The organism is Nocardioides maradonensis, from assembly GCF_054777115.1.
The window spans coordinates 113,675-222,703 of the sequence record NZ_BAAHAZ010000006.1; the positions used below are offsets into that span (position 1 = coordinate 113,675).

A 109,029-nucleotide genomic window follows, 5' to 3' on the forward strand; every position below is an offset into this window, starting at 1 on the left:
CCAGGTGACCCGGCAGCATCGAACTCCTCGGGAGTGCAATTCGTCATTGGTGGGGCGACAAAGATCAACATCAACGACTCCTCCGGCAACGGCACCCACTTCACCATCTGTGCGTCGAACAGCCCCGACGGCCCGCCGATCGCGCTGTACGGACTCAAGACATCGATCGGCTCCGGTCCGATGGCCGTCTCCGCCTCGAGCCTGTGCACGCCGAACGGAAGCGGTTCGACAGGGTGTGCCTTGATCCAGACTGCCAACTCGCCAAAGACGACGGCGAACATCGTCGGGATGACGTACGCAACGCGCAGCACCATCCACATCGGCATCAACAACTCGTCGTCGAAGTTGTTCTACTGGGGTGTCGTGAGTTACGCGGTCGAGTTCGTCGCGACCGGAAGCCCCTCTCTCGTGGCACCGCTGGTCGATGTACAGAACACCGGCCCGTCCCCGTTCACGCCGCTCAACAGGTTCTTCCTGAACGTCTACGTGTGCCCGGTTGCCGCCGCATCGTGCCCGGCCTCAGGTGCGGCGCCGAATGTCAAGGCTGTCGTTCAGGGCGGGATCGACCTGTCCGGCAACTATCTGCCGCCCGGAAACCTCCTCGTGCTCAGTTGGGGCGTGAAACGCTGAGCGACATGCCTCTCGGGTTGATCGCCAGCTTCGCCGGGCTGCTGGGCCTGATTATCGGCTCTTTCCTCAATGTGGTGATCCACCGCGTGCCGAGGGGGGAGTCGATCGTCAGGCCGCCGTCGGCGTGCCCGCGGTGCGGGCACGAGATCCGCAACCGGCACAACATCCCGGTGCTGGGGTGGCTGGTCCTGCGGGGGAGGTGCGCGGACTGCGGGGAGCCGATCAGCGTGCGGTACCCGCTGGTCGAGCTCGGGACCGGGGTGCTGTTCGCACTGGTGGCGTGGCGGATCGCGTACCTCGGGGGGCTCGGTGGTTTCGATACGCCCTCGCTCGTTCCTCGCTCGGGCTACTCAACCACCGACACGTGGACCAGTACCGCGTCCGATGGGCACGTGGGGTGGGGGGCGCTGGCGGCGTACCTGGTCTTTGCGGGGGTCGGGGTGGCGCTGGCGGGCATCGACCTGGACGTACGCCGGCTCCCGGACGTGATCGTGCTGCCGGCGTACCCAGTCCTCGGGCTGCTCCTGCTCGTCGACCACGAGTGGCTCGCGCTGCTGCGGGCGGCCGAGGGAGGGGCGGCGCTGTTCGCGTTCTTCTTCGTGGTGTGGCTGATCGCACCCGGCGGCATGGGGTACGGCGACGTGAAGCTCTCCGGCATCGTCGGCGCGATGACGGCCTACCTGTCCTGGGGGACCTTGCTGGTCGGCGCGTTCGGCGGATTCCTGCTCGGTGCACTGGTCGGGGTGCTGCTGATCGCGACGCAGAAGGCCGGCCGCAAGAGCGCGGTCCCGTTCGGGCCGTTCATGATCCTCGGCGCGCTGATGGCGATCCTGGGTGCGGGGTACCTCGGCGACTACTACCTCAGCCTGCTCGGCTGACCCGCCGGGCACGCACCATCAGCGTCGCCGAGGGCACCACCTTGCCGGAGAGGTAGGTGTTGAGGCGTGAACGCGAGGTGCCCAGGTACAGCGCGAAACCTCCCTGTGACAGGCCCGATGCCTCCACGAGGGCGGCGAGCTCACGACGTACGTCGTCCCGCTCCTCCTGCTCGGCGCGTGTCCGCTGCAGGGCGAGGTTGGCGCGGAGAGCTCCGACCACTCCCGCATCCTCGGCGGCGCCGAACACCTCGTCCTCGAGCAGGCGCGCGACCGGGCCCCACGGGTCACGGCGGAGCGCCTCGGCGATCCGCCGCCAGTCCGCGGAGCCGCCCCGGTCGACAGCGGCGAGCAGACCCTCGAAGCCCCACTCCTCGACGGGCGCCGACGGGTCGACGTCGATGTTGCGGAAGACGAGTGCCATGTCAGCTCCTCTCGATCATCGCCGCCGCGAGCGCCTGCAGCTGGTGGGTGACGTCCGCCCAGTCCTGCCACCTCGGGACCAGTCCCTTGTAGCGCGGGAGCTCGTCGATGGTGCGGGTGTCCTTGGGCCGCGGAAGGCCGAGCTGGCGGGTGAGCTGGTCACGCACCGGCTCACCCGACTTCGCCGGGTCGGTGTAGTAGTCGTCGATATCGGCCAGCGTGTCCGCGGCGGCATCGATGCCCATCGTGTCCGCCAGTGCGGCCACGTCGAGGTGGTCGCGGACCTGGTTGCGCTTCACGATCAGGTACGCCTTGATCCGGAGCGTCTCCTCGAGGGTCGGCACGCGGACCGTGGCCCCGTCGGTCACCGAGACCTCCTCGAACTCGACGGGGCGCTCCCGGATCAGCTGCCGTACGCCGACCTCGATCTCGCCGAGGCTCCCGAGGATGATCTTGCCGGGCGTCGCCCGGTTGAACACGAACTCCGGATCCGATTCCAACGCCTCCAGCACCACGTCGAACCGATCGCGCAGGTCCGCAAGCACGTGGTCGTGGTCGAAGGACAGGCGGTGGTGGGCGTGGTACGCCGCCGCCGAGCCCCCCACCAGCACCGCGTCCGGAACCAGCGTCTGCAGGCGCGCGGCAGACGCGAGGACGTCGTCGAGGGGGGAACGGGCCATGGCGCAAGTGTATCGGATCCGATACATCTATGACGCCGGGGAACCTGGCGGGTTGCACGCGAGTCACGTACACTTTCCTGTACGTCGAGGAGGAGACATGAAGACGCTGAGCTATTCGGAGTCCCGGGCGCGCTACGCCGAGGTCCTGGACTCTGTTGTAAACGACCGTGAGGAGGTCGTCATCACGCGTGCGGGCCGTGAGCCCGCAGTGATCGTCTCCCTCGACGACTATGAGTCGCTCAAGGAGACGGCGTACCTGCTGCGCAGCCCCGCCAACGCCCGGCGGCTGCTCGCCTCCATCGACGAGCTCGAGGCCGGCAAGGGGACGGCGCGGGAGCTCTTGGAGTGAAGGTCGTCTTCAGTACTCGGGGCTGGGACGACTACCTCTGGTGGCAGCGCGAGGATCGCAAGCTGCTCAAGCGGATCAACCTGCTGATCCAGGACGTCATGCGCAACGGCAATGACGGCATCGGCAAGCCCGAGGCGTTGAAGCATGGCTTCCAGGGCTACTGGTCGCGGCGGATCAACGACGAGCATCGCCTCGTCTACAAGGCCGTCGACGACGAGGTGCGGATCGCGGCCTGTCGTTATCACTACGAGCAGGAGTCGCCGACCGCGGCGTCGAGACTCGGCTGAGCGCGCGTCGCGCGGGGCATCCGCCCGCCCGGCGTACCGGACCGACGGCCGTGTCCATCCCCGACCCGACGCGCGCGAGCGACCTGCTCGAGCCTCGCGGGGTGTCGATGTGGGGGGCACCCCGCGAGGTCGCGGCGATCGAGCTCAGCTTCATGGATGAGGGCCGAATCGCGCCCGGAAAGCCCGATCTCCTCGGCTCCGGTTGCTCGTTCCTCGCGCCCTCCGCCTCCTCGCTCGGGTTTTCCGAGCGCGATTCGCCCTCAGCTGATACCGAAGCAGACCAGGCAGGACTGCGGGTCGTGCTGGATGTTGCTGCGGTGCAGACGGTTGGCGTAGCCGATCAGGTCGTCGAGTGCGCGCTCCGAGGCGGCGACTTCCAGGATCGTCTCCCTCAGCTCCGGGGACACAGTGCGGTGAGTGGCCGTCCGTGGCTCGAGCTCCGGCATCTTCGATGCAGTAGCGGACATCATGTTCTCCCTTGTGTACGCCGATACGTGCTGCCCCTCCGCAGCTTCGGCTCCTTCAGGGTGGGGGTCGTCACGGCGGCGCGACAAGATCGGTGAGCGTTCCTTTACCTGCCGGCGACGGGTTCGGGCCGACCGGATTCGACCCCCTGGTCCGACCGGACTAGTCCGAACGGGACGGTCGGGGACAGCAGCCCGGTACCCGGGACGCGCGCGCCTTAACGAAGCCTTCATGCCGGATTCCTAGCCTGCGAAACATGGAGGACGTCCCCACCATGAAGCCGTCGTCGCGCAGGCGCGCGCGGCTGCGGTTCGTGGCCTCCTGGATGCTCGCTGGGGTGCTGGTCGCGATCGGTCTGCCGCAGGTCGTGTCCGTCTCGTGGCACGGCGTGCTCCCCGTCCTCGCCGGCCTGCACCTCAGCGAGCTGCTCGGCCTCGTCGGCCTGTGGGCGCTCGGCCTCTACGTGCACTCCTTCGTGCTCACGGCTGCCGCGCCCAGCCTCAGCCACCGGCGCGCGCTCACCCTCAACGTGACCGGCAGCGCGGTCGCCAACGTCGTCCCCCTCGGCGGGGCGGCCGGCGTCGAGCTCAACCGCCGGATGATGCGCGCGTGGGGCATCGACACCCGCGGGTTCGCGGGCTACACCTTCGTCACCAACCTCTGGGACGTCGGCATCAAGCTGATCCTCCCCATCGTCGCAGTGGGCGCCCTCGCGCACGCGGGCGAGCACGTCTCGGGTCCGCTGAAGCTCGCCGCCCTCGCCGCGGCGGTCGGCTTCGTCGCCCTGGTCGCCGTCGTGACGACGCTGCTGCTCAGCTCGCGCGGCCCGCTGGAGGAGATCCGCCGGCAGAGCCGGCAGCTCGTCGTGAACGGCTGGCTCCGGATGTCCGTCGGCATGGTCGGGTACGTCGCCCTCCAGGCCCTGCTGCTGGGCTGGTGCCTGCACCTCACCGGCGCCGGCAACAGCGGCACCGAGATCCTCGCCGGCTTCGCGCTCGAGCGACTCATCACGATCCTGCCGATCACGCCGGGCGGTGTCGGTGTCGCCGACCTCGGCCTGGTCAGCGTGCTGCTCGCGCTCGGCGGTGACCCGGTCGGCGTGACCGCGGGCGCGGTGCTCTACCGGGTCTTCGTGTTCCTCGTGGAGATCCCCGTCGGCGGTGGCGCGCTCGGGCTGTGGCTGGTGGGGCACCGACGTACCCGGACCGCCGTGGTGGCCGCGCCGCGCACCGGCGAGATCCGCCGGATCGCCCACGTGACCGACGTGTTCCTGCCGCGCCTCGGCGGCATCGAGACCCACGTCGACGACCTCGTCCGGCACCAGCGTGCCCGCGGACTCGAGGCCGACGTGCTCAGCCCGACCCCAGGCGGTGGACCCGACCCCGCCTGGGTTCGGCGGATTCCCGCCGCCCGCGCCCGCGCCGAGATCGGTGGGTACGACGTGGTGCACGTGCACCTGTCCGTGCTCTCGCCGTACTCGATCAGCGTGGCGCGGGCGGCGATGGCCGCCGGCGTACCGACCCTGATCACGGTGCACTCGATGTGGGCCGGCGCGAGCGCGATCGTGCGGCTCGCGGCGCTCGCCTCGCTGCGGCGCTGGCCGGTCGCCTGGTCGGCCGTGAGCGCCGCCGCCGCCGAGGCCTTCCGCCGGTCGCTCGGCGGCGCGCCCGTCGAGGTGCTGCCGAACGCGATCGACGTGGCGTCGTGGCGTCAGCCGGCCGCCGCCGCGCGTTCGGCCTCGGACCCGCTGACCATCGTGAGCGTGATGCGGCTGATGCCCCGTAAGCGCCCGTTGCCGCTGTTGCGCATGTTCACCGACGTACGCCGCCTGGTGCCCGACCGCGACGTCCGGCTGCTCATCGTGGGCGACGGTCCGCTCCGCGGCCGGCTCGAGCGCTACGTACGCCGGCACGGGCTCGCCGACGTCGTCACCATCACCGGCCGGGTCGACCGGGACGACGTCCGGCCGCTGCTGCGCTCCGGCGCCGTCTACCTCGCGCCCGCGCCCAAGGAGTCCTTCGGGCTCGCGGCGCTGGAGGCGCGGTGTGCCGGCCTGCCGGTCGTGGCGAGCCGCCGCAGCGGGATCCGCGAGTTCGTCCGCGACCGCCGCGACGGTCTGCTCGTCGACGGCGACCGCGAGATGACCGTCGCCGTCGCCACGCTGCTCACCGACGACCTGCTTCGCGAGCGGATCCGCGCGCACAACGACCGGGTCGCGCCGGCGTACGACTGGAGCGACGTGCTCGACACGACGATGGCGCTCTACCGCACGGCGGGGGAGCGGGTCGCCGTACCGCTCCTGCAGCCGGAGGCCGTTCCGCTGTGACGACCGTCGTCTCGCTGCACGCCCACCCCGACGACGAGGTCCTCCTCACCGGCGGCTGGCTCGCGTCGCGGGCCGCGGCGGGCGACCGGGTGGTCGTGGTGTTCGCGACCGACGGGGGAGCCGGGCTGGCCGGGGTCTCGACAGGTTCGACCACGTTGAGCACCCGACGCCGGTCCGAGGGCGAGGCCGCCGCGCAGGCGCTGGGGGCCGCACGCGTCGTCTGGCTGGGGTACGACGACAGCGGCATGGCCACCACCCCCTCCGACGCGGGCCGTCGGCTCGTCGACGCCTCCGTCGTCTCGGTCGCGGGCGAGGTCGCCCGGATCCTCGACGAGGAGGACGCCGACGTCCTCACCGGGTACGACGCCAACGGCGGCTACGGCCACCCCGACCACGTCCACGTCCATCGCATCGCCCGGGCCGCCCAGGACCTGGCCCGCCGGCGCCCGCGGCTGCTCGAGGCCACCCGCGACCGCGAGCCGCTGCTGCGGCTGATCCGCGCCGCCCGCCCCTTCGCGCGGCTGCTGCCCGGGCTCACCCTCCCCGGCGACGAGATCTACACCGGCCGCGCGGAGCTCGCGTCGCTCCCGACCGAGCGCGCCGACGTACGTGCCCACCTCGAGGTCAAGCGCGCGGCTCTCCGCGCCCACCGCTCCCAGGCCGGTGGCGGCCTGCGCACCGTGGCCCTCCTCCTCGCCCTCCCGCGGCCCCTCGCGGCCCGGGTGATGGGGACGGAGTGGTTCCTGGTGGTGCCGTAGGGAAGCCGCCGTTGGCCTCGATACGACCTCGCTCGGTCTACTCAACAAACGACGGTGTCCTGACCGCTACCGCGGCTGCCGCCTCGCGTACAGCCCGAGCGGCCGGCCCAGCGCCACGAACCCGAGGACCACGCAGGTGGCCTCGACGACGGCGGCCGCCAGCGCACCGCCGGCTGTCCCGTGGTCGTCGAGGTAGCTCCACCAGAACGCGCCCACCGCACCCAGGACCGCGGTCGGCGGCAGGAGCAGGGCCGGCCGAGGCGTCCACTGCGGGACGGCTGCGGCCGTACGCCGAGCCACGGCCGCCAGGTCGGCGACCGGCGACCGCACCGATGCGTCCGCGTCGTCGCGGTGGCGGCGGGCGAGGTGGCTAGCGCGGGCCAGCGCGAGCGCGGCCAGCAGGCCGAGCGCCGGGCCGGCCAGGAGCCGCCAGGCGTCGGTCTGGCCGGGGACGCCCGCTCCGGAGGCCAGCATGGTGAGCGCGGCGAACGCGAGCGCGACCCGGCCGCGGCGGCAGAGGAGGGCGACGTCGGCCGGCGTGCCGACCTCGTCCCTCATGGCCGCGGCGCGCAGCAGTGCGAGGGCCGTCGCCACCGCGGACGTCTGGGCCGAGACGAAGAAGACGACCGCCCAGGCGACGGGCGCGGCCAGCCCGCCATCGGCCGCGTGGATCAGCGCGAGCGTCGACAACGCGATGCCGAGCACGCCGCCGGTCGTGAGCACGGTCGCCGCCCGTGCCCGCTGCACGGCGACCTCCACCTCGAAGGCACGGGCCACGTCGAGCGCCGGCCCGAACCGGCGCACCGCCTCGTCGGCGCCGGCCACCGCGGCCGCGTCCGCGAGGTGGTCGCGGCACTCGGCGAGGAAGCGCCGGCGCCGCTCACCGCGCACCCGCAGCGCGGCCTCGAGCTCGCCGAGGTAGCTGTCGACGGCGCTCATGCGATCCCTCCGACCACGCGGTCCACCGCCGAGGAGAACTCCCGCCACTCCTGCGCGGCCGCGGTGGCGTGCCGTCGGCCGGCGTCGGTCAGCTCGTAGACCCGGCGCCGGCGTCCTTCGGCCATCGCCCACGAGCTGTCGACGAGGCCCGCGCGCTCCATCCGCTGCAGCGCCGGGTAGAGCGAGCCGTCCGGCACGGTCAGCGCGCCCCGGCTGCGTGCGGCCAGCCGCTCGCTGAGCGCATAGCCGTGGCCGGGGGTGGCCAGCACCGCCAGGAGGAGTCCTTCGAGGTGCCCGCGGATCAGGTTGGTGCCCATGCGACCACGATACCCAGACAATCTAGGTATCGCCAGGAATTCAGCGGTCGCGGAACTCCCGCATCCGCCGCAGGTACGCCGGGAGCCGGCGGGTCGGGAACCGACGAGGCCAGTCGTCCGCGCGGAACCAGGCGTCGGAGCCGCCGTCGACGAACACGACGCTGCCGCACAGGAAGTCGGCGGCGTCGGACAGCATGAAGACGACCCAGTCGCCGAGCTGGCCGGCGTCGCCGTAGCCACCGATCGGTACCGGGAAGCTCCTGATCTGGCGGGCCTCGGCCGGGGTGGCGAGCTGCTTCTCGAGCAGCGGGGTCAGCACGGCGCCGGGCGCGATCGCGTTGAGCCGGATGCCGGCGCCGGCCCAGTCGCGGGTGACCGCCTGGCGGCGTACCCACCGGGCGAGGGCGATCTTGCTGCCGGCGTACGCCAGGGGAGGGGCGGCCTTCCCGAACACCCTCAGCGTCCGCAGCGCGCGTTCGGCGTCGCGCTCCAGCAGCGCGGCCACGAGCCGGTGCGGCACCATCGGCACGGTCGTCGTGGAGTTGCTGGCGAACGCCACGACCTTGGCCCGGTCGGCCGCGGCCAGCGCGGGCCGCCAGGCGTCGAGGAGCTCGACCACGCCGAGGTAGTTGACCTGCAGGATCAGCCGCGCGCGGTCCCGGCCGGTGCCCGGCCCGAGACCGGCGGCCAGCACCGCGCCGTCCAGCACGCCCTCGCACCGCTCGAGTACCGCGGTCGACGCCTGGCGCCGGCCGAGCGGGGTGGAGAGGTCGGCGACGACGTCCGCGTCGTGCAGGTCGACGGTGATGACGGCGTGGCCGGCGGCGCGCAGCCGCTCGACGACGGCCGCGCCCATGCCGGACGCGGACCCGGTGACTGCGTAGGTGCCCACGGCCCAAAACCTAGCGGGGCCTTAGAACACGTTCTAGGGTCGGGTCCATGCGTCGCTCCCTGCTGCTGACCGGCCTGTCCGGACTGCTCGTCGCCGCCCTCGCCACCGGGCCGGCCGCCTCGCCGTCGCACGCGGGCACCACGCCGTCGTACGGCGGCGATCCCTATGGCGCGGTCTGGAACATCCTGCCGCCGGGATCACGCGGCAACATCGACGCGACGCAGCTCGCGCAGGTCCTGCTCGGCGGTGGCACCACGGCGGTCGACGGCAAGAACGCGCCGGCGAACTACGCCGACCAGCTCGAGATGTACGACGCGCTCACGAAGCAGGCGCCCAGCAGCATCACCCGCGCCGACCTCTCCAGCCTGTACAAGCGGGAGAACTTCGATCCGCAGGTCGTCACCAGCGACGAGCAGCCCAAGGCCGGGGTCGACATCAAGCGCGACCAGTACGGCGTCCCGTACATCACCGGCACGACCTACGACGACACCATGTGGGGCGCCGGCTTCGCCGCCATCGAGGACCGGATGTTCCTCATGGACGTGCTGCGCCACACCGGCGCCGGGCGGATGGCCGAGTTCGTCGGCGACACCCCCGCGAACGTCGCCATGGACCAGGCCCAGCTGCGCACCGCGTTCTACACGCCCCAGGAGGCGGCCGCCCAGGTCACCAAGGTGGCGCAGCGGTACGGCGCCGCGGGCGAGCGCCTGCTGCACGGGCTCGACGCCTACATCGCCGGCATCAACGCGGCCCAGCAGAAGCTCTGCCCGCTCGGGGTGACCGGTCTGGAGTGCCCCGCCGAGTACGCCGCCCTGCAGAAGACCGTCCAGCCCTGGACCCGCGCCGACGTCGTGTACGTCGCCTCGCTGGTCGGCGGGATCTTCGGCAAGGGCGGGGGAGCGGAGGCGGCGAACGCGACCTACCTCCAGCTGCTGCGGCACCGCTTCGGCGCGAAGATCGGCGACGGCGTCTACCGCGACCTGCGCGAGAAGCTCGACGCCGGCGCGCCCACGACCGGCTCGGTGAAGATCGGGTACGGCGGAGGCCGCGGGCTCGAGCTGGGCGAGCCCGGTGTCGCGCTGCCGGACCTCGGTGGCGCGACCGCGCCGGGGACCGGCCACATCGCGAGCCGGGTGACGACACGCGGGGCTCCGCGGACCGTGGCGCCGGGGCTGCCGGCCGGTGAGGCGACCCGGCTGCAGAAGGTCCGGATCGGGTTCCAGCACGGCGGGATGTCCAACGCCGTCCTCGTGACCGCGAAGGAGTCGACGACCGGGCACCCGCTGGCCGTCTTCGGCCCGCAGACCGGCTACTACAACCCGCAGCTGCTCGTCGAGCAGGTGCTCAAGGGCCCGGGCGTCTACGCCCGCGGCGTCTCGTTCGCCGGAACCAACCTGGTCGTCGAGCTCGGGCGTGGCAAGGACTACGCGTGGTCGGCGACAAGCGCGTCCAACGACCTCGTCGACACCGTCGCGGAGCGGCTGTGCAACACCGACGGCTCGCGGCCGACGGTCGCGTCCACGGCGTACCGCGTCGGCAGCAGGTGCGTCCCGATGCGGCACGACCAGCAGGTCGAGCACACCACGCCGAACCTCACCGCGCCCGGGCTGCCGAAGACCTACACCTTCGACGTCTGGCGCACCCGGCACGGCATCGTCCAGTCCCGCACGACGGTCAAGGGCGCGCCGGTGGCGCTGGTGCTGCAGCGCTCGACGTACGGGCACGAGGTGGACTCGGTGCTGGGCTTCTCCCAGTTCAACGACCCGGGCTACGTCCACGGCGTGCAGTCCTTCTTCAAGGCCGCCAGCCACGTCGACTTCACCTTCAACTGGTTCTACGTGGACAGCAGGCACATCGGCTTCTACACGTCCTCCCTGCTGCCCCAGCGCGCGCCGGGCGTGGCATTCGACTTCCCGCGCTGGGGCGACCCGAAGTACGACTGGCGGGGGTACGTCGGCATGGCCGGCCACGCCCACCAGGTCGACCCGGCCTCGGGCTACCTCGTCAGCTGGAACAACCGGCAGACGAAGACCTGGTCCGCGCCCGACGACATCTGGTCATGGGGCGACGTCCATCGCTCGCTCGCGCTCAGCCAGCGGGTGCAGGCGGCCATCCGGGGACCGCGGAGGATCGCGATCCAGCAGCTCGTCGGCGTGATGGCCGGCGCCGCCACGCAGGACTCCCGGGCGCGCTACCTGCTGCCCGACCTGCTCGCCGTCATCGGCAACGACCGCGCGCTCGCGCCGGCCACGTCGCTGCTGCGGCAGTGGCTGACGGCCGGGGCGCCGCGGGTCGATCGCGGGCGGACCGGCGCCTACGCCTACCAGGCCGCGATCGCGCTGTTCGACTACTGGTACGAGCACGGCTCCAGCTCGCTCGCGTACGACGTGATGCGGGGCAGGCTCGGGTCGCTCGTCACCCGGGTCCCGCAGATCCTCGACGACCACCCGCGCCTGGGCCGAGGCTCGTCCTGGCTCGACGCACCCTGGTACAGCTGGGTCAAGAAGGAGCTCGACGCGCGCCTCGGCCACCCCGAGGCCACGCCGTTCACCTACCGCTACTGCGGCTCGGGGACGCTGGCGTCGTGCCGGAAGGTGTTGCGCGCCTCCCTGGCGAGCGCCGTCGCGTACGCGCTGAAGACGCAGGGCGTCTCGTCGGTGTCGCAGCTGACCTACGACAAGAGGCAGGACGACATCGTGTCCCAGACGGCCGGCGTCGTCGGCGTACGTCCCATCGACTGGCAGAACCGGCCCACCTTCCAGCAGGTCGTCGAATTCCACCGTCATCGGTGAGTCGGGCCACCCCGCTGGTAGACTGAGCGCAAGCATCGACCAGCCGAGCCGTCGGCGTACGTCGGAAACCGACGTCCCCACCGGCCGCGAACCCCCACGGGTGGCCATGCGATCGGACGAGTGGGTCGAGGATCCACGACACACGGCGGCGTCCGGGTGCACCCGCACCGGGGCCTCGTCCTGGAAGGACATCTGTGGCTCAGAGAAGCCAGCGAGGTGGCGGCCAGCGCCGCAACCGCAGCAACGCGCCCAAGCACCGCAACGAAGAGGGCATCATCCCGGTGCTCGCGAGGGTGGTGCGCGAGGTCGAGCAGGCCGTGCAGCGCCAGTCGACGGTGCTGTCGGTGCGCACGAAGTTCCAGGTCATCGCGCTCCTGGTGCGTGAGGAGCGGATGCGGATCAAGGCCGACGACACGCTGTCGGACAGCCGCCGCGCCGAGGAGCTGAAGCGGCTCGACGGCATCGCCACGATCCTGGCCCAGACGGCCGCGCGGGACTCGACGCTGTTCACGCTGCTCGACCCGGACGCGGAGATCTCCGATGACGCCCGCGCGCTGCGCCGTGAGCTGCTCGGCAAGGCCGGCGTGACCGAGCCCGAGCCGGAGGAGGCCCCGGCCGCCGCGGACAACGTCATCGCGGTCATCGACCGCCGGGTCACCCCGGTCTCGGTCGCCGCAGCCCAGCTGGCCAACCCGTTCCAGCGGCCCGAGTTCGACGGCGTACGCCCGCCCGTGCGGCCCCGCCGGCTCGCCGGCTGGGAGCTGCTCGAGCCGCTGTTCCGCTCCTTCGAGCGGGCGCCCGAGGGCGCCACGGCGATCATGGAGCTGCCTGAGCCGACGACGCTGAAGACGCCGTACGGCCGAGAGCTCATGCACCACCAGGCCCAGCTCGTCGCGTCCGCGGCGGCCGGCCACCGCACGTACCTGCTCGCCGACGAGCCCGGCCTCGGCAAGACCGCCCAGGCGCTGCTCGCGGCGGAGGCGGCCGGCGCGTTCCCGCTCCTCGTCGCCGTCCCGAACGTCGTCAAGACGAACTGGGCGCGCGAGGTCGAGCTGTGGGTCCCCAACCGGACCGCGACCGTCCTGCACGGCGACGGCGAGGATGTCGACGGCTTCGCCGACGTCTTCGTCGTCAACTACGAGATCCTCGACCGGCACATCGGCTGGCTCGGCAAGCACGGCTTCCGCGGCATGATCGTCGACGAGGCGCACTACATCAAGAACAAGACCTCGCAGCGCTCCCAGCACGTCCTGGAGATCGCGGACCGGATCCGGGCGCGGGTCCCGCGGCCGCTGATGATGGCGCTCACCGGCACCCCGCTGATCAACGACATCGAGGACTTCCGGGCGATCTGGCAGTTCCTCGGCTGGATCGACGAGAAGGTCCCGCTCGGGTCCCTGATGGAGGCGCTCGAGGAGACCGGCCTGACGCCGGCCGACCCGGGCTTCTACCCGGCCGCGCGGCGCTGCGTGGTCGACCAGGGCATCGTGCGCCGCCGCAAGATCGACGTCGCTGCCGACATCCCCGCCCGCCGGGTCGCCGACCTCCCGGTCGAGCTCGAGGGCGAGGCCGGTCGCTCGATCCGCAAGGCCGAGCAGGAGCTCGCCCGCCGGATGGTCGAGCGCTACGACACCGCGCTGGCCAACCGCCGTGCCGGCGCCGTCGTCTCCGGCATCGACCACGACCTGGTTCGCCAGGTCGCCGGATGGGAGCGCGAGGACTCCTCGACCAAGACCGGCGAGAACGTCTTCGGCATGCTGCGCCGGATCGGCCAGGCCAAGGCCGGGCTGGCCGCGGACTACACCGCCCAGCTCGCCCGCAACGTCGGCAAGGTCGTCTTCTTCGCCAAGCACATCGACGTCATGGACCTCGCCGAGGAGACCTTCGCGGCCCGGGGCATCAAGTACGCCTCGGTGCGCGGCGACCAGTCCTCGACGACCCGCCAGGCGCAGATCGACGCCTTCGTCAACGACCCCGAGGTCCACGTCGCGGTCTGCTCGCTGACCGCCGCCGGTGTCGGCCTGAACCTGCAGGTCGCGTCCAACCTGGTGCTCGCCGAGCTCTCCTGGACCGACGCCGAGCAGACCCAGGCCATCGACCGGGTCCACCGGATCGGCCAGACCGAGCCGGTCACGGCCTGGCGCGTCATCGCGACGCAGACCCTGGACACCCGGATCGCCGAGCTCATCGACCAGAAGGCGGGCCTCGCGGCCCGCGCCCTGGACGGTGCCGGGGAGACGGTGGAGACCTCGATCGACCTGCAGACCGAGGCGCTCGTCGGCCTGCTCACCGCGGCCCTGGAGGCGCGACACTAAGGTCGGTCCCATGGTTCAGGGGATCCTCGCGGTGGCCGGCGGCACCGGTCTGGTCGGCAGCATGGTGGTCGCGGAGGCGCGACGGAGGGGGTACGACGTCCGCGTCCTCTCCCGCGGCACCGGCGTCGACCTGACCAGCGGTGACGGTCTCGCCGCGGCGCTCGAGAGCGTCGAGACGGTGATCGACACCAGCAACGTGGTCACGATGGCGAGGGGCCCGGCCCTGCGCTTCTTCGAGCAGGCCACCGGCAACCTGCTCGCCGCCGAGCAGGCCGCCGGAGTGGGCCACCACGTGGCGCTTTCGATCGTCGGCTGCGACCAGGTCGACCTCGGCTACTACTTCGGCAAGCGCCGCCAGGAGGAGCTCGTCCGCGAGGGCGCGGTCCCGTGGACGATCCTGCGTGCGACGCAGTTCCACGAGTTCGCCGGCCAGATGGTCGACCGCAGCCCGGCGCCGTTCGCCCTCGGCCTGCGGATGCGCACCCAGCCGATCGCAGCCGCAGAGGTCGCGACCCACCTCGTCGACACCGTCGAGCGCGGCCCGGGTGGGCTGCTGCCCGACCTGGGCGGGTCCGAGGAGCTGCGCATGGACCGGATGATGCGCCAGTGGCTGCGCGCGACCGGCCGTCGCCGCCTGCTCGTGCCGGTCCCGATGGCCGGCAAGGCAGGGCGTCAGGTCAACGACGGCGGGCTGCTGCCCGGCCGCGAAGGCACCCTCGCCGGACCGACCTTCGCCGAGTGGTTGGCGGCCACGAGCGTCTGACCGGCGCCGAACGCCCGTCAGGCGGTTTCAGACCCTCCCCGTGCCGCGCCGAACGGACGTCCGTTCGGCCGAGCGGTGACACGGCTCTGAATCGGCTGACGGGCGTTCGGCAGTCACGCGTCGAGGGACCGCGGCGGCAGCCGGAGGACGTGCGCCTCGTGCCCCGAGGTGCGCGACATGTTCAGCCGGCGGGCCACGCACGTTGGTCTCGATACGCCGCTCGCTGGCGCTCGCGTCTACTCAACCAACGATGGGCGTTGGCCCATCTGCCTCGGTCGACCAACATCCGTCGTTGGTTGAGTAGGCCGAGCCGCGAGGCGAGGCCGTATCGAAACCAACTACTCCTTCGTCGCCAGCGTCACCAGGAAGTCGCCCGCCGGGTCGGTCCACTGCTCGGCCACCGTCAGCCCGGACGCCGCCAGCTCGGCCGCGATCCGGTCGCGGGTGAACTTCGTGGAGATCTCCATCCGGATCTCCTCGCCGGCCGCCAGGTCCAGCTCGACGTCGGCACCCGGGATCCGCACCCGTTGCGGCACCTCGGAGCGCAGCCGCAGGTCCATCCGCTGCAGCCGGGAGTCCCAGAACGGGGCGTAGCCGAACGCGTCCGGCTCGAAGTCGGCTCCCAGCTCGCGGTTGAGCACGAGGAGTCCGTTCTTGATGAACGCCTCGGTCACGCCCTCGGCGTCGTCGTAGGCACGGATCAGCCGGTCCGCGTCCTTGACCAGGTCCGTGCCGAGCAGCAGCCCGTCACCCGGCGCGAGCGAGTCGCTCAGCGCGCCGAGGAAGGCCGCGCGCTCCTCGACGTACAGGTTGCCGATCGTGCCGCCGAGGAAGACGACGAGCTTGTGGTCGTAGCGCGCCAAGTGGCCCAGGTGCAGCGTGAAGTCGCCGACCACCGCCTCGATCGCTGTCTCCGGGTAGCGCGCCTCGAGCATCGCGGCCGCGTCACGCAGCGTCGACTCCGACACGTCGACGGGCACGAACCGCTCGAGGTGCCCGGCGTCGGCGAAGGCGTCCAGCAGCAGCCGGGTCTTGTCGCTGGTGCCGCTGCCGAGCTCGACCACGGTCGTCGCGCCGCTGGCCTGCGCGATCTCCGCCGACCGCGCGGCGAGGATCGCCCGCTCCGCCTCGGTCGGGTAGTAGGCCTCGAGCCGCGTGATCCGGTCGAAGAGGTCCGACCCGGCCGCGTCGTACAGCCACTTCGGCGGCAGGGAACGCGGCTGCGAGCCGAGCCCGCGACGCACGTCCGCCACCAGGGCGGCCGCCGCCCAGTCCGACTCCAGCAGCACCTCGACCTTGTTCATGCTCCACCTCCGTCGGCAAGACGTACCCCGGACATCGCCCAACGTGCGCCGTGCGGGAAGAAATTCCGGTACGACGCCCGCGCGTGACCCGCCGGCGTCAGCGCGCACCCACCCCGCAGCACCATCTGGTTCGACATGAACTTGCCGTTGTACTCGCCGATCGCGCCCTCGGCCGGGTGGAACCCCGGATAGGGGTGGTACGCCGAGGAGGTCCACTCCCAGCAGTCACCGAACAGCTGCCGCAGCCTGCCCGTCGAGGGCCCGGCCGCCTCCGGGTGGAAGGAGGTCGTGTTCGCCAGGTTGCCGCGGACCTCCGCCTCCCGCGCCGCGTTCTCCCACTCCGCCTCGCTGGGCAGCCGCTTGCCGGCCCAGGCGGCGTACGCGTCGGCCTCGTAGTAGCTCACGTGCGTCACCGGCGCACCCGGGTCGACCGGGAACGTGCCGTGCAGGGTGTGCTCGAACCAGACGCCGTCGACCTCGGTCCAGTAGAACGGCGCCGCCCAGCCCTCGGCGTTGATCCGCGCCCAGCCGTCCGAGAGCCACAGCTCGTGCCGCCGGTAGCCGCCGTCGGCCATGAAGTCCAGCCACTCGCCGTTGGTGACGAGCCGGTCGGCCAGCCGGTACGGCGTCAGCCACTGCTGGTGGCGCGGCAGCTCGTTGTCGAAGCAGAACCCGGTGCCCTCGTGCCCGATCTCGACCAGCCCGCCCTCCACGTCGACCCAGCCCAGGGCGTCGGGCGTCGACGGGGTCGCGGGGCGTCCGGCGTACACGGGCTGGAGGGGGTTGCGCGAGAGAACGTGCTTGATGTCCATGAGCAGCAGCTCCTGGTGCTGCTGCTCGTGGTGGAAGCCGAGCTCGATCGTGGCGGCGATCCTCGCCAGCTCACCGTCGTCGAGCCGGGTGAGCAGGTCGCGCATCCGGTCGTCGACGTTGGCGCGGTAGACGCCGACGTCGTGCGCGCCCGGGCGCGAGATCAGCCCGCGCTCGGGCCGGTTGTACCGCGGCCCGACGCCCTCGTAGTAGCTGTTGAAGAGGAACCAGTACGTGTCCTGGAAGGGTGCGAAGTCGCGCTCGTGGTCGGCCAGGACGAACGTCTCGAGGAACCAGGTGACGTGCGCGCGGTGCCACTTCGTCGGTGAGACGTCGGGCATCGACTGGACGGTCTGGTCCTCGGGGGACAGGGGGAGTGCCAGCTGCTCGGTGTGCGCGCGGACCTCGTCGAAGCGGGCCCGGAGGGCCTGCGGATCGGCGGTCGCGCTCGGGGAGGGGAGCGTCGCGGTCATGCAGAACAACGTAGTGCGCGGCGCCGACAACGCCAGGGGAAAAAACCTTACGAACCGGTGATCAGTGCGGGTCAGGGGTGAGGAGCTGCTGCAACGCTGCGCCGTACTCCTCGATGACGTCCTGGTGCGCGGCCCGCGCCAGGACCGGGTCCTCCTGGAGCACCAGCATGGTGAGCAGGCCGCCGATCTGGGCGAGGAGAAGCGCCGCCCGCAGCTCGCGACGGCGGCCGGTGAGCCGGGCGGCGAGCGGCTCGACGAACATCTCGGCGGTACGCCGCTGCAGCGCCGCGCGCACCTGCTCGTGGTGGGACGCCTGGGCGAGCGCCAGGTACTGCTGGCGGAACTCGCTGCCGCTGCGGCCCAGGAAGTAGCGGACCAGCGATCGGCCGAGGTCCTCCAGCGGTCCGTCGAGCAGCTCGTCGACGCCGGGCCCGGACGCCATCACCCCGAGGAACAGCAGCTCCTTGGAGCCGAAGTGCCGGATGACGAGGGCGGGGTCGACGCCGGCCTCCGCGGCGATCGCCCGCACCGAGACCGCGTCGTACGCCTTCTCGGCGAACAGCCGGCCCGCGGCCTCCGCGATGGCGTCACGCGTCGCGACGCCGGCGGGGCGCAGGGTGCGGGCGGGGGACTCCTTGGTCACAGGTCCAACGGTAGCGAGCGTCAACGGCGTTGACACCGCCGGTGCCACCGGCCGTGATCGTGCCCGGGAATAAGATGGGTTGTCCGGAACTGTCCGCGACAACATTTAACGATAACCGCCGAAACCCACCCTGCGGTCCGTCGTTGGACGGGTCGTAGGGCGGGTTACGGCGATGTCTGGGGGGTGTCGCCGTGACCCGCCCGGTGCCTGTTCGCGGGCGTCTTCGTGCGCTTCTTCGCGTGCTGCATCGGGGCGACCACGGTCGCGTCCACGGTGAACCGCAGGTGGTCGTCGCGCGGCTTGCCGCCGCACGAGAGCAGGGTGCCGCGATCGCACACGTAGCGCCCCGACCCGTTGACCAGCGTCAGCACCACCGAACCGACCCGCGCCGGCGCGAAGTCGGCGACGACGACGCCCGTGCCGCGGCGCAGGACCACCGGCCAGCTGCGCCCGTGCCCGTCGCGGGTCCGGATCGTGACCACGGCCCGTGCTCGGTGGCGCGGTCCGTGCACGGTGAGCTGCAGCCGGCGGGCGGCGCCGGTGGCCGGCGGCCGGAAGATCAGGTCCTGCGCGGCGAGGTGGTCGACCCGGGCGGTGAGCGTGCGCGTGCCGCGGGCGTGCCGCATGCGGGCGCGATCGGCGTACGTCGCGCTCGGCCATGTCCTCCCCTCGGGATAGGTGCCGACCGGGTCGAGGTTCGCGACGGCGTACGCCGCGAGCGCGTCGGCCAGTCCCGACGTCGTGCCCGTCCGCCGGTTCAGCACGTGGCTGAGCGCCGGGATCGAGGACTGGGCCGGTGCGCCCTTCCGCGCGTCGACGCGGTTCCAGACCTGACGGATCAGCCCGTCGCCGTACCGCTGCGTCAGGAACTCCCAGAACGCCCAGTTGCCGTACTGCGCCAGACCGGTGGTGCTGTAGCTGTCGAGCGGTACGCCGGGCCGGTGCAGGTCGCCGTAGGGGAGGTAGCGCCGGTTGTCGTTGGCCGCGTCGGCGTAGCTCTCCTCCATCCAGACCGCCGTGCTCTCCATCAGCCACGGGTCGGCGCGGAAGTCGTAGCCGAATTGGATCGCGTGGAAGAACTCGTGCGCGGCGGTGACCTCGAGGGACACCTGCCGGGGAGCGCCGTACTGCTTCGTCGAGAAGTCGTTGTCGAGCACGCAGTAGCCGGACGCGGTCATCGGCTGGCCCTTCACCCGCGTCTCGGGGGCGCAGTAGCCGTAGAGCCCGCGGGCGCCGAGGTCGGTGAGGTAGACGTCGAACCGGCCGTCGCCACCACGCCTGCCGTCGCTGGGCGGGCGGCGGAAGCCGAGGTCGTCCACCTCGTGGGTCCACACGCTGCCCATGGTGCGCAGGACGTGCCGCACCCAGCCCTTGTTCGGCGGCGCGTCGGCGCCCGAGCGCACGTAGTGCACGCAGATCCGGCGTCCGCACAGCTCGGTCGCGCTCTTCGTGTAGCCGTCGCCCTGCGGGTCCTGCGATCCGTCGGTGGGGCGGGCCAGGATCGCGCTGGCGACCATCCGGTCGAAGATCCCGAACTCCGAGCGGGCCACGAACAGGTCGCGCAGCTGGAGGGTGAGCTCGGGGGTGTCGGCGCGCTTCGCGGGCCGGTGGTGGCCCTGTGCCGCGCGGGCGGGAGCCGGGGCCACTGCGACGACGGTGAGGAGCGTGAGGATGAGCGCGGGCAGCACCAGCACACGGATGGCGTTCGGGCGCACGACAAGCTCCTCGGTCCGGGGAAGGTGACCAGGTTCGAGTAGACCAGCGCTCGGGCCCGCAGCGTGGGAGGTGGCCGTCCTGCCCGGGAACGTGTCGCCGGTAGGGAAGGATGCCGGGTGTGAGTGGACCTGCGATGCCGACCGACGCCGCCGCGGACGCCGTACGTCGCCGCCGGCTGCGTGAGATGCGCACGGTGGCCGTCTCCCTGCTCGGCCTCGCTGCGGTCGTGTACGTCGCCACGCTCGGCCGGCACGGCGCCTGGGGCTTCGTCAACGCCGGGGCCGAGGCGTCCATGGTCGGCGCGATGGCCGACTGGTTCGCGGTGACCGCGCTGTTCAAGCACCCGCTGGGGCTGCCGATCCCGCACACCGCGCTCGTGCCGAAGCGGAAGAACGAGTTCGGCAAGGGGCTCGAGGAGTTCGTCGGCGAGAACTTCCTGCAGGAGTCGATCATCCGCGAGCGCGTCCTCGGCGTGCACATCGCCGAGCGCGTGGGGGACTGGCTCGCCGTCGACGCCAACAAGCAGCGCGTCGTCACCGAGGTCGCCGAGGTCGCCCGGGTCGCGCTGGGGAAGGTCCGCGAGGAGCACATCGAGGCCCTGGTCAACGAGGCGCTGACGCCGCGCTTCCGCGAGGAGCCGATCGCACCCCTGCTGGGCGGTCTGCTCGACGAGGCGCTGCGCGACGACCTGCACCACGGCGTCGTCGACCTGATGATCGAGGAGATGCACGACTGGCTCGTCGCCAACCCCGACACGGTGCACGAGGTCATCGGGGAGCGTGCGCCGTGGTGGGCGCCGGAGTCGGTCAACACCTACGTGATCGGCAAGCTGCACGTCGAGATGGTGCGGTGGCTCACCGACATCCGCGACACCCCCGACCACCGCGCCCGCAAGGCGCTCGACTCGATGCTCCAGCGGCTCGCCGGCGACCTGCAGACCAACCCCGCCACCCAGGAGCGCGCCGAGCGGCTCAAGCTGCGGGTCCTGGACCACCCGGCCGTCATCGCCACCGCCATCACGGTCTGGAAGTCGCTGCGCAACGCCCTGCTCACCTCGCTCGGCGAGCAGGACGGCGCCGTACGCCGCCGCCTCATGATCGAGGTCGACGCCCTCTCCCTGCGGCTGCGCTCCGACCCCGAGCTGCGCGAGCGCGTCGACCGGCTCTCGGCCGACGCCGCGGTCTTCGCCGTCGACCGCTACGGCGACGAGCTGACCAAGGTCATCACCCACACCATCGAGCGGTGGGACGGCAAGGAGGCCGCGCGCCGCATCGAGCTGCACGTCGGCCGCGACCTGCAGTTCATCCGGATCAACGGCACCATCGTCGGTGGACTGGTCGGCGTGGTGATCCACGCGATCTCGGTCATGCTCGGTGGTTGAGCAGCCGCGAGCGCCAGCGAGCGGCGTATCGAAACCACCGGTCACTACGCTGGTCCCGTGTTCAGTCGGAGGAAGAAGGCCCAGCAGCCCGAGGTCGTCGACGTCCCGATCAAGGACGAGATGATCCGGCTCGGTCAGTTCCTCAAGCTGGCCAACCTCATCGACAACGGCGCCGACGCCAAGATCGTGTGCCCTGCCGGGGACGTCAGCGTCAACGGCGAGGTCGAGACCCGGCGCGGCCGGCAGCTGTTCACGGGCGACGTCGTCGAGCTGGGCGGGCAGGCGGCCCGGGTCGCGTCCGGCGACGTACCGGACGACCTGCCGTGGTGAGCTGACGGCTCTCTCGCGGCCGCCCGGCCCGGAAGCGGACCGATCGGTGACAGCGGGGCTGGTGCGGCTCCGTGGAGTGCGCACCAGCCCCACTGGTCACGATGGGTCCGTCAGGAGACACCCAGCAGGTCGACGACGAAGATCAGCGTCTCGCCGCCCTTGATGACGCCGCCGGCGCCACGGTCGCCGTAGCCCAGGTGCGGCGGGATGACCAGCTTGCGCCGACCGCCGACCTTCATGCCCTGCACGCCCTGGTCCCACCCGGAGATGACCTGGCCGATGCCGAGCTGGAACTTCAGCGGGGTCCCGCGGTTGTACGACGCGTCGAACTCCTCGCCGGTGCTGTGCGCGACGCCCACGTAGTGCACGTCGACGGTCGCGCCGGCCGTGGCCTCGGCACCGTCACCGACGGTGATGTCCTCGACGACCAGGTCGGCGGGCGGGTCGAAGTCGGGGAAGTCGATCTCAGGCTTCTCTGCAGTCATGGGGGCGAGCCTAGTCCCGGTGGAGGATCGCCCGGTGGTCGAGGCGAGGGCACCGCTCGACAAGGGGCGGCCGAACGCCCGTTCGCGCCGCCCTACGGCCGCGGCACCGGCAGCGGCCCGAAGACCTGGTTGCAGGTGGCGCCGGAGCAGGTGGAGAGGATGTCGAGGCGGGCCTGGAGGGCCGTGCGGACGTCGGCGTAGCGGGCGTCGTCGAAGACGTTGGTGAGCCCGTAGGGGTCCACGCGGCGGTCGAAGAGCAGGCCGGAGGTGAGGTCGCTGGGGTTGACGCCGTACAGGTAGCGCGCGGTGGTGACGCCGCGGAAGGCGAAGCCGGGGCTGCTGTCGTCGATCGCGTCGCCGGTCTGCACCAGCAGCGTGTCGCGCAGCGGCTTCCGCGACCCCAGCACGTCGAGCAGGCTGAGGCCGTCCTGGGTCCGGCCCGGGACCGCTCCCGCGATCTGGAGGTACGTCGCCGGCAGGTCGACCAGGCTCACCGGCGCCTGCGACACGACCCCCGCGGGGAAGTCCGGGCCGGCGGCCACGACCGGGACGTCGAGGGACTCGTCGGTGATCCAGTTCTTGCCGTGCAGCTGGTGCTCGCCCAGGTTGAAGCCGTTGTCGGAGATGAACACGATGTCGGTGTGGGCGAGCTCGTGGGTCCGCCGCAGGGTCCGCACGATCTTGGCGACGCCGTCGTCGACGGAGCGCAGCGCGCAGATCCGCGCCCGCGACTCGGTGACGTAGCGGTCGGCCGGCAGGATCGGGCTGCTCATGCCGGCCGGCAGCCCGTTGACCGTGGCGGTGAGGAACGCGGGGTTCGTCAGGTAGCCCGGCTGCAGCGTGTCGCAGGCGTGCGCGTACGCCGGCGCCGGCACCGGCAACGAGTAGCCCGAGCTGTCGACGGTGTCGTGCGGCGCCAGGTAGTTCGCGACGACGTAGAACGGGCGGTCCGAGCGGTGCCCGGCGCGGATGGCGCGGTCGGTGAAGCGGGTCGTCGTACCGGCGACGTAGCCGTGGATCAGCGGGCCGCCGTAGTAGCGGACCGCGTCGTAGTTGTAGACCTGCCGGATCGCGGCCTTCCACATGTCCCAGCCGCTGATCCGCTCCTGGCCGTCGTAGGCGTTGAGGTACTTCCCGACGAACGCCGTGTAGTAGCCGGCCCCCTGCAGCCACAGACCGAGGTTGTTGTCGGGGTCGATGAGGGACGGGAATCCGCCGTACGGACCGGTGTTGTGGTGCACGCCGTTGTTCTGCGCGTACTCACCGGTCGTCAGCTCGGCCCGCGCCGGGCAGCACATCGGGTGCGGCGAGATCGCGCGGCTGAACCAGACGCCGCGGTCGACCAGCAGCTTCTGGACGTGCGGCAGGTAGGCCAGCTCGTCGGTGCGCATGTCGTCGGTGACGACCATGACGATGTTGTGCTTCTTGGCCTCCACCGCGGGCGACGGGGAGATCGAGGGGACCGGCTCCGGCACGACGGGTCGGGCCGCCGGGACCTGGCGTGGCGGCGAGGCCAGCACCACCACGGCACCGGCGACGGCCGTCACGAGGATCGCGAGGGCAGCGATGAGGAGGGTGCGCGCCGAGATGCCGGCGCGCCCGTCGGGCCGGGTGCTCAACCCTGGTGCACGTAGCTGTCGAGCTGGTCGCGCTCGAACTGCAGCTGGTCGATCTTGTGCTTCACCAGGTCGCCGATGCTGACGATGCCGACCAGGGCACCGTCGTCGACCACGGGGATGTGCCGGAACCGAGCGGTCGTCATCACGCCCATGACGTCGTCGAGCGCGTCGTCGGGCGCACAGGTGCGCACGACCTCGGTCATGATCGCGCCGACAGTGTTGTTCACGACCGTCCCGTCGGCGTGCAGGTGCCGTACGACGTCGCGCTCGCTGACGATGCCGTCGAGGGACGTGCCGTCGCGACTGACGATCACGGCGCCGATGTTGTGCTCGGAGAGCACGGCCAGCAGCTCGCGAACGCCTGCCTCGGGCTGGATCGTCACGACCTCGGGCGAGGCCTTCGCGTGGAGTACGTCGCCGATGCGCATGGGGCTGACGTTACTCCGCCGGTGCCCCGCTGTCGTCGGATTCGGGGCGACGCCGCGACCGCAGGTCGGAGACCGAGCCGGGTCCGTGCTGCGGCCAGTCGGGGTCGTCGTCCTCGCCGCCGACGCTGCCGACGAACGCGAGAGCAGCGTCGTGCAGGTGCCCGTTGGACGCCAGCGCGTTGCCGCCCCAGGGGCCGTCGGCGCCCGCCAACGACGTGAACCGCCCACCCGCCTCGCGCACGATGATGTCGAGCGCGGCCATGTCGTACACCTCGAGCTCGGGCTCGACGGCCAGGTCCACGGCACCCTCCGCGAGGAGCATGTAGGACCAGAAGTCGCCGTACGCCCGGGTGCGCCAGCAGCGCCGCATCAGCGCCAGGAAGTCGTCGCCGAGGCCGGCGTCCTCCCAGCCGCCCAACGAGGCGTAGGAGAGGGACGCGTCCTCCAGGCGACGTACGTCGGACACCTCGCAGCGGGTCGGCTTGATCAGCTTGCCCGTCCACGCGCCGCCGTCCTTGACCGCCCACCAGCGCCGCTGCAGGGCCGGGGCGGACACGACGCCGAGGACCACCTCGTCGTCGACGGCGAGCGCGATCAGGGTCGCCCAGACGGGGACGCCGCGGACGAAGTTCTTGGTGCCGTCGATCGGGTCGACGATCCAGCGCCGCTGGGAGTGGCCGGACGTGCCCTGCTCCTCGCCCGTGACGGCGTCGCGGCTGCGGGCCTTCGCGAGGGTACGCCGGATCGACTCCTCGACCGCGCGGTCGGCATCGGTGACCGGGGTCAGGTCGGGCTTGCTCATCACGTGCAGGTCCTGCGCCTTGAACCGGGTCATGGTGAGGGAGTCCGCGTCGTCGGCGAGCAGGTGCGCGAGCCGCAGGTCGTCGGTGTAGTCGGTGCCAGCCACCCGCTCAATCTAGTGGCCGCGACTCGAGGTCATCCCTCGCCGTCTCCGCAACCGTGCCCTAGCGTGATTCCCGTGCTGCCCCATGCCGACCTCGTGACCGTCAACGGCCTGCCGCTCCACCCCCTGGTCGTGCACGCGACCGTGGTCCTGCTGCCGGTGACGGCGCTGCTCGCGCTCCTCTACGTCTACCGCGCGAACACCGGCTCCCGGCTCAAGCCGCGCGAGGACGGCAAGCTGCGGGTGGCGCTGCTCGTGCTGGCCGTCGGGTGCGCGGCGTTGGTGTGGCTCACCCGGTTCAGCGGCTTCCAGCTGCGCGACGCGCTGGGCATGCCGGTGGCCGTGGTCCGCCGGCACGAGGTGTGGGCGGACCGGCTCGCCTGGGCGACGTACGCCTTCGCGCTGGTGGCCGTCGTCGTCTCCTTCCGCGACCAGCGTGCCGACTGGATGCGCGGGTTGCTGCACGCGCTGCTCGTGGTCGCTGCGGTCACCGTCGTGGTGCTGTGCGCCTTCGCCGGCGACGCCGGGGCCCGGCTGGTCTACGGAAGCGTCAGTAGTCGGTGACGGAACGGGCCGCGAGGAGCCGCCGGAAGGAGGCGACCCGGTCGGGGTCGGCCTCGCCGCGCCCGATGGCCTCGTCCAGCCCGCACTCCGGCTCGTCCTCGCCGTGCGTGCAGCCGCGCGGGCAGTCCTCGGTCATCTCGTCGAGGTCGGGGAACGCCTCGATCAGCTGCTCGGGCTGCACGTGCGCGAGCCCGAAGGACCGGATGCCCGGGGTGTCGATGATCTGACCGGCACCGTCCGGCAGCTCCAGCAGGTACGCCGAGGTCGACGTGTGCCGGCCGCGCCCGGTGACCGCGTTGACGTGGCCGGTCTCGCGGTGCGCGTCGGGTACGAGCGCGTTGACCAGGGTCGACTTCCCGACACCGCTGTGCCCGATCAGCACGCTGGTGTGCCCCTCGAGCACCTCGCGGACGGCCGCGAGGTCGCCGCCACGCTGCGTGACGACGTACGGGACCCCCAGCGAGCGGTACGTCGACAGCAGCGACTCGGGGTCCTTCAGGTCGGCCTTCGTCAGGCAGAGCACCGGCTTCATCCCCGAGGCGTACGCCGCCACCAGGGCCCGGTCGATCAGCCGCGGCCGGGGCTCCGGGTCGGCGAGCGCGGTCACGACCACGAGCTGGTCGGCGTTGGCGACGATGATCCGCTCGACCGGGTCGTCGTCGTCGGCCGTGCGCCGCAGCGTGGTGCTGCGCGGCCTGACCTCGACGATCCGCGCCATCGTGCCGTCGTTGCCCGAGACGTCCCCGACGACGCGCACGTGGTCACCGACCACGACGCCCTTGCGGCCCAGCGGTCGCGCCTTCATCGCGTAGACGGACCGCCCGTCGATCAGCAGCGTGAAGCGGCCGCGGTCGACGGTGATGACGAGGCCGTCGACGGCGTCGTCGTGGGTGGGACGGTCCTTGGTCCGGGGGCGGGTACGCCGGCGCGGTCGGTCGTAGTGCTCGACGTCGTGCTCGTCGTACCTCGCCATCAGAACAGCCCGGCCCAGAAGGTCGCGAAGTCCGGGAAGGTCTTGCCGGTGGTGGCGATGTCCTCCACCTCCACGCCCGGCACCGCGGCGCCGATGATGACGCCGGCGTGGGCCATCCGGTGGTCGGCGTAGGTGTGGAAGACGCCGCCGTGCAGGGGAGCGGGGCGGATCTCCAGGCCGTCCTCGAGCTCGGTCACGTCGGCGCCCAGCGCACCCAGCTCCCGGGCCAGCGCGGCCAGCCGGTCGGTCTCGTGGCCACGGATGTGCGCGATGCCGGTGAGCCGCGACGGCGAGGAGGCGAGCGCGCACAGCGCCGCGATCGCCGGCGCGAGCTCGCCCACGTCGTGCAGGTCGAGGTCGACGCCCTCCAGCTCGGCCGGGCCGGCGACGGTGAGGCCGTCGTCGGACAGCTCCACCGTGCAGCCCATGTCGGCGAGGATCTGGCGCAGCGCGTCGCCGGCCTGGGTCGTGCGCCACGGCCAGTTGCGCACGGTCACGGTGCCCCCCGAGACGGCGGCGAGCGCCAGGAACGGCGCGGCGTTGGAGAGGTCGGGCTCGATGGCTTCGTCGTGGGCCCGGACGGCCCCGGGCGCGACGACCCAGCGGTTGGCGTCGGAGTCGTCGACCACTACCCCGCGGTCGCGCAGCATCGCGACGGTCATGTCGATGTGGGGCTGGGACGGGATCGGCGCCCCGTCGTGGCGGACGTCGACGCCCTGCTCGAACCGCGCCCCCGCGAGCAGCAGCGCGGACACGAACTGCGAGGAGGCGCTGGCGTCGATGACGACGGTGCCGCCGGCGACCGTGCCGGTGCCGCGCACCGTGAAGGGCAGCCGGTCGCCCTCGGAGATGTCGATGCCGAGGCCGCGCAGCGCGCTGAGGATCTCGCCGACCGGCCGGTTGCGCATGTGCTCGTCGCCGTCGAAGGCGACCTCACCGTCCACCAGGCCCGCGACCGGCGGTACGAACCGCATCACGGTGCCGGCCAGCCCGCAGTCGACGCTGGCGCCGGTCGGAGCCCCCGACAGCGGGGTCACGGCCCAGTCCACGCCCGAGGTGTCGACGGTCGCGCCGAGCGCGGTCAGCGCCTGCGCCATCAGCAGCGTGTCGCGCGAACGCAGCGCCCGGCGTACGACCGACGGCCCGTCGGCCAGCGCCGCCAGCACCAGCGCGCGGTTGGTGAGCGACTTGCTGCCGGGCAGCCGCACGACGGCCTCGAGTCCGGGGGTGGCGACGGGAGCGGGCCAGAGGTCGGTAGTCATGACGCGCGAGAGTTTACGGCCCACGGCACGAGCCCTCACCGCGCGAGCCCACGCCGGGCACGCACCTCGCTGCGTTACGGACGCTCGACGTACGCCCGGTATGCCATCGCGCCCGCGCCTTGCGATGCACGCACCCGGCGCACGCTCGAGCGACGATGGCTCGTGCCGAGGGCCTACGGTTGCCTGCATGTGCGGTCGCTACGCATCCAGCCGGTCTCCGGAGGACCTCGTCGAGGAGTTCGACGTCCTGGACCCGCGGTTCGAGGCGCCGCTGGCGCCGTCGTACAACGTCGCGCCGACCGACAAGGTCTACGCGGTGATGGAGCGCGCCCGCACCGAGGAGGACGGCAGCAAGGGCGATCCGGTGCGCCAGCTCCGCGAGCTGCGCTGGGGCCTGGTGCCGTCGTGGGCCAAGGACGCGAGCATCGGCAGCCGGATGATCAACGCCCGGCTGGAGACCGCGCCGGAGAAGCCCGCGTTCCGCAAGGCCTGGGCGAGCAGGCGCTGCCTGCTGCCGGCCGACGGCTACTTCGAGTGGTACGACACCCAGCAGACGACGGCCAAGGGCAAGCCCGTCAAGCAGCCGTTCTTCATCACGCCGGCCGACGGGTCGATCCTCGCGATGGCCGGTCTCTACGAGATCTGGCGCGACCGCAGCCTGCCCGAGGACGACCCCGAGGCGTTCCGGTGGAGCTGCACGATCCTCACCACCGAGGCGGAGGACGAGATCGGGCAGATCCACGACCGGATGCCCCTGATCGTGCCGCGCGACCGCCGCGACGCGTGGCTGTCGCCGGCCACCACGGCCGACCACCTCACCGAGCTCGTCGTGCCGGCGCAGCAGAGCGGGCTGCGCGCGTACCCGGTCTCGCCGGCCGTCGGCAACGTCCGCAACAACAGCCCCGAGCTGGTCGAGCCAATGCCCGCGGACGGCGAGGAAGACGAGGAAGGCGGTCTGTGGTGACCGAGAGGATCATCCCCACCGAGTACGGCGAGGGCCGGCTGGTCACCCGCCGAGCGACCCGCCCGATCGCGACCCTGCTGCTCAGCCACGGCGCCGGCCGCGGCATCGACTCGCCCGACCTCGAGGCGCTCGCCGTCGAGCTGCCCAGGCTCGGGATCAGCGTGCTGCTCTGGGAGCAGCCGTGGGTCCGCGCCGGACGGAAGGTCGCGAGTCCGCCGGCCACCCTCGACGTCGGCCTGCGCGCGGCGGCGTCCACCCTGCGTCCCACGAACCCGCTCGTGGTGGGCGGTCGCAGCGCCGGCGCCCGCTCGGCGCTGCGCTGCGCCACCGACCTCGGGGCCGCCGGGTGCCTGGCGATCTCGTTTCCGCTGCACCCGCCCGGCAAGCCGGAGCGGAGTCGTCTCGACGAGCTGGTCGGCGCCGGCGTACCCACCCTGGTGGTGCAGGGGGAGCGTGACCCGATGGGCAGGCCCGAGGAGTTCCCCGACCCGCTGCCCGCGGAGGTCGCGATGGCCGTCGTACCGGCTGCCGACCACGGGCTGAAGGTGCCGAAGGCCGCCCCGCTGAGCCAGGACGACGCGCTCGACCTCGTGGCGGAGTCCGCGGCGGAGTGGATCACCCGCGACATCGCCGGGAACGCTCGCCGGGAATGAAGGCCGCGGATGAGGCGTTGCGGTTCACATGATGGCGACGTTGGAGAGGCCCGCGACGAGCGGAGCCGTAGGCTGGGGCCCGATGCCCGACACTCCTGACCTGACCTCGCTGGACGACCTCGACCTCGACGACCTCACCGCGCTCGGTGACGCCGAGGAGATCGATGTCGCCACGGAGACGCCCGAGGCGCGCGCCGCGCGGTTCGAGCGCGACGCCCTGCCCTACCTCGACCAGCTCTACTCGGCGGCCATGCGGATGACCCGCAACCCTGCCGACGCCGAGGACCTGGTCCAGGAGACCTTCGCCAAGGCGTTCTCCGCGTTCCACCAGTTCCGGCCGGGCACCAACCTCAAGGCGTGGCTCTACCGGATCCTGACCAACACCTTCATCAACTCCTACCGGAAGAAGCAGCGGCAGCCGCAGCAGTCGCTCACCGGTGACAGCGGGGACGTGGAGGACTGGCAGCTCGCCCGGGCCGAGGCGCACACCTCCGGTGGACTGAAGTCCGCCGAGATGGAAGCGCTGGAGCACCTCCCGGACAGCCAGGTCAAGGAGGCGCTCCAGCGCCTGCCCGAGGAGTTCCGGCTCGCGGTCTACCTGGCGGACGTGGAGGGATTCGCGTACAAGGAGATCGCCGAGATCATGGACACCCCGATCGGGACGGTCATGTCCCGCCTGCACCGCGGTCGCCGCCAGCTGCGCGACATGCTCTCGGACTACGTCAGCTCCGGCGGAGACGCCCCGCTCGATGGGGGAAAGCGATGAGCGCCCACGGTCACACCCACGACAGCGCGGCCGAGGAGGCCGACTGCGTCGAGTTCCTCGACCGCATCGTCCGGCTGATCGACAACGAGCTGCAGGAGGGCGACTGCGCGATCGTGCGCGCCCACATCGACAGCTGCAACCCCTGCCTGGAGCGCTACAACCTGCAGCGCACCGTCAAGGCGCTCGTCGCGCGCTCCTGCGCCGAGCAGGCGCCGGCCGAGCTGCGTGAGCGCGTCCGGATCCGGATCTCGCAGATCAAGGTCGAGATCACCGAGTCGTAGAGGCAGTCGGCTCGCTCCTGGTTTTCGGGGCCCACGGGGCGGAGCCCCGTGTGTGAGGATGAGCGCCATGAAGACCGTGCTCATCACCGGATGCTCCTCCGGCATCGGCGCCGCGACCGCCGCCCGCCTCCTCGACGCCGGGTGGGAGGTCTGGGCCAGCGCCCGCCGTCCCGAGACGCTCGGTGACCTGCAGGCCGCCGGCTGCCGAACGGTCGCCCTCGACGTCACCGACGAGGGCTCGATGGCCACCGCCGTGCAGACCGTCCTCGACGGTTCGGGTCGCATCGACGCCCTCGTCAACAACGCCGGCTACTCCCAGTCCGGTGCGCTGGAGTCGGTCGACGTCGACGACGTACGCCGCCAGTTCGAGACCAACGTCTTCGGCCTGCTGCGCCTCACCCAGCTGGTCCTGCCGACGATGCGCGAGCAACGCTCCGGCCGGATCGTCAACATCGGCTCGATGGGCGGCAAGCTCACGTTCCCCGGCGGTGGTGCCTACCACGCCAGCAAGTACGCGATCGAGGCCATCTCCGACGCGCTGCGCTTCGAGGTCGCCGGCTTCGGGGTCCAGGTCGTGCTCGTCGAGCCGGGCCTGATCACCACGGAGTTCGACGCGAAGGTCGCCGCCGGCATGCCGGACGGCGAGGGTCCGTACGCCGCCTTCAACGCCGCCGTCCTCAAGGCCACCACCGAGGCGTACGCCGGCCCGATGGCCCGCTTCGGAGGGCCGCCCGAGGCCGTGGCGAAGGTGATCACCAAGGCACTCACCACGAAGCACCCGAAGCCGCGGTACACGGTGACCCCGTCGGCGCCCGCGGCGATGATCACCCGCCGGGTGCTCGGCGATCGCGGCTGGGACCTCGCCATGAAGGCGCAGTTCCCCCAGCCGCGGGCCTGAGCCCGTCCCATCCGCGGGGGGCGATTTCGGTCCCGCCGCGGATCCTGGGACACTGACCTGAACCGTACGTAGGAGGAACCATGGGCAAGACCGGCCGCAAGCGCCGCGCTCGGAAGAAGAAGGGCGCGAACCACGGCAAGCGCCCCAACGCCTGAGCGACGTTGACGTCGACGAACCCCGGACCACCGGTCCGGGGTTCTCGCATTCTTGAGCCGCCAGTCGCGGACCGAGGAACGAGGTCCGCGGCGGTGCCTCAGCCCAGGAGGTCCGGGTGGAGCTCGCGCAGGAAGTCGACGAGCGTGAGCACCAGGTCCGCCCGGATCGGCGGCGGCTCGTGCCCGAGCGCGAGCACCAGGTAGAGCGAGCGCAGGAACGCGTCGGCGTTGAGGCCGGCCGCCGCAGGCCGGTCCCGCAGCGCCCGGGCACCGATGCGGGCCGCCCACTCCTCGACCTCGTCCAGGAGCAGCAGGTCGCGCCGCAGCAGCCGTACGGCGGCCCGCGCGAGCCGGTCCGCGTCGCCGGCGGGCCAGGGGCTGGGCGTGTCGGCCACGACCCGCTCGCCGACCACGTCGAGAATCGCTCGTAGCTCACCACGCCCGCAGTACGGCGAGGCGGCAAGCTCGCCGACCGCGTCCGCGCCGACCGCGATCGCGCCGGCGCCCAGCTCGGTCTCGGCCAGCAGCCAGGTCGCCAGCCGGTCGCCCCACTCCAGCACCTTCTCGCGCGGCACCAGCGCCCGGCTGTTGTCGCGGGCGAGCACGGCACCGAGCACGGCCGCCGAGGACGTACGCCGCAGCACGGCGTGGTCCGCCGGGCTCGTCGCGGTCAGCCCGGTCGCGATGCCGTCGCCGAGGCCGACCATCAGGTCGTCGTACACACCGCGCTCGATCCAGGTGGTCAGCACGGCGACCGCGACCTCGGTCCGCAGCGCCGGGTCGGGGTCACCGAGCAGGCCGGTGAGCTCCGCGGTCAGGTCGGCCAGAGCAGGCCCCTCGGGCACGCGGAAGCCCGCTTCCGGCACGCGTCGCCAGTCCACCACCATCAGGCCCTCCACGGCCACGTACCCCCACAAGCACAGTCCCCGGGACTCCATTGTGCCTGATGGCCTAACCTCACCCACGTGCCGACCCTGCCCGCCATCGCACGGCGCCACAGCGACCTCGCGGATGCCGACGTCGCGTGGCTGCAGCTGCTGATGGCCGACTGGCAGATCCTCGCCGACCTGTCCTTCGCCGACCTCGTCCTGTGGCTCCCGGACCGGCGCGGCGAGGGCTTCTGGGTCGGCGCCCAGGTGCGTCCCACGACCGGTCCGACGGCGTACGTCGACGACATCGTCGGCACGTCCCTCCCGGCCGGTCGGCGGCCGCTGGTGGACGCCGCGTACGAGCTGGGCCGGATCATGCGCGAGGGCGACCCGGAGTGGCGCGACGACGTTCCGGTGCGCGTGGAGGCCGTCCCGGTACGACGCGAGGGGCGCGTCATCGCCGTCGTCAGTCGCACCACCAACCTGCTGGGCATCCGCACGCCCAGCCGCCTCGAGCTCAGCTACCTGCAGACCGCGGGCGACCTCAGCAAGATGCTCGCGGCCGGGACGTTCCCGGCGGCCGGCCAGCGCAGCGACCATGCCGACTCGCCGCGGGTCGGTGACGGATTCCTGCGCGTCGACGGGGCCGGGCGCGTCGTCTACGCCAGCCCCAACGCCCTCTCGGTCTACCGCAAGCTCGGCCTGACCGACGACCTCGCCGGCCACGTGCTCGCCGATCTCACCCGCGACCTGGTGCCCGCCCGTTGGCGCCCGGACGAGGAGACGCTCAGCGCCGTCCTGGGCGCCCGCGCCTCACGCGACCTGGAGCTCGGCGCGCCCGGCTCGGGCGCCGGCGAGGGTGCCGTGCTCATCGTGCGCTCCATCCCGCTGCGCTCCGGCGCCGAGCTGGTCGGCGGGCTGATCCTCGTCCGCGACGTCACCGACCTGCGCCGCCGCGATCGCGAGCTGGTCACCAAGGACGCCACGATCCGCGAGATCCACCACCGGGTGAAGAACAACCTGCAGACCGTCGCCGCGCTACTGCGGCTCCAGGCGCGCCGGATCGGGCCGGGGGAGGCCGCCAACGCCCTGGAGGAGGCGGTACGCCGGGTCGGCTCCATCGCCATCGTGCACGAGACGCTCAGCCACGCCGTGGAGGAGACCGTCGACCTCGACGAGATCGCCGACCGGCTCGCCCGGCTGGTCACCGACGTCGGTGCGGCGGTGGCGCGGGTCGGGGTGCGGCGCGAGGGGCGCTTCGGCACGCTCGACTCCGAGCGGGCGACCGCGGTCGCCATGGTCGTCATGGAGCTGATGCAGAACGCGGCCGAGCACGGCTACGAGGCCGGTGACGACGGGGTGGTGGTGCTCGCCGCGGAACGCACCGCGGACCAGCTCCGGATCCGCGTCTCCGACGACGGCACGGGACTGCCCGAGGACTTCGACCTGGACACGACGAGCAGCCTGGGGCTCTCGATCGTGCGCACCCTGGTGGAGTCCGAGCTGCGCGGCACGCTCACCATCGCGAACGCCCCGGCCGGAGGCACGGTCGCAGAGGTCTCGCTGCCCTTGGATTGATGCCCTCGTTGCCTAGTCGTCTTGCCGCCAGCCTAGGTGGGACCTACGCAACCCAACCGCGTGCGCGGCAGCGCGGCGCCGCCGGCGCCGGTTGCCGATCCTGGGTGACGACGCGACGGGAGGGAGCGAGGAACGAGCGACCGGAGGAGCGAGTCGCCCAGGTGAGGCAAGGCGCCGATCAGCGGCGACGCGCTCGCGCCATCAATCAGACGCTGGTACGGACGCGGGCCCGGGCGTTGCGGCGCTTCAGCGCGCGACGCTCGTCCTCGCTGAGGCCACCCCAGACACCGTGGTCCTGTCCCGCCTCGAGGGCCCACGCCAGACACTGCTCGCGCACGTCACAGCGACGGCACACCTGCTTGGCCTCCTCGATCTGGAGGATGGCCGGGCCGGTGTTGCCGATCGGGAAGAACAGCTCCGGATCCTCGTCGAGGCATGCGGAACGGTGTCGCCAATCCATGGGTGGAGATTTCCTCTTTCTAGCTGATCGCCCGTCGATGTCCGGGCACACGTGAAACCGCAAAAGTGAACGGTTTCACGATCGCCCCACAAGGTTTCCAAGGAAACGGTCGGGAATCAAGGGTTACGCCCGGTCGGTTATGTCACAAGCGAGATTCCGCTTCTCTAGAGTGTCCCGGTGCCCGAGACCCGCCCGACCGCCCCGCCGCCGCTCGTCGTCGCCTCCGCGCTCACGACCCTGGAGGGGCTCGGCCTGATCATCGGCGCGATCGTCGAGATCGCCACCATGTCCTCGGGCCACGCCTCCCTGGCCGTCGCGATGGCCGCCTGCTTCGGTGCGTACGGCGTCGCGCTCGTCATCGGGGGACTCGCCCTGCGCCGCCTCGTCACCTGGCCACGCGGCCTCGCGCTCATCACCCAGCTCATCATGCTCGGCCTGGCCTGGGGTCTGCGGCACCACGTGCTGGACGCGATCGCGGTCGGGGTCGTCGGGGCCATCGCGCTCGCCGGGATCGTGCACCCGGCCAGCATTGAGGCGCTCGAGGGCTCCCGGAACCGTCAGGACTCCTCGGACTCCAGCGACTGACGCAGCTGCGCGAGCGTCCGGGTGAGCAGCCGGGACACGTGCATCTGGGAGACGCCGATCTCGGCGGCGATCTGGGACTGCGTCATGTTCTTGAAGAAGCGCAGCATCAGGATCTTCTTCTCCCGCGGCGGCAGCCCCTCCAGCAGCGGCCGCACCGACGCGCGCACCTCGACCTGGTCCAGGGCCTCATCCTCGATGCCGATCGCATCGAGCATGCTCGGACCGCCCTCGTCGGAGTCGTCGCCGCCGGCGTCCAGGCTCAGCGTCGAGTAGGCGTTGCTCGACTCCAGGCCCTCGATGATCTCCTCGACCGAGCAGCCGATCGCGGTGGCGAGCTCGGCGGCCGTGGGGGAGCGGCCCAGCTTCTGGGTCAGCTCGGCGGTGGTCCCGCCGATCTGCATGCGCAGCTCCTGCAGCCGGCGCGGGACGCGGATCGCCCACCCCTTGTCGCGGAAGTAGCGCTTGATCTCGCCCAGGATCGTTGGGGTCGCGTACGTCGAGAACTCCACGCCGCGCTCGAGGTCGAACCGGTCGACGGCCTTGATCAGCCCGATCGTGCCGACCTGGACCAGGTCCTCCATCGGCTCGCCCCGGTTGCGGAAGCGGCGCGCGCAGTGCTCGACCAGCGGCATGTGCAGGTGGACCAGCGCGGTGCGGTGCTCCCCGCGCTCGGCCTCGGGGCAGGCGGGATCGCGCAGCTGCGCGAACAGCGCGGCGCTGCGTCGTTTGGTCTCGTCGATCGTGCCCGTGGGCAGATCGCCTTCCCGAGAGGTGATGGCCATGTCGTCGGTCAGGCCACCGCGGGCTCGAGGGTCGAGGTCGCGACCAGGCGCACGGCGTATGTGCCCGGTGCGGAGGTGATGTCGGCCTCGGCGGTCAGCGTGGCCAGGACCTGCCAGCCGAAGCTCTCGTAGTCGGGTGCCTCCGGCGCCTGGGCCGCGGCGATGATGGTGAGCGCCAGCTGGGCCGGGTGCAGGTCGAAGCGGCAGACGAGCTCGCTGCCGCTGTCGGCCTGGTCGAGCACCATCGCGACGGCCTCGCTGACGGCGATGCGCAGGTCCTCGATGTCGTCGAGGGTGAAGTCGAGGCGGGCGGCGAGACCCGCGGTCAGGGTGCGGAGGACGGAGACGTAGGCGCCGTTGGCCGGCACGCGCAGCTCGACGTGGGCGTCGTCGGCCGCGTGCGTCTCGCCGATCGTCGCGCTGCTGGTCTCGGGCATCGGATCCTCCACGGTCTGGGTTGGGTGACGCGCTGCTCCGAGCCTACGACAACGGCCGCACCCTCGTGGAGGGTGCGGCCGTCAGTCGTGGCTGGTTCGTCAGGGCGTCGGGATCGACGTCGGCAGGGTGCCGATCAGGTTGCCCAGACCCAGGGTGGTCAGCAGGTTGGTGAGCAGCGAGGTGAGCGTCGACGGGTCGGCGCCGCCCTTCAGGGCGCTGCACAGGTCAGCGGCCTGCGGGACCGACGTGCAGAACTGGTCGAGCGGCAGCGAGCTCGGGGACAGGCTGCCGGCGTACTGCGCGAGGCCGTCGCACACCGCCTGCGGAACTCCGGCGTCGCAGAGCGACTGGAGCGACGGGGCGCTCGAGCCGAGGCCGAGGGTGTTCAGCAGGGTGGTGACCAGGTTGGTCAGGGTCGAGGCGTCCGCGCCGCCCTTGAGGGCGTTGCAGAGGTCGGCGGCCTGCGGGACCGAGGTGCAGAACTGGTCGAGCGGCAGGGAGCTCGGGGAGAGGCTGCCGGTGAGCTGGGCGAGGGTGTCGCACACGGTCTGCGGGACGCCCGCGTCGCACAGCGCCTGGAGCGAGGGAGCGCCGGGCGTCGTACCGCCGCCGGTGCCACCGCCCGTGCCGCCCGTGCCGCCACCGGAGGTGCTGCTCTGGCACCGCTTCAGCGCCTTCTGCGCGTTGCGCAGGGACTTCTTCGCCTTGGCCAGGCGCTTCTTGGCCTTCTTGATCTTCGCGGCCTTGTGGGTGTGCTTGGCCTTCTTGAGCGCCTTCTTGGCCTTCTTCACGGCCTTCTTCGCGTGGTTCACGCGGTTGTGCTGGGTCGTGCAGGGGTTCGCGGCGGTCGAGGACGCCGTCGTCGTGGTGGCGGCCTGGCTCGCGGCCGTGCCGGCGACGAGCGAGAGACCGAGGGCGAGCGCGAGGCTCACCAGGATCTTGGTCAGGGTGCGGTACATCGGTTTTTCTCCCTCCAGAGTGACGTGCGACACCCACAAGTGCAGGAGGGGGCCTGTCGTTACGGCCGACCACCAGAGTCAGGACGAAGTCCCGCATTTTCAGGACGGTCCCGGACGCGCGGACGCGCGGACGGCGGCCGCGCCGAGGGGCACGACCGCCGTCCGGGGTGGGATCGGTCAGATCAGCTGGTCGAGCAGGTTCAGCAGGTCGCCGAGACCGACCTGGGCGAGCAGGTCGCTCAGGCCGAGTGCACCGAGCACCTGGGTCAGCACGCCCTGCAGCGCGCTGGTGTCCAGGCCGCCGCTGGTGGCGCCGGCGATCGCGTCGCAGAGTGCCTGCGCGTTCGGGACCTGGGCGCACAGGTCGGCGATCGAGAGGCCGGACGGGATGCTGGAGGTGAGACCCGCGAGCGCGTCGCAGATCGGCTGCGGCACGCCGGCGTCGCACAGCGATTGCACCGGGCTGGCCGTGGTCACGGTCGGGGACGTCTGGTGGTCGCGCACGCACGTGTCGCGGCGCGCCCGGGCGTTCGCCAGCTTCGCTCGGGCCTTGGCGACGCGCGCCTTGGCGGCCCGGACCTTCTGGGCGTGGTGGGCCTGGTGCTGTGCGTGCTGGGTCGTGCGCAGGGCCCGCTGGGCCTTCGCCAGGGCGTGCCGGGCGCTGTTGACCCAGGCCTGCTGGTTGGCACAGGCGGCGGGGGTGGTGGCGCGGGCGACCGACGGGGCCGCGGCGGCGTGGGCGTTCCCGGGGCTCACGGTGAGCGTGAGGCCGAGGGCGAGCGTCAGGCTCACCAGGATCTTGATCAGGGCGCGAGGCATCGCGGGGTGTCTCCCTCCGAGGGGTTCGTGAGCCCTCCCGATCGGCCCGCAGGTCGTCGTGCTGAGTCGAACGTGCAAAAAAACGCGACCGCGCGCACCCCGGAGGGTGCGCGCGGTCGACGGCGAGGAGGTCAGGCCTTCTTGGTCGGCCGTCGCTTCGCTCCGGCACCTGCGGCGCTCGCCGCGACGGCACGAGCAAGCTCGGCCGTCGGGCTCACTTCTTGGTTTCCCAGAAGATCTTGGCGACCTCGTCGATCTTGGCGAGGAGCTGGTCGGCGACCTCGAGGTCGAGGGTGCCCTTGGTGCCGGCGGCACCGGCCAGCTTGGTGGCCTCGTTGATCAGCGTGTGCAGCTGCGGGTACGCCTCGAAGTGCGGCGGCTTGAAGTAGTCGGTCCACAGCACCCACAGGTGCTCCTTCACCAGGTTGGAGCGCTGCTCCTTGATGATGATGGCGCGGGTGCGGAAGTCGGCGTCGTCGCTGTCGAGCGCCTTGGCGATGACGGCGCGGACCGACTCGGCCTCGATGCGGGCCTGAGCGGGGTCGTAGACACCGCAGGGCAGGTCGCAGTGCGCGGAGACCTCGATGGTCGGGGCGAAGAGTCGCTGGAACATGCGGATCCTCTCGGGAGTCGGGGGAGACACGAACGTGTCGTTCACTGCGACACTACTCGGCGTGGCAGGCAGGGCAACGGCGGGTCGGAGCGTGGGCTTCGCGCTCGTGCGCGGCGACTCGATGCTGCCGACCCTGCGCCCGGGCGACCGCCTGCTGCTGCGGTACGGCGCCCGCCCGACCCCGGGCCGCGTCGTGGTCGTGAGGTACGCCGATGGCGTGGTCGCGGTGAAGCGCGCCGTCGAGCGCCGGCAGCACGGGTGGTGGGTGCGCGGGGATGCCTCCGACGAGGTCGCGCCAGGTGCGGTCGACTCGCGGTACTGGGGAGAGATCCCCGAGACCGACGTACTCGCCGTCGCCGTGGCCCGGGTCTGGCCGCGGCCGAGGGTCCTGTGACCGGGCTCATCCTGAGACCCGCCGGAGGCCGACGGGCGTTGTGGGAGAATCACCCCTCGTGGCTGACGCTGTCCCTACCTCACACCCGCGTGCCGGTGACCCGGTCTTCGACCTCCACGTCGGCGGGAAGCTCGCGACCGTAGCCACGGCCGAGGTCGGGACGCGCGAGCAGCTCTCCCTCGCCTACACCCCCGGGGTGGCCGACGTCTGCACCGCCATCGCGGAGGACCCCTCGCTCACCCGGCACTACACCTGGGTGCCGAACACGGTCGCCATCGTGACCGACGGCACCGCGGTCCTGGGCCTGGGCGACATCGGCCCCGCCGCCGCGATGCCGGTGATGGAGGGCAAGGCGGTCCTGTTCAAGCAGTTCGGCGGCGTCGACGGCATCCCGATCTGCCTGGACACCACCGACACCGAGGAGATCATCGAGACGGTGGCGCGGATGGCGCCGAGCTTCGGTGGCATCAACCTCGAGGACATCTCCGCCCCACGCTGCTTCGAGATCGAGGACCGGCTCAAGGAGCGCCTCGACATCCCGGTCTTCCACGACGACCAGCACGGCACCGCGGTCGTGACCCTTGCCGCGCTCACCAACGCGCTGCGCCTGACCGGTCGGTCCGCCGAGTCGACCCGCGTCGTCATCTCCGGCGCCGGCGCGGCCGGTGTCGCGATCGCGAAGATCCTGCTCGCGGCCGGCATCAAGGACATGGTGGTCACCGATCGCAAGGGCGTCGTCAGCTCGGAGCGGACCGACCTCACGCCGGTCAAGCGGGAGCTGGCCGAGATCACCGCCGACGTGCACGGTCGTTCCGGCACGCTGGCCGAGGCCTTCGACGGCGCCGACGTCTACATCGGCGTCTCGGGCGGCACCATCCCCGAGGAGATCGTGGCCACCATGGCCGAGGACGCGATCATCTTCGCGATGGCGAACCCGACGCCGGAGGTCCACCCCGACGTCGCGCACAAGTACGCGCGGATCGTGGCCACTGGCCGCTCGGACTTCCCGAACCAGATCAACAACGTGCTCGCCTTTCCGGGCATCTTCCGGGGCGCCTTCGACGTGAACGCCACGGCGATCACCGAGAACATGAAGGTCGCCGCCGCGACCGCCCTCGCCGAGCTCGTCGGCGACGCGCTTGCCGAGGACATGGTCATCCCGACGCCCTTCGACCCGCGGGTCGGCCCGGCCGTGGCCTCCGCCGTGGCTGCTGCTGCGCGGGCCGACGGGGTCGCGCGGGCCTGAGGTGCTGATTTCACAAGGGATGTAGCGAACTCGGCACTTCCTCGGCTCAGCAACGCCTGGGAAGCGCAGGTTTCCCTGCATACCTAGTGAAATCTGCAGCCCGATAGCGTGGGCCGCATGTTCGCCGTCTACGCCGAGTCGTTCGGCACCGAGAACCCCCTCGACGGACTGGTGGTCGGGGAGCGGCCCGACCCGGTCGCCCCGGACGGGTGGACCACGGTCACGGTCAAGGCGGCCTCGCTGAACCACCACGACCTGTGGTCCCTGCGCGGCGTCGGTCTCAAGGCCGAGGCGCTGCCGATGATCCTGGGCTGCGACGCGGCGGGGTACGACGAGGACGGCAACGAGGTGGTCGTCCACGCGGTCGTCTCCGACCCGGACTGGACCGGCGACGAGACCCTCGACCCGAAGCGCTCGCTGCTCTCCGAGCGGTACCAGGGGACGTTCGCCGACAAGGTGGTCGTGCCGCGGCGCAACGTCGTCCCGAAGCCGTCGTCGATGTCCTTCGAGGAGGCCGCCTGCCTGCCGACGGCCTGGCTGACGGCGTACCGGATGCTCTTCACCCAGGGTGGCCTCAAGGCCGGAGACACCGTGCTGGTGCAGGGTGCGGGCGGCGGCGTCGCCACGGCCCTGATCACGCTGGCGCGGGCCGGCGGTCTGAAGGTCCTCGCGACCAGCCGTGACGAGGCCAAGCGCGCGCGGGCGCTCGAGATCGGCGCGCACGAGGTCTACGCGTCCGGGGAGCGGCTCCCGGCCAAGGTCGACGCCGTGATGGAGACGGTCGGCCGCGCGACGTGGGCGCACTCGATCCGCTCGCTGCGTCCGGGCGGCAAGCTCGTCATCAGCGGTACGACGTCCGGGCCGAACCTCGACGACACCCTGCTCACCAACATCTTCTTCCTGCAGCTCAGCGTCATCGGGTCGACCATGGGGACCCGCGACGAGCTCGCCTCCCTGGTGACGATGCTCGACGCGACCGGCACCCGCCCGCTGATCGACCACGCGCTGCCGATGGAGCAGGCGCGGGACGGGTTCGCGGCGATGGCGGCGGGCGACGTCTTCGGAAAGATCGTCCTCACGCGCTGACGTGCGCAATAAGAACTTTTCCGATGTCGGTGGTGTCGGGAAGCATGTGCATGTCGAAATGCGTTGGGCTCGTTCGTAGACCTGGTGAACGCATTCCGCTCGCCCACGACCCTGAGGACCTGACATGACTGCGCCCACCGAGGAAGACGACCTCGCCCCGAAGGCCTTCGAGGTCTATGACGCCGAGCTCCAGGCGGAGCTCTCCACCGGGCGTACGCCGCTCGTGATCAAGCTGCTCGTCGCCGCGACCTTCGTGGTGATCCTGAACGAGACCATCACCGTGACCGCGCTCCCGCGGCTGCAGGCCCACTTCGGGCTGAGCCTGGAGACCGTGCAGTGGGTGACCACCGCCTTCATGCTGACCATGGCCTCGGTGATCCCGCTGACGGGCTGGTTCCTGCAACGGGTGAGCACGCGGACGGCGTACGCGACCGCGATGACGCTGTTCTCCATCGGCACCCTGGTCGCCGCGTTGGCGCCCAGCTTCACCATCATCATCGTCGGCCGGGTCATCCAGGCCAGCGGTACCGCGGTGATGATGCCGCTGCTGATGACGACCCTGATGACGGTCGTCCCGATGAGCGACCGCGGCCGGGTGATGGGCAGCGTCACACTGGCCATGTCGGTCGCGCCCGCGATGGGTCCGGCGGTGTCCGGCGTGCTGCTCCAGCTCGGCTCCTGGCGGCTGATCTTCATCGCGGTCCTGCCGATCGCGATCGCGGTGGGCGCGCTGGGCCTGAAGTACCTGGAGAACATCGGCGAGCCGCAGAAGCTCCCGGTGAGCTGGCTCAGCGTGGTGCTCGCGGCGACGGGCTTCGGCACGTTCGTCTACGGCATCACCAAGGTGCAGCCGCACCAGTGGCACCGCCCGGCGCTGATCATCGCTCTCGGTGCCGTCGTCATCGCGACGTTCGTCGGCTACCAGCTGTGGCTGCAGCGCGGCCGCACCCCGCTGCTCGACCTGCGCACGCTGAAGCACGGCACCTACACCAAGTCGCTGGTCCTGATGGCGGCTGCGTTCATGGGCTTCTTCGGCTCGATGATCCTGCTGCCGATGTACTTCCAGAACGTCCGAGGCCTCTCGCCGCTGCAGAGCGGCCTGATGGTGATGCCCGGTGGTCTGGCCATGGGTCTGCTCGGCCCGCGTGTCGGCAAGCTCTTCGACAAGGTCGGCACGCGACCGCTGGTGATCCCGGGCTCGATCGCGATGGTGGCGCTGATCTTCGCCCTCAGCCAGGTCACCGTCACGACGCCGTACTGGCTGCTGATCGTCATCCACGTGGCCCTGATGGCGAGCCTCGCCGCGATCTTCACGCCCGTCTTCTCGGTCGGACTGGGTGGTCTGCCGCCGCAGCTGTACTCGCACGGCAGCTCGCTGCTCGGCGCCCTGCAGCAGGTTGCCGGCGCGATCGGCGCGGCCATGCTCGCTGTCATCTCGGTGATCCGTGCCGAGACGTTGAGCAAGCACGGTGCCGAGCCGGGTGTCGCCTTCGTGGGCGGCATGGAGCGGGCGCTCGAGGTGTCCGCCATGATCGGCTTGGTCGTCGTGCTGATGGCCGTCTTGCTCCCGGCCCGCCCCGAGGAGGGCGCTCAGGGCCCCGGTCACTGACCCAGGAGATGAGAGGAGGCCGGACCCGTCGGGTCCGGCCTCCTTCTCGTTGTCGGGCTCGCCGTCAGGTCAGCGGGCGAGGAACTCGTCCAGCAGCGGCCAGCTGAGCTCGGCGGCGTTCACCCCGGCCACCAGGCCGAGGTGGGAGAGGCCGTCGGCGGCGGCGTACGTCGCTCCGGGGACGACGTCGACGCCGGCCCGGACCGAGGCGCCGGGGCCGATGTTGTCGGTGCTGGAGCCGATGAGCAGCACCCGGGTGTCGATCCGGGACAGGTCGACGACGCGCTCGCGGCTCAGCTCGACGCGGCCGGTGGTCAGCTCGTTGCGGGTCATCAGCCGGCTGTGGATCTGGTGGTAGGCGCGGCCCGGGTAGCCGGGCATCGAGCCGATGAAGTCGTCGACGGCCTCGGTCCGGCCGAGCGCCTCCTCGTCGAGGATGTTCTTGGCGAGGAACCAGGCCTTGGTGAGCTCGCGCTTGGGCGCCATCGCCCGGTAGGACGTCCGGACCAGGTGCTTCGGCACCCCGCCCAGCGCGGCGGTCGGCAGCGTGGTGAGCCAGGTGCCGAGGGTCTTGTCCAGAGCGGCGAACGGTTTGATCGCCGGGTTCTTCGAGTAGTCGATGGGCGTGCCGAAAGCGGTGATCGAGGAGATCGGGAGCTCCGGGTGCGACGCCGCGGTGAGCAGGCTCATCGTGCCGCCCAGCGACCAGCCGACGACGTCGACCGGACCGTTGCCGTGCTGCAGGGAGACGGCCTCGATGGCGGTCGGGAGGATGTCGTCGATCCAGTCCTCGAAGCCCATCGCCCGGTCGGCGAAGCCGATCTCCCCGTAGTCGATGACGTACGTCGCCCGACCCGACTCGACCAGGTGGGCGGCCAGGCTCTGGCCCGGGCGCAGGTCGTAGCAGCGGATCGACACCGCGAGCGGCGGCACCAGGAGGACGGGTCGGGTGCCGGCGGCGGCCGCGGGCCCGTCGTACCGCATCAGGTGGCGGTGGGGGAGCTGGTAGATCGTGGTGGTGCCGAGGCCGTCGTACTTCTCGATGCCGTCGCCCAGCGGCGAGATCGCCCAGGCGTTGCGGGCGGCCTGGGTGGTCAGGGTCGTGAGGTTCTGCAGGGTCGGCACGGACACATGGTCCTGGCGTCGGGTACGACGGGTCCAGTCATCGGCGCCGTGACGAGTCCCACTGCCGGGCGCCGATGATGAGCATCCGCACCTGGGTGCGCGCCGCCTCGGCGACCTCGCGCTCGGCGGTGGAGCCGGGTGCGGTGCCGATCAGCCGCTCGGCGGTGGTGACGAACGTGGTCACGATCAGGTCCGCCAGCGTGCGCAGGTCCTCGGTCGACCACGACCGCACGGCCGGGACCCGGGCGATGTCGGTGGCGAGCTCGTCGACGAAGCGGGTCAGGTTGGCGTTGATGGCGTCGCGGACCGTGGGCGGGCCGGCGAAGCGCTCGCGCGTGATGAAGGCGAAGTGGTCGTGCTGGCGTCGGACGTGGTCGGCCATCGTCGCCAGCGAGCTGTCGATGAGGCTGCCGAACTGCGGATCGGTGTTGGTGCGCAGGTCGTTGAGCATCGCGCGCAGGCTGGCGAAGGAGTCGTCGACCAGCGCCAGCCCCAACTGCTCGATGGAGTCGAAGTGGCGGTAGAACGCGGTCGGGACGATGCCGACCTGCTTGGCCACCTGGCGCAGCGACAGCGCCGCGAGGGGTACGTCGGCGCACAGCTCGAGCGTCGCGTCGAGGATCGCCTGCCGGGTGCGCTCCTTGCGCTCGGCCCTGGATCCGGTGGTCTCGGTCACCCGCTCACTCTAGTCGGTGTACATGTGTGCACCATCACCGTGTGTCGCTGTTGACCGGCGGTGGGCCGGCAGGGGAGTCTTTGGGTGTACGGATGTACACCGAAACCTTGACCGAGAGGAGACCGCGATGACGGTCCTCGCAGAGCCGCTGGCCCGGGTCGGCGATCGCCTGGTGCGCTCGCGCCTGGCGGCCGCGCTCGCGACGCCGCACGGCGTCGACGCCTACCTCGCCCAGTTCAACCCGATGTGGGCCGCGCACGAGGTGCGCGCCCGGATCGAGTCGATCCACCGCGAGACCGACACGCCCGGCGCGCCCGTCGCGACGCTGACCCTGCGGCCGACCCGCACCTGGCGGGGCCACCGGGCCGGCCAGCACGTGCTCGTCGGCGCCGAGCTGCCGGGCAGCTCCAAGCGGACCACCCGCGCCTTCACGATCTCGTCCGCGGCCTCGGTGCCCGGCGAGACGATCACGCTGACGATCCGCTCCAACGCGGAGGGGCAGCTGTCGTCGTACCTCGTCGACGGGGCGCAGGTCGGCGAGATCCTGCACCTGAGCCAGGCGCAGGGCGACTTCTGCCTCGACGAGTCGCCGGCCACCCCGACGACCAACCACCTGCTCTTCATCACCGGCGGCTCCGGCATCACGCCGGCGATGTCGATGGTGCGCACCCTCCTGCGCGACGGGTACGACGGACACGCCGGCCGCAAGGTCACCTTCGTCCACTACGCCCGCAGCGCCGAGGACCAGATCTTCGCCGAGGAGCTGGCCGAGATCGCGGCGGCCGACAACGGCGTCGACGTGCACCTGCACCACGGCGACCTGTTCAGCGAGTTCGGGCTGCGCCGGATCGTGGAGGACTTCCGCTCCACCGACACCTACCTGTGCGGGCCGGCCGGCCTCGTCGAGCTCGTCACCGAGGCCTACACGGTCGACGGCGTGGTCTCACCGAGGCTGCGCACCGAGTTCTTCAAGCCCGCCGTGCTGCGGGCGGCCAAGCCGGGGGAGGCCGCCACCGGCGAGATCACCTTCACCCGCAGCGGGAGGAGCGTCGAGAACGACGGCGGCAGCCTGCTGGAGCAGGCCGAGGCGCTCGGCCTGAACCCCGAGTCCGGCTGCCGGATGGGGATCTGCTTCTCCTGCACCCGCACCAAGACCAGCGGCACCGTCCGCAACGTCCTCACCGGCGAGGAGTCCTCGCTGCCCGACGAGAGCGTCCGGCTCTGCGTCACCACCGCTGCCGGCGACTGCCACATCGACCTCTAGGTCTCGATACACCGCTCGCTCGGGTCTCGATACACCACACGCTCGTTCCTCGCGTGCGGCACTCGACCACCGAATGCCCGGGCACTCGACCAACGAAAGGCTTACCGATGACCACGACCACCGACGAGACCCTCTACCACGGCCTCACCATGGCCCAGCTGGACGCGTTCGGCGCCGAGCTGGACGCGATCCGGCAGCGCATCATCGCCGACCTGGGCGAGGAGGACGCGGCGTACATCCGCAAGATCGTGAAGGCGCAGCGCCGCTTCGAGCTCGCCGGCCGCGCGCTGTTCTACCTGCCCGTCGTGGGCTGGCTGCCGGCCGTCGCCTGCCTGTCGATCTCCAAGATCATCGACAACATGGAGATCGGCCACAACGTCATGCACGGCCAGTACGACTGGATGGGCGACCCGCACCTCAACAGCCGGATGTTCGACTGGGACACGATGGCGCCGGCCGAGAACTGGAAGTACGGCCACAACTACATGCACCACACCTACACCAACATCGTGGGCAAGGACCGCGACGTGGGCTACGGGATCCTGCGCATGGACACCGACCAGAAGTGGCGGCCGTACTACCTGGGCAACCCGGTCTACGCGTTCCTGCTGATGACCTTCTTCGAGTGGGGCGTGGCCATGCACGACCTCGAGGTGGACGAGCTGGTCGCGGGTCGTCGTACCTGGGCGGAGAACAAGGAGATCGGCGCGCGGATCCTGAAGAAGGTCCGCAAGCAGGTGGTCAAGGACTACCTGCTCTACCCGGCGCTGACCGGCCCGCTCTTCCCGCTCACCTTCGCCGGCAACTTCGTGGCGAACATCGTGCGCAACCTGTGGACCTTCAACATCATCTTCTGCGGCCACTTCCCGTCCGGCGTCGAGACGTTCACGGTCGAGGAGACCGAGAACGAGACCCGCGGCCAGTGGTACCTGCGGCAGATGCTGGGCTCGGCGAACATCGACGGCGGCAAGCTCTTCCACATCATGAGCGGCAACCTGTCGTTCCAGATCGAGCACCACCTGTTCCCCGACATCCCGGCCCGCCGCTACCCGGAGGTCAACGCCGAGGTCCGCGAGATCTGCGAGCGCTACGGCCTGCAGTACAACTCCGGCCGGCTGAGCAAGCAGCTGTGGAGCGTCGCCAAGAAGATCTGCCGGCTGGCGCTGCCGGGCGGCGACACCGCGCCGGCGCCGACCGCGGCCGTGACCGAGACGACCTTGGCGGCGTGATCCCCACAGGGGAAGATGAGGCCATGGACGACAAGGGTCGCGACCACCTCAGCGGTGCCGAGATCAGCAAGGACGCGCTGCAGGACGGCGTCGAGGCCGCGGTGCAGGCGGTCGGGCAGGTCACGCACATCGTGATCGGCGCGGTCGGCGAGGTGGCCAAGACCGTCGGCGGCCTGGCCACCGAGCTGTTCGAGATCGGCGACGCCGCTCGCAAGGCGCGCGCCGACCAGTCCGGCGTCGAGGGCGACGACTGAGCACCGGCTCGACCTTGTCGGGGGTTCGGCTCGCCGAGCTCCTGGCCTCCCTCTCGCTGGCAACGGACCTGGGACTGGGTCTGCCGCAGGAGCACGTCCTGCGGCAGACCCTTCTCGCTGACCGGATCGCGGAGCTGTCGGGCTGGGACGACCTCCGGCGCTGCTCGGTCGTGCACGTCTCGTTGATGGCCTGGGTCGGCTGCGTGGCCGACTCGCACGAGCTCGCGCAGTGGTTCGACGACGACCTGGCCCTGCGCGCGGCCAGCTACGACATCGACAAGGTCGGGCTGCCGATGATGCGGTTCATGGTCGGCCAGCTGGCCGAGCGGGACGGTGCCTTCGGCCGGGTCGGCGCGGTCGCCGGCTTCCTCACCCGCGGTGCCCGCCAGGTCTCCGGCGGCTTCCTCACGCACTGCCAGACCACGGGTGACATCGCTGAGCGGCTCGGCGTGGATCCGGCGGTACGCCGGGCGCTGGGCCAGGCCTTCGAGCGCTGGGACGGTCATGGCTACCCGAGCCGCCTGGCGGGCGACGCGATCGAGCCGCTCATGCGCGTCGTGCACGTCGCCGACGACCTCGAGGTGTTCCACCGTCGTCGTGGTGCCGGGGCCGCGCTCGAGGTGCTGCGAGCGCGCCGGGGGACGGAGTTCGACCCCACGGTGGTCGACCTGGTGCTCGCGCGGTCCGACGAGGTCTTCGCCGCCGTCGAGGTCGTCGACCCCTGGGCCGAGGTGCTGAGCCGCTGCACCCGGCTGGACCGGATCGTCCCGGATGTCGAGCTCGACCAGCTGCTCGGGATCGTCGCTGACTACGCCGACCTCAAGTCGCCGTGGTGGACGGGGCACTCGCGTGCCGTCGCCGACCGTGCTGCTCTCGCGGCCGGGACGCTCGGCCTCGACGCGGCTGCGGTGACGACCGTCCGCAGAGCCGGCCTCGTGCACCGGCTCGGTGCGGTCGGCGTGTCCAGCGGCACCTGGGCCCGCGCCGGAGCGCTCAGTGCCGCAGAGGCCGAGCGCGTCCGCAGCGTTCCCTACCTGACCGGCAGGGTGCTGGCCCGGCAGCCGGTGCTGGCGGCGATCGGTCGCCTCGCCGGACAGGTGCGCGAGCGTCTCGACGGATCGGGCTACCCCAACGGCCTGGTGGCGCGCGACCTGTCGACCGAGGCCCGCGTCCTGGCAGCCGCCCAGCGCTACCAGGCCCTGGGCGAGGAGCGGCCGCACCGGCCCGCGGTCGAGGACCGCGCCGCGGTGCTGCGCGCCGACGTACGCGCCGGGCGGTTGGACGGGGACGCCGTCGCTGCGGTGCTGGCCGGTCCCGGGCGGGCTCCCCGCCGGCGTACCTCCGTCGCGGGGCTGACGGCCCGCGAGCTCGAGGTGCTCACCCTGCTCGCGCGCGGGCGGTCCAACAAGGAGATCGCGGCCGAGCTCGGCATCAGCGCGCGCACGGTCGGCACCCACGTCGAGCACGTCTACGCCAAGGCCGGGGTCTCGACGCGGGGCGCGGTGACGATGTTCGCCATGCGCCACGGCCTCGTGGGATAGATACGTCGTTCGCCCGATGTGGCCGGCCGGCGTACGCCGGACGATCGGTCCATGGACACCGCCACCCTCACCACCGCCGACCGCTTCCTCGAGGCCTTCTCCGCCCAGCGGTACGCCGACCTCGCCGACCTGATGACCCCCGACGCCCGCTTCCGGGCGTTGCTCCCGCCGCGCACCCTCGACGGCGGTCCGGAGCTGCTGATCGGCTGCTACGGCCAGTGGTTCGGCGAGGGCGCGCACGTCGTCTCGTCCGGCGTCGAGCCGGCGGGGGAGAAGGTCTCGGTGACCTACAGCGTGGTCGTCGACGACGGCCACCCGCGCCAGGCCGAGCAGCACCTCTACCTGACCCTCGCCGATGACCGGATCAGCGCCGTCGACCTGATCTGCTCCGGGTTCCACGCGGTGAGCCCCGCATGAGCGTCGACGTCGAGCCGAGCGCGGCGAGGGCCGCGATCAGCCTGACCACCGGCCTGGAGGACCCCGAGAAGGTCACCGTCGCGCTCCTGGTCGCCGTCGGGGCTGCCGAGTCGGGACGTCCGACGCTGGTGTTCCTGACCAAGGAGGCGGTGCGCGTCGCGTTGGGCGGCTTCGCCGTGGGGACCGCGTGCGAGGGCTGCCCGTCGCTCCCGTCGCTGCTGGAGCGGTACGCCGCGGCGGGCGGGCGCTTCCTGGTCTGCCCGATCTGCTTCGACGCCAAGGGCCTCGACGCCGGGGACCTGATGGCGAACGCCGAGCTCGGCGGCACGGTCCAGCTGTGGGGATGGATCGGAGCCGGGGCGACGACGTTCAGCTACTGATCCGGGTCAGGGCTGAGTCAGGGCTGAGGGGCGTCGAGCGCCTGCCGCGCTGCCGCCCGGGCCTCCAGCGGGCTCGCGGCGGCCAGCGCGGCCTCGGCCATGGCCACGCAGGTGGCGTCGCGGACGTCGCCGAGCCGCGCTCCGACCCCGCGCACGGCCGTGACCGCCATCGACAGCGAGGTCACGCCGAGCCCGACCAGCACACAGGCCAGCAGCGGGTCGGCGGCGGCCTCGCCGCAGACGCCGACCGGCTTGCCGGCGGCACGGCCGGCACGGGCGGTCGTGGCGACGAGGTGGAGCACGGCCGGCTGCCACGGGTCGGTGAGCTCGGCGAGCTCGCTCGACATCCGGTCCGCCGCCATCGCGTACTGGGTCAGGTCGTTGGTGCCGATGGACAGGAAGTCGACCTCGGCGAGGATCCGGTCGGCCAGCAGGGCGGCGCTCGGCACCTCGACCATCACCCCGGCCCGCAGGCCACGCCCGCGGACCGCCTGCGCGAACGACCGTGCCTCGGCGATCGTGGCCACCATCGGCGCCATCACCCAGGTGTCGGCGCCGGTCCGCGACGCCGCGGCGGCGATGCCGTCGAGCTGGTTCTCCAGCAGCTTCGGGTTGCTCGCGGCCAGCCGCACGCCGCGTACGCCGAGGGCGGGGTTGGCCTCGTCCGGATGGGTGGCGTAGGTGATGGGCTTGTCCGAGCCCGCGTCCAGCGTGCGCACCACGACGTGCTGGTCGGCGTGTGCGAAGGGGGCGAGCACCTCGGCGTACAGGTCGGCCTGCTCCTCGACGCTCGGCTCGGTCTCGCGGTCCAGGAAGCACAGCTCGGTGCGGAACAGCCCGATGCCGTCCACGGGCGCGGTCGCGGCCTCGACGGAGGTGGCGGGGTTGCCGACGTTCGCCATCAGGGCGACACGGGTGCCGTCGGCGGTCCGGCCGGGGCCGGTCCAGCTCGCCAACGCCTCCCGGGTACGCCGGTCGGCCGCGGCGCGGTCCTGCGCGGTCGCCGGGTCGGGGTCGACCTCCACGTCGCCGTGCTCCCCGTCGACGTAGAGCTGGGCTCCTGCGGCGATCGCCGTGACGCCCGCGGCACCGACGACGCAGGGGATGCCCAGCTGGCGGGCGATGATCGCGGTGTGGCTGGTCGGGCCGCCCTGCTCGGTCACCAGCGCGAGCACCATCGAGGCGTCCAGCGCCGCGGTGTCCGCAGGCGCGAGGTCGACGGCGACGATCACCGAGGGTCGGTCGGGTGACGCTGGGCCCGGCTCGGGCTCGCCGACCAGGTGGGCGACCACGCGGTCGTGGATGTCGCGCAGGTCGGTGACCCGCTCGGCCATCAGGCCGCCCATCTTGGCGAAGGTCTCGACGAAGGACGCCAGGGCGGCATCCATCGCGGTGATCAGGTCGTCGCCGTTGCGCAGGCCCTTGCGCACCGCCGCCCGCATGCCGCGGTCGGTCGCGAGGCCGGCGCTCGCCACGAGCACCTCGGAGGCGGCGCCGCTCGCCCGGGCCGCCCGCGCGCGGAGGGAGTCGGCGACGGCAGCGGCCGCCGCGTCGTACTGCTCCAGCGCGGTGTCCGGATCGACGGAGACGGCACGGAACCGTGCGATCGCGTCGGGGGAGAGCTCGGTGACGGCGAGGAGCGCGGGCCCGTAGCCCACGCCGGGGACGACCGGGGTGCCGTGGAGGTGGGTGACCATGCTCACAACGTAACCCCCGAATCCCTTGACAAGCAACAGGTTCGGGCATAAAACAACACAAACAAAGATTCGTGACGGAGGCCACAGGGATGTACGCCGAGGAGCGCCAGCAGGCGATGGTCCGCGCGGTGAGCGCGGTCGGACGGTTGTCCGTCGCCGAGCTCGCGCAGCAGTACGACGTCACCACCGAGACCGTCCGCCGGGACCTGTCGGTCCTCGAGCGCGCCGGGCTGCTGCGCCGGGTGCACGGCGGCGCCGTGCCGGCCGGGGCCCTCCACTCGGTCGAGTCCGCGCTCAGCGAGCGGGACGCGGCGCAGTCCGCCGAGAAGGACCGGATCGGCCGGGCGGCGTTGGCGCTGCTGCCCGCCGAGGGAGCCTCGGTCCTGATCGACGCCGGCAGCACCACCGAGCGGCTGGCAGCGATCCTGCCGTCGACGCACCGCCTGACGGTGTTCACCCACTCGGTGCCGATCGCGGCGCGGCTGGTCACGCACCCGGCCGTGGAGCTGCACGTGCTGCCGGGGCGGGTCCGGCCCGCCACCCACGCCGCCGTCGGACCCGCCACGGTGGCCGCGATCAGCGACCTGCGGGTCGACGTGGCCTTCGTGGGCGCCAACGGTGTGACCGCGACGCACGGGCTCTCGACGCCCGACCCCGAGGAGGCCGCCACCAAGCAGGCCCTCGTGGCCGCGGGCCAGCGGGTGGTCGTGCTCGCCGACGCCACCAAGATCGGAGCCGACAGCACGGTCCGGTTCGCGCGGCTCGAGGACGTCGACGTCATCGTCACCGACGCGCTCGAGCGCAGCCAGCGCACCCAGTTGACGAAGGCCGGCGTCGAGGTCGTGGTCGCATGATCCTCACCGTCACCCCGAACCCGAGCATCGACCGCACGGCGGTCCTGCCGGGTCGGCTCGAGCGCGGTGCCGTGCACCGCGCGGAGGCCGTGCTGTTCCAGCCGGGCGGCAAGGGCGTCAACATCTCGCGCGCCTGTGTCGCCGCCGGCGTACCGACCCTGGCGGTGTTCCCGGCGAGCGAGGACGACCCGTTCGTCGTCGAGCTCACGGGGCTCGGGGTCGACTGCCGCCCGGTCCGGCCGGCCGGACCGCTGCGGGTCAACCTCACCCTCACCGAGCCCGACGGCACGACCACGAAGGTGAACACCTCCGGGGCGACCGTCACCGACGCGGACCTGCAGCGGCTCACCGACGCCACGCTCGCCGCCGTCGGCGAGCGCCGACCGGCCTGGGTCGTCCTCGCCGGCTCGCTCCCGCCGGGGACGCCCGCTGACTGGTACGCCGGTCTCACCGCCCGCATCCGCGCCCTCGGCCCGCGGGTCGCGGTCGACACCAGCGACGCACCGCTCGAGGCGACGGTCGCCCGCACCATCGACGTCCGCACCGGCCCGACGCTGCTCAAGCCGAACGCCGAGGAGCTCGCCGCCGTGACCGGCGCCGACGCCGCGACGCTCGAGGACGACCCGGTCGCGACCGCGAAGGCCGCACGCACGCTGCTCGAGCGCGGTGTCGAGGTCGTGCTCGCGACCCTCGGTGCCTCCGGCGCGGTCCTCGTCGACCGCACCGGCGCGTGGCACGCCACCCCGCCGCCGATCACCGTCGTCAGCACCGTCGGCGCCGGCGACGCCAGCCTGTTCGGCTACCTGACGGCCGACCTCGACGGAGGTACGCCGGAGCAGCGGCTCGTCTCCGCCGTCGCGTATGGCGCCGCCGCTGCCGGTCTCGCCGGCACCACCCCACCCACCCACCACGACGTCCGGACCGCCGAGGTCCGGGTCACCCGGCTCGACGTACCGCCGGCCGGCAGCTCCGATGGAGGAAGCGCGACATGGAAGCACTGATGACCCCGGACCTGGTCCGGCTCGACGTCGACCTCGGTGGCTCGAAGGAGGCGGTGATCACCTCCTTGGCGGCGATCGCCGTCGCCGCCGGGCGAGCGAGCGACGAGGCGCAGGTCGAGCGTGACCTGCTCGACCGCGAGGCGAAGTCGCCCACAGGGATGAAGGGTGGGATCGCGATCCCGCACTGCCGCTCGGCAGCGGTCCGGGTGCCGACGCTGGCGTTCGCGCGACTCGCTCCCGGCGTCGACTTCGGTGCCAAGGACGGCGCCGCCCAGCTGGTCTTCTGCATCCTCGCGCCCGAGGGCGGCGGCGACGCGCACCTGAAGATCCTGACCAAGCTCGCCCGGGCGCTCGTGCGCAGCGAGTTCACCGACGCGCTCCGCGCGGCCTCGACCCCGGCCGAGGTGGTCGCGATCGTCGACGGGGTGGTCGGCGAGGAGCCGGCCGCGGCGCCGGCCACCGCTCCCGCTCCTGCCGCCGCGGCCGCGCCGAAGCCCTCCCTGGTCGCCGTCACGGCCTGCCCGACCGGCATCGCGCACACCTACATGGCGGCCGAGGCCCTCGAGGCGGCTGCCGCCCGTGCCGGGGTCGAGCTGGCGGTCGAGACCCAGGGCTCGGCGGGCTCGACCCCGCTCTCGCCCGACGCGATCGCCAAGGCGGGTGCGGTGATCTTCTCCGTCGACGTGGGCGTCCGTGACCGGGCGCGGTTCGCCGGCAAGCCCGTCCTGCAGAGCGGCGTGAAGCGGCCGATCGACGAGGGCGACGCGATGATCGCCGAGGCGCTCCGGCTCGCCGCCGATCCGAACGCGCCCCGTGTCGAGGGCAGCGCGGACGTTGCCGCCGCACCGGAGGCAGCAGGGTCGTGGGGGAGCCAGGTACGCCGGGTCCTGATGACCGGCGTCTCCTACATGATCCCGTTCGTCGCCGCCGGCGGCCTGCTGATCGCCCTCGGCTTCCTCTTCGGCGGCTACGACAGCGCGTTCGCGTCGGGGGACATCCTGGTCAAGCACTCGCTGTCGAACCTGCCGTCCCCGGCGGCGTACGACCTGCACCACGTCATGTTCAACTCGCCCTTCCTGCTCTACCTGGGCGTGCTGCTGTTCTTCATCGGCAAGACCGCCTTCGCGCTGTTCGTGCCGGTGCTCGCGGGCTACATCGCCTACGCGATCGCCGACCGGCCCGGGCTCGCGCCGGGCTTCGTGATGGGCGCGCTCGCGACGAACCTCGCCGGCTTCACCGCGAAGGACGGCACGGGTGCCGCCGCGACCGGCTTCCTGGGCGCCATCGTCGGCGGGGCGCTCGCCGGCGCCATCGCGCTGTGGATCTCCCGCTGGAAGGTGCCCACGTGGGCCCGCGGCCTGATGCCGGTGCTGGTGATCCCGCTGCTCACCAGCGTCATCGCCGGCCTGCTCATGCTGCTCGTCCTCGGCCGGCCCGTCGCCGCGCTGATGAACGGCCTCAACCACGGGCTGAACAGCATGAACGGTGGCTCCTCGATCATCCTCGGCATCGTCCTCGGCCTGATGATGGCCTTCGACATGGGCGGCCCGCTCAACAAGGTCGCCTACGCCTTCGCCACCGCCGGCATCGGTACGGCGGCAGCCGCCTCCGGCGACGCCCCGCAGCTGAAGGTGATGGCGGCGGTGATGCTGGCGGGCATGGTGCCGCCGATCGCGCTGGCGCTGGCCACCGTCGTACGGCCGCGGCTGTTCACCGCGGCCGAGCACGAGAACGGCAAGGCCGCGTGGCTGCTGGGCGCCTCGTTCATCACCGAGGGCGCCATCCCGTTCGCCGCGGCCGACCCGCTGCGGGTCATCCCGTCGATCATGCTCGGCAGCGCGGTGACCGGCGGTCTCGCGGAGGCCATGAACGTGACCCTGCGGGCACCCCACGGCGGCATCTTCGTGCTGTTCGCGGTGGGCAACGTCGGCGGCTTCCTGCTGGCCCTGGTGGCGGGTGTCCTCGTCGCCGCGGCGTCCGTCGTCCTGCTCAAGAGCACCGTCCGTGCCGGCGCGCCGTCCGACGTCGTCACGGCCTGACCCCCACCACCCCGAAGAGGAGACCAGCATGTTCACCAGGACCGTCACCGTCGGATCCGCCGTCGGCCTGCACGCCCGCCCCGCCGCGATCATCTCCGACGCGGCCGCCGAGCTCGACTCGGAGGTGCTGATCGGCGTCCCCGGCGACGAGGCCGTCGATGCCAGCTCCGCGCTGCTCATCATGACCCTGGGCGCCGGCAACGGCGCCCAGGTCGAGGTGTCCGGGGAGGTCGAGGCGGACGTCGACGCGATCGCCGCCCTCGTCGAGCAGGACCTCGACGCCGACTGAATCAGTCGAAGTGCAGCCGGAAGCCCGACATCCGGAACGAGCCCAGCTGACGGGCCCCTCGCAGGAAGCCGAGGGGCCCGTCGGCGTTGAAGTGCCAGTGGGCGCGGCAGGGCAGCGCCTTCGCGGTGCCCTTCATGGTCACGTCGGCGACCTCGGGGTGGTCCGGGATGCCCGGCTGCTCGACCAGCCCGGTGAACGGCACGCGCGGCGCCGCCCGCGAGACGTCGGTGAACGACGCCTCGACGATGGGGCGGCGCTCGATCGACGCGGTCCACTCCGTCGAGGTCAGCGGGCCGCGGTGCGAGGAGACGAAGTCGAAGTCGCACAGCTCCTTGGGGATCGCCCACAGCTCACGACCGCCCGCCATGGAGGCGGGGGAGTCGACCCAGATGTCGGTGATGGTGACGGCACTCTTGCCGGCTCGGTTCTTCATCGACCTCGCGAGCAGCAGCTCGCCGTACGTCAGCGGACTGGGCTCCTGGTAGTCGACCAGCGCGAGGCCGTAGATCCCGGCGGGGTGCCGTTCGTCGATCGCACGACCGAGCCGGAAGACGCTGAGCCACATCGAGCCGTGCATCTGCCACGGCGCGGGAGGGTACGTCGTCACTCGTCGCCCTCCTCGAGGGTGAAGTGCTCGGCGGCCTGCTCGATCTCGTTCCCGAGAGCGGCCGGGAAGTCCTGGGTGACGTCGGCGGCGATCGTGCTGTCCTCGCGAGGTACGACGCCGCTCGCGGCCCGGTCCAACGCGGTGCGTACGTCGATGACGCGGGCCGCCGCCACGTGCGGCTTCTCGATCTCGCGGGCGACGTACTTCGCGATGAACCGCTTGAGCTCGACGTCCACGCCGGCGGCGCGGCGGATCAGCGAGGCGCGCAGGCCCTGGGGCACCAGGTCGACCACGATCTCGCGCGACGACGGGGGAGTGACGACGATGTCGATGGCGAGGTCGTCGCGGCCGTGGGCCGTGATGACCAGCGGCACCTGGATCTTGGCGTCGAAGCGGTGCTTGTCCATGCCGAGCTCGATCGTGAACTCGATGTCGACGGGCAGCACCACGTCGTAGCGCACCGGCAGACCGCCGACCCGCTGGCCGGTGGCGGTGCCGATCGCACCGGTCGCGGTCACCTTCGCGATCTTGCCGGGGCCGACCCCGAGCGGACCGACGTCGATGGGACGACCGGCCAGCACGTTGACGCCGCCGAGGACCCGGTCGAGGGTGACGGCGTACTCGAAGAAGCGCTCGCCCCACTCGCCGTACGAGATCTGCTCGCTCACGCGCCCGACCCTAGTGGTCCCGAGGGGTTGCGGTCAGTCCTCCGGGTCATCGAGCCGGGCGAGCCACGTCGCGAACCGCTCGATCGTGTTCTCCGCCTCCGGGTGGGTGTCGACGAACTCGACCAGCCGCTCGGCGAGCCAGGCCAGGGTGACCTCCTCGTCACCCCGGCGCTGCTCGAGCTCCTCGATGCCGCGATCCGTGAAGTACATTCAGGCTTCGCCTCCAACGGCGAGGAGCTCGCTGCGCTCGCCGCTCTCGTCGTTCCGTCCGGGCAGGCTCGCTGCGCTCGCGCCCGGACGGCGAATGCTCGCTGACGCTCGCATTCAGATCAGCTGAAGGCCCGAGCGATCAGGTCCTGCTGCTCGGCCATGTGCCGCTTGACCGTGCCGACCGCGGTGGTCGACGAGGCGGCACGGGTGACCGGCTGCACCGCGCGACCCAGGTCGGGCACGATGTTCAGGTAGAACGTCGGCCACGGGCCCTGGTTGTACGGCTCGTCCTGGACCCACTTGACCTTGGCGTTGGGGTACTTCGCCAGCTCGGCCTTGATGGCCTCGGTCGGCCACGGGTAGAGCTGCTCGACCCGCAGGATCGCGACGTCGTCGCGCTCGCTCTTGGTCCGCTCGACCATGAGGTCCCAGGTCAGCCGGCCGGAGACCAGCAGCACCGTGGAGACCTTGGCCGGGTCGACCTTGTCGTCGGCGATCACGCGGTGGAAGGTGCCCGAGGTGAAGTCGGACGGCTGCGAGGCCGCCTCCTTGCGCTTGAGCATCGACTTGGGCGTGAACACCACGAGCGGCTTGTGGTCGCCACCGAGGGCGTGCCGCCGCAGCAGGTGGAAGTACGACGCCGGGCTGCTCGGCTGGGCGACGACCATCGCCTCGTCGGCGCACAGCGTGAGGAACCGCTCGATGCGGGCCGAGGAGTGGTCGGCCCCCTGGCCCTCGTAGCCGTGCGGCAGCAGCAGCACGACACCGGAGTCCTGGCCCCACTTGGTCTTGCCCGCGGAGATGTACTCGTCGATCACCGACTGGGCGCCGTTGACGAAGTCACCGAACTGGGCCTCCCAGAGGACCAGCGCCTCGGGCCGCGCCACGGAGTAGCCGTACTCGAAGCCGAGGGCGGCGTACTCGCTGAGCAGCGAGTCGTAGACGAAGAACTTCGCCTGGTCCTCGGTGAGGTTGGCCAGCGGCGTCCACTCGTCGGCGTTGACCCGGTCGATGATCGTGGCGAACCGCTGCACGAACGTGCCGCGGCGGCTGTCCTGACCGGCCAGGCGGACCGGGCGGCCCTCCATGAGCAGCGAGCCGAAGGCGAGGATCTCGCCGGTGCCCCAGTCGATCGGACCGTCGGCGATCGCGGCCGAGCGGCGCTGCAGCTGCGGCATCACCTTCGGGTGGACCGTGAAGCCCTCCGGCGGCGTGACGTAGGCGTCCGCGATCCGCTTGAGGACCTCGGGGGAGACCGCCGTGGTCGCCTCGTAGACCTGCTTCTCCGGGTAGTCCGGCACGGTCGTCCACGCGTCCGGCTTGGCGTCCGCCTCGCGGACGTCGGTGAAGACCTTCTCCAGCTGCTGCTGGTAGTCGCGCAGGACCTGCTCGGCCTCCTCGATCGTGATGTCGCCACGACCGATGAGGGACTCGGTGTACAGCTTGCGCACCGAGCGCTTCTGCTCGATCAGGTCGTACATCAGCGGCTGGGTGTAGCTCGGGTCGTCGCCCTCGTTGTGACCGCGGCGGCGGTAGCAGACCAAGTCGATGACGACGTCCTTGTTGAACGCCTGGCGGTACTCGAACGCCAGCCGCGCCACGCGGATGCACGCCTCGGGGTCGTCGCCGTTGACGTGGAAGATCGGCGCCTGGACCATGCGGGCCACGTCGGTCGCGTAGAGCGATGAGCGCGACGCGGCCGGCGAGGTGGTGAAGCCGACCTGGTTGTTGATGACCAGGTGGATCGTGCCGCCGGTGCGGTAGCCGCGCAGCTGCGACAGGTTCAGCGTCTCGGCCACGACGCCTTGGCCGGCGAACGCCGCGTCGCCGTGCAGCAGCATCGGCAGCACGGGGAAGTCCTCGGCCTGGTTGAGCATGTCCTGCTTGGCGCGGGCGATGCCCTCGAGGACCGGGTCGACGGTCTCGAGGTGCGAGGGGTTCGCGGCCACGGACACGGCGATGGTCTCGCCGGTGCCCGCGACGAACTCGCCGTCGGCACCGAGGTGGTACTTCACGTCGCCCGAGCCCTGGACCGTGCGCGGGTCGATGTTGCCCTCGAACTCGCGGAAGATCTGGTTGTAGGACTTGCCGACGATGTTCGCCAGCACGTTGAGGCGACCGCGGTGGGCCATGCCGATCGCGACCTCGGCGAGCCCGGCCTGGGCGGCCGCCTCGCAGATCTCGTCGACGACCGGGACGGTGGTCTCGCCACCCTCGAGCGAGAACCGCTTCTGCCCGACGAACTTGGTCTGCAGGAAGGTCTCGAACGCCTCGGCCTGGTTGAGCTTGAGCAGGATCCGCAGCTGCTCCTCGCGGGGCATCTTGGTGTGCGGCTGCTCGACGCGCTCCTGGATCCAGCGACGCTGGTCGGGATCCATGATGTGCATGTACTCGATGCCGGTGGTGCGGCAGTAGGAGTCGCGCAGGATGCCGAGGATGTCGCGCAGCTTCATGAACCGGCGGCCGGAGCCACCGAAGGAGCCGGTGGGGAACTCGCGGTCGAGGTCCCACAGGGTCAGGCCGTGCGACTCGATGCGCAGGTCCGGGTGGCTGCGCTGCTTGTACTCCAGCGGGTCGGTGTCGGCCATCAGGTGACCGCGGACCCGGTAGGCGTGGATCAGCTCGAGGATCCGGGCCTGCTTGTCGATCTCGTCGTCGTGCGAGGTCGCGATGTCGTTGTTCCAGCGGATCGGCTCGTAGGGGATCCGCAGCGACCGGAAGATGTCGTCGTAGAAGTTGTCGGCGCCCAGCAGGTACTGGTGCACCTGGCGCAGGAACTCACCGGACTGCGCACCCTGGATGACGCGGTGGTCGTACGTCGACGTCATCGTCATGATCCGCGAGATCGCGTTGCGCGCGATGGTGTCCTCGGACGCGCCCTGGAACTCGGGCGGGTACTCCATCGAGCCGACGCCGATGATCGCGGCCTGGCCCTGCATCAGCCGCGGCACCGAGTTGTTGGTGCCGATGCCGCCGACGTTGGTGAGGCTGACGGTCGTGCCGGAGTAGTCCTCCATGGTCAGCTTGTTGTTCTTGGCCTTGCGCACGATCTCCTCGTACGCCGTCCAGAACTGAGCGAAGTCCATCGACTCGCACGCCTTGATCGACGGGGCGACCAGCTGACGCGTGCCGTCCGGCTTCTGCTGGTCGATCGCCAGGCCGAGGTTGACATGGGGCGGCGTCACCATCGTCGGCTTGCCGTCGATCTCGGCGTAGGTGTTGTTCATCTCCGGCATCGAGCCGATCGCCCGCACGATCGCGTAGCCGATCAGGTGGGTGAAGGAGACCTTGCCGCCGCGGGCCCGCTTGAGGTGGCTGTTGATGACGATCCGGTTGTCCCACAGCAGCTTGACCGGGATGTTGCGCACCGAGGTCGCGGTCGGCACGGACAGCGAGATGTCCATGTTCTTCGCCGTGGCGGCGGGGATGCCGCGCAGCACGGTCACGGTCGCCTCGTCGCTCACCGGGACGGGGGCCGGCTTCGGCGCGTCCTTCGGGGTCGGCTTCGACTCCGCGGTCGGCTTGCTCGGCATGGTCTTGGCGGCCGGGCTGACCTCGGCGCGCGAGCTGGCCTTGGGGATCGGGATGCTGCCCGTCGGCGGGGCCGCCTGGCTGGTCTGCGCCGCCTGCGCCGCCGGTGCGGCGGCAGGCGCGGCCGCGGGGGCGCCGTTGCCGCTCTTGAAGTACGCCGCCCAGGCGGGATCGACGCTGGAGGGGTCGGCGTCGAAGCGCGACTTCATCTCCTCCACGAGCCACTCGTTGGCGCCGAAATCGATCCCCGAGGGCGCGCCCGCGCCGTTCGAGGTGGTGGACTGCTGGTCTGACGACTGCGTCACGACGTGCTTCGCCTCTTCCGCTTTCACAAGCCACCGGAGTGCAGGGATCCGGCGTACCCCCGGAGCCGACCCCGGACCGGTCGGCGCCCACGGGCAAGGCTAGACCCATCGACAACCAAATGCGCCGAGTGGTCACGACTGTCGGGCAGGCTGTATCCGATGCGTCACGCCGATGTCGTCGCCCATCCGATCAGGAGGCCGCAGAATGCCTGAGATCCGCGCCCTGAGGGCCCTCGCAGGAGCGTCGTGCGCGCTCCTCGTCGGCCTCGGCGTGTCCGGCTGCTCGAAGCACGACAGCTCCGCGCCGAGCCCCAGCGCCACAGCGTCCGCGCAGGCGGTGCCGCTGGTCGTCCGGTTGAGCACGATCACCGGCAGGCTGCCGGTCAGCGGCCGCAACCGGCTGCGCGGCGAGGTGGGGCGGACGATCGACGGGTGGTGGCAGGCGGCGTACCTCTCGACGGGGAGCAGCAACGCGTTCCCCGCCGCGTCCTTCACGCCGGGCGCCGCGAAGCTCGCGAAGCGTGACGCCGACCTGCTCAGCAACGCCGGGATGACCGGCATCACCGCGATCGAGGCGAAGCGGCGGGAGGCCGATCTCGACATCCTCGCCGTCAAGGGCGCTGCTCGCGGCATCACCGCCGTGCTCCACCTGACCTACGACACCAGTGGCGGCCCCTCCCGGCGGTGCGCGGTCGGCGGCACCGTGAGCCTCACACCGTCGGGCGCCGGCTGGCGCATCTTCGGGTACGACGTCACCCACACCTGCCGTCCCAGGAAGGCCGGATCATGAGCACCCCCACCGCTGTCGTCGTACGTCGCTCGCTCCGCACCGCCGTGCTGGTGCTCGTCCTCGGTGTCGCAGCCCTCGTCGTCCCGGACAGCGGCGTGAACCCGACGTACTCCGCGCTGGTGAAGATGCAGACCGCCGAGGGCACCGACCTCGGCAAGCTCGCCCACGGCAAGGACATCATCACGATCCTTGCCGTCGGATCCGACGCGCGCCCGGGCGAGAACATGCTGCACACCCGCGGCGACGCGCTGCACCTGATCTTCATCGACACCAAGACGCACGCAGCTGCGGACATCGGCGTCGCCCGCGACTCCTGGGTCGACATCCCCGGGGTCGGGCGGAACCGCATCAACGCCGCCCTCTACTACGGCGGGCCGCAGCTGCTCGGCCGGACCGTCGGCAACCTGATCGGCGTCCAGCCCGACTACGTGTTCGTGACGCGCTTCCACTACTTCCAACACATGATCCACGCCATCGGCGGGATCACGGTGGACAACCCGATCGCGTTCAACGACCCGGTGATGTGGCCCCAGGGCTTCAAGAAGGGCCGGATCCACCTCAACTCGCTGACCGCGCTGAAGTTCTCCCGCATCCGGCACACGCTCGCGCGCGGCGACTTCGACCGCGACCTCAACCAGGACCGCGTCATCCGCGGCATCCAGGCCAAGGTGCACCGGATGCGCGCCCACCCGGGCTTCATGGCCCGCGGCATCCTCAGCGTGATGAAGAACCTCGCCACCGACCTCGGCCCGACCGAGCTGTTCACGCTCGCGCACGCGGTGGCCGACGTCGACCCGGGGAAGGTCACGAACTGCGTCATCTTCGGCCACGGCATGGTGATCAACGGTGCCGACGTCGTCGCTCCTGACGTGTCGATGGCGCGCCGGTTCGGCAACGACGCCCGCAACGATGCGACCTTGCCGAGGTCCTGCTAGCGCTCCACTACCACGGCCCGGTGGTCCGACGGGGTGTCGAACACCTCGACGGACGTCGCCGGGCCGGGGCCGTGGACGTCGTCGATGGTGTTGGGCCCGCAGGTCGGCTCGGGCTCGCGGCCCTCCCAGGCCGACGTCAGGCCGGCGAACCGCTGCAGGTGGTGGTTGGAGTCGCCGGCGGCGTACACCCGGTGGCCGGCCGCGGTCAGGTCGGCCACGACCTCCTCCAGCCGGCGTACCTCGTGCTGGTGGCGCTTGACCAGGTGCGGCCGGTCGGTGCGGTACGCCGCCCCGGCCACCGCTCCCGACACGAGGTGGTAGCTCAGGATCGCCACCGTGTCGCCGAGCGTGTGATCGCGGAAGGTCCCGATCGTCACCTCCCGCGGCGGCTCCAGGCCGAGCAGCCGGTCGTCCCGGTCGGTCGGCCCGGGCAGGCTCAGCCAGTGCTGGCGCGCGTGCAGCAGCTCGTAGCGGTCCGCGCGGGCGCCGACCGCGTTGCCGCCGCCCAGGCCGGTGACCCAGTGGTACCGGTGCCCGCCGGGTACGGCGATCGGCAGACCGGGTGCGACCCGGACCGAGCCGCTGGGGCGCAGGAGCGGCAGCCGCACGACGTACCACTCCTGCAGGGCGACGAGGTCGGGCTCCCGGGCGAGGACGTCGTCGAGCACCTCGACGGCCTTGTCGCGGGGGAGCCGGAAGAGGGTGTTGGCGGTGACGATCCGAGTGCTGGTCACCCGCCCATGTCTAGCGGATCGGCGCGGGTCAGTCCGCGAGGTCCGCGGACCAGCGCTCCTCGACGTCGCCGAAGTGCCACACCGACACAGCGACGAGCCAGGCGAGCACGAACAGCGCGACGACGGCATAGCCGGCGTAGTCCAGCGGGAGGTGCGCGATGGCGGCCACCGGGCCGGTGGTGATCGACAGCCGGTCGGCAAGCACGCCGACGAGCTCGATCGTGCCGATGAGGAGCGCCACGACCACCGAGATCGTCGTGATGATCAGGTTGTAGAACACCTTGCGGACCGGCTGGGTGCTCGCCCATCCGTACGCCGCGTTCATCAGCACGCCGTCGGCCGTGTCGGCCAGGCACATGCCCGCCGCGAACAGGATCGGCAGCACCACGATCGACCAGAACGGCAGCTGGATCGCCGCGGCACCGCCCGCGAGCACGAGCAGCCCGACCTCGGTCGCGGTGTCGAAGCCGAGCCCGAACAGCACACCGACGGGGTAGATGTGCCACGGCTTGGTGACGGTGCGCGTCAGCGGCGCGAGCAGCCGGTTCATCAGGCCGCGGTGGTGCAGGTGGTGCTCGAGCTGCGCCTCGTCGTACTCACCGCTGCGCAGGCGGCGGGCGACCTTGACGATGCCCACGAGGGCGGCGAGGTTGAGCAGCCCGAGCAGCCACAGGAACGAGCCCGACACGCTCGGGCCGATGATGCCGGTGATCGTGTGCAGCGCGGAGGCGTCGTCCTCCAGCGGTCCGACCAGCGACTTCACGCCGGCGGCCAGCGCGACCGCGAGCAGGAACACGATCGTGGAGTGGCCGAGGGCGAACCAGAAGCCAACCGACAGCGGCTGCCGGTCGGTCCCGGACCGGTCCGTCACGAGCTTGCGGGTGGTGTTGTCGACCGCGGCGATGTGGTCGGCGTCGAGCGCGTGCCGCAGGCCGAAGGTGTAGGCCAGCACGCCCACGCCGGTGCTGAGCAGGTGGTTCGGGGCGACGTACGCCAGCAGCAGGCCGAACCCGACGAGGTGCAGGACGACGATCACCGTCCCCATCGCCCACAGGCTGCGCCGGTCCGCGGCGGTGAGCGTGGCGCGGAACGCGTCGAGTCGGGGCACGTGCCCACTCTAGGTTGTTGCAACTTGTTTGCAACAAGGGGTCCGGCCGGAACGCTGAAGGCCCGGACTCGATCGAGTCCGGGCCTTCGGTTCTTCTGCGCCTTCGGCAGGATTCGAACCTGCGACACCTGGTACCGGAAACCAGTGCTCTATCCCCTGAGCTACGAAGGCATCGCACGGGATGCCGCGTGGTCACGAACAGTACCGGGGGATATCGACGCGAGGGAAACCGAGGTCCCTCGATAGGATTCCGAGGTGACTCCAGACCAGCTCTCCGCCACGATCGTCGCCGTCCTCAACGGGCTGGTCGACCGAGGAGAGATCGCCCTGCCCGACGGCGTGCCGACCGAGGTCACCATCGAGCTGCCCCGGCAGAAGGGGCACGGCGACTACGCCACGAACGTGGCGCTGCAGCTGGCCAAGAAGGCCGGCACGAACCCGCGCGCCCTCGGTGAGCTGATCGCGTCCGCACTGCGTGAGACCGACGGGGTCGCCGACGTCGAGGTCGCCGGCCCCGGCTTCCTCAATGTCACCGTCGAGGCCGGCGCCCAGGGCCAGGTCGCCGCGGAGGTGGTGGCCGCCGGACCGGCGTACGGGACCAGCGAGGTGCTCGCCGGCCGGAAGATCAACGTCGAGTTCATCTCCGCCAACCCGACCGGTCCGCTGCACCTGGGCCACACCCGGTGGGCGGTGCTCGGCGACGCGATCGCGCGGGTCCTGGCCGCGGCCGGCGCCGATGTCACCCGCGAGTTCTACATCAACGACCGCGGCGTGCAGATGAACAATTTCGCCCGCTCGATCATCGCCAGTGCGCTCGGCGAGGAGAAGCCCGAGGACGGGTACGCCGGCGGCTACATCGACGACCTCGCCAAGGCCGTCGAGGCGGCCCAGCCGGGCATCTTCGGCCTCCCCGAGCCCGAGCGCACCGCCGAGGTGCGCAAGGTCGGCTACGCGATCCAGCTCAAGGAGCAGCAGGACCAGCTCGACTCCTTCAACACCCACTTCGACGTCTGGTTCTCCGAGCTGTCCCTGCACGAGGAGGGCCAGGAGGACGGTGGCGTCCCCAACACGCTGAAGCGGCTCACGGGCCTGGGGCACGTCTACGAGGACGGCGGCGCGCTCTGGATGCGGACCACCGACTTCGGTGACGACAAGGACCGCGTCCTCATCAAGAGCGACGGCGAGCTCACCTACTTCGCCAGCGACACCGCCTACTACCTGAACAAGCGGGCCCGCGGCTTCGACAACTGCATCTACCTGCTCGGCGCCGACCACCACGGCTACGTGGGCCGGCTCAAGGCGATGGCCGCGTGTGTGGGTGACGACCCCGCGCAGACGTTGGACGTGCTCATCGGGCAGCTCGTCAAGATCCTGCGCGACGGTGAGGAGCTCAAGCTCTCCAAGCGCGCCGGCACCATCGTCACCCTCAACGAGCTGGCCGAGGAGATCGGGGTCGACGCGCTCCGCTACTCGCTGGCCCGCTACCCGGCCGACAGCCCGCTGACCCTCGACATCGCCGAGATCACCAAGGCGTCCAACGACAACCCGGTCTACTACGTGCAGTACGCCCACGCGCGCACCTGCCGGATGCTCGCGAACGCCGCCGACCTGGGCATGACGCTGCCCGAGGGCGACGCGTTCGACCCGAGCCTGCTCGACCACGAGCGTGACGGCGAGCTGCTGCGCGCGCTGGCCGAGTACCCGCGGGTCGTGGCCAGCGCCGCCGACCTGCGCGAGCCGCACCGGATCGCCCGCTACCTCGAGGACATGGCCTCGGTGTTCAACAAGTGGTACGACACCAAGGAGTGCCGGATGCTCCCGCAGGGCGACGAGCCCGCCGGCCCGGCCAACGAGGCGCGGATGCTGCTGGCGAAGGCCACCCAGACGGTCCTGGCCAACGGGCTCGATCTGCTCGGCGTGAGCGCCCCGGAGCGGATGTAGCGATGGGGCGCGTTCCTCCCGGCGACTACGCCGGCACGTCCCCGCACTGGCTGCGTGAGCCCACCGACGTCAACGCGCTCGTGCCGGTGCTGTGGTCGCGCACGGCCGAGAAGGTCGACGGAGTGCTGCGCATCGGTGGCCTGTCGGTGGCCGACGTCGTCGCCGACGTCAACACGCCGGCGTACCTGCTGGACGAGGAGGACTTCCGCTCCCGCGCACGTGCCTTCCGCGACGGCTTCGCCGGGTACGACGTGTACTACGCGGGCAAGGCGTTCCTCAGCACCGCGGTCGCCCGCTGGGTGGCGGAGGAGGGCCTCTGCCTCGACGTCTGCTCCGACGGCGAGCTGACGGTCGCGCTGCGGGCGGGCGTCGACCCGGCCCGGATCGGCTACCACGGCAACAACAAGACGGCCATGGAGCTGCGCCGAGCGGTGCACGAGCGGGTCGGTCGGATCATCGTCGACTCCTTCCACGAGGTGGAGCGGGTCGCCGACGTCGCGGCCCAGCTCGGCGTCGTCCAGCCGGTGATGATCCGGGTGACTGCGGGCGTCGAGGCGCACACCCACGAGTTCATCGCGACCGCGCACGAGGACCAGAAGTTCGGCTTCTCGATCAGCGCGGGGGACGCCTTCGAGGCGGCCCGCGCCGTCGTGGCGCAGCCGAGCCTGGACCTTCGCGGCCTGCACAGCCACATCGGCAGCCAGATCTTCGACACCTCCGGCTGGGAGGTCGCGGCCCGCCGGGTGCTCGCGCTGCACGCGCGGATCGCCGCAGAGCTCGACCACACGATGCCCGAGCTCGACCTCGGTGGCGGCTTCGGCATCGCCTACACGACTCAGGACGACCCGGCCACCCCGGCGGACCTGGCCGAGCGGATCACCAAGATCGTCGACGACGAGTGCGCCGGGCTCGGTCTCGCCCGTCCGCACCTCTCGATCGAGCCGGGCCGCGCCATCGTCGGCAGCGCCATGTGCACGGTCTACACCGTCGGCACGGTCAAGGAGGTCACCCTCGACGGCGGCGCCACCCGCACCTACGTGAGCGTCGACGGCGGGATGAGCGACAACATCCGCCCCGCTCTGTACGACGCCGACTACTCCTGCACGCTCGCCTCGCGATCGTCCGACGCCGAGCCGGTGCTGGCTCGCGTGGTCGGCAAGCACTGCGAGTCGGGCGACATCGTGGTGAAGGATGAGTTCCTGCCGGGCGACGTACGTCCGGGCGACCTGCTCGCCGTCCCCGGCACGGGCGCCTACGGGCGCTCGATGGCGTCCAACTACAACCACGCGCTCCGACCGCCGGTCGTCGCGATCAAGGACGGCGAGGCGCGGGTGATCGTGCGGCGCGAGACGGTCGACGACCTGCTCGCCACCGACCTCGGCTGACGATCCTCGGGACGGGTGGTCCGCAGGATCGGCCCGCGGCCGCGCTGCCATTTGACCTCAACCTAACTTGAGGTTGTGCCATGGTTCCCGTGCACGCGATCAGACACCACAGTTTCGGTCCCGCTGACGTCCTCCACCTGGAGGAGCTGCCCGACCTCGAGCCCGGCCCCGGCGAGCTGCGCATCGCGGTCCGGGCGGCCGGCGTCCACCTCGTCGACACGGCGATCCGTTCCGGAGCCGGCTTCGCCGGCGGTCCGCCGCCGAGGCTGCCGGTCGTGCCGGGGCGCGAGGTCGCGGGCGTCGTCGACCGCGTCGGCGAGGGTGTCGACGACCGTCTGCTCGGCACGAGCGTCGTCGCGCACCTCGGCTCCGCCGGTGGTGGGTACGCCGAGCAGGCGGTCGTCGCCGCCCGGCGCGCCTATCCCGTGCCGGTCGGGCTCGACGCGCCCACCGCGGTGGCGACGATCGGCACCGGGCGCACCGCCGCGGCGATCCTCGAGCTCGCCGCCGTCGTACCGGACGACGTCGCGGCGGTGACCTCCGGCGCGGGCGGGCTCGGCCTGCTCCTGCTGCAGGGCGTGCGCAACGCGGGGGCGACCGCGGTCGGCTTCGCCGGTGGGCCCGACAAGATCGCGCTCGTCGCGGGTACCGGCGCGGCCGGCATCGACTACCGGGCCGACGACTGGCGGCAGCGGTTGCGGGTGCACGAGCCGCTCACCGTGGTCTTCGACGGCGTCGGTGGCGAGATCGGCCGCCGGCTGTACGACGCCCTCGCGCCCGGCGGCCGGCTGGTCCGCTACGGGTGGGCGTCCGGCGAGCAGAACGCGTACGACGACCCCGACCGCCCGGTCCTCGACGTCCTCGGGCCCGGCCTGATGGCGCGGATCGAGCACTTCGAGCGCGCGGCCCTCGCCGCGGCCGCCGACGGCAGCCGGGTGCCCCACGTCGGGACCGTGCTCCCGCTCGCCCGCGCCGCCGACGCCCATCGCGCACTCGAGACGCGGTCCTCGGTGGGCAAGGTCGTGCTGGTGGTCGGCCCGTGACCGCCGTCGCCGAGGCGGCCGTGGTCTCCCCGTGGCGCGGCCGCCACGGTCGTACGACGGTTGGGGTGTTCTCGCTGTCGTTCCTGTTCGCCTTCGAGGCGCTCGCCGTCTCGACCGTGATGCCGCGGATCGCGGCCGACCTGCACGGCCTGCGCTGGTACCCGGTCGCCTTCGCCGCGCCCCTCGCCGCCGCGATCGTCGCCCTGGCCACCGCCGGCCCCGACGCGGACCGGCTCGGCCCCGGTCCGGTGCTGCGCCGCGGCCTCCTCGCGTTCTGCCTCGGCGCCGCCCTCGCCGGCCTCGCTCCCGACATGCCGCTGTTCCTCGTCGGCCGACTCGTCCAGGGGTACGGCGGGGGCGCGATCTCCGTCGCCCTCTACGTCGTCATCGCCCAGGCCTATCCCGAGGACCTCCGACCGCGGGTGTTCGCCATCCTCACGACCGCCTGGGTGCTGCCGTCGCTGGTGGGGCCGGTCGTCGCGGCGGCCGTCGCGGACGCGTTCGGGTGGCGGTGGGTCTTCCTCGGCGTACCCCTCATCGCGGTCGCCGCGTGGGTCCTCGTCGCGGACGCTCCGTCCCACGCCGTGACCGCCGCCGGCGCTCGGGGCAGGGTCGGTCCCGCCCTCACGGCGGCCGGGGGAGCCCTCCTCGTCAGCCTGGCCGGACAGCGCGTCCCCGGCTGGCCGGCCCTCGTCGTGCTCGGCCTGGTGCTGGTCGTCCTCGGTGGTCGACGCCTCCTGCCGGCCGGCGCCTGGAGCCTGCGCGCCGGGCTCCCCGCCGTGCTCGGCTCCCGCGGCGCCATCGGGACGGCGTTCGCGTCGGCCGAGGTCTACGTGCCGCTGCTCCTGGTGCTGCACCGCCACCTCAGCATCACCGAGGCGGGCTGGGCGCTCACGACCGGTGCGGTGACGTGGACCCTCGGCGCCCACCTGGCCGCGCGGTGGCGGGTGCTGGCCGACCCCGCGGTCAGGGTCCGCACCGGCGCCGTGCTGGTCTCCGCCGGTGCCGCCGGGTTCGCGACCGTCGCAGCACCGGGCATGCCGCTCGTCGTACCGATCCTCGGGTGGGGCTTCTGCGGTCTCGGCATCGGGATGGCCTTCGCCACGCTGTCGGTGCTCGCGCTCGCGGTCGCGGAGCCCGGCGAGGAGGGCCGGGTGTCCTCGGCGCTGCAGGTCAACGACTACCTGCTCAACGGTGCGGGCCTCGCGATCGGAGCCGTCGTGTTCGCCGGCTTCGCGGGCACCGCCCCGGTGGCCGCCGCGACCGCGCTGGTGCTGGCCGCGGCTGCGCTCGCCGCCCTCGCGCTGGTCCCGGCCGCCCGCCTCCGGAGCGACTGACCTGACGCTGCCCCGAGGGGTGGACGCGAATCGGCCGCCGACCCCGACCGCCGATAACCTTGGGCGCGTGAGCAATCCCCTCAAGGTGGCCGTCCTGGGCTGCGGGTCCGTCGGGTCGCAGGTCGTGCGACTCCTCGGCGAGCAGTCCGCAGATCTGGCCGCACGGGTGGGTGCGCCGATCGAGCTGGCAGGCGTCGCCGTACGCCGCCTCGACGCGGCTCGTGAGGTCGACGTACCCGCCGACCTGCTGACCACGGACGCCGCCGCCCTCGTGGCGCGCGACGACATCGACCTCGTCATCGAGGTGATCGGCGGCATCGAGCCGGCCCGCACGCTCATCCTGAGCGCGCTGGAGAACGGCGCGAGCGTCGTCACCGCCAACAAGGCGCTGCTCGCCGAGGACGGTCCGACGCTCTTCGAGGCCGCTGAGAAGGCCGGCCGCGACCTCTACTACGAGGCCGCCGTCGCCGGCGCCATCCCGATCCTGCGTCCGCTGCGCGAGAGCCTCGCCGGCGACCGGGTCACCAAGGTGATGGGCATCGTCAACGGCACCACCAACTTCATCCTCGACAAGATGGACTCCGTCGGCGCGGGCTACGAGGAGACCCTCGAGGAGGCTCAGGCGCTGGGGTACGCCGAGGCCGACCCGACCGCGGACGTCGAGGGCTTCGACGCCGCGGCCAAGGCCGCGATCCTCGCCAGCCTGGCGTTCCACAGCCGCGTGACCGCCGCCGACGTCCACCGCGAGGGCATCTCCGAGGTGTCCGCGGGCGACGTTCGCTCGGCGCGCGAGATGGGCAGCGTCGTCAAGCTGCTCGCCATCGCCGAGCTGGTCGAGGACAAGGGCGTGAGCGTCCGCGTCCACCCCGCGATGATCCCCAGGAGCCACCCGCTGGCCAGCGTCCGCGAGGCCTACAACGCCGTGTTCGTGGAGTCCGAGGCCGCCGGCCAGCTGATGTTCTACGGCCCCGGCGCCGGTGGCTCGCCCACGGCCAGCGCCGTCCTGGGCGACCTGGTGACGGTCGCCCGCAACCGGATCGCGGGCACCCGCGGCACCGGCGAGTCGGCGTACGCCGACCGGGTGGTGCTGCCGATGGGGGAGACCCGCACCCGCTACCACGTGGCGATCGACGTGGACGACAAGGCGGGCGTGCTCGCCGCCGTCGCGAACGCGTTCGCCGCTCACGGCGTCTCGATCCAGACCGTGCGGCAGGAGGGGCGCGGCGACGACGCCCAGCTCGTCGTGGTCTCGCACGAGGCGACCGACGCCCAGCTCTCGGCGACCGTCGACGAGCTGCGCGACATGGACATCGTCCGCGAGGTCACCTCGGTGATGCGCGTTGAAGGAGGCCTCGAATGAGCAGCGTGAGCGCGCTGACCCAGCAGTGGAAGGGCGTGATCGAGGAGTACCGCGACCTCCTCGACATCCCCGCCGACACCCCCGCGGTGACGCTGCGTGAGGGCGGCACGCCCCTGGTCCACTCCGGCTGGCTCTCCGGCCTGACCGGCGCCCAGGTGTGGCTCAAGGTCGAGGGCAACAACCCGACCGGCTCCTTCAAGGACCGCGGCATGACGACCGCGCTCTCCGTCGCCGTGCACCAGGGCGCCCAGGCCGTCGTCTGCGCCTCCACCGGCAACACCTCCGCATCGATGGCCGCGTACGCCGCCAAGGCCGGTGTCACCCCGATCGTGCTCGTGCCCGAGGGCAAGATCGCCGCGGGCAAGATGGCGCAGGCCGTCGTGCACGGCTCGAAGGTGATCCAGGTCCGCGGCAACTTCGACGACTGCCTGCGGATGGCGCGCGGCATGTCGGAGAAGTACCCCGTCGCTCTCGTCAACTCGGTCAACCCGCACCGGCTCGAGGGCCAGAAGACGGCCGCCTTCGAGATCGTCGACTTCCTCGGCGACGCTCCCGACTACCACCTGCTGCCCGTCGGCAACGCGGGCAACATCTCGGCGTACTGGCTCGGCTACGTGCAGTACGCCGACCTCGGCCGCGCCACCAGGCGGCCCATCATGCGCGGCTTCCAGGCCGCGGGTGCGGCGCCGCTCGTCGACGGCGCGCCGGTCGACGACCCGGAGACCAAGGCGACCGCGATCCGGATCGGCAACCCCGCGTCGTGGCAGCTCGCCGAGAACGCCGCCAAGGAGTCCGGAGGCCGCTTCGCCAAGGTCACCGACGAGCAGATCCTCGCCGCGCAGGCCGAGCTGGCCCGCAACGACGGCGTCTTCGTCGAGCCGGCCTCCGCCGCCGGTGTCGCCGGGCTGCTGCAGGAGCTCGCCGCGGGTGACTCCTACGCCGGCACGACCGTCGCGATCACGGTGACCGGTCACGGGCTCAAGGACATCGCGACCGCCCTCGAGGGCGTCGTGCTGCCCGACCTCGTGGTGGACGCCGACGTCGACGCTGCCGCTCGCGCCGCCGGTCTCTGATGACCTTCGTCGACGGCCCGGTGCGGGTCTCGGTGCCCGCGACCTCCGCCAACCTCGGTCCCGGCTTCGACGCGCTCGGGCTCGCGCTCGACCTGCGCGACGAGCTCGAGGCCGAGATCCTGCCCGAGGGTCTCGTCGTCGAGGTGTCCGGCGTCGGCGAGGGTGAGGTGCCGCTGGACGAGCGCCACCTGGTCGTGCGCTCGATGCGGGCCGTCTTCGACAAGATCGGCGTCCAGCCGTCCGGCCTGCGCCTCTCGTGCACCAACGTCATCCCGCACGCCCGCGGCCTCGGCTCGTCCTCGGCTGCGATCGTGGCCGGCGTCTGGCTCGGCCGGGAGCTCGTCGCCGGCGGCCGGCTGTGGCTCGACGACGCCGCGCTGCTCGACCTCGCCGCCCGGATCGAAGGCCACCCCGACAACGTCGCGCCGGCCCTGTACGGCGGCTTCACCATCGCCGGCCACGACGCCGACGGCTCCTTCTGGGCCGCTCCCAGCGGCGTCGACCCGCGGATCAGCGCCGTGGTCTTCGTGCCGCCGACCCCGGTCTCGACCGAGGAGGCGCGCGGCCTGCTGCCCGCGACCGTGCCCCATGCCGACGCCGCGGCGAACGCCGGCCGGGCTGCGCTGCTCGTCGCCGCCCTCGGCAGCGCCCCCGAGCTGCTGCTCCGGGCCACCGAGGACCGACTGCACCAGGGCTACCGCCGTCCGGCCATGCCCGAGAGCCTCGCGCTCGTCGACGCGCTGCGGGCCGACGGCGTCGCCGCCATCGTCTCGGGCGCCGGCCCGACCGTGCTGGCGTTCGCCGACGGCACCGATGCGGACACCCTGCTCAAGCGCTGCCCGGAGGGCTGGGCGGGACATGCGCTCGCCATCGACGACACGGGCGCCCGCCCCGCCTGACCCGCGAGGCGTCACCTCACGGATGCGGGGGATGCTAGGTTGGCCGTACGCCGCCGCGCCCGACCGATCCGGAACGGGCAGCCCGTGCGGCGATCCGTTCAAGTGCCGCACGTTCCTGTGCGGCCGTCATCCGTGAAGGAACTCACGTGACCGAATCTCTCGACGCTTCCGCGGCCCCGGCTGACCGGGCCCCGGCGAAGAAGCGCGCCGGCGGGCTCAACTCGATGCTGCTCGCCGACCTCAAGGCCATGGCCGGCGGCATGGGCATCGCCGGCGCCGGCAGCATGAAGAAGGCCCAGTTGATCGACGCGATCAAGTCCGCCCAGTCCGGGCAGGGCGGCCGGTCCTCCGGCGACGTACCGGCCGAGAAGGCGCAGCCGGAGAAGAAGGCCCAGCCCCAGAAGCAGCCGGAGGCCAAGCCCGAGCCCACCGGCGAGTCGAAGCCCGAGCAGACGGCCGAGGACACCGTCCCCCAGGCCAAGGAGGAGCGCCCCGCCCAGCAGCGGCAGCGCCAGAACCAGCCCGCCAAGAAGGCCGCCCAGCAGCCCCCGCAGGACAAGCAGGCGCAGCAGGACAAGCCGGAGTCCCCGGACACCGACGGCGACGACGACCACGACGACGACGGCGAGGGCGGCACCCGCCGCAACCGCCGCCGCCGCGGCCGCGACCGCAACCGCACCCTGCGCGAGCAGGAGAACGAGGTCCGTGAGGACGACGTGCTGGTCCCGGCCGCCGGCATCCTCGACGTCCTGGACAACTACGCCTTCGTGCGTACGTCGGGGTACCTGGCCGGTGCCGACGACGTCTACCTGTCGCTCTCGCTGGTGCGCAAGTACGGCCTGCGTCGTGGTGACGCCGTCACGGGCCAGGTGCGTCAGCCGCGCGAGGGCGAGCGCCGCGAGAAGTTCAACCCGATGGTCCGCATCGACGCGGTCAACGGGGCCGACCCTGAGCTGGCCAAGAGCCGGCCGGACTTCGCCACGTTCGTGCCGACCCACCCGACCGACCGGCTCCGCATGGAGACCACCTCGGACAACCTGACCGGTCGGATCCTCGACCTGGCCGCCCCGATCGGGAAGGGCCAGCGCGGACTCGTGACCGGTCCCACCAAGTCGGGCCGGACCACCCTGCTGCGCTCGATCGGTGCCTCGCTCACCGCCAACAACCCCGAGGCGCACCTGATGGTGGTGCTGCTCGACGAGCGCCCGGAGGAGGTCACCGACTTCCAGCGGGCGATCAAGGGCGAGGTCGTCGCCAGCACCTTCGACCGACCCGCGCTCGACCACGTCACCGCGGCCGAGCTGGCCGTCGAGCGGGCCAAGCGCCTGGTCGAGCTGGGCCACGACGTCATCGTGCTCTTCGACGGGCTGACCCGGCTGGGCCGTGCCTACAACCTCGCGGGAGCGGCCAACGGTCGCGTCGCCACCGGGGGAGTCGAGGCCACCGCGCTGTATGGCCTCAAGCGCCTCTTCGGCGCCGCGCGCAACGTCGACAACGGCGGCTCGCTCACCATCATCGCCACGGTCGTCAACGACTCCACCTCGGCCATCGACCAGCTCCTGTTCGAGGAGATCGACGGCACCGAGAACCTCGAGATCCGGCTGCGCCGCGACCTCGCCGAGGAGCGTGCCTACCCGGCGATCGACGTGGTCGCGTCCAGCACCCGGCACGCCGACCTGCTGACCAGCGCGGAGGAGCAGTCGATCCTCTCCAAGCTGGACGCCGAGCTGGCCGAGCTCACCCCGTCCGACGCCCACCGGTCGCTCGTGGAGCGGCTGGGAAGAACTCGGACCAACATCGAGTTCTTGATGGGTGTGCAGCGCGGCTGAGGATTCGCACCACCCTCAACCGCCGCCGTACACTTCACCAGTTCCGCTCCGGTTCACGTCCGCACGCCCGTGCGACGACCCGGCGCACGAGAGGAAACCATGAAGAAGGACATCCACCCCGAGTACGTCGTGACCCAGGTGACCTGCACCTGTGGCGCCACGTTCACCACCGGGAGCACCGTTGCCTCCGGCACCATCCACAGCGACGTCTGCTCGCAGTGCCACCCGTTCTACACGGGCAAGCAGAAGATCCTCGACACCGGCGGTCGCGTCGCGAAGTTCGAGGCCAAGTACGGCAAGGTCGGCGCTGCCAAGTAGCTGATCCGAAGCGCCGGTCCCCGTCGAGGGGGCCGGCGCTTTGTCGTCCTCGCCGGCGGAGGTTTCCTGGCGCTTGTCGGGCGTTGCAATGCCCGACAAGCGCAGGAATCCCCGGTTGACCGGTGATTCCTGCACCTCCCACCCGAAGGATCCCCGTGTTCGAAGCAGTCGAGGGCATGCTCGCCGAGCATGCCGAGCTCGAGAAGCGGCTCGCGCTGCCCGAGACCCACGCCGACGCCCGCCTCGCGCGCACCCTCAACCGCCGGTACGCCGAGCTGAACGCCATCATCGGCACCTGGCGCGAGTGGCAGCAGCACGGCGACGACGCCGACGCCGCCCGTGAGCTGGCCGCCGACGACCCGGCGTTCGCCGAGGAGGTCGACGACCTGCTGGCCAGGCGCGAGGTCGCGGCCGAGCGGCTGCGCCGGCTCCTGGTGCCGCGCGACGAGACCGACGACAGCGACGCGATCCTCGAGGTGATGGCCGGTGCCGGCGGCGAGGAGTCGGCCCTGTTCGCCGGCGACCTGCTCCGCATGTACATGCGGTACGCCGAGCGCCGGGGCTGGAAGACCGAGATCCTCGACTCCACCGAGTCGGACCTGGGTGGCTACAAGTCGGTGACCGTCGCGGTCAAGGGCGGCAGCAGCGAGCCCGGCCAGGCGCCGTACGGTCTGCTCAAGTTCGAGGGTGGTGTCCACCGCGTGCAGCGCGTGCCCGTGACCGAGTCGCAGGGCCGGATCCACACCAGCGCCGCCGGGGTGATGGTGATGCCCGAGGCCGAGCAGGTCGACGTCGAGATCAACGACAACGACCTGCGCATCGACGTCTTCCGCTCCAGCGGGCCGGGCGGTCAGAGCGTCAACACCACCGACTCCGCGGTCCGGATCACCCACCTCCCGACCGGCATCGTGGTGAGCTGCCAGAACGAGAAGTCCCAGCTGCAGAACAAGGAGCAGGCGATGCGCATCCTCCGCGCCCGCCTCCTCCAGGCCGCCCAGGACGCCGCCGACGCCGAGGCCTCCGACGCGCGGCGCAGCCAGGTCCGCACCGTCGACCGTTCCGAGCGGATCCGCACCTACAACTTCCCGGAGAACCGCATCTCCGACCACCGCACCGGCTACAAGGCCTACAACCTCGACCAGGTGCTCGACGGCGACCTCCAGCCGGTCCTCGACTCCTGCGTCGAGACCGACATGGCGGCACGGTTGGCGGCGTTGGAGGAGTGAGCGACATCCGCAGCCTCCTCGCGGAGGCCACGACCGTGCTCACGGCCGCGGGTGTCCCCAGCCCCGAGTACGACGCGGGCGAGCTGCTCGCCCACGTCCTCGGCACCACCCGCAGCGCGCTGCCCTTCGTCGCGGGCATCTCCGGCGACGACACCGTCCGCTTCCTCGAGCTCGTCGAGCGCCGCGCTGCCCGCGAGCCCCTCCAGCACCTCATCGGCACCGCCTGGTTCCGCCACATCTCGGTCCAGGTCGGTCCCGGCGTGTTCACGCCGCGCCCGGAGACCGAGCTCCTCGCCGGCTGGGCGATCGAGCACGCCGGCGCCGGATCGGTCGTCGTCGACCTCTGCACCGGCTCCGGGGCCATCGCCAAGTCCCTCGCCCACGAGGTCCCCGAGGCCGAGGTCCATGCCTGCGAGCTCGACCCGACGGCGTACCCCTGGGCGGAGCGGAACCTCGCCGGCACCGGCGTCGACCTGCGGCACGGCGACCTGGCCACGGAGTTCGACGACCTGCTCGGCACCGTGGACGTGGTGGTCAGCAACCCGCCGTACGTCCCGCTCGAGGCCTGGGAGTCGGTCGCGCCCGAGGCGCGTGACCACGACCCGCACCTCGCGCTGTTCTCCGGAGACGACGGCCTCGACGCGATCCGCGTCCTCGCGCACCGTGCGGCTGCCCTGCTGAAGCCCGGGGGAGTGGTCGGCATCGAGCACGCCGACGTCCAGGGCGAGAGCGTGCCCGCGGTCCTCGCCGCGACCGGGCTGTGGACCGAGATCCGCGACCACCGCGACCTGTCGGGACGGCCTCGCTTCACCACGGCGACGAGGGTGCAAGGATGACGTCGTGACTGCGACGCGGATGCCGACGACGACCGAGGAGGAGATCGAGGCGGCGCTCGACGCAGCCAGCCTCGCCGTACGCCGGGGCGAGCCGATCGTGCTCCCCACGGACACCGTCTACGGCATCGGTGCCGACGCCTTCGACCCCGCCGCCGTCGCCCGCCTGCTCGAGGCCAAGGGCCGCGGCCGCGACATGCCGCCGCCGGTCCTGGTGACCTCGGCCGCGACCCTGGACGCCCTGGCGTCGCGCGTCCCCGACTATGTCCGGACCCTCGTCGAACGGTTCTGGCCGGGCCCGCTCACCGTCGTCTGCCACCAGCAGCCCTCGCTGCAGTGGGACCTCGGCGAGACCCGCGGCACCGTGGCCGTCCGCGTGCCCGACCACGACGTCGCCCGACGGCTGCTCGAGCGCACGGGGCCGCTGGCCGTCTCCTCGGCCAACCTCACCGGCGAGCCCGCCGCGACCGACGCCGACCGGGCTGTCGAGATGCTCGGCGAAGCGGTCGAGGTGGTCATCGACGCCGGCACCAGCCCCGGCGGCGAGCCGTCGACGATCGTCGACGCCACCGGGGAGCGCCCGCGCCTGCTCCGGGCAGGTGCCATCCCGGTGGCCGATCTCGACGCCGCGCTGCTCGACCTGGCCATCACCGTGGAGCGTCCCGAGGAGTCCGAGGAGTCGCCGACGGATGCGTGAGTACGTCGTCGTCTTCCTGGTCGCCGCCGTCGTCACCTACCTGCTGACGGTGGTCGCCCGGGAGTTCGCGATCCGCACCGGCGCGGTCGCCGCGGTCCGCGACCGGGACGTGCACGCGGAGCCGATCCCGTACCTCGGGGGAGTGGCCATGCTCGGTGGCCTCTTCGCCGCGATCCTGGTCGCCCAGCACCTGCCGTTCCTCTCGACGAGCCAGCCGTGGGTCTGGGACGACGCGATGTCGGTGCTCGGCTCGGGCGCCCTGATCTGCGGCGTCGGCGTGCTCGACGACATCTTCGACCTGGACGCGCTCACCAAATTCGGCGGCCAGGTGCTCGCGGTGGGCCTGCTGATCTACTCGGGCATCCAGTTCAGCTACCTCTACCAGCCCGACGGGAGCCAGTTCTCCCTCGACCCGGGCCAGGGCGCGCTGTTCACGGCGCTCATCGTGCTCACCACCGTGAACGCCGTGAACTTCATCGACGGCCTCGACGGCCTCGCCGCCGGCGTCATCGGCATCTCCGCGGTCGCCCTCTTCGTCTTCTGCTACGCCCTGACCGTGATCAACGACGTCACCCGCGCGACGACGGGTGCCCTCCTGGCGGCGGCCCTCGCGGGTGCCTGCCTGGGCTTCATCGCCCACAACTTCCACCCGGCCCGGCTCTTCATGGGCGACAGCGGCTCGATGCTGATCGGCCTGGTGCTGTCGGGCTCGGCGATCACGGTGACGACGCAGTTCTCCCCGGGCGACCTCGCCAAGGGTGCGGACGGTGCCGGAGCGAGCCTGCTGCCCATGCTGCTGCCGGTGCTGCTGCCGGTGCTCATCCTGATCGTGCCGTTGGCGGACCTGGTCCTCGCCGTCGTACGACGCACGCGGGCCGGCCGCTCGCCGTTCGCACCCGACAAGCAGCACCTGCACCACCGGTTGCTGGAGATCGGTCACTCGCACCGGCGTGCGGTCCTCATCATGTGGCTGTGGGCGGGCCTGATCGCGTTCGCCACGGTCGTCGCGAGCGTCTACCCGCGGCGGCCGGCGTGGATCGGCATCGGCACCGCCACCCTCGTCATCGTGCTCCTCACCTTCGTGCTCCCCATGGTCCGGCGTGGTCCGGAGGTGCACGCGGAGGAGCCGCTCCCGGAGCCTGCGGGGACCCCCGACGAGGAGTCCGCCAGCAGCTTGTGATAGCTTTCACGAGCTTGCTCGGAGCACTTTTCCCGCCCAGATCTTCCGAACGGATGCCATCCAATGACACCCGCCGCTTTCGCCTTTCCGGGGGCCGTTCGGCCGACCCGTGGGGCAGGGCGGGTCTGTGGTAGTTTCCGGCCATGCGCGGCCGTGACCTCCTCGGCCTCGGCGGCATGCTCGTCGGCGCTGTCGTCGGTTGCACGGCGCTCGGGTTGCTCGTCGACCATCTCGCCGGCTCCGACCCGATCGGCGTCGTCCTCGGCGTCGCTGTCGGCATGGTGCTCGGGGCCGTCGGGTTCGTCCTGCGGGTCCGCCGAGCGCTGCGCATGCCGCCCGACGACCCCGCCGACCCGAGGAACGAGGTGACACCGTGACCGCCCACGCCCAGTTCCCCGGACTGCCCGCGCGTGCCAGCTGGCTGCGGGTCATCAAGGACCAGCGCAAGGTCGAGCTCGTGGCCCTCGGGATGGCCCTCTTCAGCCTCTGGTTCCGTCAGGTCGGCCCCTGGGCCCTGCCGCTGTGGCTGATCGCCGGCATCGTCCTCGGCCTGGTCAACCACCTGGTCACCGAGTACTGGCTGCTGCGCACCATCACCCGGGGCGACGCACCGACCAAGGCCGACCTGCGGCGGTCCACGATGCTGCGCCTGGCGATCGTGGCGGTCGTCGCCATCGTGATCGCCTTCGTCTGGCGTCCGTGGAGTGTCGGCGCGCTCCTCGGTCTTGCTATCTTCCGCCTGATCGCGCTCGTGATGACCACGATCCCGCTGCTTAAGGAGTTGAAGAATCAATGAGTGGCCTGCTGCCTCTTGAGATTCACATCGAGCCCGGTGTCCACCCGACCCGCGACTGGTTCGGCCTGACCGTCAACATCGACACGGTCTTCAGCACGGTCGTCGCCGGTGTGATCGTCCTGGCTCTGGGCTTCCTGGTCCGTCGTGCGCTCACCAAGAACACCGAGGACCACGTCCCGACCAAGCTCCAGATCATCTGGGAGTCGGTCGTCGACCAGGTCAACAAGCAGGTCGAGGACAACCTCGGCAAGGTGCACCCGTACGTCGCGCCGCTGGCCATCTCGCTGTTCTTCTTCATCCTCATCGCGAACTGGCTCGAGCTGGTCCCGTCCGAGTTCCACATCGGGGACACCAACTTCCACGTGCTGCCGGCGCCGACGTCGGACACCAACCTCACCTACGCGATGGCCATCTTCGCCGTCGTCAGCGTCTGGATCTACGGCATCCGCAAGAGCGGGCTGGGCTACTTCAAGCACTTCGTGCAGCCGTTCCCGGTCCTGCTGCCGCTGACCATCCTCGAGGAGCTCGTCAAGCCGGTCACCCTGGCGCTGCGACTCTTCGGCAACATCTTCGCCGGCGGCATCATGCTGGCGCTGATCGCCGCCATCCCGTGGTGGGCGGGCATGCCGGTCGCGAACATCCTCTGGAAGATGTTCGACCTGTTCATCGGCGGTCTGCAGGCGTTCATCTTCGCCCTGCTGACGGTGCTCTACTTCGCGATGGCCAGCGGCGGTCACGACGACGAGCACGAGCACGACGCGGCCACCGCGTCGGCCCACTGATCCACACCAACTCAAGACTCGCGCCCCGGGCCAGACTGCCCGAGGTCGCACCAGAGGTAGACAACGTCGCCGCCCGAAGCGGCGAGGAACCAAATAGGAGAAACCAATGTCTGACATCTCGAAGGCCGTTTCGCTTGCTGGCGCTTTCGTCGGCGGTGGCCTCGCCCTGGGCGGCGGCGCGATCGGTGCCGGTATCGGTGACGGCCTGGCCGGTTCGTCGTACATCGAGGGTGTTGCCCGTCAGCCGGAGGCCCAGGGCCGCCTGCAGACGATCTTCTTCCTCACCGTGGGTCTGGTCGAGGCGATGTTCTTCATCAACCTCGCCTTCATGGCCCTGTTCGTCTTCGTCCTCGGCGGGAAGTGAGCCGGTCCCCCTCAGGGGACCTGCCACCCGCACCAGACCAGAAGGACCATGAGTAGATGAGCACAACGCAGCTGATCCCGCTCGAGAGCAACTTCCTCGTGCCGAACGGCACGTTCGTCGTGGAGTTGATCGCGTTCGCGATCATGTTCGCCATCATCGCGCGGTACATCGTGCCGCCGATCAACAGGGCGATGGAGGCGCGGCAGGAGGCGATCCGCAAGGAGTTCGCCGAGCTCGACCAGGCCAAGGCCGACGCCACGTCGGCCAAGGACGAGTTCCAGTCGCAGATCGAGGAGGCCCGCAAGGAGGCCGCCAAGATCCGTGAGGACGCTCGCGAGCAGGGTGCCGCCATCATCGCCGAGATGCGTGAGCAGGCGCAGGCCGAGTCCGCCCGGATCGTCGAGCACGGCAAGACCCAGCTCGAGGCCGAGCGGCAGCAGGCCATCGCGTCGCTGCGTGCCGAGGCCGGCGGCCTGGCCACCGGTCTGGCCGGTCGCATCGTCGGGGAGAGCCTGGACGACGAGGCTCGCCAGAGCCGCGTCGTGGAGCGCTTCCTCGCCGAGCTGGAGGCCTGATGGACTTCCGTGGAGCATCCGCCGAGGCGGTCAGCACCCTCACCGGTGACCTGACCGCGGCGGTCGGCACGGACGGCGCTGCGGCGTCGGCCGCCGCGGAGTCGCTGTACGCCGCCGCGGACGCGGTCCGCGACGAGCCCGGCCTGCGCCGGTTCGCCGCCGACCAGTCCGTGCCGGCCGAGGCCAAGTCCGGTCTGGTCCGCGACGTCTTCGCCAAGCTCGACGACAACGCGCTGGCGCTGGTCGACGCGGCCGTCCAGCTGCGCTGGACGAGCGCGAGCGACCTGGCCAAGGCGCTGCAGCACCTGGCCGAGGTCGCCACGGTGCGGTCCGCGGGCTCGTCCCAGACCCAGGTGGCCGACGAGCTGTTCGCCGTACGCGAGCTGGTCCAGGACAACCCGGACCTGCGCGACGCGTTCGCCGATCCCAGCCGGCCGACCGCCGACAAGGCGGCGCTGGTCGACACGCTGCTCGGCGGCAAGGTGCTGCCCGCCACGGTGACCCTGGTCAAGCAGGCCCTCACCGGCGTGCACGGCACGGTCACCGCCGCGCTCGGTCACTACCGCAGCCTCGCGGCCGAGGTCGTGGGCGAGAGCGTCGCCACCGTCCGCGTCGCGGCCCCGCTCGCCGACGGTCAGCTCGACCGCCTGGTCGGCGCCCTGTCGCGCCAGTACGGCCGCCCCGTCCACGCCAACGTCGTGGTCGACCCGAGCGTGATCGGTGGCGTGAAGGTCGCCATCGGTGACCACATCATCGACGGCACCATCGCCACCCGGCTCGACGACGCCCGCCGTCGCATCGCCGGCTAAGACTTCAGAGAAACGAGAGAGAAGGCATCATGACGGACCTGTCTATCCGTCCGGACGAGATCCGCGACGCCCTGGCGAAGTACGTCGCCGACTACCAGCCCGACGCGGCCAGGACCGAGGAGGTCGGCACCGTCGCGCAGACGGCCGACGGCATCGCCCGCGTCGCCGGTCTGCCGTCGGCCATGGCCAACGAGCTGCTCCAGTTCGAGGACGGCACCCTCGGCATCGCGCTGAACCTCGACACCAAGGAGATCGGTGTCGTCATCCTCGGTGACTTCGACAAGATCGAAGAGGGTCAGGCCGTCCGTCGTACCGGCGAGGTCCTCTCGGTTCCCGTCGGCGACGGCTACCTCGGCCGCGTCGTCGACCCGCTCGGCAACCCGATCGACGGCCTCGGCGACGTGACCCCGCTCGACGGCCGCCGCGCGCTGGAGCTGCAGGCTCCGGGCGTCATGGCGCGCAAGTCGGTGCACGAGCCGCTCGCGACCGGCATCAAGGCCATCGACTCGATGACCCCGATCGGCCGCGGTCAGCGCCAGCTGATCATCGGCGACCGCGCCACCGGCAAGACCACGGTCGCGATCGACACGATCATCAACCAGAAGGCGAACTGGGCGTCGGGCGACCCGTCCAAGCAGGTCCGCTGCATCTACGTCGCCATCGGCCAGAAGGGCTCGACCATCGCCTCCGTGCGTGGCGCCCTCGAGGAGGCCGGCGCGCTGGAGTACACCACCATCGTCGCCGCCCCGGCGTCGGACAGCGCGGGCTTCAAGTACCTGGCCCCCTACACCGGCTCGGCCATCGGCCAGCACTGGATGTACGACGGCAAGCACGTCCTCATCGTCTTCGACGACCTGACCAAGCAGGCCGAGGCCTACCGCGCCGTGTCGCTGCTGCTGCGTCGTCCGCCGGGCCGCGAGGCGTACCCGGGTGACGTCTTCTACCTGCACTCCCGCCTGCTGGAGCGCTGCGCGAAGCTGTCCGACGAGCTCGGCGCCGGCTCCATGACGGGTCTCCCGATCATCGAGACCAAGGCCAACGACGTCTCGGCGTTCATCCCGACCAACGTCATCTCCATCACCGACGGTCAGATCTTCCTGCAGTCCGACCTGTTCGCGGCCAACCAGCGTCCGGCCATCGACGTCGGTGTCTCGGTCTCCCGCGTCGGTGGCGCGGCGATGACCAAGGCGATGAAGGCCGTCACCGGTTCGCTCAAGGTCGACCTCGCGCAGTTCCGCGCGATGGAGGCGTTCGCGATGTTCGCGTCCGACCTCGACGCCGCGTCGAAGCAGCAGCTGGCCCGCGGCCAGCGTCTGATGGCGCTGCTCAAGCAGCCGGCCTACCACCCGTACTCGGTCGAGGACATGACCGTGTCGCTGTGGCTGGGCACCTCGGGTCGCCTCGACCAGCTGCCGGTCGAGGACGTGCTCAAGTTCGAGCAGGAGTTCCTGGACTACCTGCGCACCACGCACGAGGGCATCCTGGCCGGCATCCGCGAGACGCTGAAGTTCGAGGACTCCACCGAGACCGAGCTGATCGCGGCGTACGACGCGTTCCTCCCCGAGTTCCAGACGTCGGCGGGTGGCTTCATCCACGCCGGTCACGAGGAGCACGCGCCGCTGGGCGACGAGGCGATCGAGCAGGAGACCATCGTCAAGCAGAAGAAGGCGTGAGGCTGACCCATGGCCGTATCGCTGCGTGAGTATCGCGCGCGGATCAAGTCGACGGAGTCGATGAAGAAGATCACGCGCGCCATGGAGCTCATCGCTGCGTCTCGCATCATCAAGGCGCAGCAGCGGGCCAGCTCGGCCGCTCCCTACGCCCGTGAGCTGACCCGGGCGGTGTCCGCCGTGGCGACGTACTCCAATGTCGTCCACCCGCTGACCACCGAGCCGGCGAACCCGACGCGAGCCGCGGTGCTGGTCGTGACCAGCGACCGCGGTCTCGCGGGCGCCTACTCCTCGAGCGTTCTGCGCGAGGCCGAGCAGCTCGTCGAGCGGCTCAAGGGAGAGGGGAAGGCGGTCTCCGCCTACATCTCCGGGCGCAAGGGCGAGGCGTTCTACAAGTTCCGCGGCCGTCCGATCGTCAAGTCGTGGACCGGTCACAGCGACCAGCCCACCTACGACGTGGCCAAGGAGATCGGTGAGACGCTGATCGAGGCGTTCCTCGCCGGCCAGGACGAGGGTGCCGAGGGCGTGCACGAGGTGCACATCGTCTACACCCAGTTCCGGTCGATGCTGGTCCAGGAGCCCCACACCGTGCGGCTGCTGCCGCTCGAGGTCGTCGAGGGCGAGAGCAAGCCGGCTGCCGGCGAGGTCCTTCCCCTCTACGAGTTCGAGCCGTCGCCCGAGGCCGTCCTGGACGGGCTGCTGCCGCAGTACGTCGAGAGCCGGGTCTTCTTCGCCCTGCTCCAGGCGGCGGCGTCCGAGCTGGCTGCTCGCCAGAAGGCGATGAAGTCGGCGACGGACAACGCCGAGGAGCTCATCAAGAAGTTCACCCGGATCGCCAACCAGGCGCGCCAGGCGGGCATCACCCAGGAGATCAGCGAGATCGTGGGTGGCGTGAACGCACTGGCCGACGCCCAGGCCGCCGACGACTGACCCACCGATTGATTCAAGCAACGGAGTATTGGAAATGACTGCAACGGTTGAAGAGACCACCGCCGCCGGCGCGGGCTCGGTGGGACGCATCGCCCGAGTGATCGGCCCGGTCGTCGACGTGGAGTTCCCCGTCGACGCCATGCCCGAGATCTACAACAAGCTCGAGGTGGACGTGACCCTCGGCGGCGAGACGGTCACCCTGCCGCTCGAGGCCGCCCAGCACATCGGCGACGGCATGGTCCGCGCCATCTCCCTCAAGCCGACCGACGGCCTGGTCCGGGGTGCGCAGGTGCGCGACACCGGCAACCCGATCATGGTCCCCGTCGGCGACGTGACCCTCGGCCACGTCTTCAACGCGACCGGCGACGTGCTCAACCTCGAGGAGGGTGAGGCGTACGACGTCCAGGAGAAGTGGGGCATCCACCGCAAGGCTCCGGCATTCGACCAGCTCGAGTCCAAGACCCAGATGTTCGAGACGGGCATCAAGGTCATCGACCTGCTCACGCCGTACGTCACCGGTGGGAAGATCGGTCTGTTCGGTGGCGCCGGTGTCGGCAAGACCGTTCTGATCCAGGAGATGATCGCCCGCGTCGCCAAGAACCACGGCGGTGTGTCGGTCTTCGCCGGCGTCGGCGAGCGCACCCGTGAGGGCAACGACCTCATCGTCGAGATGAAGGAGGCCGGCGTCTTCGACAAGGTCGCCCTGGTCTTCGGTCAGATGGACGAGCCGCCGGGCACGCGTCTGCGCGTCGCCCTCTCGGCGCTGACGATGGCGGAGTACTTCCGCGACGTCCAGGGCCAGGACGTGCTGCTGTTCATCGACAACATCTTCCGGTTCACCCAGGCCGGTTCGGAGGTGTCCACGCTGCTCGGCCGAATGCCGTCCGCCGTGGGTTACCAGCCGAACCTCGCCGACGAGATGGGCACGCTGCAGGAGCGGATCACCTCGACCCGCGGTCGCTCGATCACCTCGATGCAGGCGATCTACGTCCCCGCGGACGACTACACCGACCCGGCTCCGGCCACCACGTTCGCGCACCTCGACGCGACGACCGAGCTCTCCCGTGAGATCGCGTCGCTGGGTATCTACCCGGCCGTGGACCCGCTGACCTCGACCTCCCGGATCCTCGACCCGCAGTACATCGGTCAGGCTCACTACGACTGCGCGATCCGCGTCAAGCAGATCCTGCAGCGCAACAAGGAGCTCCAGGACATCATCGCGATCCTCGGTGTCGACGAGCTGTCCGAGGAGGACAAGACCATCGTCACGCGGGCGCGCCGCATCCAGCGCTTCCTGTCGCAGAACACCTACGTCGCCAAGCAGTTCACCGGCATCGAGGGTTCGACGGTTCCGATCGCCGACACCATCGACGCGTTCAACAAGATCTGCGACGGCGAGTACGACCACGTGGCCGAGCAGGCCTTCTTCATGTGCGGCGGTCTGGACGACGTCGAGGCGAAGTGGGCTGAGATCCAGGCGAGCCTCTGATGGCTGACGCCCTGCAGGTCGAGCTCGTCGCGGCCGACCGGATCGTCTGGTCCGGTACGGCCACGCAGGTCAACGCGCGCACGGTCGAGGGTGAGATCGGCATCCTGCGTGGTCACACGCCGGTGATGTCGCTGCTCGCCCCGAGCGTGGTGGAGATCGTGCCGTCGAGCGGCGACAAGGTCGTCGCCTCGGTGGACGCGGGCTTCATCTCGGTGGCCAACGACCGCGTGTCGGTCCTGGCCGAGCACGCCGAGCTGGGCACGGGCCTCGCCGACGCCGCCAAGGCTGCGGAGCAGGCATCCTGACATGACCTGGTGGGGTGCGCTGCTGGATGTCTCCGGCGCCGTGCTCCTGTTGCTTGTCGGATACGGCGCCGGACTCATGGTCCGGCGCCGTTTCCTTGCCCGCAACGGCGGGACGTTCGAGCTCTCCCACCGCATCCACGGCGGGGAAGCCGGGCACGGCTGGGCCCTGGGCATGGGTCGCTACTCCGGCGACCGGCTCGAGTGGTTCCGCATCTTCTCGCTCGCCCCGCGGCCGCGTGCGGCCTGGGACCGCCACCGGCTGACCTACGACGGTCGCCGGGAGCCGCTCGGCGTCGAGCAGGCCTCGCTGTACCCCGACCACGTCGTCATCCGCTGCCAGGCGGCCGGCGGCGAGCTGGTCGAGCTGGCGATGAGCGAGGCATCCCTCACCGGCTTCCAGGCGTGGCTGGAGGCCCAGCCGCCGGGCACCGACTGGAACCGCTGAGCCCGCCCCTCACTCGAACAGGTCGCGGATGTCGTCGGCGGAGATCGACGTGGTCATCGCGCCGTCGCCGTCGATGACCTGGGCGAACAGCTCGGCCTTGCGGGCCTTGAGCTCCATCACCTTCTGCTCGATCGTGTCGGTGGCGACGAGGCGGTAGACCATCACGCTGCGGGTCTGGCCGATCCGGTGGGCCCGGTCGACGGCCTGCGCCTCGGCGGCGGGGTTCCACCACGGGTCGAGCACGAAGACGTAGTCCGCCTCGGTCAGCGTGAGACCGACGCCGCCGGCCTTGAGCGAGATCAGGAAGACGGGCGCCGCCCCGGACCGGAACTCCTCGATCGCGGCGTCGCGGTCGCGCGTCGCGCCGTCGAGGTACGCCGTCGGGATGCCTTCCGCGTCGAGGCGGTCGCGCACCCGGCCCAGGAACGAGGTGAACTGGCTGAACACGAGCGCCCGGTGGCCCTCCTGGGTGAGCTCGGTGAGGTGCTCGACGAGCACGTCCAGCTTGGCCGAGCCGACGTGGTCGTGCTCGGGGTCGACCAGCGCGGGGTCCAGCGCCAGCTGCCGCAGCTTGGTGAGGGCGGAGAAGATCGCGACCCGGTTGCGGTCGTAGTCCTCGAGCAGCCCGAGCAGCCGCTGGCGTTCCTTGGCGAGGTGCGCGTCGTAGATCCTGCGGTGCTTCGGCTCCAGCACCACGTCGAGCTCCTGCTCCTGCTTCTCGGGCAGGTCGGCCGCGACGAGCTCCTTGGTGCGGCGCAGCATGAACGGCCGCAGCCGTCTCCGGAAGCGCTCGAGCACCACCTTGTCGCCGGCCTTCTCGACCGGCTTCACGACGAGGTCGGTGAACTGGCGGGGCCACGGGTAGAGGCCGGGCACGGCGATGGAGAGCAGCGCCCACAGCTCCATCAGCCGGTTCTCGAACGGGGTGCCGGTGACGCAGAGCCGGAAGGGAGCGGAGATCGCGCGGATGGCGGCGTACGTCTTGGACTGGTGGTTCTTCACCTGCTGGGCCTCGTCCAGGACGAGACCGGCCCAGCGGACCTCGGCGTACGCCGAGCCCGCCAGCCGCACCACGGTGTACGTCGACACGACGACATCGCTCTCGGCGGCGATCCGCGCCACGTCGTCGTCCCGGCGGCTCACGACGCCGACGCGCAGGTCGGGCGCGTGCCGGGCCGCCTCGGCCACCCAGGCCGTGACGACCGAGGTCGGGGCGATGACGAGGAACGGGTCGTCGCCCGGTCGGGTCGCCTTCGCGTGCGCGATGAGCGCGAGGACCTGGAGCGTCTTGCCCAGGCCCATGTCATCGGCCAGGATCCCGCCGAGCCCGTGCTCCCACAGGAACGCCAGCCACCAGAACCCCTCGTGCTGGTAGCTGCGCAGCTCGGTCACCAGCCCGGTCGGCTCCGGCTGGGGGATCGCGACCAGGTCCCGCAGCGCCTGGGCGCGGGCGACCCACTCGGCGGCCTCCGCGTCCACGACCCCGGTGTCGGCGAGCTGTGCCCACAGACCGAGGTCGCCTCGGCCGACGCCGATGGTGTCGCCGTCGCGCTCGCGCAGCTCGGCCGCGGCGGCCACGACCTCGCGCAGGCGATCGAGCTCGGGCCGGTCGGTCGTGATGTAGAGGCCGCTGGGCAGGACCAGGAACTCCGCGTCCAGGGTCAGGGCGGCGAGGACGTCGGGGAGCGGGATCCGCTCGCCCTCGACCGTCACCATCACCTCGAGGTCGAGCCAGTCGGTGTGGTCCACGGGCGGCTCGACGAGCTCGAAGGAGATCTCGGGAGCGCCCGTGGCCTCGCGGAAGTCGGGGGCGTCCTCCTCGGCGACCTCCACGTCGTCGACGTCCCGCAGGAACGGCAGGTCGTTGAGCGCGAACGCCAGCGCGTCGCCGTCGTACAGGTCCGTGCGGCCGAGGATGCCGGCCGGGAGGCGGTCGGTGATCGCCTGCTCGGCGGCGCGGTCCCGGATGCCGTCAGCGTCGGTGCCCCGTCCGAGCGGGAACGTGCGGCTCACCCGGGCGTCGTCGTACCGCCAGGTCCAGCCGAGGTGCGCCTTCGTCGCGCTGTGCCACGTGACCACCAGGGACAACGTCGGGCGCAGCGGCTCGGGCACCTCGGCGGAGCCGTCGGAGGAGCGCACGGCGACCATGCGCAGCAGGCCCCGCAGCTGGTCGTGCAGCTCGTCGCGGTCGGCCTCCGGGACGACGAGGGCAGGGGTCTCCAGCAGCGAGCGCGCCGACGCCGTGAGCGGGCTGCTGGTGGGCGCCAGGGTGAGGTGCCCGTCGTCGAGCAGGCCGACGACGTGTCCTACGGGCAGCCCGATCGGGATGACCTCGTCGCCGCGCCATACCCGTTCGCCGTCGTCGATGCCGATCGCGACCTCGGTCGTGGTGCCCTGGGTCGATGCCCGGACGTCGGCGACCAGGTCCACCGGCTCCTGCCGGAAGACGACCTCGCGCAACGGCGCTCGGCAGACGATCTCGACGCCGGCCTCCCGAGCCTCCTGCAGCAGCCGGACCGCGTGCTCCCCGAGGTCGCGTACGTCGGCGGCGAGCCCACCGGCGGCGTACGCGTGGTTGAGCTGGAGCGCCGACTGCAGCGCGGTCAGCGCGGACGCCTGGGCCGGCGGGAGCATCCGCCGCGCGGCGAGCAGGGGTACGTCGCTCCAGTCGGCGCCGGTCTTGATCCACCGCTGCTTCGCCCCCGGACGCAGCGGCCGTACCCGCACGGTCGCGCCACTCCCGCTCCAGGAGCGCCGCCGGGCCGGCTCGTAGCTGATCTCCAGCGCCATCGCCAGCACGTCGCGCTCCGGCGGCAGCTCGCGGCGCAGCTCCTCGGTGAGCCGGCCCAGGCTGGTGCGCCACTGCGGTGTCGACTGGCTGGTGACGAAGCCACGACGCAGCGCCAGCGCCACGGCCGCCCCGTGCTTGCACAGCGACTGGACCGGACACGTGCACACCGTGAAGAGCCAGCCGTTGCGGCCGCCGCCGGCCACCTCCGCGTGCAGCTGGACCTCGTAGGGCTCCATCCGGGTGCCGGGCACCACGGCGGTCGCGGTCACCGATCCCGCGCTGAGGGTGCTGACCTGCAGGTCGCGCACGGCATCGACGTACTGCTGCGCCCGCTCGAGCGTCCCCGGGTCGAAGTGCTCCAGGAGGTACTCATCGGTGAGGGAGGCGAGGACGTTCATGTCCCCGTCATCGTGGCACGGCCGACCGACGCCGCGGAGACCGATCCACAGCCAGTGATCAGGAGCCGGGCTCGGCCGGGGCCGCGTAGCCCCGGTCGCCGCCCGGTACCCACAGCACGTCGCCGATCTCCTTGTTGGCCACCCGGGCGAGGATGAACAGCAGGTCGCTGAGCCGGTTCAGGTAGGTGATCGCGAGCGGGTTCATGGTCTCGCCGTGGACGGCGTACGCCGCCCAGGCGGCCCGCTCCGCCCGGCGTACGACGGTGCGCGCGACGTGCAGCTGGGCCGCGGCGGGCGTACCGCCGTTGAGGATGAACGACCGCAGCTTCTCCAGGTCCGCGTTGAAGTGGTCGCACCACTTCTCCAGCCGGTCGATCGAGTGCTGCTCGATGCGCAGCGGCGGGTACTCCGGGTCCGGGACGATCGGGTTGCACAGGTCCGCGCCCACGTCGAACATGTCGTTCTGGACGTGCGTGAGCACCGCGACGACGTGGTCGGTCAGCTCGCCGGTCGCCACCGCCACGGCGATCTGGGCGTTCGCCTCGTCGACGGTGGCATAGGCCTCCAGCCGCAGGTCGGTCTTGGACGTGACGCTCATGTCGCCCAGCCGGGTCTCGCCGGCATCGCCGGTGCGGGTGTAGATGCGGGTGAGGTTGACCATGGCCCGAGGGTACGGCCCGAGCGTCCGGGGTTGCGATCCGCGCCACGCGGGTACTGGTCGGGTGCAACCGATCCGTGTTCCGGCGCGTCACAGTAGTGAGCAACCGGGCGACGCCCATTCGGGAGGGCGTCGGACAAGGGGAGTGGCATGAACGAGCTGGACATCATCACCGACGGCCCCACGCTGCTGCTGAGCGGCGACTTCGACGTGCGCAGCACCGGAGCCGTCCGCTCCGCGATCAACGACCGGCTCCGCTCCGGCGACGGTGACCTGACCATCGACCTGCACGGGGTCGAGTCCGTCGACCTGACCGCGCTCAAGGTGCTCGCCGCCGCGAGCCGGCGCGCGACGCGGGCGGGCCGCCACATCGTGCTGCGCGGTGCCACGGCGCCCGTGCTGCGGATGCTGCACCTGACCCACCTCATCCGCGTGGTCGACCTCGAGCGCGACCACGCCGTCGCCTGACGCACCCGTTCCGGGGTTGCACATCCCACACCGGACGCTGTTACGCGGCGGTAGCAATTCCGCCTACGCTTCGCATTTATGAGTAGCGAGACCTCCTCCGCACCCATCAGCCAGCCCAAGGATCGCCCCTGGGTGATGCGGACGTACGCCGGCCACTCGACCGCCGAGGCGTCCAACGCGCTGTACCGGACGAACCTGGCCAAGGGTCAGACGGGTCTCTCGGTCGCCTTCGACCTGCCCACGCAGACCGGCTACGACCCGGACAGCCCGCTGTCCCGCGGCGAGGTCGGCAAGGTCGGCGTACCGGTGCCGCACCTGGGGGAGATGCGCAAGCTCTTCAACGAGATCCCCCTCACCGAGATGAACACCTCGATGACGATCAACGCGACGGCCATGTGGCTGCTCGCGATGTACCAGGTGGTCGCCGAGGAGCAGAACCCCGACCTGTCGCCGTCGGAGGTCGCGCACCAGCTCGCGGGCACGACCCAGAACGACATCATCAAGGAGTACCTCTCGCGCGGGACCTACGTGTTCCCGCCGGAACACTCGCTGCGGCTGATCGCGGACATGATCGCCTACACGGTCAACAACATCCCGAAGTGGAACCCGATCAACATCTGCAGCTACCACCTGCAGGAGGCCGGCGCGACGCCCGTGCAGGAGATCGCGTACGCGATGTGCACCGCGATCGCCGTCCTGGACCAGGTCAAGGCATCCGGTCAGGTCTCTGACGACGACTTCGAGAAGACCGTCGGCCGCATCTCCTTCTTCGTCAACGCGGGTGTCCGCTTCGTCGAGGAGATGTGCAAGATGCGCGCCTTCGTCGAGCTGTGGGACGAGATCACCCGCGAGCGCTACGGCGTGCAGGACGAGAAGATGCGCCGTTTCCGGTACGGCGTCCAGGTCAACTCCCTGGGCCTCACTGAGGCGCAGCCGGAGAACAACGTCCAGCGGATCGTGCTCGAGATGCTCGCCGTGACGCTGTCGAAGAAAGCCCGCGCCCGCGCGGTCCAGCTGCCCGCGTGGAACGAGGCGCTCGGCCTCCCGCGGCCGTGGGACCAGCAGTGGTCGCTGCGCCTGCAGCAGGTCCTCGCGTTCGAGTCCGACCTGCTGGAGTACGACGACATCTTCGACGGCTCGCCGGTCGTCGAGGCCAAGGTGCAGTCGCTGATCGAGGGCGCCAAGGCCGAGATCGACCGGGTGCAGGCCATGGGCGGCGCGATCGCCGCGGTCGACTCCGGCTACATGAAGCAGGAGCTCGTCTCCTCGCACGCGCGCCGTCGGGCCGCCATCGAGGACGGCCTCGAGATCATCGTCGGCGTCAACAAGTTCGACACCACCGAGCCGTCGCCGCTGACCGCGAACCTGGATGAGGCGATCATGGTCGCCGACCCGAAGGCCGAGGAGGCCGCGCTCGCGTCGGTCAAGGCCTGGAAGGAGCAGCGCGACCAGGCCGAGGTTGACGCGGCCCTGCAGCGGCTCGCCGACGACGCGAAGTCGGGCGTCAACCTGATGGAGGCCACCCTGGCCGCTGCCCGGGCGGGCGCGACCACCGGGGAGTGGGCCGGCACGCTGCGCGAGGTGTTCGGCGAGTTCCGCGCCCCCACCGGGGTCGCCGGCGCGGTCGGCGTGGCCGAGGCCGGCGCCGAGCTCACCGCCGTGCGCGAGCGGGTCAGGGCCACCGGTGAGGAGCTGGGCGGTCGTCTCCGCCTGCTGGTCGGCAAGCCCGGTCTCGACGGCCACTCCAACGGTGCCGAGCAGGTCGCCGTGCGCGCCCGCGACGCCGGCTTCGAGGTCATCTACCAGGGCATCCGGCTCACGCCCGAGCAGATCGTCGCCGCGGCCGTCGCCGAGGACGTCCACTGCGTCGGCCTCTCCATCCTGTCCGGCTCGCACATGGAGCTGGTGCCGGCGGTCCTCGACGGCCTCAAGGCGCAGGGCATGGACGACGTCCCGGTGATCGTGGGCGGCATCATCCCCGACTCCGACGGCAAGGCGCTGCTGGAGATGGGCGTGGCCGCCGTCTACACGCCGAAGGACTTCGGTCTCACCCAGATCATGGACGGCATCGTCGACGTGATCCGGAAGGCCAACGGGCTGGACTGATCCGGGTTCTCCGGAAATTCTCCGAACGGGGCTGTCGAACACCGGCAGCCCCGTTCGTCGTCTGGGCATGAGGACGCACCGGGCGTCCCGCATCCGTCAGGAGCAGATCATGTCCGTCACCGCCACCTCCACAGCCACCCCGATCACTGCCGCGCCGACCCGTCCGACCGTCTGGAAGCACGGCGTCGCCGCCGCGGTGGTCGCCTCTGCTGCCACCACCGCGTTCGCCGCCGTCGCCTCCGCGGCCGGCGTCTCGTTCGGCGACGGCAGCGGGGCGTCGATCCCGATCGCCGGGTTCGCCCAGGTCACCCTCGTCCTCGCCCTCGTCGGGGTCGCGATCGCGGCGGTCGTGGCGCGCCGGGCGCGTCACCCACGGCGTACCTTCCTGCGGATCGCGGGCACCCTCGTCGTGCTCTCGTTCGTGCCCGACCTCATCTCGGGCTTCGACGTCGCCTCCGCGGTGACGCTGATGGCCGACCACGTGCTCGCGGCGGCGATCGTCGTCCCGGTGCTCGCGCGCCGGCTGGTCGAGCGGAGCTCGCAGGCCTGAGCCCGCGGCAGGACACGCGAGCGGCGTCCCTCCGGTTCACCGGAGGGACGCCGCTCGTCGTGGTGACGGCTCAGGCCGCGACCGGGTCGTCCTTCTTGCGCAGCACGCGGGCCAGCGTCCACAGCAGGAGAGCGGCCACGACGGCGTACACCGCCATCGAGAAGCCGGTGCCCCACAGCGTCGACCAGTCGCCGTTGCTGACCTGCAGCGCCTTGCGAAGGTTCGCCTCCGAGGTCGGCCCGAGGATGACGCCGATGATCAGCGGCACCACCGGGAGGCCGAACCGGCGCATCAGGAAGCCCAGCAGCCCGAGGATGACGAGGATCAGGACGTCGGTCGGGTTGGCGTTGACGCTGTAGCTGCCCAGGATGGCGAAGAACAGGATGCCGGCGTACAGGTACGGGCGCGGCAGCTTGAGGATCTTCGCCCAGAGCGGCGCGAGCGGCAGGTTCAGCACCAGCAGCATGGCGTTGCCGATGAGCAGGCTGGCCAGCAGCGCCCAGACCACCGTCGGGTTGTCGTCGAACAGCAGCGGGCCCGGGTTCATGTCGTAGCGCTGGAACGCGTTGAGCATGATCGCGGCCGTGGCCGTGGTCGGGATGCCCAGCGAGAGCAGGGTGACCATGGTGCCGGCCGCCGACGCGTTGTTCGCCGCCTCGGGACCGGCGACGCCCTCGATCGCGCCGTGCCCGAACTCCTCGGGGTGCTTGGTGAGCCTCTTCTCGACCGAGTAGGACAGGAAGGTCGGGATCTCGGCACCGCCCGCCGGGAGCGCCCCGAACGGGAAGCCCAGCGCGGTGCCGCGCAGCCACGGCTTCCAGGAGCAGGACCAGTCCTTCCGGTCCATCCAGGCCTTGCCGGTCGGGATGATGTCCGGCGGGGAGTGGCGAAGGTGCGCGGCGATCCAGAGCGCCTCGCCGACGGCGAACACCCCGACCGCGACGACGACGGTGTCGATGCCGACGGTGAGGCTGTCGATGCCGAAGGTGAGCCGTTGCTGGCCGGTCGTCGGGTCGGCCCCGACGACGCCGATCGACAGGCCGATGGCGAGCGAGGCCAGGCCACGGACGGCCGATCCGCCGAGCACCGTGCTGACGGCGAGGAAGGCCAGGATGGTGATGGCGAAGTAGTCACGCGACTGCAGCGACGAGGCGAAGCTCGCCATGGCCGGGGCGGTGAAGATCAGCAGCAGGGTGGCGATCGTGCCCGCCACGAACGAACCGATGGCGGCCGTGGCCAGCGCCTGCGCGGCACGGCCCGCCTTCGCCATCTTGTTGCCCTCGACCGCGGTCATCACCGAGGAGCTCTCCCCGGGCGCGTTGAGCAGGATCGACGTGGTCGACCCGCCGTACATGCCGCCGTAGTAGATGCCGGCGAACATGATGAGTGCCGGTGCGGCGTCCATCGAGAAGGTGAACGGCAGCAGCAGGGCCAGGCACATGGCAGGGCCGATGCCCGGCAGGACGCCGACGAAGGTGCCGAGCACGACGCCGATGAGCGCCCACATCAGGTTGGACGGCTCGGCAGCGGTCGCCATGCCGTCGAGCAGGGAGGAGATCGAGTCCATGCTCACGCACCTCCGAACAGAGGCAGGGCGATGCCGAGGAACTCGGTGAACAGCAGGTACGCCGTGACCGACAGGACCGCCGCGACGACCAGGTCGAGCACCAGCCGCCGGCTGCCCAGCAGTCGCGCGACGCCGAAGAACAGCGCCGCACCGGCGATCGGGAAGCCGATCAGCGGCACGAGCTGGCCGCACCCGGCGACGAGGACCGCGAGGGCGAGCAGGATCTTCCAGTCGGTGCCGTGGCTCAGGTCGACGTCCTCACCCTCCTCCTGCTCGCCGTGCCCGCCGCGGAAGATGTCCACGGCGAGCAGGGCGGCGACCACGAGCAGCAGGGCGCCGACGAAGTAGGGCATCACCCGCGGGCTCAGCGTGCCGTGCGAGACGAGCGGCTCACGGATGGACGGGGTCTCGAGGAGGACGAGCGTCCCGAGGCCGGCCAGCAGGCCGACCACTCCGTACTCGGAGTAGCCGGCCCGCTGGGGAGCGGACGTGGTGTCCATCAGGCGAGGCCCAGCTCGCCGAGGATGTCGGCGACCCGCCCGTCCTCGGTGCCGATGAACTCACCGAACGCGTCGCCGGTCAGGAACGCGTCCGTCCAGCCGTTCTTGGCCTCGGCGTCCTTCCAGGCCTGGGTGCCGTGCAGCTTCTCGACCATGGCGACCAGCCGGTCGCGCTCCTCGGCGGAGATGCCGGGAGGGGCCACCAGCCCGCGCCAGTTCGTGAAGTCGAGGTCGACCCCCTGCTCCTTGAGCGTGGGCTCGTCGAAGCCGGCGATGCGCTGGGCGCTCGTGACACCGAGGACCCGCAGCTGACCGGCGTCGATCTGGCTCTTGACCTCGCCCACGCCGGTGACACCGACCTTCACCTCGCCGCTGAGCAGCGCGGCGAGGAGCGGCCCGCCGCCGTCGTACTCCACGTAGTTGACGTCCTTCGGCGTGATGCCGACGGCGTCGGCGACGAGGTGCGCCGCGAGGTGGTCGGGACCGCCCGGGGACGAGCCGCCGCCGACCGGGAAGTGCGCGGTGTCGGACTTCCAGGCCTTCACCGCGTCGTCGAGGGAGGTCAGCGGGGACGTGGCCGGTACGACGAGGATGTCCGGCTCGCTGATGAGGCGCGCGATCGGCGTCGTGTCCGCCAGCGTCTTCTCCGACTGGTTGGTGTACGTCGCTCCGACGACGCCGAGACCCATCAGCATGAGCTCGCCATCCTTGCCCTTCTGGCTGACCAGCTTGGCGAGGCCGGTGGTGCCGCCGGCGCCCTCGAGGTTGTAGACCTCGATGTCCTTGTTGATGCCCTCGTCCTCGACGATCTTCGCCGCGGTGCGCGCCGTCGTGTCGTAGCCGCCGCCCGGGGAGTTCGGCACCATGATCCGGACCGCCGCATCGGCGCCCGAGCCACCGCCCGCGCCGTTGCAGGCGGACAGCCCGGCCAGGGCCGTCACGGTGACCGCGGCAGCGGTCAGCTTCTTCAAGGTCTTCATTGCTCTCTCCGCACTGCATCCCCGCGAGGCGGGGTGTCGCGACCTGCGACGTCGGACGATGGTGACCACTGTCACAGATCGCGGTCACCCTTCTGGTCGGACAGTTCATTTCGGTCTTTGCGGTCACAAATCTGCCGGAGGGCCTCCGCGGCTCGCCGGGAGCCGTCGGCTGCTGCAGACTCGGCCGCGTGACACGGCTCCCGCTCTTCCGCCAGCTCCTGCTGCTGCAGATGCTGGTCGTCGTCGTCATCGTCGCCTTCGTCGCGGGTGTCTCTCTGGTCCAGTCGGAGACCGGCTTCCGGCGGGTGGAGACCCGTCGTCTGCTCGGTGCGGCCGAGTCCCTCGCGACCGAGCGCCTCGTGCGGGACTCGCTCACCGGTGCGGCCCTGCCGGGCTCCCGTGGCGAGCAGGCGTTCGGTGCCTGGGAGCCGGCCCTCGAGGTCGAGCTGGAGCGGGTGCGCGCATCGACCGGAGCGACGTACGCGCTGATGGTGCCGTCGACGCGGAGCACGCCGGTCGGCACGTTCGCCGAGCCGCACGGGTCCGACAGCGGCGTGCGTCCCGATGTCGCCCACGGCGCCAGCTGGGCGGGGGAGGACGAGCGTTACGGCCGGCAGACGATCGAGGCGCAGGTCGCGGTGCTCTCGGACCGCAAGGGCTCGGTCGGGCGGGTGCTGGGGTTCGTCGTGATCGGCCGGAACGCGCCGACCCGCGGCGAGATCATCGGTACGACGGCACGGTCCGCCTTCATCTACCTCGCCCTCGCCGGCCTGGTCGGCGTCCTCGGCTCGCTGCTCATCGCCCGCCGGGTCAAGCGTCAGACGCTCGGCCTGGAGCCCCGTGAGATCACGGCGCTCGTCGAGCAGCGCGAGGCGATGCTGCACGGGGTCCGCGAGGGCGTGGTCGGCGTCGACCGGGCCGGTGTCGTGGCCTTCGTGAACGACGAGGCGATCGCGCTGCTCGACCTCGCGGGGGAGCCGGACCGGCAGCCGGTGTCCCAGCTCGGCGTACCTCCCGAGGTGGAGAGCGCGCTGATCGGCGACGCGGCCGGCGAGGACGTCGTCGTCGCGGTCGGCAGCCGGCTGCTCGTCCTCAACACCCAACCGGTGCGGGTGCGGCAGCGGCAGACCGGCTGGGTCACCTCGATGCGCGACCGCACCGAGCTGCTCAGCCTCGAGCAGGAGCTCGCCGCCGCCCAGGCCGGCACGGACACGCTGCGGGCGCAGGTGCACGAGTTCCGCAACCGGCTGCACGCCATCAGCGGCATGGCCGAGCTCGGCCGCACCGACGTGGTGCGCGACTTCGTGCGGACCGTGATCAGCGACCTCGACGGGCGCGTCGGTCAGGTCACCGAGCACGTGGCGGACCCGGCCGTCGCCTCCCTGGTGGTGGCCAAGGCGAGCCGCGCCGCCGAGCTCGGCATCACGTTCACGCTCGCGGAGCGCAGCCGCCTGCGGGTCCAGCCGGCCCCGGTGTCGGCGGACCTGGTGACGGTCGTCGGCAACCTGGTCGACAACGCCTTCGACGCGGTGTCGGCCGGGGGATGGGTCGAAGTGCTGCTCGAGGACCGCGGCGGCCGGGTCGTGGTCGAGGTGGCGGACAGCGGGCGGGGCATCGACCAGGCGGACGCCCCGCACGTCTTCGACCTGGGCTGGACCACGAAGACCGGAGCCGACCAGCGCTCCCACGGCTTCGGCCTGGCGCTCACCCGGATGGCCTGCCGCCGGTACGGGGGCACGGTCACGATCGGACGTCGTGAGGGCGCGGTGCTGCGGGCGGAGCTCTTCCCCGGGGGTGCGCGATGAGCGAGCCGGTCCGCGTGCTGGTCGTCGACGACGACTTCATGGTGGCGCGCATGCACAACGAGCTGGTGGCCACGCTGCCCGGCTTCGAGGTGGTCGGGGTGGCGCACAGCGGACGGGAGGCGCTCGACTTGGCGGTGCGGCTCGCGCCCGACATCCTGCTGCTCGACGTCTACCTGCCCGACCTGTCGGGCGTGGAGGTGCTCGAGGAGCTGCGCAGCGCCGGCGCCACCGGCACCGACGTCGTGATGATCACGGCGGCCCGCGACACCGAGACCGTCAGCCGTGCCCTCCGCCTCGGCGCGGTCCACTACCTGGTCAAGCCGTTCGTGCTCGGCGACCTGACCGACCGGCTGCGCCAGGTGGCGGCCGCCCGTCAGCAGCTCGCCAGCGAGGCGACGCTCGCCCAGGCCGACATCGACCGGGTGTTCGGCTCGGTGCGGACCCCGACCCCGCTGCGCGGGCTGCCCAAGGGGCTCTCCGAGCCCACCATGCGGTTGGTCGTCACGCGGCTGCGCTCGCAGGAGGCGCCGGAGTCGGCGTCGGAGCTGGGGGAGCGTGCCGGGCTGTCGCGGGTGAGCGCCCGGCGCTACCTGGAGCACCTGGTCGGCATGGGATGGGCCGAGGTCGCGCTGCGGTACGGCGCCGCCGGGCGACCCGAGCGCCTCTACCGCTGGGTGCGCGACTGATGGTCAGTCCGCGGCGATGACCTTCGCCAGCGACTCCTCGTCCCGGCCGACCACGGTCGTGCCGTCGCCGGCAGTGATGATCGGGCGCTGGATGAGCTTCGGCTGCCGGGCCATGAGCTCGAGCCACTCGGCGCGGTGGGCGGAGTCCTTGGCGGGCAGCGTCACCCCCAGCCCCTTGGCGTCGGCGGTGCGGGCGATGTCCCACGGCTCCAGGCCGAGGCGACCGAGCACGTCCTCGAGCTCGGCGACGGTCGGCGGCTCGTCGAGGTAGCGACGTACGACGTAGTCCGCGCCGGCCGCATCGAGCTCGCTGACGGCGGTGCGGCACTTGGAGCAGGCGGGATTGAGCCAGATCTCGATCACGCGGCCCACGCTAGTGCTGCCGCTCGGCAGGTGAGATGCCGCCCGCGAATAGGTAAGGCTCGCCTTATTGAGTGTTACCTTTCCTTCGTGGGTAAGAAGGCCAAGGGCGTGCGCAAGCTGCCGAAGACGAAGTGCTGCGAGTCGCGCAAGAAGTGCGACCGCTGCCCGCTGCGCATGCTCAAGGAGGGCACGCTCCCGGCCGGCTACACGGTCAAGAAGCGCGAGCTCGTCCGGACCGACGGCAAGAAGGTCACGAAGAAGCGCCTCCAGAAGGCCGCGTAGATAGGGTTCGGGGATGGCCGCCGAGCGCTTCACCGACCAGCTCAACGTGCAGATCACCAACGAGCTGGCCGCGCACAACCAGTACCTCGCCTGCGCCGTCTACTACGACGCCCAGACGATGCCGCAGATGGCGGCGTTCTTCTACGGCCAGGCGCTCGAGGAGCGCGACCACGCCATGATGATGGTGCAGTACCTGCTGGACTCCGACGCGCCCGTCGAGCTCGGCGCCGTCCCGGCGGCCGTCTCCGGCTTCGAGGACGTCATCGCTCCCGTTGCGCTCGCGCTGGACCAGGAGAGGCGGGTCACCGAGCAGATCCACGACCTGTTCCGGATCGCGCGCGAGGAGGTCGATTTCGCCTCCGAGCAGTTCATGAGCTGGTTCGTGAAGGAGCAGGTCGAGGAGGTCGCGACGATCAGCGACCTGCTCGCGATCGTGACCCGCAACAAGGACCACATCAACGACATCGAGGCGTACGTCGCCCGCGAGCAGGGCGGCGAGGGCGCGGACCCCACGGCTCCCGCGATCGCCGGGGCCTGATCTCTCAGCTCCGGGTGCCGCGCCGGTAGAGCGGCACCGCGAGGGCGAGCCCGACCACGATGCCGAGGAGGCCGCCCAGCGAGGCGTTCACGCCCTGCTGGCCCGAGCTCTCGTTGTCGATGTTCGCCCCGACGACCAGCCCGACGAAGCCGAGCGCGACGACGAGCAGCACCAGCGCGGCGTTGAAGAACATCTCGCGGAAGTAGGTGCGGGCGAAGCTCGCCGCCGTGGAGTGGCCGGGGGTGGGCGGGGTCACGGGGCGCGCGACCGGTGTCGGCGCTGTGGTCGGTGCCGGCGTACCGACCGTGGAGTCCAGCGGGATCGCCCGGACCACGGCGTCGACCTTGAGCGGCCCGTAGATGTGCGGGAACGTCTCGGTCCCGCCCGGCACCGCCGGCTCCTCGATCAGCGGTACGCCGAGCAGGTCGGTGTCGATCTGGAGCAGCACCAGCGGCTCGGCGACGTCGGCGTAGAACCGATCGCGGACGGCCGGCCACTGGTCACCGCGCGACCCGTGGATGAACCCCTCCTCGGCAAGCGTCCGGCCTCGGGTCGAGATCGTGTACGCCCCGGCCGACTGGGCCGCCGCCCAGTCCGACGCCAGGGCCAGGTGGAAGATCGTCGCCATGGCTCGACCTTAGGGCGCGACCACGTCGCGCGGTTCACTCACATGTGAGTGAACCGGGTTCACTCACATGTGAGTGAACTCAGAACAGCCGGTCCGTCGGGTCGTCGAGGCCGCGCAGCACGTCGTAGTCGACGACGGCGCAGGCGATGCCCCGGTCCTCGGCGAGCACCCGCGCCTGGGGCTTGATCTCCTGGGCCGCGAAGATGCCCCGCACCTGGCCCTTGCCGGTGAGCAGCGGGTCGCGGTTGAGCAGCTCGAGGTAGCGGGTGAGCTGCTCGACCCCGTCGATCTCGCCGCGGCGCTTGATCTCGACCGCGACCGAGACGCCGTCGGCGTCGCGGCACATCAGGTCGACCGGACCGATGGCGGTGGGGAACTCCCGGCGTACCAGCGTGAGGCCGTCGGCCAGCGTCGACGGGTGGTCGGCGAGCAGCTCCTGCAGGTGCTTCTCGACGCCGTCCTTCTGCAGGCCCGGGTCGATGCCGAGGTCGTGGGAGGAGTCGTGGAGCACCTCGTCGATGAGGATGCGCAGCGTGTCGGCCGGTGCGTTCTTCGCCGCCTTCGCGGTCACGGTCCACTCGATCCGGCCGTCCTCGGCCGATCCCTCGACGACCGTGCATGGCGGCGACATCCAGTTCAACGGCTTGTAGGAGCCGCCGTCGGAGTGCACCAGCACCGAACCGTCGGACTTCAGCATCAGCACCCGGGTCGCCATCGGGAGGTGGGCGGTCAGCCGCCCCGCATAGTCCACCTGACAGCGCGCAACCACGAGTCTCACGGTCGCCCAACCTACAGTGACCGACGTGGAGATCGAGCCGGACCGTCCCTGGTGGCGCCCCGACGGTGACGGCTGGCTGCTGTCGGTGCGGGTGCAGCCCGGGGCGTCGCGCTCCGAGGTCGTGGGGGAGTACGGCGAGCAGCTCCGCATCCGTCTCGCCGCGCCTCCGGTCGACGGCAAGGCCAACGCTGCCCTGGAGCGGTTCCTGGCCGGGGAGCTGGGCCTGCCCGCGTCCGCGGTGGCGGTCCGGCGCGGGCACACCTCGCGCTCCAAAGTGGTCTTCGTCTCGCCTGTTACCAGGCAGTAGCAAGCGTCCCTCCAGGATGGGACACTTTCCGGCATGCCTACGAGTGAGCAGATCTTCGACACCCTGGTGCTTCCGTACCTGAACCACGCGGTGCGCATGTACGAGGCCGGCTACGCCTCGGTCACCGACATCGACAACGGCATGCGCTTCGGCTGCGGCTACGCCAAGGGCCCGCTGACCGTCATCGACGAGCTGGGCGCGGGCGTCGTGCGCGACAAGCTCGCCGCCCGGTTCGCGGACACCCAGGACCACCTGCACCAGCCGGCCGACCTGCTGGAGAAGCTGGCCACCGAGGGCGGCACCTTCGCCGAGCTCGGCGCGGCCGGCGCTGCCGCTGCCCCCGAGTTCAAGCGGGACATCCGCACGGTCGGCGTCGTCGGCACCGGCACCATGGCCTCCGGCATCGTCCAGGTCTTCGCCCAGAGCGGGTACGACGTGGTCTTCGTCGGCCGCACCCAGGAGAAGCTCGACGGCGTCTACGGCTACATCGGCAAGAACCTCGACCGCGCCATCGCCAAGGGCAAGTCGACCGAGGAGGACAAGGCCAACCTGCTCGACCGGCTCACCGGCTCCACCGAGCGCGAGGCGCTCGGGGGCGTCGACATCGTGGTCGAGGCCATCGCCGAGGACCTCGACGTCAAGCTCGAGCTGTTCCGCGACCTCGACGGCATCTGCAAGCCCGGCGCGATCATCGCCACCACCACGTCCTCGCTGCCGATCACGCAGCTCGGTGCGGCCACGGACCGTCCGTCCGACGTCATCGGCATGCACTTCTTCAACCCGGCGCCGGTCATGAAGCTGGTCGAGGTCGTCACCACGCCGGCCACCGCCGCCGATGTCAACGAGACCGTCCTCGCGCTCTGCGCGAACGTCGGCAAGGTCGCGGTCTCCTGCGGCGACCGCTCCGGCTTCATCGTCAACTGCCTGCTCTTCCCGTACCTCAACGACGCCGTGCTCCTCGCGGAGTCCGGCGTCGAGCTGGGCGAGATCGACGCCGCCATCAAGGAGACCGCCGGTTTCCCGATGGGCCCGTTCGAGCTGCTCGACGTCGTCGGCAACGACGTGTCGCTGGCGATCCAGAAGGAGCTCTACGGCGAGTTCAAGGAGGAGGGCTTCACCCCGGCGAAGACGCTGGAGGAGAAGGTCGCGAACGGCGAGCTCGGCCGCAAGACCGGCAAGGGCTTCCACACGTACTGATCTGTACCCTCATCGCGTGACGCTTCACCACACGACCCTCGGCACCGCCGGGGGTCGTGTGGTCTTCCTGCACGGGTTGTTCGGGCAGGGCCGCAACTGGACGACCATCGCGAAGTCGCTGTCCGGCGACCATCGCATCACCCTGGTCGACCTGCCCCAGCACGGCCGCTCGCCGTGGTCGGACCGCTTCGACTACGTGGAGGTCGTCGACCAGGTCGCCGAGCTCCTCGCCGACGAGCCGGCCGCGGTGGTCGGGCACTCCATGGGTGGCAAGGTCGCGATGCTGCTCGCGCTGCTGCACCCCGAGCTCGTGAGCCGGCTGGTCGTCGCGGACATGTCGCCGGTGCGGTACGACGGCGGCGCCGGCGGGCTCGGCCGCTACGCGCGGGCCATGCTGGAGCTGGACCTCGCGGCGGTGCGCACCCGCGAGGACGCCGACCGGCTCCTCGAGCCGGAGGTGCCCGACACCACGATCCGGAGCTTCCTGCTGCAGAACCTCCGCCGCGACGCCGCCGCGCCCAGCGGCTGGTCGTGGCAGCCGAACCTCGCCGTCCTCGAGCGGGACATGGCGGTCATCGCCGACTGGCCGGAGGAGCGGCTGGCCGGCGTCCCGGCGTACGACGGGCCGGTGCTGTGGATGGCGGGTGGGAGGTCGGACTACGTCCGCGAGGAGTACGCCGGCGCGATGGACCGCTGGTTCCCGCGCAACCGCAAGGTGGTGCTCAAGCAGGCCGGGCATTGGCTGCACTCCGAGCAGCCCGAGCTGTTCACCGAGGTGCTGCGCCGCTTCCTCGACGCCGACGCCGCCTCCTGAGCCTGTCTAGGCCTGGGCCTGGCGGGCCCGGTAGGCCGCGACCGCGTTGCGGTTGCCGCACGCCGTCGAGCAGAAGCGTCGCGAGCGGTTGCGGGACAGGTCGAGCACGATCCCGTCGCACTCCTCGTCCGCGCACAGCCCGAGACGTGTCAGCTCGTCGGCGCGGATGACGTCGATCATCGCCATCGCGGTCTCGACCATGATCCGGTCGGCGAGCGGACGGTCGGCGTCGATCGCGTGCAGGTGCCAGTCCAGCGGCTCGTGGCGCACCAGCTGGGGCAGTGCCCGGTGGCGCCGCAGGATCTCGTTGAGGAGGTCCACGGCGTCGTCGCGGTCGGCCGTCAGCAGCGCGCGCAGGTCGCCGCGGATGCGTCGTACGGACTCCAGCTCGGCCTCGTCGCTGTCGTGGCGGCCGGTGTAGTCGTGCTCGCCGTAGAACGCGTCCAGCTCGGCGACGGTGGTCAGGGTGTCCGGCTCGGAGGCGCTGTTCGCGAGCACGACGGCTGCCTGCAGCGCCATGCCCGTGTCATCGGTGAAAACCACTTTGACATCTTACGACGACCTCTCTACTGTCATGAGTCATGACCGCCGTTGCTGATGACGCTCGCATCGATCACGCCCGTCCCGCGGCGATCGGCGGCGTGCCCCTCGCGCTCCTGTCGGCGGTCTCCTTCTCGCTGGCCGGGGCCTTGGCCCGCCCGCTGTTCGAGGCGGGGTGGAGCCCGGGCGCGGTCGTCCTGGTCCGGATGAGCCTGGGCGCCCTCGCCGTGCTGCCGTTCGCGATCCGCGCTCTCGCGGGCCGCTGGCAGCTGCTGCGTGCGGGTCTCCCGACCCTGGTCGTGTACGGCGTCCTCGCCGTCGCCGGTGCCCAGTTCTGCTACTTCTCCGCGGTCCAGCACATGCAGGTCGGACCGGCGCTGATGATCGAGTACACCTCGCCCGCCGCGGTGGTCGGCTGGCTCTGGTGGCGGCACGGCCAGCGCCCCGGGCGGCTCACCGTCGCCGGCGCGTCGGTCGCCGCCCTGGGTCTGCTCCTCGTGCTCGACCTGTTCTCCGGCGCCCACCTGTCCTCGGTCGGCGTCGCGTGGGCGATGGCGGCCATGGTCGGCGGCTCGGCGCACTTCGTCGTGTCCGCCGACGACCGCTCCGGACTTCCGCCGATGGTGCTGGCCGGCGGTGGGCTGCTGGTCGGCACCGTCGTGCTCGGGGCGCTCGCCGTGCTCGGCGCGCTGCCGATGAGCGCCAGCACCTCGTCCCTGGCGTACGCCGGTGTCCACGTCGCCTGGTGGGTCCCCCTGCTCGCCCTCGGCCTGGTGACCTCGGCGATGGCCTACGCGACCGGGATCGGCGCCGCCCGCGCGCTCGGGTCGCGGCTGGCGTCCTTCGTGGCGCTCAGCGAGGTCGTCGCGGCCGTCCTGTGGGCCTGGGCGCTGCTCGGCGAGCTGCCGTCGCTGGTCCAGCTGGCCGGAGGCGTGCTGATCCTGATCGGGGTGATCGGGGTCAAGCTGGGGGAGCCGGCACTGGCCGAGAGCAGCCCCGAGATCCCGGTCGCGCTCGATCCATCGGACGTCAGCGCAGGTCCTGCTGCTTGACCACGACCTCGCGGAACAGCAGCAGGATCGCCGCGGCGACCGGGATCGCGATCAGCGCGCCCACCACGCCCAGCAGCGAGGCACCGATCAGGGCCGCGATGACGGTGACCGCTCCCGGCACGTCGACGGACCGCTTCATCACGTTCGGGTAGATGAGGTAGTTCTCGACCTGCTGGTAGGCGATGTAGAAGATCACGCAGGCGATGCCGCTGCCGAGGTCGGTGGCGAACGCGATCGCGCAGACGATGACCGCGCCGATCGTCGCGCCGATCATCGGGATGACGTCGAGGATGGCCACCACGAAGGCGAGCGCCACGGCGTACTGGCTGATGCCGGTGAAGGTCAGGAACACCAGCGAGGAGAGGCCCGCGCACACCGCGACCACGAACGCGCCGGACACGTAGCCGCCGATGTTCGCGATCACCTTGTCGCCGAGCAGCTCGACGCGGCGGCGACGTGAGGCCGGCGCGAGCTGGTAGATCGCGTGCGTGATGGTCTTCAGGGAGGCCAGGAAGTACAGCGTCAGCACGATGATGATGAACGCGTTGAACAGCGCCGAGATGATCTTCAGGCCGAAGCCGAGCGCCCCGCCGAACAGCTTGGAGACGAAGTCACCGCTGGAGACGAAGTTCTTGATCTTGTCGATGACGTCGTAGTCGTCGTTGACCTTCTGGACCTGCGGGTTGCGTTCCAGCTCGTCGAGCCAGTGCGGGATGTTCGTCGAGAGGGCGTGCACCTGGTCGGTGATGACCGGGACGATGGCCACGAGGAACAGCGATACCACCGCGAGCGCGATCACGATGACCGTGGCCACCGCCGCCGAGCGGCGGAAGCCGTGCCGCTCGAGGAACTCGACGGACGGGTTGAGCCCGGCGGCGAGGAAGAACGCCACCAGGATCATGATCAGCACCGAGCTGGTGCCGAGGATCGCGTGGTAGAGGGCGAACGCCAGGAGCGCGCCGAGGGCGCCGACGAATCCCACGAAGAAGGGAGAGCGTCGGTCGAAGGGCTTGCCCAGGATGCCGTACGTCGGCTCCGGGACCTCCTCGGCGTCCGGGGCGGCCTCGCTCAACTCTCGTCCTCGCCGAAGCCGGCCACCAGGTCGGCCAGCGAGGACAGCTGGGCGGTGATCGCGTCGCGACGCTTGGTCAGCCGGTCGAGTTCGGCGCGCGTCGCCGCTGCCCGCCGCTCAGCCTCGGCGTCACCGCTCGCGGTGAGCGCCTCGGCCTGGGTGCGCGCGGAGGCGAGGATCCGCTCGGCCTCGTTCTGGGCCCGGGCCAGGATGCTCTCCGCCTCAGACTGGGCGGCAGCGCGGTTGGCGGTCGCCTGGCGGCTGGCCTCGGCGGCACGCTCCTCGGCGGCGATGGCGCGCTGCTCGGCCTCCTCGACCAGCTTGCGCGTCTCGGCGACGGCGCTCTTGTGGTGGTCGGTCGCCTCGCGGGCGAGCCGCTCCTTCTCCACGGCCAGCATCCGTCGGGCCTCCTGCACCTCGCGGTCGACCGCCGCACGGGCCTGCTCGACCTCGCGCTGGACCTCGCTGCGCAGCTCGCTGGCCTCCTGCTCGGCGGCCAGGCGGTGCTGGTCGGCCTCGCGACGTGCCCCGGCGAGGGTGTCCTCGGCCTCGCTCTTGGCGAGGCTGCGCTCCTGCGCGGCATCGGCCAGCAGTCGGGAGCGGTTCTCCTCCATCTCGGCGCGGTGGGCGGTCCGCAGCTCGTCGGCGGCGCGGGCGGCCTCGGCGCGGATGGCCTTCGCGTCGCGGTTGGCCTGCTCGACGACGTCGGCAGCCTCGCGCTTGGCCTCCTCGCGGATCACCGAGGCCTCCTCCTCGGCGAGGCGCAGCATCGCGCTGGCGCGGCCACCGAGGCCGGCGTACGACGGCTTGTCGTGCTCGGCGAGCGACTCCTTGAGCTGCGTGATCTCCTTCTCCAGCTCGATCACCCGCTGCTCGGACTCCTCCAGCGCGGCGCCGAGGGTCGCCTTCTCGCCGGAGAGCTGGCGGATGTGGGTGTCCACCGCGGCCTTGTCGTAGCCGCCGCGGCGGACCAGGGGCAGGCCGCCGAGCGCGGAGGAGGACGACGAGTGGGCGCCGCTCGGGCTCGCCTGGGCCGGCGCCTGGGTCGGCGCAGGTGCTGGCGAGGGCGCGGGCGGTGCGGCCGGAGCCTTGACCGCCGGGATCACCTGGGTCGGCGTGGAGTCCGCCTTCGGCGAGGAGGCAGCTCCCTC

General features: G+C 71.4%; 114 protein-coding genes and 1 tRNA gene (2 of these 115 only partly in view). 71 read left to right on the forward strand and 44 right to left on the reverse strand.

Annotation, left to right across the window (positions count from 1 at the left end; all coding sequences use genetic code 11):
- Positions 1 to 630: the end of a hypothetical protein gene (locus ACYVAQ_RS08645; RefSeq protein WP_460788315.1), read on the forward strand. It extends 1,113 nt beyond the left edge of the window; 630 of the gene's 1,743 nt are visible here — the last part of the coding sequence; its start codon lies beyond the left edge, outside the window; its stop codon occupies positions 628 to 630.
- 5 nt (positions 631 to 635) lie between these two features.
- Positions 636 to 1,508 (forward strand): prepilin peptidase, encoded by an 873-nt coding sequence (locus tag ACYVAQ_RS08650; RefSeq protein WP_460788317.1) that lies wholly within the window; start codon positions 636 to 638, stop codon positions 1,506 to 1,508.
- On the opposite strand, the gene ACYVAQ_RS08655 is transcribed toward ACYVAQ_RS08650, so the two are convergent.
- Both ACYVAQ_RS08655 and ACYVAQ_RS08660 read right to left on the reverse strand, forming a co-directional pair.
- A complete protein-coding gene (locus tag ACYVAQ_RS08655; protein WP_460788319.1) occupies positions 1,492 to 1,929 on the reverse strand; it encodes a helix-turn-helix domain-containing protein in 438 nt (145 codons plus the stop codon). The genes ACYVAQ_RS08650 and ACYVAQ_RS08655 overlap by 17 nt on opposite strands.
- A 1-nt stretch (position 1,930) precedes the next feature.
- Entirely contained in the window at positions 1,931 to 2,608 is a 678-nt protein-coding gene (locus ACYVAQ_RS08660; RefSeq protein ID WP_460788321.1) for a hypothetical protein, read from the reverse strand.
- Positions 2,609 to 2,705: 97 nt separating this feature from the next.
- On the opposite strand from ACYVAQ_RS08660, the gene ACYVAQ_RS08665 reads away from it, so the two are divergent.
- Both ACYVAQ_RS08665 and ACYVAQ_RS08670 read left to right on the forward strand, forming a co-directional pair.
- Positions 2,706 to 2,957, forward strand: coding sequence for a type II toxin-antitoxin system Phd/YefM family antitoxin (locus tag ACYVAQ_RS08665; RefSeq protein WP_460788322.1), 252 nt, complete (start codon positions 2,706 to 2,708; stop codon positions 2,955 to 2,957).
- Positions 2,954 to 3,244, forward strand: a complete 291-nt coding sequence (locus tag ACYVAQ_RS08670) for a Txe/YoeB family addiction module toxin (RefSeq protein ID WP_460788325.1) — start codon at positions 2,954 to 2,956, stop codon at positions 3,242 to 3,244. The genes ACYVAQ_RS08665 and ACYVAQ_RS08670 overlap by 4 nt, the downstream gene beginning before the upstream one ends.
- Positions 3,245 to 3,504: 260 nt before the next feature.
- Here ACYVAQ_RS08670 and ACYVAQ_RS08675 read toward each other — a convergent pair whose 3' ends face one another.
- Entirely contained in the window at positions 3,505 to 3,690 is a 186-nt protein-coding gene (locus ACYVAQ_RS08675) for a hypothetical protein (protein ID WP_460788327.1), read from the reverse strand.
- Between the two features lie 275 nt (positions 3,691 to 3,965).
- Between ACYVAQ_RS08675 and ACYVAQ_RS08680 the strand changes: the two genes are divergently transcribed.
- Positions 3,966 to 6,035: a glycosyltransferase gene (locus tag ACYVAQ_RS08680; RefSeq protein ID WP_460788329.1), complete on the forward strand. Its 2,070-nt coding sequence runs from the start codon at positions 3,966 to 3,968 to the stop codon at positions 6,033 to 6,035.
- Positions 6,032 to 6,793 (forward strand): PIG-L deacetylase family protein, encoded by a 762-nt coding sequence (locus ACYVAQ_RS08685; protein WP_460788331.1) that lies wholly within the window; start codon positions 6,032 to 6,034, stop codon positions 6,791 to 6,793. Before ACYVAQ_RS08680 ends, ACYVAQ_RS08685 begins: the two co-directional genes overlap by 4 nt.
- 66 nt (positions 6,794 to 6,859) lie before the next feature.
- Here the strand turns inward: ACYVAQ_RS08685 and ACYVAQ_RS08690 are convergent, their stop codons facing one another.
- From ACYVAQ_RS08690 to ACYVAQ_RS08700, 3 genes are read right to left on the reverse strand one after another with little or no spacing between them, the layout of a single operon-like run.
- Positions 6,860 to 7,732: an HAAS signaling domain-containing protein gene (locus ACYVAQ_RS08690; RefSeq protein WP_460788333.1), complete on the reverse strand. Its 873-nt coding sequence runs from the start codon at positions 7,730 to 7,732 to the stop codon at positions 6,860 to 6,862.
- Complete coding sequence (locus ACYVAQ_RS08695; protein WP_460788335.1) at positions 7,729 to 8,049, reverse strand: PadR family transcriptional regulator; 321 nt, start codon at positions 8,047 to 8,049, stop codon at positions 7,729 to 7,731. Before ACYVAQ_RS08695 ends, ACYVAQ_RS08690 begins: the two co-directional genes overlap by 4 nt.
- Before the next feature lie 40 nt (positions 8,050 to 8,089).
- Positions 8,090 to 8,941 carry an SDR family oxidoreductase gene (locus ACYVAQ_RS08700; protein ID WP_460788337.1) on the reverse strand — a complete coding sequence of 284 codons (852 nt, stop codon included), beginning with the start codon at positions 8,939 to 8,941 and terminating at the stop codon, positions 8,090 to 8,092.
- 47 nt (positions 8,942 to 8,988) lie between these two features.
- On the opposite strand from ACYVAQ_RS08700, the gene ACYVAQ_RS08705 reads away from it, so the two are divergent.
- The 3 genes from ACYVAQ_RS08705 (at position 8,989) to ACYVAQ_RS08715 (ending at position 14,811) form a co-directional block, all read left to right on the forward strand.
- Entirely contained in the window at positions 8,989 to 11,733 is a 2,745-nt protein-coding gene (locus ACYVAQ_RS08705; RefSeq protein WP_460788339.1) for a penicillin acylase family protein, read from the forward strand.
- Between the two features lie 194 nt (positions 11,734 to 11,927).
- On the forward strand, positions 11,928 to 14,048 hold the full coding sequence (locus tag ACYVAQ_RS08710) for a DEAD/DEAH box helicase (RefSeq protein WP_460788341.1): 2,121 nt from the start codon (positions 11,928 to 11,930) through the stop codon (positions 14,046 to 14,048).
- Positions 14,049 to 14,058: 10 nt separating this feature from the next.
- Positions 14,059 to 14,811 (forward strand): SDR family oxidoreductase, encoded by a 753-nt coding sequence (locus tag ACYVAQ_RS08715; RefSeq protein ID WP_460788343.1) that lies wholly within the window; start codon positions 14,059 to 14,061, stop codon positions 14,809 to 14,811.
- Between the two features lie 338 nt (positions 14,812 to 15,149).
- Here ACYVAQ_RS08715 and egtD read toward each other — a convergent pair whose 3' ends face one another.
- From egtD to ACYVAQ_RS08735, 4 genes are all read right to left on the reverse strand, one after another.
- Positions 15,150 to 16,115: an L-histidine N(alpha)-methyltransferase gene (gene egtD, locus ACYVAQ_RS08720; RefSeq protein ID WP_460788345.1), complete on the reverse strand. Its 966-nt coding sequence runs from the start codon at positions 16,113 to 16,115 to the stop codon at positions 15,150 to 15,152.
- Positions 16,112 to 17,398, reverse strand: coding sequence for an ergothioneine biosynthesis protein EgtB (egtB, locus tag ACYVAQ_RS08725; RefSeq protein WP_460788347.1), 1,287 nt, complete (start codon positions 17,396 to 17,398; stop codon positions 16,112 to 16,114). The genes egtD and egtB overlap by 4 nt, the downstream gene beginning before the upstream one ends.
- 61 nt (positions 17,399 to 17,459) lie before the next feature.
- Complete coding sequence (locus ACYVAQ_RS08730; RefSeq protein WP_460788349.1) at positions 17,460 to 18,041, reverse strand: TetR/AcrR family transcriptional regulator; 582 nt, start codon at positions 18,039 to 18,041, stop codon at positions 17,460 to 17,462.
- Positions 18,042 to 18,205: 164 nt separating this feature from the next.
- Entirely contained in the window at positions 18,206 to 19,756 is a 1,551-nt protein-coding gene (locus ACYVAQ_RS08735) for an MXAN_6640 family putative metalloprotease (protein ID WP_460788351.1), read from the reverse strand.
- A 110-nt stretch (positions 19,757 to 19,866) separates the two neighbouring features.
- Between ACYVAQ_RS08735 and ACYVAQ_RS08740 the strand changes: the two genes are divergently transcribed.
- Both ACYVAQ_RS08740 and ACYVAQ_RS08745 read left to right on the forward strand, forming a co-directional pair.
- Positions 19,867 to 21,138, forward strand: a complete 1,272-nt coding sequence (locus tag ACYVAQ_RS08740; protein ID WP_460788353.1) for a DUF445 domain-containing protein — start codon at positions 19,867 to 19,869, stop codon at positions 21,136 to 21,138.
- A gap of 120 nt (positions 21,139 to 21,258) precedes the next feature.
- A complete protein-coding gene (locus ACYVAQ_RS08745) occupies positions 21,259 to 21,468 on the forward strand; it encodes an RNA-binding S4 domain-containing protein (RefSeq protein WP_460788696.1) in 210 nt (69 codons plus the stop codon).
- Between the two features lie 110 nt (positions 21,469 to 21,578).
- Here ACYVAQ_RS08745 and ACYVAQ_RS08750 read toward each other — a convergent pair whose 3' ends face one another.
- The 4 genes from ACYVAQ_RS08750 to hisN all read right to left on the reverse strand — a co-directional run bounded on the left by ACYVAQ_RS08750 (position 21,579) and on the right by hisN (position 24,907).
- The gene (locus ACYVAQ_RS08750) at positions 21,579 to 21,953 is read right to left on the reverse strand and encodes an FKBP-type peptidyl-prolyl cis-trans isomerase (RefSeq protein WP_460788356.1); all 375 of its coding nucleotides are present in this window, start codon (positions 21,951 to 21,953) and stop codon (positions 21,579 to 21,581) included.
- 92 nt (positions 21,954 to 22,045) lie between these two features.
- Positions 22,046 to 23,572 carry a sulfatase-like hydrolase/transferase gene (locus tag ACYVAQ_RS08755; protein WP_460788358.1) on the reverse strand — a complete coding sequence of 509 codons (1,527 nt, stop codon included), beginning with the start codon at positions 23,570 to 23,572 and terminating at the stop codon, positions 22,046 to 22,048.
- A complete protein-coding gene (locus ACYVAQ_RS08760; protein ID WP_460788360.1) occupies positions 23,569 to 24,000 on the reverse strand; it encodes a CBS domain-containing protein in 432 nt (143 codons plus the stop codon). The genes ACYVAQ_RS08755 and ACYVAQ_RS08760 overlap by 4 nt, the downstream gene beginning before the upstream one ends.
- A 10-nt stretch (positions 24,001 to 24,010) precedes the next feature.
- Positions 24,011 to 24,907: a histidinol-phosphatase gene (gene hisN, locus ACYVAQ_RS08765; RefSeq protein ID WP_460788361.1), complete on the reverse strand. Its 897-nt coding sequence runs from the start codon at positions 24,905 to 24,907 to the stop codon at positions 24,011 to 24,013.
- A 72-nt stretch (positions 24,908 to 24,979) separates the two neighbouring features.
- On the opposite strand from hisN, the gene ACYVAQ_RS08770 reads away from it, so the two are divergent.
- Positions 24,980 to 25,468 carry a DUF2231 domain-containing protein gene (locus tag ACYVAQ_RS08770; RefSeq protein WP_460788362.1) on the forward strand — a complete coding sequence of 163 codons (489 nt, stop codon included), beginning with the start codon at positions 24,980 to 24,982 and terminating at the stop codon, positions 25,466 to 25,468.
- On the opposite strand, the gene rsgA is transcribed toward ACYVAQ_RS08770, so the two are convergent.
- Both rsgA and aroA read right to left on the reverse strand, forming a co-directional pair.
- Positions 25,455 to 26,441 (reverse strand): ribosome small subunit-dependent GTPase A, encoded by a 987-nt coding sequence (gene rsgA / locus ACYVAQ_RS08775; protein WP_460788364.1) that lies wholly within the window; start codon positions 26,439 to 26,441, stop codon positions 25,455 to 25,457. The two genes, ACYVAQ_RS08770 and rsgA, sit on opposite strands and share 14 nt — an antisense overlap.
- Positions 26,441 to 27,703, reverse strand: coding sequence for a 3-phosphoshikimate 1-carboxyvinyltransferase (gene aroA, locus ACYVAQ_RS08780; RefSeq protein ID WP_460788366.1), 1,263 nt, complete (start codon positions 27,701 to 27,703; stop codon positions 26,441 to 26,443). The genes rsgA and aroA overlap by 1 nt, the downstream gene beginning before the upstream one ends.
- A gap of 187 nt (positions 27,704 to 27,890) precedes the next feature.
- Between aroA and ACYVAQ_RS08785 the strand changes: the two genes are divergently transcribed.
- The 6 genes from ACYVAQ_RS08785 (at position 27,891) to ACYVAQ_RS08810 (ending at position 31,420) form a co-directional block, all read left to right on the forward strand.
- Positions 27,891 to 28,667, forward strand: coding sequence for an SOS response-associated peptidase (locus ACYVAQ_RS08785; protein WP_460788368.1), 777 nt, complete (start codon positions 27,891 to 27,893; stop codon positions 28,665 to 28,667).
- Positions 28,664 to 29,320 (forward strand): alpha/beta hydrolase family protein, encoded by a 657-nt coding sequence (locus tag ACYVAQ_RS08790; protein WP_460788370.1) that lies wholly within the window; start codon positions 28,664 to 28,666, stop codon positions 29,318 to 29,320. Before ACYVAQ_RS08785 ends, ACYVAQ_RS08790 begins: the two co-directional genes overlap by 4 nt.
- A gap of 82 nt (positions 29,321 to 29,402) precedes the next feature.
- Positions 29,403 to 30,086 carry a sigma-70 family RNA polymerase sigma factor gene (locus ACYVAQ_RS08795; protein WP_460788373.1) on the forward strand — a complete coding sequence of 228 codons (684 nt, stop codon included), beginning with the start codon at positions 29,403 to 29,405 and terminating at the stop codon, positions 30,084 to 30,086.
- Complete coding sequence (gene rsrA / locus ACYVAQ_RS08800; protein WP_460788375.1) at positions 30,083 to 30,367, forward strand: mycothiol system anti-sigma-R factor; 285 nt, start codon at positions 30,083 to 30,085, stop codon at positions 30,365 to 30,367. The genes ACYVAQ_RS08795 and rsrA overlap by 4 nt, the downstream gene beginning before the upstream one ends.
- A 67-nt stretch (positions 30,368 to 30,434) precedes the next feature.
- Positions 30,435 to 31,265 (forward strand): SDR family NAD(P)-dependent oxidoreductase, encoded by an 831-nt coding sequence (locus ACYVAQ_RS08805; protein WP_460788377.1) that lies wholly within the window; start codon positions 30,435 to 30,437, stop codon positions 31,263 to 31,265.
- 80 nt (positions 31,266 to 31,345) lie between these two features.
- Positions 31,346 to 31,420, forward strand: a complete 75-nt coding sequence (locus tag ACYVAQ_RS08810) for a 50S ribosomal protein bL37 (RefSeq protein WP_369759046.1) — start codon at positions 31,346 to 31,348, stop codon at positions 31,418 to 31,420.
- Between the two features lie 98 nt (positions 31,421 to 31,518).
- Here ACYVAQ_RS08810 and ACYVAQ_RS08815 read toward each other — a convergent pair whose 3' ends face one another.
- Complete coding sequence (locus ACYVAQ_RS08815; RefSeq protein WP_460788379.1) at positions 31,519 to 32,307, reverse strand: DUF2785 domain-containing protein; 789 nt, start codon at positions 32,305 to 32,307, stop codon at positions 31,519 to 31,521.
- A gap of 78 nt (positions 32,308 to 32,385) precedes the next feature.
- On the opposite strand from ACYVAQ_RS08815, the gene ACYVAQ_RS08820 reads away from it, so the two are divergent.
- Positions 32,386 to 33,867, forward strand: a complete 1,482-nt coding sequence (locus ACYVAQ_RS08820) for a histidine kinase N-terminal domain-containing protein (protein ID WP_460788381.1) — start codon at positions 32,386 to 32,388, stop codon at positions 33,865 to 33,867.
- A gap of 205 nt (positions 33,868 to 34,072) precedes the next feature.
- On the opposite strand, the gene ACYVAQ_RS08825 is transcribed toward ACYVAQ_RS08820, so the two are convergent.
- Positions 34,073 to 34,327, reverse strand: coding sequence for a WhiB family transcriptional regulator (locus tag ACYVAQ_RS08825; protein ID WP_141013945.1), 255 nt, complete (start codon positions 34,325 to 34,327; stop codon positions 34,073 to 34,075).
- 177 nt (positions 34,328 to 34,504) lie between these two features.
- On the opposite strand from ACYVAQ_RS08825, the gene ACYVAQ_RS08830 reads away from it, so the two are divergent.
- Positions 34,505 to 34,912, forward strand: a complete 408-nt coding sequence (locus ACYVAQ_RS08830; protein ID WP_460788384.1) for a hypothetical protein — start codon at positions 34,505 to 34,507, stop codon at positions 34,910 to 34,912.
- Here ACYVAQ_RS08830 and ACYVAQ_RS08835 read toward each other — a convergent pair.
- The 5 genes from ACYVAQ_RS08835 to sodN form a co-directional block, all read right to left on the reverse strand.
- On the reverse strand, positions 34,885 to 35,694 hold the full coding sequence (locus ACYVAQ_RS08835) for an RNA polymerase sigma factor SigF (RefSeq protein ID WP_460788386.1): 810 nt from the start codon (positions 35,692 to 35,694) through the stop codon (positions 34,885 to 34,887). The genes ACYVAQ_RS08830 and ACYVAQ_RS08835 overlap by 28 nt on opposite strands.
- An 8-nt stretch (positions 35,695 to 35,702) precedes the next feature.
- Positions 35,703 to 36,131, reverse strand: coding sequence for an ATP-binding protein (locus ACYVAQ_RS08840; protein WP_460788388.1), 429 nt, complete (start codon positions 36,129 to 36,131; stop codon positions 35,703 to 35,705).
- Positions 36,132 to 36,230: 99 nt separating this feature from the next.
- Complete coding sequence (locus tag ACYVAQ_RS08845) at positions 36,231 to 37,091, reverse strand: hypothetical protein (protein WP_460788390.1); 861 nt, start codon at positions 37,089 to 37,091, stop codon at positions 36,231 to 36,233.
- A 177-nt stretch (positions 37,092 to 37,268) separates the two neighbouring features.
- Positions 37,269 to 37,910 (reverse strand): hypothetical protein, encoded by a 642-nt coding sequence (locus ACYVAQ_RS08850; protein ID WP_460788392.1) that lies wholly within the window; start codon positions 37,908 to 37,910, stop codon positions 37,269 to 37,271.
- 214 nt (positions 37,911 to 38,124) lie between these two features.
- On the reverse strand, positions 38,125 to 38,523 hold the full coding sequence (gene sodN / locus ACYVAQ_RS08855) for a superoxide dismutase, Ni (protein ID WP_460788393.1): 399 nt from the start codon (positions 38,521 to 38,523) through the stop codon (positions 38,125 to 38,127).
- A gap of 61 nt (positions 38,524 to 38,584) precedes the next feature.
- Here sodN and ACYVAQ_RS08860 point away from each other — a divergent pair, with 61 nt between their 5' ends.
- From ACYVAQ_RS08860 to ACYVAQ_RS08875, 4 genes are all read left to right on the forward strand, one after another.
- The gene (locus ACYVAQ_RS08860) at positions 38,585 to 38,917 is read left to right on the forward strand and encodes a S24 family peptidase (RefSeq protein WP_460788395.1); all 333 of its coding nucleotides are present in this window, start codon (positions 38,585 to 38,587) and stop codon (positions 38,915 to 38,917) included.
- Between the two features lie 58 nt (positions 38,918 to 38,975).
- Positions 38,976 to 40,163, forward strand: a complete 1,188-nt coding sequence (locus ACYVAQ_RS08865) for an NAD(P)-dependent malic enzyme (RefSeq protein ID WP_460788398.1) — start codon at positions 38,976 to 38,978, stop codon at positions 40,161 to 40,163.
- 117 nt (positions 40,164 to 40,280) lie between these two features.
- Positions 40,281 to 41,249 carry a zinc-binding dehydrogenase gene (locus tag ACYVAQ_RS08870; RefSeq protein WP_460788400.1) on the forward strand — a complete coding sequence of 323 codons (969 nt, stop codon included), beginning with the start codon at positions 40,281 to 40,283 and terminating at the stop codon, positions 41,247 to 41,249.
- A gap of 124 nt (positions 41,250 to 41,373) precedes the next feature.
- The gene (locus ACYVAQ_RS08875; protein WP_460788402.1) at positions 41,374 to 42,858 is read left to right on the forward strand and encodes a DHA2 family efflux MFS transporter permease subunit; all 1,485 of its coding nucleotides are present in this window, start codon (positions 41,374 to 41,376) and stop codon (positions 42,856 to 42,858) included.
- Between the two features lie 69 nt (positions 42,859 to 42,927).
- Here ACYVAQ_RS08875 and ACYVAQ_RS08880 read toward each other — a convergent pair whose 3' ends face one another.
- Together ACYVAQ_RS08880 and ACYVAQ_RS08885 are read right to left on the reverse strand one after the other, a co-directional pair.
- Positions 42,928 to 43,983 carry an alpha/beta fold hydrolase gene (locus tag ACYVAQ_RS08880; protein WP_460788404.1) on the reverse strand — a complete coding sequence of 352 codons (1,056 nt, stop codon included), beginning with the start codon at positions 43,981 to 43,983 and terminating at the stop codon, positions 42,928 to 42,930.
- Positions 43,984 to 44,020: 37 nt separating this feature from the next.
- Positions 44,021 to 44,659 (reverse strand): TetR family transcriptional regulator, encoded by a 639-nt coding sequence (locus tag ACYVAQ_RS08885; RefSeq protein ID WP_460788406.1) that lies wholly within the window; start codon positions 44,657 to 44,659, stop codon positions 44,021 to 44,023.
- A 127-nt stretch (positions 44,660 to 44,786) separates the two neighbouring features.
- Between ACYVAQ_RS08885 and ACYVAQ_RS08890 the strand changes: the two genes are divergently transcribed.
- From ACYVAQ_RS08890 to ACYVAQ_RS08915, 6 genes are all read left to right on the forward strand, one after another.
- Complete coding sequence (locus ACYVAQ_RS08890) at positions 44,787 to 45,923, forward strand: flavin reductase family protein (protein ID WP_460788408.1); 1,137 nt, start codon at positions 44,787 to 44,789, stop codon at positions 45,921 to 45,923.
- A gap of 107 nt (positions 45,924 to 46,030) precedes the next feature.
- Entirely contained in the window at positions 46,031 to 47,152 is a 1,122-nt protein-coding gene (locus tag ACYVAQ_RS08895) for a fatty acid desaturase family protein (RefSeq protein WP_460788410.1), read from the forward strand.
- 23 nt (positions 47,153 to 47,175) lie between these two features.
- Positions 47,176 to 47,406 carry a hypothetical protein gene (locus tag ACYVAQ_RS08900; RefSeq protein ID WP_460788412.1) on the forward strand — a complete coding sequence of 77 codons (231 nt, stop codon included), beginning with the start codon at positions 47,176 to 47,178 and terminating at the stop codon, positions 47,404 to 47,406.
- Between the two features lie 14 nt (positions 47,407 to 47,420).
- The gene (locus ACYVAQ_RS08905) at positions 47,421 to 48,947 is read left to right on the forward strand and encodes an HD domain-containing phosphohydrolase (protein ID WP_460788414.1); all 1,527 of its coding nucleotides are present in this window, start codon (positions 47,421 to 47,423) and stop codon (positions 48,945 to 48,947) included.
- 51 nt (positions 48,948 to 48,998) lie between these two features.
- The gene (locus ACYVAQ_RS08910; protein ID WP_460788416.1) at positions 48,999 to 49,364 is read left to right on the forward strand and encodes a nuclear transport factor 2 family protein; all 366 of its coding nucleotides are present in this window, start codon (positions 48,999 to 49,001) and stop codon (positions 49,362 to 49,364) included.
- The gene (locus ACYVAQ_RS08915) at positions 49,361 to 49,744 is read left to right on the forward strand and encodes a DsrE family protein (protein WP_460788417.1); all 384 of its coding nucleotides are present in this window, start codon (positions 49,361 to 49,363) and stop codon (positions 49,742 to 49,744) included. The genes ACYVAQ_RS08910 and ACYVAQ_RS08915 overlap by 4 nt, the downstream gene beginning before the upstream one ends.
- Positions 49,745 to 49,761: 17 nt before the next feature.
- Here ACYVAQ_RS08915 and ptsP read toward each other — a convergent pair whose 3' ends face one another.
- Positions 49,762 to 51,441 carry a phosphoenolpyruvate--protein phosphotransferase gene (gene ptsP, locus ACYVAQ_RS08920; protein ID WP_460788419.1) on the reverse strand — a complete coding sequence of 560 codons (1,680 nt, stop codon included), beginning with the start codon at positions 51,439 to 51,441 and terminating at the stop codon, positions 49,762 to 49,764.
- A gap of 89 nt (positions 51,442 to 51,530) precedes the next feature.
- On the opposite strand from ptsP, the gene ACYVAQ_RS08925 reads away from it, so the two are divergent.
- The 4 genes from ACYVAQ_RS08925 to ACYVAQ_RS08940 are packed head-to-tail and all read left to right on the forward strand — an operon-like array spanning position 51,531 to position 55,624.
- Positions 51,531 to 52,295: a DeoR/GlpR family DNA-binding transcription regulator gene (locus tag ACYVAQ_RS08925; protein ID WP_460788698.1), complete on the forward strand. Its 765-nt coding sequence runs from the start codon at positions 51,531 to 51,533 to the stop codon at positions 52,293 to 52,295.
- Positions 52,292 to 53,296, forward strand: a complete 1,005-nt coding sequence (locus ACYVAQ_RS08930; RefSeq protein ID WP_460788421.1) for a 1-phosphofructokinase family hexose kinase — start codon at positions 52,292 to 52,294, stop codon at positions 53,294 to 53,296. Before ACYVAQ_RS08925 ends, ACYVAQ_RS08930 begins: the two co-directional genes overlap by 4 nt.
- Positions 53,284 to 55,335: a PTS fructose transporter subunit IIABC gene (locus tag ACYVAQ_RS08935; protein WP_460788424.1), complete on the forward strand. Its 2,052-nt coding sequence runs from the start codon at positions 53,284 to 53,286 to the stop codon at positions 55,333 to 55,335. Before ACYVAQ_RS08930 ends, ACYVAQ_RS08935 begins: the two co-directional genes overlap by 13 nt.
- A gap of 28 nt (positions 55,336 to 55,363) precedes the next feature.
- Entirely contained in the window at positions 55,364 to 55,624 is a 261-nt protein-coding gene (locus ACYVAQ_RS08940) for an HPr family phosphocarrier protein (RefSeq protein WP_460788427.1), read from the forward strand.
- Position 55,625: 1 nt separating this feature from the next.
- On the opposite strand, the gene ACYVAQ_RS08945 is transcribed toward ACYVAQ_RS08940, so the two are convergent.
- The 4 genes from ACYVAQ_RS08945 to ACYVAQ_RS08960 form a co-directional block, all read right to left on the reverse strand.
- A complete protein-coding gene (locus ACYVAQ_RS08945; RefSeq protein WP_460788428.1) occupies positions 55,626 to 56,231 on the reverse strand; it encodes an acetoacetate decarboxylase family protein in 606 nt (201 codons plus the stop codon).
- Positions 56,228 to 56,899 (reverse strand): hypothetical protein, encoded by a 672-nt coding sequence (locus tag ACYVAQ_RS08950; RefSeq protein ID WP_460788430.1) that lies wholly within the window; start codon positions 56,897 to 56,899, stop codon positions 56,228 to 56,230. Before ACYVAQ_RS08950 ends, ACYVAQ_RS08945 begins: the two co-directional genes overlap by 4 nt.
- A gap of 33 nt (positions 56,900 to 56,932) precedes the next feature.
- Positions 56,933 to 57,109, reverse strand: coding sequence for a DUF6104 family protein (locus ACYVAQ_RS08955; protein WP_460788433.1), 177 nt, complete (start codon positions 57,107 to 57,109; stop codon positions 56,933 to 56,935).
- Between the two features lie 119 nt (positions 57,110 to 57,228).
- Positions 57,229 to 60,885 (reverse strand): multifunctional oxoglutarate decarboxylase/oxoglutarate dehydrogenase thiamine pyrophosphate-binding subunit/dihydrolipoyllysine-residue succinyltransferase subunit, encoded by a 3,657-nt coding sequence (locus tag ACYVAQ_RS08960; RefSeq protein WP_460788700.1) that lies wholly within the window; start codon positions 60,883 to 60,885, stop codon positions 57,229 to 57,231.
- A gap of 265 nt (positions 60,886 to 61,150) precedes the next feature.
- Between ACYVAQ_RS08960 and ACYVAQ_RS08965 the strand changes: the two genes are divergently transcribed.
- Together ACYVAQ_RS08965 and ACYVAQ_RS08970 are read left to right on the forward strand one after the other, a co-directional pair.
- Complete coding sequence (locus ACYVAQ_RS08965) at positions 61,151 to 61,735, forward strand: hypothetical protein (protein ID WP_460788435.1); 585 nt, start codon at positions 61,151 to 61,153, stop codon at positions 61,733 to 61,735.
- Positions 61,732 to 62,670 carry an LCP family protein gene (locus ACYVAQ_RS08970; RefSeq protein WP_460788437.1) on the forward strand — a complete coding sequence of 313 codons (939 nt, stop codon included), beginning with the start codon at positions 61,732 to 61,734 and terminating at the stop codon, positions 62,668 to 62,670. The genes ACYVAQ_RS08965 and ACYVAQ_RS08970 overlap by 4 nt, the downstream gene beginning before the upstream one ends.
- On the opposite strand, the gene ACYVAQ_RS08975 is transcribed toward ACYVAQ_RS08970, so the two are convergent.
- From ACYVAQ_RS08975 to ACYVAQ_RS08985, 3 genes are all read right to left on the reverse strand, one after another.
- Positions 62,667 to 63,404: an endonuclease/exonuclease/phosphatase family protein gene (locus tag ACYVAQ_RS08975; RefSeq protein WP_460788439.1), complete on the reverse strand. Its 738-nt coding sequence runs from the start codon at positions 63,402 to 63,404 to the stop codon at positions 62,667 to 62,669. The two genes, ACYVAQ_RS08970 and ACYVAQ_RS08975, sit on opposite strands and share 4 nt — an antisense overlap.
- 28 nt (positions 63,405 to 63,432) lie before the next feature.
- Positions 63,433 to 64,512: a Nickel transporter NicT gene (gene nicT / locus ACYVAQ_RS08980; RefSeq protein WP_460788442.1), complete on the reverse strand. Its 1,080-nt coding sequence runs from the start codon at positions 64,510 to 64,512 to the stop codon at positions 63,433 to 63,435.
- A gap of 98 nt (positions 64,513 to 64,610) precedes the next feature.
- Positions 64,611 to 64,683 (reverse strand) — tRNA-Arg (locus tag ACYVAQ_RS08985).
- Between the two features lie 84 nt (positions 64,684 to 64,767).
- On the opposite strand from ACYVAQ_RS08985, the gene argS reads away from it, so the two are divergent.
- The 24 genes from argS to ACYVAQ_RS09105 all read left to right on the forward strand — a co-directional run bounded on the left by argS (position 64,768) and on the right by ACYVAQ_RS09105 (position 87,798).
- Positions 64,768 to 66,453: an arginine--tRNA ligase gene (gene argS / locus ACYVAQ_RS08990; protein WP_460788445.1), complete on the forward strand. Its 1,686-nt coding sequence runs from the start codon at positions 64,768 to 64,770 to the stop codon at positions 66,451 to 66,453.
- A gap of 2 nt (positions 66,454 to 66,455) precedes the next feature.
- Positions 66,456 to 67,838: a diaminopimelate decarboxylase gene (lysA, locus tag ACYVAQ_RS08995; RefSeq protein ID WP_460788447.1), complete on the forward strand. Its 1,383-nt coding sequence runs from the start codon at positions 66,456 to 66,458 to the stop codon at positions 67,836 to 67,838.
- 80 nt (positions 67,839 to 67,918) lie between these two features.
- Positions 67,919 to 68,881: a zinc-binding dehydrogenase gene (locus ACYVAQ_RS09000; protein ID WP_460788450.1), complete on the forward strand. Its 963-nt coding sequence runs from the start codon at positions 67,919 to 67,921 to the stop codon at positions 68,879 to 68,881.
- On the forward strand, positions 68,878 to 70,218 hold the full coding sequence (locus ACYVAQ_RS09005; RefSeq protein ID WP_460788453.1) for an MFS transporter: 1,341 nt from the start codon (positions 68,878 to 68,880) through the stop codon (positions 70,216 to 70,218). The genes ACYVAQ_RS09000 and ACYVAQ_RS09005 overlap by 4 nt, the downstream gene beginning before the upstream one ends.
- A 67-nt stretch (positions 70,219 to 70,285) precedes the next feature.
- Positions 70,286 to 71,578 (forward strand): homoserine dehydrogenase, encoded by a 1,293-nt coding sequence (locus ACYVAQ_RS09010; protein WP_460788455.1) that lies wholly within the window; start codon positions 70,286 to 70,288, stop codon positions 71,576 to 71,578.
- The gene (gene thrC / locus ACYVAQ_RS09015; protein WP_460788457.1) at positions 71,575 to 72,651 is read left to right on the forward strand and encodes a threonine synthase; all 1,077 of its coding nucleotides are present in this window, start codon (positions 71,575 to 71,577) and stop codon (positions 72,649 to 72,651) included. The genes ACYVAQ_RS09010 and thrC overlap by 4 nt, the downstream gene beginning before the upstream one ends.
- Positions 72,651 to 73,550, forward strand: a complete 900-nt coding sequence (gene thrB / locus ACYVAQ_RS09020; protein WP_460788459.1) for a homoserine kinase — start codon at positions 72,651 to 72,653, stop codon at positions 73,548 to 73,550. Before thrC ends, thrB begins: the two co-directional genes overlap by 1 nt.
- Positions 73,551 to 73,774: 224 nt before the next feature.
- A complete protein-coding gene (gene rho / locus ACYVAQ_RS09025) occupies positions 73,775 to 75,379 on the forward strand; it encodes a transcription termination factor Rho (protein WP_460788702.1) in 1,605 nt (534 codons plus the stop codon).
- Positions 75,380 to 75,478: 99 nt separating this feature from the next.
- Entirely contained in the window at positions 75,479 to 75,697 is a 219-nt protein-coding gene (rpmE, locus tag ACYVAQ_RS09030) for a 50S ribosomal protein L31 (protein ID WP_460788462.1), read from the forward strand.
- 155 nt (positions 75,698 to 75,852) lie between these two features.
- Entirely contained in the window at positions 75,853 to 76,923 is a 1,071-nt protein-coding gene (prfA, locus tag ACYVAQ_RS09035) for a peptide chain release factor 1 (protein WP_460788465.1), read from the forward strand.
- Positions 76,920 to 77,759, forward strand: a complete 840-nt coding sequence (gene prmC / locus ACYVAQ_RS09040) for a peptide chain release factor N(5)-glutamine methyltransferase (RefSeq protein ID WP_460788467.1) — start codon at positions 76,920 to 76,922, stop codon at positions 77,757 to 77,759. Before prfA ends, prmC begins: the two co-directional genes overlap by 4 nt.
- Positions 77,760 to 77,763: 4 nt before the next feature.
- Positions 77,764 to 78,453 (forward strand): L-threonylcarbamoyladenylate synthase, encoded by a 690-nt coding sequence (locus ACYVAQ_RS09045; protein WP_460788469.1) that lies wholly within the window; start codon positions 77,764 to 77,766, stop codon positions 78,451 to 78,453.
- Positions 78,446 to 79,633 (forward strand): MraY family glycosyltransferase, encoded by a 1,188-nt coding sequence (locus ACYVAQ_RS09050; protein WP_460788471.1) that lies wholly within the window; start codon positions 78,446 to 78,448, stop codon positions 79,631 to 79,633. The genes ACYVAQ_RS09045 and ACYVAQ_RS09050 overlap by 8 nt, the downstream gene beginning before the upstream one ends.
- A gap of 143 nt (positions 79,634 to 79,776) precedes the next feature.
- The gene (locus ACYVAQ_RS09055) at positions 79,777 to 80,010 is read left to right on the forward strand and encodes a hypothetical protein (protein ID WP_460788473.1); all 234 of its coding nucleotides are present in this window, start codon (positions 79,777 to 79,779) and stop codon (positions 80,008 to 80,010) included.
- The gene (locus ACYVAQ_RS09060) at positions 80,007 to 80,429 is read left to right on the forward strand and encodes a hypothetical protein (RefSeq protein ID WP_460788475.1); all 423 of its coding nucleotides are present in this window, start codon (positions 80,007 to 80,009) and stop codon (positions 80,427 to 80,429) included. The genes ACYVAQ_RS09055 and ACYVAQ_RS09060 overlap by 4 nt, the downstream gene beginning before the upstream one ends.
- Positions 80,426 to 81,211: a F0F1 ATP synthase subunit A gene (atpB, locus tag ACYVAQ_RS09065; protein WP_460788476.1), complete on the forward strand. Its 786-nt coding sequence runs from the start codon at positions 80,426 to 80,428 to the stop codon at positions 81,209 to 81,211. Before ACYVAQ_RS09060 ends, atpB begins: the two co-directional genes overlap by 4 nt.
- A 106-nt stretch (positions 81,212 to 81,317) precedes the next feature.
- Positions 81,318 to 81,575 (forward strand): F0F1 ATP synthase subunit C, encoded by a 258-nt coding sequence (locus tag ACYVAQ_RS09070; RefSeq protein ID WP_460788477.1) that lies wholly within the window; start codon positions 81,318 to 81,320, stop codon positions 81,573 to 81,575.
- Positions 81,576 to 81,631: 56 nt separating this feature from the next.
- Entirely contained in the window at positions 81,632 to 82,150 is a 519-nt protein-coding gene (locus ACYVAQ_RS09075; RefSeq protein WP_460788480.1) for a F0F1 ATP synthase subunit B, read from the forward strand.
- Entirely contained in the window at positions 82,150 to 82,959 is an 810-nt protein-coding gene (locus ACYVAQ_RS09080) for a F0F1 ATP synthase subunit delta (RefSeq protein ID WP_460788482.1), read from the forward strand. Before ACYVAQ_RS09075 ends, ACYVAQ_RS09080 begins: the two co-directional genes overlap by 1 nt.
- Positions 82,960 to 82,988: 29 nt before the next feature.
- On the forward strand, positions 82,989 to 84,632 hold the full coding sequence (gene atpA / locus ACYVAQ_RS09085) for a F0F1 ATP synthase subunit alpha (protein ID WP_460788484.1): 1,644 nt from the start codon (positions 82,989 to 82,991) through the stop codon (positions 84,630 to 84,632).
- A gap of 9 nt (positions 84,633 to 84,641) precedes the next feature.
- Positions 84,642 to 85,559 carry a F0F1 ATP synthase subunit gamma gene (locus ACYVAQ_RS09090; protein WP_460788486.1) on the forward strand — a complete coding sequence of 306 codons (918 nt, stop codon included), beginning with the start codon at positions 84,642 to 84,644 and terminating at the stop codon, positions 85,557 to 85,559.
- A gap of 34 nt (positions 85,560 to 85,593) precedes the next feature.
- A complete protein-coding gene (atpD, locus tag ACYVAQ_RS09095) occupies positions 85,594 to 87,048 on the forward strand; it encodes a F0F1 ATP synthase subunit beta (RefSeq protein WP_460788488.1) in 1,455 nt (484 codons plus the stop codon).
- Entirely contained in the window at positions 87,048 to 87,353 is a 306-nt protein-coding gene (locus ACYVAQ_RS09100) for a F0F1 ATP synthase subunit epsilon (protein ID WP_460788490.1), read from the forward strand. Before atpD ends, ACYVAQ_RS09100 begins: the two co-directional genes overlap by 1 nt.
- Before the next feature lies 1 nt (position 87,354).
- On the forward strand, positions 87,355 to 87,798 hold the full coding sequence (locus ACYVAQ_RS09105; RefSeq protein ID WP_460788491.1) for a DUF2550 domain-containing protein: 444 nt from the start codon (positions 87,355 to 87,357) through the stop codon (positions 87,796 to 87,798).
- 9 nt (positions 87,799 to 87,807) lie between these two features.
- Here the strand turns inward: ACYVAQ_RS09105 and ACYVAQ_RS09110 are convergent, their stop codons facing one another.
- On the reverse strand, positions 87,808 to 90,987 hold the full coding sequence (locus tag ACYVAQ_RS09110; RefSeq protein WP_460788493.1) for a DEAD/DEAH box helicase: 3,180 nt from the start codon (positions 90,985 to 90,987) through the stop codon (positions 87,808 to 87,810).
- Between the two features lie 58 nt (positions 90,988 to 91,045).
- A complete protein-coding gene (locus ACYVAQ_RS09115) occupies positions 91,046 to 91,648 on the reverse strand; it encodes a cob(I)yrinic acid a,c-diamide adenosyltransferase (protein WP_460788496.1) in 603 nt (200 codons plus the stop codon).
- Between the two features lie 147 nt (positions 91,649 to 91,795).
- Between ACYVAQ_RS09115 and ACYVAQ_RS09120 the strand changes: the two genes are divergently transcribed.
- The 3 genes from ACYVAQ_RS09120 (at position 91,796) to ACYVAQ_RS09130 (ending at position 94,769) form a co-directional block, all read left to right on the forward strand.
- Positions 91,796 to 92,113, forward strand: coding sequence for an STAS domain-containing protein (locus ACYVAQ_RS09120; protein WP_460788498.1), 318 nt, complete (start codon positions 91,796 to 91,798; stop codon positions 92,111 to 92,113).
- A gap of 78 nt (positions 92,114 to 92,191) precedes the next feature.
- Positions 92,192 to 94,219 (forward strand): protein meaA, encoded by a 2,028-nt coding sequence (locus tag ACYVAQ_RS09125; protein WP_460788500.1) that lies wholly within the window; start codon positions 92,192 to 92,194, stop codon positions 94,217 to 94,219.
- Positions 94,220 to 94,328: 109 nt separating this feature from the next.
- Positions 94,329 to 94,769 (forward strand): DUF6069 family protein, encoded by a 441-nt coding sequence (locus ACYVAQ_RS09130; protein ID WP_460788502.1) that lies wholly within the window; start codon positions 94,329 to 94,331, stop codon positions 94,767 to 94,769.
- A 70-nt stretch (positions 94,770 to 94,839) separates the two neighbouring features.
- Here the strand turns inward: ACYVAQ_RS09130 and ACYVAQ_RS09135 are convergent, their stop codons facing one another.
- The 3 genes from ACYVAQ_RS09135 to ACYVAQ_RS09145 are packed head-to-tail and all read right to left on the reverse strand — an operon-like array spanning position 94,840 to position 97,816.
- Positions 94,840 to 96,336, reverse strand: a complete 1,497-nt coding sequence (locus ACYVAQ_RS09135) for a tripartite tricarboxylate transporter permease (protein ID WP_460788504.1) — start codon at positions 96,334 to 96,336, stop codon at positions 94,840 to 94,842.
- A gap of 2 nt (positions 96,337 to 96,338) precedes the next feature.
- Positions 96,339 to 96,836, reverse strand: a complete 498-nt coding sequence (locus ACYVAQ_RS09140; protein WP_460788506.1) for a tripartite tricarboxylate transporter TctB family protein — start codon at positions 96,834 to 96,836, stop codon at positions 96,339 to 96,341.
- Positions 96,836 to 97,816 (reverse strand): Bug family tripartite tricarboxylate transporter substrate binding protein, encoded by a 981-nt coding sequence (locus ACYVAQ_RS09145; RefSeq protein ID WP_460788508.1) that lies wholly within the window; start codon positions 97,814 to 97,816, stop codon positions 96,836 to 96,838. The genes ACYVAQ_RS09140 and ACYVAQ_RS09145 overlap by 1 nt, the downstream gene beginning before the upstream one ends.
- A 188-nt stretch (positions 97,817 to 98,004) precedes the next feature.
- On the opposite strand from ACYVAQ_RS09145, the gene ACYVAQ_RS09150 reads away from it, so the two are divergent.
- Together ACYVAQ_RS09150 and ACYVAQ_RS09155 are read left to right on the forward strand one after the other, a co-directional pair.
- The gene (locus ACYVAQ_RS09150; RefSeq protein ID WP_460788510.1) at positions 98,005 to 99,621 is read left to right on the forward strand and encodes a sensor histidine kinase; all 1,617 of its coding nucleotides are present in this window, start codon (positions 98,005 to 98,007) and stop codon (positions 99,619 to 99,621) included.
- A complete protein-coding gene (locus ACYVAQ_RS09155; protein ID WP_460788512.1) occupies positions 99,618 to 100,307 on the forward strand; it encodes a response regulator in 690 nt (229 codons plus the stop codon). The genes ACYVAQ_RS09150 and ACYVAQ_RS09155 overlap by 4 nt, the downstream gene beginning before the upstream one ends.
- A gap of 3 nt (positions 100,308 to 100,310) precedes the next feature.
- Here the strand turns inward: ACYVAQ_RS09155 and ACYVAQ_RS09160 are convergent, their stop codons facing one another.
- Positions 100,311 to 100,670, reverse strand: a complete 360-nt coding sequence (locus ACYVAQ_RS09160) for an ArsC/Spx/MgsR family protein (RefSeq protein WP_460788515.1) — start codon at positions 100,668 to 100,670, stop codon at positions 100,311 to 100,313.
- An 87-nt stretch (positions 100,671 to 100,757) separates the two neighbouring features.
- On the opposite strand from ACYVAQ_RS09160, the gene ACYVAQ_RS09165 reads away from it, so the two are divergent.
- Together ACYVAQ_RS09165 and ACYVAQ_RS09170 are read left to right on the forward strand one after the other, a co-directional pair.
- On the forward strand, positions 100,758 to 100,952 hold the full coding sequence (locus tag ACYVAQ_RS09165; protein ID WP_460788517.1) for a hypothetical protein: 195 nt from the start codon (positions 100,758 to 100,760) through the stop codon (positions 100,950 to 100,952).
- 13 nt (positions 100,953 to 100,965) lie between these two features.
- Entirely contained in the window at positions 100,966 to 101,490 is a 525-nt protein-coding gene (locus ACYVAQ_RS09170) for a ferritin (RefSeq protein ID WP_460788519.1), read from the forward strand.
- Positions 101,491 to 101,494: 4 nt separating this feature from the next.
- On the opposite strand, the gene ACYVAQ_RS09175 is transcribed toward ACYVAQ_RS09170, so the two are convergent.
- On the reverse strand, positions 101,495 to 102,118 hold the full coding sequence (locus ACYVAQ_RS09175) for a DUF952 domain-containing protein (protein WP_460788521.1): 624 nt from the start codon (positions 102,116 to 102,118) through the stop codon (positions 101,495 to 101,497).
- A gap of 79 nt (positions 102,119 to 102,197) precedes the next feature.
- Positions 102,198 to 102,896: an endonuclease NucS gene (gene nucS / locus ACYVAQ_RS09180; RefSeq protein ID WP_460788523.1), complete on the reverse strand. Its 699-nt coding sequence runs from the start codon at positions 102,894 to 102,896 to the stop codon at positions 102,198 to 102,200.
- Positions 102,897 to 102,921: 25 nt separating this feature from the next.
- Here nucS and ACYVAQ_RS09185 point away from each other — a divergent pair, with 25 nt between their 5' ends.
- From ACYVAQ_RS09185 to ACYVAQ_RS09195, 3 genes are read left to right on the forward strand one after another with little or no spacing between them, the layout of a single operon-like run.
- Entirely contained in the window at positions 102,922 to 103,203 is a 282-nt protein-coding gene (locus ACYVAQ_RS09185) for a DUF167 domain-containing protein (RefSeq protein ID WP_460788525.1), read from the forward strand.
- Positions 103,204 to 103,236: 33 nt separating this feature from the next.
- The gene (locus ACYVAQ_RS09190; protein WP_460788528.1) at positions 103,237 to 104,400 is read left to right on the forward strand and encodes a 3-hydroxyacyl-CoA dehydrogenase NAD-binding domain-containing protein; all 1,164 of its coding nucleotides are present in this window, start codon (positions 103,237 to 103,239) and stop codon (positions 104,398 to 104,400) included.
- 16 nt (positions 104,401 to 104,416) lie between these two features.
- The gene (locus ACYVAQ_RS09195) at positions 104,417 to 105,214 is read left to right on the forward strand and encodes an alpha/beta fold hydrolase (RefSeq protein ID WP_460788530.1); all 798 of its coding nucleotides are present in this window, start codon (positions 104,417 to 104,419) and stop codon (positions 105,212 to 105,214) included.
- Positions 105,215 to 105,220: 6 nt separating this feature from the next.
- Here the strand turns inward: ACYVAQ_RS09195 and ACYVAQ_RS09200 are convergent, their stop codons facing one another.
- Positions 105,221 to 105,757, reverse strand: coding sequence for a CGNR zinc finger domain-containing protein (locus ACYVAQ_RS09200; protein ID WP_460788532.1), 537 nt, complete (start codon positions 105,755 to 105,757; stop codon positions 105,221 to 105,223).
- Between the two features lie 38 nt (positions 105,758 to 105,795).
- Between ACYVAQ_RS09200 and ACYVAQ_RS09205 the strand changes: the two genes are divergently transcribed.
- Positions 105,796 to 106,806, forward strand: coding sequence for an EamA family transporter (locus tag ACYVAQ_RS09205; protein WP_460788534.1), 1,011 nt, complete (start codon positions 105,796 to 105,798; stop codon positions 106,804 to 106,806).
- Here the strand turns inward: ACYVAQ_RS09205 and ACYVAQ_RS09210 are convergent.
- Both ACYVAQ_RS09210 and ACYVAQ_RS09215 read right to left on the reverse strand, forming a co-directional pair.
- On the reverse strand, positions 106,784 to 107,878 hold the full coding sequence (locus tag ACYVAQ_RS09210) for an AI-2E family transporter (protein ID WP_460788535.1): 1,095 nt from the start codon (positions 107,876 to 107,878) through the stop codon (positions 106,784 to 106,786). The genes ACYVAQ_RS09205 and ACYVAQ_RS09210 overlap by 23 nt on opposite strands.
- Positions 107,875 to 109,029, reverse strand: partial view of a hypothetical protein gene (locus tag ACYVAQ_RS09215; protein ID WP_460788537.1) — the 3' portion only. Its footprint extends 57 nt past the window's final position; only the last 1,155 of its 1,212 coding nucleotides appear in the window; the start codon falls outside the window, past its right edge; it ends in the stop codon at positions 107,875 to 107,877. The genes ACYVAQ_RS09210 and ACYVAQ_RS09215 overlap by 4 nt, the downstream gene beginning before the upstream one ends.

What these genes read in the sequence shown, in the direction of transcription:
- ACYVAQ_RS08795 (WP_460788373.1), top strand. Translation starts at nt 29,403, where the DNA reads ATGCCCGACACTCCTGACCTGACCTCGCTGGACGACCTCGACCTCGAC.
- ACYVAQ_RS08715 (WP_460788343.1), top strand. Translation starts at nt 14,059, where the DNA reads ATGGTTCAGGGGATCCTCGCGGTGGCCGGCGGCACCGGTCTGGTCGGC.
- ACYVAQ_RS09120 (WP_460788498.1), top strand. Translation starts at nt 91,796, where the DNA reads ATGAACGAGCTGGACATCATCACCGACGGCCCCACGCTGCTGCTGAGC.
- ACYVAQ_RS08705 (WP_460788339.1), top strand. Translation starts at nt 8,989, where the DNA reads ATGCGTCGCTCCCTGCTGCTGACCGGCCTGTCCGGACTGCTCGTCGCC.
- ACYVAQ_RS08805 (WP_460788377.1), top strand. Translation starts at nt 30,435, where the DNA reads ATGAAGACCGTGCTCATCACCGGATGCTCCTCCGGCATCGGCGCCGCG.
- ACYVAQ_RS09125 (WP_460788500.1), top strand. Translation starts at nt 92,192, where the DNA reads ATGAGTAGCGAGACCTCCTCCGCACCCATCAGCCAGCCCAAGGATCGC.
- ACYVAQ_RS08825 (WP_141013945.1), bottom strand. Translation starts at nt 34,327, where the DNA reads ATGGATTGGCGACACCGTTCCGCATGCCTCGACGAGGATCCGGAGCTG.
- ACYVAQ_RS08760 (WP_460788360.1), bottom strand. Translation starts at nt 24,000, where the DNA reads ATGCGCATCGGCGACGTACTCCACGCGAAGGCCTCGCCCGAGGTCGTG.
- atpB (WP_460788476.1), top strand. Translation starts at nt 80,426, where the DNA reads ATGAGTGGCCTGCTGCCTCTTGAGATTCACATCGAGCCCGGTGTCCAC.
- egtD (WP_460788345.1), bottom strand. Translation starts at nt 16,115, where the DNA reads ATGAACAAGGTCGAGGTGCTGCTGGAGTCGGACTGGGCGGCGGCCGCC.
- ACYVAQ_RS09170 (WP_460788519.1), top strand. Translation starts at nt 100,966, where the DNA reads ATGGCCGCCGAGCGCTTCACCGACCAGCTCAACGTGCAGATCACCAAC.
- thrB (WP_460788459.1), top strand. Translation starts at nt 72,651, where the DNA reads ATGACCTTCGTCGACGGCCCGGTGCGGGTCTCGGTGCCCGCGACCTCC.
- egtB (WP_460788347.1), bottom strand. Translation starts at nt 17,398, where the DNA reads ATGACCGCGACGCTCCCCTCCCCGAGCGCGACCGCCGATCCGCAGGCC.
- ACYVAQ_RS08915 (WP_460788417.1), top strand. Translation starts at nt 49,361, where the DNA reads ATGAGCGTCGACGTCGAGCCGAGCGCGGCGAGGGCCGCGATCAGCCTG.
- ACYVAQ_RS09145 (WP_460788508.1), bottom strand. Translation starts at nt 97,816, where the DNA reads ATGAAGACCTTGAAGAAGCTGACCGCTGCCGCGGTCACCGTGACGGCC.
- ACYVAQ_RS08890 (WP_460788408.1), top strand. Translation starts at nt 44,787, where the DNA reads ATGACGGTCCTCGCAGAGCCGCTGGCCCGGGTCGGCGATCGCCTGGTG.
- lysA (WP_460788447.1), top strand. Translation starts at nt 66,456, where the DNA reads ATGGGGCGCGTTCCTCCCGGCGACTACGCCGGCACGTCCCCGCACTGG.
- ACYVAQ_RS08935 (WP_460788424.1), top strand. Translation starts at nt 53,284, where the DNA reads ATGGAAGCACTGATGACCCCGGACCTGGTCCGGCTCGACGTCGACCTC.
- ACYVAQ_RS09100 (WP_460788490.1), top strand. Translation starts at nt 87,048, where the DNA reads ATGGCTGACGCCCTGCAGGTCGAGCTCGTCGCGGCCGACCGGATCGTC.
- ACYVAQ_RS08695 (WP_460788335.1), bottom strand. Translation starts at nt 8,049, where the DNA reads ATGGGCACCAACCTGATCCGCGGGCACCTCGAAGGACTCCTCCTGGCG.
- aroA (WP_460788366.1), bottom strand. Translation starts at nt 27,703, where the DNA reads ATGACTACCGACCTCTGGCCCGCTCCCGTCGCCACCCCCGGACTCGAG.
- ACYVAQ_RS09190 (WP_460788528.1), top strand. Translation starts at nt 103,237, where the DNA reads ATGCCTACGAGTGAGCAGATCTTCGACACCCTGGTGCTTCCGTACCTG.
- ACYVAQ_RS08655 (WP_460788319.1), bottom strand. Translation starts at nt 1,929, where the DNA reads ATGGCACTCGTCTTCCGCAACATCGACGTCGACCCGTCGGCGCCCGTC.
- ACYVAQ_RS09205 (WP_460788534.1), top strand. Translation starts at nt 105,796, where the DNA reads ATGACCGCCGTTGCTGATGACGCTCGCATCGATCACGCCCGTCCCGCG.
- ACYVAQ_RS08925 (WP_460788698.1), top strand. Translation starts at nt 51,531, where the DNA reads ATGTACGCCGAGGAGCGCCAGCAGGCGATGGTCCGCGCGGTGAGCGCG.
- ACYVAQ_RS08660 (WP_460788321.1), bottom strand. Translation starts at nt 2,608, where the DNA reads ATGGCCCGTTCCCCCCTCGACGACGTCCTCGCGTCTGCCGCGCGCCTG.
- ACYVAQ_RS08850 (WP_460788392.1), bottom strand. Translation starts at nt 37,910, where the DNA reads ATGCCTCGCGCCCTGATCAAGATCCTGGTGAGCCTGACGCTCGCCCTC.
- ACYVAQ_RS08870 (WP_460788400.1), top strand. Translation starts at nt 40,281, where the DNA reads ATGTTCGCCGTCTACGCCGAGTCGTTCGGCACCGAGAACCCCCTCGAC.
- sodN (WP_460788393.1), bottom strand. Translation starts at nt 38,523, where the DNA reads ATGTTCCAGCGACTCTTCGCCCCGACCATCGAGGTCTCCGCGCACTGC.
- ACYVAQ_RS08930 (WP_460788421.1), top strand. Translation starts at nt 52,292, where the DNA reads ATGATCCTCACCGTCACCCCGAACCCGAGCATCGACCGCACGGCGGTC.
- ACYVAQ_RS08690 (WP_460788333.1), bottom strand. Translation starts at nt 7,732, where the DNA reads ATGAGCGCCGTCGACAGCTACCTCGGCGAGCTCGAGGCCGCGCTGCGG.
- ACYVAQ_RS09140 (WP_460788506.1), bottom strand. Translation starts at nt 96,836, where the DNA reads ATGGACACCACGTCCGCTCCCCAGCGGGCCGGCTACTCCGAGTACGGA.
- ACYVAQ_RS09155 (WP_460788512.1), top strand. Translation starts at nt 99,618, where the DNA reads ATGAGCGAGCCGGTCCGCGTGCTGGTCGTCGACGACGACTTCATGGTG.
- thrC (WP_460788457.1), top strand. Translation starts at nt 71,575, where the DNA reads ATGAGCAGCGTGAGCGCGCTGACCCAGCAGTGGAAGGGCGTGATCGAG.
- ACYVAQ_RS08845 (WP_460788390.1), bottom strand. Translation starts at nt 37,091, where the DNA reads ATGTACCGCACCCTGACCAAGATCCTGGTGAGCCTCGCGCTCGCCCTC.
- ACYVAQ_RS08875 (WP_460788402.1), top strand. Translation starts at nt 41,374, where the DNA reads ATGACTGCGCCCACCGAGGAAGACGACCTCGCCCCGAAGGCCTTCGAG.
- ACYVAQ_RS08940 (WP_460788427.1), top strand. Translation starts at nt 55,364, where the DNA reads ATGTTCACCAGGACCGTCACCGTCGGATCCGCCGTCGGCCTGCACGCC.
- ACYVAQ_RS09075 (WP_460788480.1), top strand. Translation starts at nt 81,632, where the DNA reads ATGAGCACAACGCAGCTGATCCCGCTCGAGAGCAACTTCCTCGTGCCG.
- ACYVAQ_RS09050 (WP_460788471.1), top strand. Translation starts at nt 78,446, where the DNA reads ATGCGTGAGTACGTCGTCGTCTTCCTGGTCGCCGCCGTCGTCACCTAC.
- ACYVAQ_RS08895 (WP_460788410.1), top strand. Translation starts at nt 46,031, where the DNA reads ATGACCACGACCACCGACGAGACCCTCTACCACGGCCTCACCATGGCC.
- ACYVAQ_RS09105 (WP_460788491.1), top strand. Translation starts at nt 87,355, where the DNA reads ATGACCTGGTGGGGTGCGCTGCTGGATGTCTCCGGCGCCGTGCTCCTG.
- atpA (WP_460788484.1), top strand. Translation starts at nt 82,989, where the DNA reads ATGACGGACCTGTCTATCCGTCCGGACGAGATCCGCGACGCCCTGGCG.
- ACYVAQ_RS08965 (WP_460788435.1), top strand. Translation starts at nt 61,151, where the DNA reads ATGCCTGAGATCCGCGCCCTGAGGGCCCTCGCAGGAGCGTCGTGCGCG.
- rho (WP_460788702.1), top strand. Translation starts at nt 73,775, where the DNA reads ATGCTGCTCGCCGACCTCAAGGCCATGGCCGGCGGCATGGGCATCGCC.
- ACYVAQ_RS08970 (WP_460788437.1), top strand. Translation starts at nt 61,732, where the DNA reads ATGAGCACCCCCACCGCTGTCGTCGTACGTCGCTCGCTCCGCACCGCC.
- ACYVAQ_RS09135 (WP_460788504.1), bottom strand. Translation starts at nt 96,336, where the DNA reads ATGGACTCGATCTCCTCCCTGCTCGACGGCATGGCGACCGCTGCCGAG.
- ACYVAQ_RS08815 (WP_460788379.1), bottom strand. Translation starts at nt 32,307, where the DNA reads ATGGTGGTGGACTGGCGACGCGTGCCGGAAGCGGGCTTCCGCGTGCCC.
- rsrA (WP_460788375.1), top strand. Translation starts at nt 30,083, where the DNA reads ATGAGCGCCCACGGTCACACCCACGACAGCGCGGCCGAGGAGGCCGAC.
- ACYVAQ_RS08785 (WP_460788368.1), top strand. Translation starts at nt 27,891, where the DNA reads ATGTGCGGTCGCTACGCATCCAGCCGGTCTCCGGAGGACCTCGTCGAG.
- ACYVAQ_RS08740 (WP_460788353.1), top strand. Translation starts at nt 19,867, where the DNA reads ATGCCGGGTGTGAGTGGACCTGCGATGCCGACCGACGCCGCCGCGGAC.
- rpmE (WP_460788462.1), top strand. Translation starts at nt 75,479, where the DNA reads ATGAAGAAGGACATCCACCCCGAGTACGTCGTGACCCAGGTGACCTGC.
- ACYVAQ_RS08750 (WP_460788356.1), bottom strand. Translation starts at nt 21,953, where the DNA reads ATGACTGCAGAGAAGCCTGAGATCGACTTCCCCGACTTCGACCCGCCC.
- ACYVAQ_RS08835 (WP_460788386.1), bottom strand. Translation starts at nt 35,694, where the DNA reads ATGGCCATCACCTCTCGGGAAGGCGATCTGCCCACGGGCACGATCGAC.
- ACYVAQ_RS08745 (WP_460788696.1), top strand. Translation starts at nt 21,259, where the DNA reads ATGATCCGGCTCGGTCAGTTCCTCAAGCTGGCCAACCTCATCGACAAC.
- ptsP (WP_460788419.1), bottom strand. Translation starts at nt 51,441, where the DNA reads ATGGTCACCCACCTCCACGGCACCCCGGTCGTCCCCGGCGTGGGCTAC.
- ACYVAQ_RS09130 (WP_460788502.1), top strand. Translation starts at nt 94,329, where the DNA reads ATGTCCGTCACCGCCACCTCCACAGCCACCCCGATCACTGCCGCGCCG.
- ACYVAQ_RS08650 (WP_460788317.1), top strand. Translation starts at nt 636, where the DNA reads ATGCCTCTCGGGTTGATCGCCAGCTTCGCCGGGCTGCTGGGCCTGATT.
- ACYVAQ_RS09175 (WP_460788521.1), bottom strand. Translation starts at nt 102,118, where the DNA reads ATGGCGACGATCTTCCACCTGGCCCTGGCGTCGGACTGGGCGGCGGCC.
- ACYVAQ_RS08680 (WP_460788329.1), top strand. Translation starts at nt 3,966, where the DNA reads ATGGAGGACGTCCCCACCATGAAGCCGTCGTCGCGCAGGCGCGCGCGG.
- rsgA (WP_460788364.1), bottom strand. Translation starts at nt 26,441, where the DNA reads ATGGCGAGGTACGACGAGCACGACGTCGAGCACTACGACCGACCGCGC.
- ACYVAQ_RS08675 (WP_460788327.1), bottom strand. Translation starts at nt 3,690, where the DNA reads ATGCCGGAGCTCGAGCCACGGACGGCCACTCACCGCACTGTGTCCCCG.
- atpD (WP_460788488.1), top strand. Translation starts at nt 85,594, where the DNA reads ATGACTGCAACGGTTGAAGAGACCACCGCCGCCGGCGCGGGCTCGGTG.
- ACYVAQ_RS09110 (WP_460788493.1), bottom strand. Translation starts at nt 90,987, where the DNA reads ATGAACGTCCTCGCCTCCCTCACCGATGAGTACCTCCTGGAGCACTTC.
- ACYVAQ_RS09090 (WP_460788486.1), top strand. Translation starts at nt 84,642, where the DNA reads ATGGCCGTATCGCTGCGTGAGTATCGCGCGCGGATCAAGTCGACGGAG.
- ACYVAQ_RS08900 (WP_460788412.1), top strand. Translation starts at nt 47,176, where the DNA reads ATGGACGACAAGGGTCGCGACCACCTCAGCGGTGCCGAGATCAGCAAG.
- ACYVAQ_RS08665 (WP_460788322.1), top strand. Translation starts at nt 2,706, where the DNA reads ATGAAGACGCTGAGCTATTCGGAGTCCCGGGCGCGCTACGCCGAGGTC.
- ACYVAQ_RS09115 (WP_460788496.1), bottom strand. Translation starts at nt 91,648, where the DNA reads ATGGTCAACCTCACCCGCATCTACACCCGCACCGGCGATGCCGGCGAG.
- ACYVAQ_RS08910 (WP_460788416.1), top strand. Translation starts at nt 48,999, where the DNA reads ATGGACACCGCCACCCTCACCACCGCCGACCGCTTCCTCGAGGCCTTC.
- ACYVAQ_RS09070 (WP_460788477.1), top strand. Translation starts at nt 81,318, where the DNA reads ATGTCTGACATCTCGAAGGCCGTTTCGCTTGCTGGCGCTTTCGTCGGC.
- ACYVAQ_RS08840 (WP_460788388.1), bottom strand. Translation starts at nt 36,131, where the DNA reads ATGCCCGAGACCAGCAGCGCGACGATCGGCGAGACGCACGCGGCCGAC.
- ACYVAQ_RS09000 (WP_460788450.1), top strand. Translation starts at nt 67,919, where the DNA reads ATGGTTCCCGTGCACGCGATCAGACACCACAGTTTCGGTCCCGCTGAC.
- ACYVAQ_RS09080 (WP_460788482.1), top strand. Translation starts at nt 82,150, where the DNA reads ATGGACTTCCGTGGAGCATCCGCCGAGGCGGTCAGCACCCTCACCGGT.
- ACYVAQ_RS09055 (WP_460788473.1), top strand. Translation starts at nt 79,777, where the DNA reads ATGCGCGGCCGTGACCTCCTCGGCCTCGGCGGCATGCTCGTCGGCGCT.
- ACYVAQ_RS08955 (WP_460788433.1), bottom strand. Translation starts at nt 57,109, where the DNA reads ATGTACTTCACGGATCGCGGCATCGAGGAGCTCGAGCAGCGCCGGGGT.